The organism is Corynebacterium sp. HMSC077G07 (assembly GCF_001809225.1).
GTDB classification, from domain to species: Bacteria; Actinomycetota; Actinomycetes; order Mycobacteriales; family Mycobacteriaceae; genus Corynebacterium; species Corynebacterium jeikeium_D.
The window spans coordinates 140,762-232,050 of the sequence record NZ_KV796537.1 but is presented as its reverse complement, the minus strand read 5'-3'; the positions used below and the strand labels follow the sequence as shown (position 1 = coordinate 232,050).

Here is a 91,289-nt window from a genome sequence, read left to right as displayed (position 1 = left end):
GCCGAGCGGACACACTTTTTGCTACTTAACCCTGAGTGAACGGGGCAGTGCCATGGCGGGGACTCGCACCCCGCGAATGTGGCTACTCCATGGCTTTTGAGTCCGATGATTTCAACAGGCGAGCATACGCTCTGAAAACTTCTTCATCGTCATCGGAGTACTCGGAAATCCCGCTCAACAAAGCTTGCCGCTGCTCTTCTGTGATGGAGACTCGAAACTCAGCGATGTCTTCTGCAAGATAGGTGCTGCGACTGCGTAGCGGCGCAGTGTCGCGGTTACTTCTGATTTGCCGCCGCGGTCGCCGATGCGGGCGCGGTTGATAAACGGCACGAATTGTACCGCGCCGAAGTTGTGCTGCAGACACTCGCTCAACTGCCCGGTCACGCATTAAAACTGCCGAGACGGTTTCCGCTTCACCAGCAGCCGTTCAGTGTGCAGCAAATGCATTCTGGTGAAGCGGAAGCCGTTCTTTTGCAGCAGGCATCCAACTGGACTCTGGCCAATTGGCGTCATCAACAAACGAAGCCCGCTGCTACAGGTTATCCACCGCGTACTGAGCTTCCTCCGGAGTAAACTGCTCGCCGTATTCCGACGTCAGCTGCTCGTAAACCGCATCCGGGGACATCGCCATCGAATCCTGGTAGATTCTCGCCTTTTCCAGTGCGTTCTTATTCCAGTCCGCATCGAGATTGTCCATTGCATACTGGGCTGCCTCCGGTGAGAACTTCTCGCCGTACTCCGAGGTCAGCTGATCATAAATACCGGCCTTCGACATGTGCATGCGATTCGCGTAAATCTCTGCCTTGCGGAGAGCATTCTTGTATTCGGTCGGGACCTTCTCATCCTGCTTTTGCTGCTCCCCCGTCTGACCTTGCTGCTCATCTACACCTGCCTCGGAAGACTCAGCGAAATCGGCATTCTCAACAGTCCCAGAATCAGCCGCAACGGCAGTCTCCGAACCAAAGAGAGATGCAGCTTCAGAATCGGAACCCGACTCAGTGTCACCGCCACCAGTCAAGCTGGCCGCCACAGCGAGGACCACGACAGCGCCCGCGGCAATACCACCCCATTTGAAGCAGCCACCCTTCTTCTTTTCTTTCGGAGCCGGAGGCATCTGCCCCGCTGCCGACGGACCCTGCGGGTAGGGCTGCTGGCCGAGCGGATCCTGCGGGCTGTGCTGGTAGGACTGCTGCCCCAGCGAATCCTGCGGATTCTGGGAGCCGTACGGATTCTGGGAGCCATACGGGTTCTGTGGACTCTGCGGGTTCTGGGGGAAAGTGGAATCGGACATCGTAAGAAGCCTCCTGCGTAGAAGTTGCAATAAACGAACAGCTCTCTGTCGTCAGTTGGAACTATCCCAGGAACTCCGGATTCAACTTTCCGCACTACACAAATATTTTCGATTCGCGAACCATAAGGCACCACTGAAGGTAAGAAAAAACCAGGCCTCTACCCCATAGAACAGGGCTTGGAACTGGTTAATCTCTTTAAAAACTAACCTTCAACCCCGGCCAGCGCTTACTCAATATCGGCAAATAATATCGCCAACATTTTCCAAACCAATAGAAGGCCAAAAGCGGCCAAGGCATGGAGCCCCTCCAACGACAGCCGCCCATATGGAACCCGACAGCACATAGACACCCCACCGAAGGCACTTCCTAACAAAGATGCTTCCGAGCAAGCTCGATGCACACCTTCATCACAAACGACGCAGCTGAGTAGCCCTTAACACAAACGATGCCATGGCAGGACTCGTCGAACTCGGCAAAAGCCGGGGTTCCGGCATCACGCCCGCGGCCGCCAGCCCCACGACACTTCCCAAATCCCCGCTCCCCCAACCGCAAAGATTTTATTTTCCACCCCACTGTCCATATAATGAGATACCAATCCCGTATAGCAAGACTGGTTTAGTTTTTACGCACACCACTACGTATCACCTGCCAAGCTTTGCTCCCGGCTTTACGCACTGCCCACCAGCAGCTCACGCCGCGGTCGAGTTTTCTCAAAGTACAAAGTACTCAGTACTCAACACGTTTTGGACTGTCATCATGCCTGCTGCGAATTCCCCCTCTAGCTCCTCCGCCCACACTGCGAACGCGAACTCCGCTAAGACGCCACTTCACGCAGTACCGGAGGACACCGCCCCCACAGATCCGTCGACCATCACCGATGCGGAAATCTTTGAGGCACACCGAGGCGGCAAGCTCCGCTCCCACTCCACCATGAAGCTCGAGACAATTCGCGACCTCTCCATCGGCTACACCCCAGGTGTCGCTCGCGTCTGTGAGGCCATCCACGAAGATCCGGCTCTGGCCCGCACCTACACCTGGACCGGCCAGAACGTCGCAGTGGTTTCCGACGGCACCGCCGTGCTTGGCCTTGGCGACATCGGGCCCAAGGCCGCGCTACCGGTGATGGAAGGAAAAGCCCAGCTCTTCGAGCAGTTCGCCGGCATCTCCGCTGTGCCAATCGTCCTGGATACCCTCAATACAGAGGAAATCATCCAGACGGTCAAGGCGCTGGCGCCGTCGTTTGGCGGAGTGAACCTCGAAGACATCTCCGCGCCTCGCTGCTTCGAGATCGAGCAGCGTCTCGACCAAGAGCTCGACATCCCCATCTTCCACGACGACCAGCACGGCACCGCCATCGTCATCGCCGCCGGCCTGATCAACGCCTGCAAGCTGACAGGTCGCAGCTTCCAGGATCTCCGCGTGGTCATCTCCGGCGCTGGTGCCGCTGGTGTCGCTGCGACGAAGATGCTGCTGTCCGCTGGCATGTCCGACATCGTCGTCGTCGATTCGCGCGGCATCATCCACCCAGACCGCGAGCCACTGAGCGACATCAAGCAGTGGGTCGCCGGCATGACTAACCCGCGCGGTATCACCGGCTCGATCAACGATGCGCTTGTCGACGCTAACGTGTTCATCGGCGTCTCTGCCGGCCGTATCGGCGAGGATGCGATTAGCCAGATGGCCGCTGACCCGATTCTGTTCTCGCTGGCCAACCCGATTCCGGAGATTCCGATGGAAGTCGCCCGCAAGTACGGAGCCGTCGTGGCCACTGGCCGCTCGGATCATCCGAACCAGATTAATAATGTGCTGGCCTTCCCGGGTCTGTTCCGTGGCGCACTGGAGGCGGGTGCCAAACGGATCACCGAGGCCATGAAGCTGGCTGCTACTCAGGCCATTGCAAATGTTGGCGTAGAAGACCTGAGTGCCGACCGCATTATCCCGTCGGCGCTGGATTCGCGCGTCATGCCGGCCGTGGCGAAGGCTGTCCGCGATGCTGCGCTGAGCGACCCGGCCTCCGGCGCGGTCGGCCCGCTCGACGTCACTGGCAATGGCTTTGCTGCAGCTGAAGCGAACTAGAAAACCGGCGCTGACTATTCCCCGGGAAGTCTGAAAAGTGTGCGGTTTTCCTGCAGCAGCCTAAGACGCAGCTGAATAGGGGTACCGAATTTAAGGTATTCCTGTGCCTAGGTAACATATTCAGATATGAAAAGACCCATCGCATTGGCGGCTGCCACGCTGACTGCGACCTTGTTCTTAGGGCTTACAGGCTGCGTCACCAATGACGAAAGCGGTAACCCCGAGGGCTGGTCAGAGATCAAACCGGCAGCGGTCCCCGAACTGGCGAAACAGGTCCCAGCAGATCTTCGTAAGCGCGAAGTATTGCGCATCGGCACCAACCCAACATTCGCCCCGGCAGAGTTTAAGGATTCCGCCGGTTCCATCATCGGCTTCGACATCGATCTCATCCGAGCCATGGCCAGTGTCTTGGACATGAAGATTGAAATCCAAGAACAGGATTTCGCACTGATTCTTCCGGCCCTGTCGGCCGGCGCAGTTGATGTTGGCGCTTCCGGCTTCACCTCAAATGAGGAGCGCCGCAAGACCTACGACTTCGTCGACTACCTGGATACCGGCCTGCAGTGGGCACGTCGCCCGGGCAGCGACGCCAGCTCCGACAACTACTGTGGCAAAACTGTTGCCGTTCAGCGCAATCCCGTCGCTGACATGGAGGACCTGCCGGTAAAGAATCAGGATTGTCTGAATCGCGGTTTGCCACCAATTAACAAGTTGGCCTACCAGGATGCTGGTACCGCAGCTACCACCGTGGTGCTGGGGCGTGCTGACGCGCTGGCAGCTGACTCACCAGTCAGTGCCTACGCGGTCAATCGTTCTGAGGGCAAACTCGAACTTGCCGGAGATATCTACGATGGTGCCCCGTTCGGCTTCGCTATTCCGAAGGATTCAGAACTCGGCCCAGTACTCCAGCAGGCGCTGCAGTACCTCATCGACAACGGCCAGTACAAGCAAATCCTGACCACATGGGGTTTGGAAGACGGTGCTTTGGAACGCGCCACTATTAACGGAGAGGAACTTTAAGTGAGCGACTCATCTGCGTCTGGCGCCCGCTACGAGGCCACACAGGCGGAACTCAACGAAGAAATTAAGGCCAAACCGCTGCCGCACCCGGGTCGCTGGATCACCGCAGCAGTGCTGCTTGTGCTCTTCCTGTGGTTCATCATCGGTGCCGCCCGCAACGAGGCCTACCACTGGGATGTTTACTTCCAGTACCTGTTCGACACACGAATCGCCGCTGCCGCTGGCTGGACCATTGCACTGACGGTCTTGGCCATGCTCATCGGTATCGTCGGCGGTGCTATCGTCGCCGTACTCCGCATGTCGGACAACCCCGTGCTGTCCACTGTTGCTTGGTTCTACCTGTGGGTTTTCCGAGGAACTCCGGTCTACGTGCAGCTGGTCTTTTGGGGCCTCCTCGGCACTATCTACTCGACGATTGACCTGGGCGTTGCCGAGGTTGATCTCAGCACCGTCCTGTCCAATACCTTTGTGTTGGCGTTCGTCGGTCTCGGCTTGAATGAGTCCGCATACATGGCTGAAATTGTCCGTGCCGGCATCCAGGCTGTCCCGGAGGGCCAGACCGAAGCATCGAAGGCACTGGGTATGAGCTGGTGGCAGACTGTCCGCCGCGCCATCTTGCCACAGGCTATGCGCATCATCATCCCGCCGACGGGCAACGAGTTCATCTCCCTGCTGAAGACCACTTCGCTGGTCATCGCAGTGCCGTTCTCGCTGGAACTCTACGGCCGCTCCACGGACATCGCCAATGCGCTGTTCCTGCCGGTGCCGATGCTGCTTGTCGCCGCCACCTGGTACTTGGTCATCACATCAATTCTGATGGTCGGACAGTTCTACCTTGAGCGCTACTTCGCCCGCGGCGCTACCCGTCAGCTCACCGCCCGCCAGCTGGCCGCGCTTGCCGACGCCGAAGGTGTGCCGCTTGCAAATGCTCGCGTTGTCGATAAGGACGAAGAGCACTTCTACCGAGAGGATCCGCAGTAAATGACTACCAAAGATTTGATGGTTGAGGCGCAAAAGGTTCGGAAGAACTTCGGCCGTCTCGAGGTCCTCAAGGGCATCGACCTGGAAGTTCCACGCGGTACGGTTACCTGCCTCATTGGTCCTTCGGGCTCCGGTAAGTCCACGCTGCTGCGCTGTATCAACCACCTGGAGAAGGTCAATGCCGGCCGTCTCTACGTCGATGGTTCCCTGATTGGCTACCGCGAAAAGAACGGCAGCCTCTACGAGATTTCCGCCGCAGAAGCTGCCCGTCAGCGTCGCGATATCGGTATGGTTTTCCAGAACTTCAATCTGTTCCCGCACCGCACGGTGCTGGGAAATATCACCGAGGCACCGGTGCTGGTAAAGGGTGTCTCTCAGGAGCAGGCTGAAAAGCGTGCCATGGAGCTGCTGGAGACTGTTGGTCTGGCGCACAAGGCCGATGCCTACCCTGTTCAGCTCTCGGGCGGTCAGCAACAGCGTGTTGCCATTGCTCGAGCCCTGGCCATGGAGCCGAAGCTAATGCTCTTCGATGAGCCGACTTCCGCTCTTGACCCCGAGCTCGTCGGTGAGGTTCTCAACGTCATGCGTGGTCTGGCCGATAAGGGCATGACCATGGTCGTCGTGACGCACGAGATGGGCTTTGCCCGTGAAGTCGCCGACCAGGTCGTGTTTATGGCTGACGGCGTGGTCGTGGAAAAGGGCACCCCGGATGAGGTGCTGGGTAATCCGCAGCACGAGCGCACCCGCAACTTCCTGTCTTCGCTGTTGAAGTAACAGCAAGCCTAAGCGCCAAAAGTTGCGGAGATTCCGCGAAACATAGTGACTGCCGCGCCGGTAGTCGCCAGAATGACCGCGAGCTTTCGGGCTTGCACAATGGGCACTCGTCGGGAAACGCGAGTGCCCAAAAATATACCCACAATCATGGCAACCAAACACAGCGGCCAGAGGATAACCGGTGTGGTGGCGAAGACAGATACGTCACCGCTGATTTCCTTGAACAGCAAGGACAACGCGCCGGAAACAAAGAAGAGCGGTTGCAGGGTGGCTGCAAATGTCTGCGCTGGCCAACGGGAAGCCTGTGCGTAAACGGTAATGGCTGGGCCCGCAATGCCGGCCAGGGTATTCATAAAACCGCCGGCCACGCCTGAGGCAACGGCGTATTGTGGGCCGTCGACACGCATGCGCTGAGGCATAAAGGATGTCACTAGCAGCGCGAGTAGCACGAGCCCGCCGACCAGAACCTGGAGTGGCCCGCTGGGCGTGTTGTGAACCACCCAGGCGCCTGGCAGCGCACCTAAGGCCATCACCGGGCCAATCAGCCAGAACTTCTTCCAATCGACGTTCTCTCGCACCGAGATGGTCTGCATGATCGCATTGACCGATGCGAGCACGTTAATAATCAAAATTCCTGCTACGGGACCTGCAACCAGTGAGAGGACCGGACCTCCCAACAGTCCGAGTCCCATACCGGCTATTCGCTGCATCAGAGCCCCGATGAAAATCGTTGCCACGATAAAGACAAAAGCCCACACTGATAACTCCATAGGAGGGAGTTTACAGCGTGGGCTTTTTGGCTTTTCGACGGGCGGGGTCGCCGAGGATCCGTCGTAAAGCGGAAACGTTAGCAGACTAGATGACGCCCTGAGCCAGCATTGCGTTAGCGACCTTCTTGAAGCCTGCGATGTTGGCACCGAGCACGTAGTTACCCTCGTGATCGTACTCAGCGGCGGTGGTTTCGCAGTTCTTGAAGATGTTGGTCATGATGCGCTTCAGGCGCTCATCGGTGTAGGAGAAGGACCAGGAATCGCGGGTAGCGTTCTGCTGCATCTCCAGAGCGGAGGTAGCAACACCACCGGCATTGGCAGCCTTGCCCGGCGCAAAGTGGACACCGTTGGCCTTGAAGACCTCGATAGCCTCCGGGGTGGACGGCATGTTTGCGCCCTCAGCAACGAAGCGGCAGCCGTTGTCGACCAGCAGCTTGGCGGACTCGCCATTGAGCTCATTCTGAGTTGCACACGGCAGTGCGACATCAGCCTTGAGCTCCCAGATGTTGCCACCCTCGTGGAACTCAGCGCCCTCAGCCTCAGCGACGTACTCGGAGACGCGAGCACGACGAACTTCCTTGATTTCCTTCAGCAGCTCGACGTCGACACCGTTCGGGGTGGAGACGTAACCGGAAGAGTCAGAGAAACCGACGACGGTAGCGCCGAGCTCCTGAGCCTTCTTAATGGCGTAGATGGCGACGTTACCGGAACCGGAAACGATGACCTTGGCACCGTTGATGTCAGCACCGTTGGCCTTCATCATCTCTTCAGTGAAGTAGACACAGCCGTAACCGGTGGCCTCGGTACGAACCAGGGAACCGCCCCAGGTCAGGCCCTTACCGGTGAGAACGCCGGACTCGTGCTGGTTGGCCATACGGCGGTACTGACCGAACAGGTAGCCAATCTCGCGGCCGCCGACGCCGATGTCACCGGCCGGGACGTCACGGTACTCACCGATGTGGCGGTGCAGCTCAGTCATGAACGACTGGCAGAAGCGCATGATTTCTAGCTCGGACTTGCCCTTCGGATCAAAGTCGGAGCCACCCTTGCCGCCACCGATCGGCAGGCCGGTCAGGGAGTTCTTGAAGATCTGCTCGAAGCCCAGGAACTTAATGATGCCGAGGTTCACGCTCGGGTGGAAGCGCAGACCACCCTTGTACGGGCCCAGCACAGAGTTGAATTGAACACGGAAGCCACGGTTGACCTGGACCTTCCCCTGGTCATCGACCCACGGCACGCGGAAAATGATCTGACGCTCCGGCTCACACAGACGCTGAACCAAGCCGTAGTCACCGTAGTGTGGGTCCTTTTCCAGGACGACCTTCAGCGACTCCAGAACTTCTGCCACTGCCTGGTGGAACTCCGGCTCACCGGCGTTTCGGGTGAGAATCTGGTCATAGAGTCCCGAAACCTTCTGCTCGATATTCAAAATAAACCTCTCTGCGAAACCATTATGGCGCCCACGAAGAACAAACCGTCAGCGGTTGTAAACCACTTTCCGGTTGCCGTAACTCGGTGGCACAGGTTGTGTGCACAAGGACTGGGCAACTGTAGATATTAAAGCGGACATAATTATACAACGGCATATTGCTGGGAAAACTCGTAGCGATTTGCGCTACACCCGTTGGCCAAGCCAATCACTGACTCTGTGGAGGCTTACACTTTTCACGAATTAGGTAGGATATTACCTAAATACGGCAACATTCCAGGGATACGTCGCAACAGATTCGAGCATTTCGTCGAACTCACGCAGCACTGGGTCCGGGGGCAATTCTGCACGCGGAGTCAGTAGCTCAGAGAGGTCCATAGCGAGTTCATTGAGAGAACCGCCGTGCTGATCGAAGCTCAAGAGATAACGGAATACCTTCCTATCCCCCAACGGCTCCTTCGGGTTCTCACGCTCCCACTGCTCCACCAACTGCGCGTCAGTGTCCGCCGACGCCACCGAAACATCCACGTCACTAATTCGCCCGGCGCGGTCAAACTCACTCAACTTGGTACGAAATGCCTCGGCCAGCGCCTCCGATTCGGTCGGCTTCACCAGGCAGTGAAAAACAATCTTCGACATAACTTCACAGGCTAAGCCACGCGAGACGGCCAGACAATAGCTAACCGTCGTCAAGCCCTGTCCCCCTACATTGGCGCGCCGACCGCCAGCAAAGACGTAGTGTTGGACTTATGCAGGCTTTCAGCAATCCCCTCATCACGCTTGCCGACGGCACGGTGAAGCAAGTCAATCCTTTTTCCGGTACCCAGGTGTGGACAGTCCCAGGTCGTGGCAATCGGCCGTTGGGAATTAAGCACACGGATCCGCAGCCATTGAGCGAGGAGGATTTTGGATCCCGCGACTCCTTTGGCTGGAACAACCTGCTGCAAACCCCGCCGGAGAAGGCCCGCGTTGTCCTCGACGAATCGGTATTCGGCGGCTACAGCACGGTGACCGGAGTACTGCCCGACCAGCTCTTCGACACCACCGCGGAGTTCCGCCGCGTGCCCAACCTGTTCGAGATCGTCTCCTATGACTATTGGTCGGAAAACTATGGCTTCGAGCCCGACCGCGAAACTCAGCAACGTATGGAGGCCTACCTCGATGACCCGAAGGGCCGCGAGCACGTGCTCAATATCATTCGCACGCGCTACCGCGCCGCTGGACGCAGTGAAGAGGAAATCAGCGCGCTTTCCGACGAGGAATTGCTGCGCCGCGCCCCAAGCTATTTCGCCGGCGGCCACGATGTGATTGTTGCCCGTCGCCACTTTGTCGACGGCGCTACCCACGATAATCAGCTGGCTTCTTCTGGCACATTGAGTGTTGCCGAGCACCGCGCACTTATTGCGTTTACCGTCGAGTCGATTGCTGACCTGTACCGACGTAACCGCTACGTGCGTTATGTGGCCGCTTTCCAAAACTGGCTAAAACCGGCAGGCGCAAGCTTCGATCACTTGCACAAGCAGCTTGTGGCCATCGATGAGCACGGCGAGCAGCTCAAGCGCGAAGTGCAGGCGGTGCGCAAGAACCCGAATATCTACAACGAATACGCGGTGGACTATGCGGCCCGCCACAACCTGGTTATTGCGGAAAACGAGCACGCGGTGGCTTTCGCAGGATTCGGACACCGGTACCCGACGCTGGAGATCTTCTCGAAGTCAGATGTCTGCGAACCGTGGCTGCAAACCCGGGCTGAGATCGACGCAATGTCGGACCTGATTCACGCATGTCATGCAGCTGCCGGCCCCACTATTCCGTGTAACGAGGAATGGCACCACCGCCCTGTCGATTTGGATGCCCGCATGCCGTGGCGCGTAATGATTAAGTGGCGCACCTCGAACTTGGCCGGCTTTGAGGGTGGCACCAAGATTTATCTGAACACCATCTCCCCATGGGATTTGCGCGACCGCGTTGTCCCGGAGATGTACCGTTTACGGGAGACCGGAAAGATCTCGGACAGCATCCACATTGCGACCGAGTGCCAGTGCCAGCCAAACTCGCTGAAGTACAACCCGCTCGTCGAAGACGGGTCGCGACTGTAGTTCTCTGGCACAGAGTAGAGAGAAGTTAGGAGTCTTAATCCAGGTGAGCAACAATGAAGCACGACTGAGCCGCATTCGCGACCTCATCGCCACTCATCGAGTGCCATTGGACAGGCAGTGGGAAATCTACCGTTACCTGCACCAGCACCCGGAGCTATCTCAGGCGGAGGAGAAAACTGCCGCGTATCTGGCCGGTGCTCTTCGCGACATGGGCACTTACACGGTGTATGAGGGAATCGGTGGTCACGGCCTCGTTGGTGTCATGGAAAATGGCCCCGGCCCTACCGTGCTGTTCCGCGCTGATATCGATGCGCTTCCGGTGTTCGAGGAAACCGGTGTGGACTTCGCTTCCTCTGCCACCGGTACCGCCCGCGATGGTTCTGCCACCGCCGTCATGCACGCCTGTGGCCATGACATGCACATGACGGCCGGTCTTGGTCTGGCTAGCCTGATGGCAGCAACTAAGTCTGAGTGGTCGGGTACTTTCATTGCCCTGTTCCAGCCCGCCGAGGAACTGGCCTGTGGTGCACAGGCCATGATTGACGACGGCCTGGCAGACCTCATCCCCACCCCAGATGTGTGCTTCGGCCAGCACATTGTTCCCGGCCCCGCAGGTCAGGTAATGACTATGCCCGGCCCGGCACTTGCTGGCTGTGACACCATTAGCATCACGCTGACAGGTCGCTCCGCACATGGATCTATGCCGCACAACGCCATTGACCCGACGTACTTGGCTGCCGCAATCGTTCTGCGCTTGCAAGGAATTGTGGGGCGCGAGATTCCTCCCCACGAGTTTGGTGTTTTGTCCGTCGGCACGCTGCAGTCCGGCAATTCGAATAACACAATCCCCGGTCAGGCCAAGATTGTGCTGAATATTCGCTACTACTCCAACGATGTGCGCGCGAAGCTCATTGCGGGCATTGAGCGCGTTGTTCGTGGCGAATGCCTGGCTTCCGGCACTGAGGTTGAGCCTGTGATTGAGTACTCCGATCACGGCGAAGTCACTGACAATGATCCGGAGGCGTTTGCCACGATTCGCCCGGTCATGGACGCTGTGCTCGGCGACGATTCCACCGACGCTGTGCCGTGGACCGCATCGGAGGACTTCTCAGACCTGCCGCGTGGACTGAACTGCCCATATGTCTACTGGACCGTTGGCGCCACACCTCGGGATACGTGGGAAGCCGCCGTTGCTGCCGACCGCGTGGTCGAAGACGTACCGTCGAACCACATGCCGACATTCCTCCCGGATTTCAAGCCGACGGCTACCTCCGCGACTTCTGCCGCCGCTGCCGCCGTGCTGTCCTACTTGGCAAAGTAAGGGCTGTGTGCCGGCCGCTTGCCACCGCGCACCGCGCCAAAAAAGACAGCTCAGTTTTCGGGTTGTCAGTTTTGCTACTTAACCCCCCAGGTCGAAAGGCTCTTACAAAAAGCCGGTAAGCCCCAAAAGGACTTACCGGCTTTTTCAAACGCGCCAGAGAGCTAGCGTGCGTCCTCGCCAATAACGTGGACGTGAATCATGTTGGTATTGCCCTCATTTCCTGGAGGGGTACCAGCAACAACGACCAGCGTGTCGCCAGCGTTGTAGTTTTCCATGGTCAAGAGCTGCTCATCGATGACCTGCATGATCTCATCCGTGCTGTTAACCTCGCGCACCAAGAAGGTCTCCGCACCCCACGTCAGCGCAAGCTGCGAACGAACCTGCTGATTCGGAGTGAATACCAGCAGCGGCAGGCGAGAGTGCAAGCGTGCCACACGGCGAGCGGTATCACCCGAGGTGGTGAAAGCAACCATAGCGCGGGCATTCAAGCGCTCACCGATATCGCGAGCTGCGTAGGAAATCACACCACGCTTCGTGCGAGGCATGTGGGTCAGCGCAGGAACTTCCCCCTCGCGCTCAGCGGCGGTGACGATGCGAGCCATGGTCTTAACCGTGGCCTGCGGGTACTTACCAACCGAGGTCTCACCCGAGAGCATCACGGCATCTGCGCCATCGAGCACAGCGTTGGCCACGTCGGAGGCCTCCGCACGAGTCGGGCGCGAGTTCGAAATCATGGAGTCGAGCATCTGGGTGGCGACGATGACCGGCTTGGCGTTCTCGCGGGCAATCTGAATAGCGCGCTTCTGAACCAGCGGAACATCTTCCAACGGCACCTCAACACCAAGGTCACCACGGGCGACCATCACGGCATCGAAAGCCAGGATGATGGCCTCGAGAGACTCGACTGCCTCTGGCTTCTCCAGCTTGGCGATAATCGGGACACGACGGCCAACCTCATCCATGACCGCATGGACCAGTTCGACGTCGGAAGGCGAACGGACGAAGGACAGCGCAATGAAGTCCACTCCCAGCTTCAGAGCGAAGCGCAGGTCGGCGATATCCTTCTCCGACAGAGCCGGCACCGAGATGTTCATCCCCGGCAGGGAAACACCCTTGTTGTTCGAGACCGGACCGCCCTCGATGACACGGCACACCACATCGTTGCCATCTACCTCGATGCACTCCAGGCCCACCTTGCCATCGTCGACAAGCAGGCGATCGCCCGGACGGGCATCGTCAGCGAGATTCTTGTACGTGGTGGAGACTCGGTCGTGCGTGCCTTCGACATCGTCGACGGTGATGCGGACAATCTCGCCGTCAGCCCAATACGTCGAGCCTTCCTTAAAACGACCGAGGCGGATCTTTGGCCCCTGCAAGTCGGCGAGAATACCGACGGCACGTCCCGTAGCGTCGGATGCTTCACGCACCCAGTGGTAGTTCTGAGCGTGGTCCTCATGCTCACCGTGAGAGAAATTCAGACGGGCAACATCCATGCCGGCGTTGACCAGCCCGGTAATCCCCTCCAGCGAAGCAACTGCTGGACCGAGGGTACATACAATCTTCGTTCGTCTAAGCACGGCCTCCAGCCTAGTCCCTTAACGGGCTATGCGTCAGTTGGAAGCACTGTGAGCTTCAGCAGCCTCGCGCTCTCCCCTGACTTCAGCTGCGGTTTCGCGGCTCTTGGACCGCAGAATCCACAAAGCAATGACAGCGCAGAAAAAGACCACGAGCGACGTGATGTTATTAATACGCACACCGAATATCAGCGTTGCGTCATCGACGCGCATGAGTTCAATGAAGAAACGTCCCAAAGTGTAGGCCGCGACATAGAGTGCAAAGACGCGCCCGCCGCCCATTTTGAACTTTCGGTCCGCCCACACAATGACCAGACAGGCGAGGACGTTCCACACCATCTCGTAGAGAAACGTTGGATGCACCACGGCCAGCACTTCGCCTGTCGACGTTCCGGTGACGGGGGCAACCCGGCCAAACTCATCAACTCGTTGGTAAATTTCCAGGCCCCACGGAAGTGACGTTGGGCCACCGTAGAGTTCCTGGTTGAACCAATTGCCCAGACGCCCAATGGCCTGTCCAAGGATGATCGCGGGTGCGGCCGCGTCAAGAACTGGCGCAAACGGCACCTTTCGCCACTTAGCGACCGCCCACGCGGCCAGCACCCCCAGCGCCACCGCTCCCCAGATGCCGAGGCCACCATTGGTGATTTTCAGTGCATCGGCGGGATTGGCGCCGAGGCCGAAGTACTTCTCCCAGTCAGTGGCGACGTGGTAGAGACGGCCGCCGATAATGCCCGCAGGAATAACCGCAATGGCAATGTCGAGGACCAACTCCGGGTCTCCACCCCTGGCCGCGTAGCGGCGCTGCATCCAATAAATGCCGACGAGTACGCCAACCAAGATGGAAATCGCGTAACCACGCAGTGGTAGCGGTCCTAACTGCCACACCCCCTGCGGCGGAGAGGGAATGTTGGCCAGATACGTCGTTGCAGTTTCAGCGAGAACAAGGGTGGAACTCATAAATGCGCTAGCTCTCTCCTCGTACGCCCGCGGCGAGTTCACGGGCGAGCGTTACCAGGTCATCGGTGCTCTTCATCGCGGCCTTGATCAGTGCCGAGCCAACGATTACGCCATCCGCAAACTCGGCAATCTCCGCGGCCTGTGCCCCATTGGAGACACCCAAACCGACGCACACCGGTGTATCGGTGACCTCGCGCGTGCGGGCAACCAACTTGCCGGCGGCCGAGTCGACGCTAGCCTGGGCACCTGTGACACCCATGTGGCTGGTGGCGTAGACGAAGCCGGTCGACGCGGTGGCAGTTAGCTGCAGACGCTCGTTGGTCGATGACGGGGCCACCAACATGATGTTGGACAGACCATTGGCCTCAGCTGCACGCTGCCATTGGCCGGCCTCCTCGGGGATGAGATCCGGGATAATGGTGCCCCGACCACCAGCGGCGGCCAAGTCCTCGGCGAAACGCTCCGGACCATACTGGAGAATCGGATTCCAGTAGCTCATGACCACACAGGTACCGCCGTGCTCGGTGACTTCGCGAACCACCCGCATAATCTCACGGGTACGGAAGCCCGCATCCAGAGCCACGTTGGCGGCATCCTGAATAGTTGGGCCATCCATCATCGGGTCGGAGAAAGGCAGACCAACCTCGATGATGTCGGCGCCAGCGTCGACAATCGCCTTGATGTTCTCAATCGACTTATCGGTGGTCGGGAAACCCGCTGGGTAGTAGCCGATAAATGCTGCGCGGTTTTCCTCACGGACCTTGTCAAAGACGTCACTCAGACTCATTTAGGACTCCTCCATCAGATCAAACCACTTAGCAGCGGTGTCGACATCCTTGTCACCGCGACCGGAAACATTGACGATAATCAGCGGCTTACGGCCCAGCTCTTCATTCAGATCATCGCTGATGAGTCGGGCGGCAGCTACCGCGTGTGCGGACTCGATAGCGGGCAGGATGCCCTCCATCCGAGTCAGATCCTGGAATGCCTGCATCGCCTGGGTATCGGTCACCGGCAGGTAGGACGCGCGATCAATATCAGCCAGGTAAGAGTGCTCCGGGCCCACGCCCGGGTAATCCAGACCCGCGGAAATCGAGTGCGACTCTGTAATCTGACCGTCCTCGTTCTGCATCAGGGCTGCGAAGGAGCCCTGGAACACACCCGGATTACCGGCGGCCGAAATCGGTGCTGCATGGCGACCGGTCTCAACACCGTCACCGCCAGCTTCAGCGCCAATCAGTCGAACCGATTCATCATCGATGAAGTGGTGGAACGCGCCGATCGCATTAGAACCGCCGCCGACACAGGCCACGACAGCGTCGGGAAGCGAGCCGGTCTCCGCGAGAATCTGCTGGCGTGCCTCGGCGCTGATGATGCGCTGGAAGTCGCGCACCATTGTTGGGAACGGGTGCGGGCCGGCTGCAGTGCCGAAGCAGTAGTAGGTGTCATCGGCGTGTGAAACCCAAAAACGCATGGCCTCATTGATCGCGTCCTTGAGAGTCTTCGAACCAATCTCGACCTCGATAACCTCGGCACCAAGCAGGCGCATGCGGGCGATATTGAGGCGCTGGCGGATTGCGTCGACCTTGCCCATGTAGATACGGCAGTTAAGGCCGAGCAGCGCACAGGCAGTCGCGGTTGCGACACCGTGCTGGCCGGCACCGGTCTCGGCAATGATGTTCTTCTTGCCCATGCGCTTAGCAAGCAGAACCTGCCCCAAGACGTTATTAATCTTGTGGCTACCGGTGTGATTCAAATCCTCGCGCTTGAGCCAGACGTCAGCGCCGATATCAGCGGAGAACTTCTCCGCGTAGTACAGCGGCGAGGGACGTCCGACATAAGTACGCTGAAGCCGGTCGAGCTCATCGAGAAAATCCTGATCAACGCGGGCCTTCGCGTAGCCATCGGTGACCTCACCGATAACGGCCATCAGCGCCTCCGGCACAAACTGGCCGCCCCACTTACCCCAGTGCCCAATGGCATCTGATTCGTGGTTCGTTGTCTCCGCGATAACCTCACCCATCGTGGGCAGGCGGTCACCGCGGGCATCATGATTCTTGAAATCTTGGTCACTCACAGTTATCTATTGTGGACTATCCCCACCGGTTGCGGGGACATAAGGCCTAAGAAACTGTGGTGTGCCAGCACAACAGGTGTGACACGCAACTAAACTAGGCGCAGTTCGCAGCGCGGTACAGCTGCTTATCGCAACTGCGGTCTATCACTACTCGCTGCGGAGTGTCGGGTGGACACCGGCGGCAACGAGACGTCGGCAAGCCTCACCCGGCTTGCCCGCGGTAACCAGGCCCTCGCCCACCAGTACCGCGTCGGCGCCGTGGGAGGCGTAGTAGCGCAGTTCCTCCGGCCCCTTGACACCGGACTCTGCCACCTTCACAACATGATCCGGCAACATCGGCGCAAGGCGTTCGTACACGGAGAGATCCACGTCGAGGGTCTTTAGATTGCGGGCGTTGATGCCGAGGATCTTGGCACCAGCGGCCTCGGCGCGCTCGACCTCTTCTTCGGTGTGCGCCTCAACCAGAGCGTTCATGCCAAGCGACTCGGTGCGATCCAGCAGGGATTCCAGCGTCGGCTGATCCAAAGCGGAGCACATCAGCAGCACCAGGTCGGCACCGTGTGCGCGGGCCTCATGGACCTGGTACGGAGTGACGATGAAATCCTTGCGCAGCACTGGAATGTTGACCGCGCGGCGCACGGCATCGAGGTCGGCGAGCGAACCGCGGAAGCGGCGCTCCTCAGTCAGACAGGAAATGACAGCCGCGCCACCCTGCTCGTACTCTGCCGCCAAGACCTCCGGCGAAGGGATGTCAGCCAGCTCTCCCTTCGACGGAGAGGCACGCTTGACCTCTGCAATCACCTGCACCCCGGGCTTAGCCAGTGCCGCCACGGCATCAATCGGCGACGGCGCCTTCAGCGAGAGCTCCTTGATTTCACCGTAGGAAATCTTGGCTTCCCGAGCAGCGAGATCTTCCCGCACGCCCTCAATAATCTTGTCCAGAACGTTAGCCACGGCCTTACTCCTTATCCAGATCCGTAGGATCTACACCGGCATCCAAAGCATCCCACAGAACTCGACCCGACTGTGGGTCTTCCTCCAGGTCCTCGGCGATACGCTGACGGCGTACCTCCGGGGTCTCATACGCGCTGGACTTCTGCTTCTTCACAGTACCCGGTCGACGCACCAACAATACCGCCCCGACCAGCGCCAATGCGCAGCACAGCAAGGCCAGGGCTGGCCCCATCGCATGCACTTCAATCGCTGAGATCTGCGCCCAGTCTGCCACAGTCACCGCATCACTGGCGCGTTGTGAGGCGCTTCCCGACGTCAACAAATCCAGTGCCCGCTGGGAGTCCACACCGTCTTCTCCGCTGGCAAGCAGAGTCATCGGAGTCCACGACGCCGCAATTGCGAGCAGCGCCGCGAGGCCACCGACAATACGGCGCCCCAGTGAGCCCAAAATGGTGGTGGCAAACAGTGCAGCCACCATTGCCAGCGCAATCGACGTCAACTCTGGAGCCCAAACTGCGCCCACCAAATCTGTGGTCGCTGGACCGGACTTGTCATCAACAGTATCGACCGTCAGCCACGCGCTTCGGCTGCACAACCACATTCCCGCTGCGGCCACGCCAATGAGGCCACCGGAGAGCATCGTTGTCGACTTCATCGAAAACCTAGCTCCTTTCCGCTGGGACTAGTGTCTCAGCTGCCGCGACAGCTCGCAGCACGGCCGCGGCCTTGTTGCGGGTCTCCTCATCCTCTGCCACCGGGTCAGAGTCACTGACAATTCCGCCGCCAGCCTGAACATAGACCGTATCGCCCTTCTTCACACCTGTGCGGATGGCAATTGCCTGATCGGTATTGCCCCGGAAGTCAAAGTATCCAACAGTGCCGCCGTAAACACCCCGACGCGTGTCTTCGAACTTGTCGATAATGCTCAGCGCGGAAGGCTTCGGCGCACCCGACAGCGTTCCCGCTGGGAAGGTGGCCGCGAACGCGTCGACGGCAGTGGCGTCGCTGGAAAGCTCGCCGGTGACCGTAGAGACCAGATGCATAACGTGACTGTAGCGCTCAATATGACGGAAGTCGTGCACAACAACACTGCCTGGGCGGCAGACACGTCCGAGGTCATTGCGGCCAAGATCAACGAGCATCAGATGCTCACTATTTTCCTTCTCGTCTGCCAGCAAATCAGCTTCCAGCGCATTGTCCTGCTCCACCGTGGCACCGCGCGGACGTGTGCCCGCGATGGGATTGGTGATGACCTCACTGCCCTGAACTGCCACGAGTGATTCCGGGGAGGAACCGACAATTTGAAAAGCGGTAGCGGAGAAGTCCTTGGTTGGAACGTTGACCAGGAACATGTAGGGCGACGGATTGGAAACCCGCAGGATGCGGTAGATATCAAAAGCTGACGCCTGCGTGTCCATCTCGAACCGCTGCGAGAGCACAATCTGGAACGCATCACCAGCTCGGATGTGGTCCTTACAACGCTCAATACGATCCATGTGGTCGTCGGCGGCGCGCTGGCGACGAATCACCGGCTCTGGGAAGCTAATTTCCGCCGGACGCAGATCAGAGGCCCCCGACAGCCGCTCCACCATCGCATTGACCCGATCACAGGCGGTGTCATACGCCTGGTCAATCCGCTCATCCGAGCCGTCCCAGTTGACAGCATTGGAAATCAGCCACAGCACGCCCTCGTGGTGGTCAAAAGCAGCCAGGTCCTCCACCAGCAACTGCATAAGCTCAGGAATCTGCAAATCATTGTCAGTGGTATCCGGCAGCTGTGGCTCAATGTAGCGGACAATGTCATGCCCGAAGTAGCCAACGAGACCAGAGGTGAGCTTGGGCACCGAAGCGTCGTCGGCAAGCGGAAGCTCCGTGTGCAGCAGCTCCAGCGTGCGACGCAGAGCATCCAACGGATTTCCGCCCTCTGGCGCACCCGACGGCGCATTGCCAATCCAGGTTGCCTCCCCCGCATCATCCACCGTCAGCGCGGCGCGACTGCCGCAACCGATAAACGACCAGCGCGACCACGACTGCCCCACATCGGAGGACTCCAGCAAGAAAGTGCCGGGACGATCGGCCGCGAGCTTGCGGTAGGCCGACAGCGCCGTTTCGCCGTCCGCCAAAACCTTGCGAACCACGGGCACGACCCGATGGTGTGCAGCCAGTTCACGAAAGCGCTCACGCGTGGTCATGGTGATACGAGTCATAGCCGCTATTGTGCCACGCACCCCGGATTGCACATCACTTAACCCCGGACTTCACCGGAGGTGGGCGCGCTTGACGACGAAATCCCCACCTCGGCAACCCGGATCGACTGATTAGCCCTCGAACACGGGATGCACGTCAAAGCAGCTATGCGAGCCAGTGTGGCATGCCGCGCCGTCCTGCACTACCTGCATCAGCACGGTATCGCCATCACAGTCCAACGCCAGCGATGTCACGGTCTGGAAATGGCCACTAGTAAGCCCCTTAATCCAGTACTCGGACCGGGAGCGCGACCAGTAAGTGCCGCGCTTGGTAGCGATGGTGTACGCCAGCGCGTGGGAATCCATCCATGCCATCATGAGCACGCGACCAGTGGATTCTTCCTGCACAATGGCCGGAATCAAGCCGTCAGCGTTGAACTTGGCAATGTTCGCGATATCTGCTGGGAGCGTGTACTCACGCGGATCGTCTCCGGCGCCGTGAGCTGCAGCGCCCGGGGCTAGACCAGTCACTGGCGCACCTCGATCCCCTCGCGGGCCATCTCTTCCTTAACCTCAGCAATGCTGACCTCGCCGAAGTGGAAAATGGATGCGGCCAAAACCGCGTTGGCACCGGCGCGCACTGCCGGGGGGAAGTGCTCTGCCTTGCCCGCACCGCCAGAGGCGATCACCGGGACGTCGACGGCAGCGCGGACTCTCTCCAGCAGCTCCAGGTCGAAGCCATCCTTGGTGCCGTCGCCATCCATGGAGTTCAGCAGAATCTCGCCGACCCCGAGCTCCTCGCCACGGCGTGCCCACTCGACGGCGTCAATCCCGGCCGAGCGTGAACCACCGTGCGTCGTCACCTCGAAGCCCGACGGCTGCGGCGTGCCTCCCTCGGGAACGCGGCGGGCATCCACCGACAGGACGACACACTGCGCACCGAAGCGGCGCGACAGCTCGCTGAGCAGTTCTGGACGTGCGATCGCAGCGGTATTGACACTGACCTTGTCAGCTCCGGCGCGGAGCAGCTGATCGACATCCTCGACGCTGCGCACGCCACCGCCGACCGTCAGCGGAATGAAGACCTCACTTGCGGTGCGACGCACCACGTCGAGCATGGTGCCACGGCCATCCTTGGAAGCCGTGACGTCCAGGAAGGTCAGCTCATCAGCGCCCTCCTCACCATAGCGGCGGGCCAGCTCCACCGGATCGCCGGCATCACGGAGATTCTCAAAGTTGACCCCCTTGACGACCCTCCCATCGTTGACATCCAGGCAAGGAATCACGCGTACTGCCAGAGACATAGTTTTTAAGTTCTCCTCGTGTTAGCTCAAAGTTGTGGCTCGACGGTTTGCGCAACCACCCAGCTCAGGGGCGTCGCCCACGGTTTAGCTCCGGAAAGTCTCCGGACGACCCAGTTGGTCAATAATCGACCGCAGCGTGGCATGAACATCTCGAGTTCCCGCCAGCACGCCTACGGAATCATGCCGCCAGGGATTGCCCGCCAAGTCTGTGACCACGCCACCAGCTTCGGAAATCTGCAGTACACCAGCTGCGTTATCCCACACATGCGGTGAGAAAGTCACCGTGCCACCGAATGCCCCCATCGCGGTGGAGCCCAAGTCCACGCCGACAGAGCCAGTAATTCGAATCGTTGGATAGCGCTCGCCCACCTTTGACAGCAGCAGTTGGCGCCACTTGCGCGGGAGTGTACCGTCGGTACTCGCAATGACGGAGCCGAAGGCAATCGAAACCGGGCGGCCGGCCTCGGCATCGATGTTGACGCGACGGCCGTTGACGAACGTTCCGCCACCTTTAGCTGCGGTGATACGACGGCGCAGCAGAGGCATGGAGGTAATTCCAACCACCGGCTCCCCCTCATGCATGAGCGTGAGCAGCATGGCACACAGCGGAAAGCCGTTGGAATAGTTTGTGGTGCCGTCAATCGGATCGATGACCCAGGCGGTATGTTCCTCGGGAACCTTGCCACCGAATTCCTCGCCGTAGACGGGCAGGCCGGAATACTGCGTGAGGAGCTGGCGCAGACGACGCTCAATTTCCAGGTCGGTCTCCGTCGCGAAATCTCCGCGCGGCTTCATGACAACCGGGTCCGCGCCCACCTGCTGCGTGAACAGGCCTTCGACCTCATCGAGCGCCGCTTCAGCAATAGCGAGCATCGCCCGCGGTTCCAGGGCATCCATACTTTCTAAATCCTTCATCCGCCGTCTCAGCCGGGGTGCCGTTTGCTCGTTAACGCTTTCGCTTGACGACGTCTCCCCGGCCCGGCCACGAAAGTGTTCTCTTTAGCCGCGAGCTACTGCCAGGGCCTCTTCCAGGGTGAAACGCCCTGCGTAGAGCGCCTTACCCACAATTGCGGAGTCAACGCCCTCATCGACCAGTGTGGCAATAGCTGCAATGTCGTCCAGGCTGCTGACACCGCCAGAAGCGACGATTGGAGCATCGGTAGCAGCGGCGACCTCGCGCAGCAGTTCCACATTCGGCCCCTGCAGGGTGCCGTCCTTGGAGACGTCAGTCACCACGAAACGGGATGCACCCTGAGCATCCAGGCGCTCCAGCACCTCCCAGAGGTCACCGCCGTCGGAGACCCAGCCGCGGCCGCGCAGGCGCCACTGCCCCTCTTCGTTAAGAACATCCAGACCAATGGCTACACGGTCGCCGTAGTTGGCGATAACCTCGCGGCACCACTCCGGATTCTCCAGTGCGGCGGTGCCAATATTGACGCGGGCACAGCCGGTGGCCAGCGCAGCCTCGAGCGAAGCGTTGTCACGGATACCGCCGGAGAGCTCCACCTTCACGTCGAGCTTGCCCACCACGTCGGCAAGCAGGTCGTAGTTCGAACCGCGACCGAACGCGGCATCGAGGTCGACCAGGTGGATCCACTCAGCGCCTGCGTTCTGCCAATTCATGGCAGCTTCCAGCGGTGCACCATAGGAAGTCTCGGTTCCAGCAGCACCCTGAACAAGGCGCACAGCCTGGCCATCGGCTACGTCTACAGCGGGCAGCAGGGTCAAACTCATGGGGGCTCTACTCTCTTCGACTTTTGGGCGTTGTGGCGATTGTCACAACGATGCTTGTTGCTAGTTATCTCAGTATAGGTGGTCTAGGTGGCGAAACTCCGTCACCTACCAGGTAGTGCGGTTAGGGCAGATACTACCGATTGGGCAACTACAGCGTGTCCACCCAGTTCTGCAGCAGCTTCAACCCTGCTTCACCAGACTTCTCAGGGTGGAACTGCGTGGCCCACAGCGGACCGTTTTCCACGGCTGCGATAAACCGATCGGATTCGTGGGCAGACCACGTCACCAGCGGCGGAGCGATGCGAGAATCCGTATTAAGGTCCCACTTGCGCACACCGTAGGAGTGGACGAAGTAAAAACGCTGATCTTCCAGTCCCTTAAACATCTTTGAGCCTTCCGGTACTTCAACCGTGTTCCAGCCCATGTGCGGCAGAATCGACGCCTCGAGACGCTCGACAGTACCGGGCCATTCACCACAACCCGGGGTGCCGGTGACAGCTGCGGATGCGTCGGTCTCCGCTGCGTGGATGCCGTCGGCGTACTCGACGCCGCGGTCAAAGAGCACCTGCATACCGACGCAGATTCCCATCACTGGTCGACCACCTGCGAGTCGAGAGCCGATCAGGCGCGGCCCTTGTACTCGATGCAAACCCTCCATGCATGCGGCATAGGCGCCGACGCCGGGAACGAGCAGACCATCGGCCTCCATCACGGTCTTCGGATCGGCGGTCACAATAACCTCGGCACCCGTGGTGGCCACAGCGCGCTCAGCTGAACGCAAATTACCGGAGCCGTAATCAAGGATGGCAACGGTCGGGGTCTTCGTCGAAGGTGAGACTTGTTCCATAGTTGGACATTTTAAGGCGCTGGGAATCGATGTTTGCCACTTACCCCAAGAAAACTGCCTGGATAGGCAGAAGCACTGGTATACAACTACCGAATACTTTGGTAAACTCAAGGTTAACAACAGGTTAACTAAGTTATTGATTTATCCCTAATACCCCTGATTACTTTTTCACAGAGAGGCTCCGACGCCATGACTACCGCATCCGTTCTTAGTAAATCATTTGCCATTGTCCGCGAGGACCTTCACCGGCTCTACGGTGCAGCCTGCGATGCTGCGACCATCGATTCCATCCTCGACGATGTCATTGCAGAGCTGTCCAACTCTGCGAAGGTGACTAACTTCCTCCCCGTCCTCGCCGAACGCGAGGCCACCGAACGCATCAAGGCCGCGAGCGGATGCAAGGACTTCGCCCCGCGCCAAGAGATTCTCTTTGCCGATAGTCGCGGTTCCGGCCGTAGCCAGATTGCCACTGCCCTGGCCTACCACCTGGTTGGTGACGAAGTCTTTATCCGCACTATCGGCCTCAATCCAGAGGATGGCCTGAACCCTCGCGTCGTCGCGGCTCTTCACGACCGTGGCGTGGACACCTCACGCCTCACCCAAAAGGCGATTACTCCCCGCGTTTCCCACCGCGCCGATGTTGTCGTGCTCATGGGCATCGACGAGACACCAGCAGTCCCCGGCGACCGCTACGTGGAATGGGATGTCGCAGATCCGGACAGTCTCACAGACGATGAGCTGCAGTCGCTTATCGACGATATCGAAACCCGCCTGCGGGCTCTCTTCACCGAGATGGACGTCGCCGTCGCATAAACAGGCACGGCTGACCCCACACCGGGGGTTGCATCTAATAACCAAAAGAGTGGCTGCGCAAGAACTTGCGCAGCCACTCTTTTTCAAACGTCTCTTTGTATGTAGTTACTTCTTCTTGCGGTCCCGAACCGTCAAACGCGTCACTGCATTCTTTGCCGGGCGGGCAACACGCACAGCGGCCTCCGGCGTACGACGCTTCACGGCATCCCCCAGACGACGCAGCGTAGCGCGGGTGTTCTGGTACTCCGCCACGCGGTGCTTTCCGATGATTCGGTCGAGCACCGCACCAATGAGGCCAACTGCCAGCAGAGCTGCCGCAAAGGCAAAGACAGCCGGGTACGGACGGAGTGCAGCCGCGGCTACGGCTCCCAGAACGAACGAGCCGATACCAGTGCCCGAGTCAAAGGACATGTTCCAGAAGGCACTGGCCTCAGCAGTACGGTCACGCGGCAGGCGGGCAAACATCAGCAGCAGAGCCTCATTTTGCACTATGCCGAAGCCCGCGCCGTAGAAAACGGCCGCAACCAGCAGCAGCCAGGCCGACAAATCAAAGAGAACCACGCCGGACATCATCAGCAGACCAATAAAACCACTGATCAATGCCGGAATCAGCAGAATTCCAGCCTCCGACTTCCGGTCGGCGTAGATTCCTGCGAAATAACGGAACACCATCTGCGCGCCACCGAGAACAGACAGCGACAGGCCAGCCACAACCGCACCGGAGACCAGATCGATTTCGCGAGCTGCCGGGGCAAGGAATGCGGAAATACCACCAAAGCCCATCGCAATCGTGCAAATTGCGAGCGCGGGAATGGCCACCAGCTTCCATGTGGCAACGTGCTCAACGGGGCTCGGCTGAGTTGCTGCAGATCCGGGCACAGGATCGCCGACGTCTTCCTTGCCGCCCTTGCCCTCCTTCGGCGCTGGCTTAATCTTCGGGATAAAGAGTGCCATCAACGAACCGACAAGCGAGATGACGGCGCCCAAGACATAAACAGGGGTGTAAGAACCCGTCTTGTCCGCAATGATTAGTCCTAGTGGCAAGAAAATGAGCTCAGATAAACCAACTGCCACACCGAGAACGCCAGAGGCCTTACCCAGAAATTTCATTGGCACTAGCTCGGCAATCAATGCGGACTCGGCGACAGTCAACGCACCGAAGCCCATACCGCGGAGAACCGCAATGATGAGCACCAAAGCAGCATCGGTGCCAAAGATGTGCAGAATCGTCGGCAAGCCCAGAAACAGACCTGAAATCAGCATGGTCATGCCGTAGCCAAGACGGCGACACATACGTGGAGTCTGCGTCTGTGTGAGAACGGTAGCGGCCATAAAAACACCGGTGTAGGCACCGGCGAGCGAGGTTCCACCGCCATCGTCAAGAATTGCCTGCGGAATGACAGGCATGAGGAGTGACCAGCCACCGAAGGCGGCCATCACGGCGACTAGCGTAGGTACTAGTCCGGGCGCTTTCCACATGCTGTCCAGTTCGTCCAACTGCCTGCGGTCCATCACCCGGGACGCCATTTACTCCATCACTCCTATCAACCACAAAATTGCGCCGGCGAGCGCGATCACAGATAAGAGACCAAGGACAATTGTTCCGACCCTCGATCCGGATTTATAGAGTGACCATGTTCCGCCCACCAGCAGACCAGCGACAATGAACAAAAAATAAGTGCTCAGCGTCGATGCGGTAGACACCTGCGCTAAAAGCACGTCTACAGACGTTGTTACCATCGATTCCCCTAAAATGCCAGCTAAGGCGGATTTTCCGGTTTCCTACAGTGGCCGTCTACTTCAGCTGCGACCTACAGAGTGCCCTTGGTCGACGGCACACCGTGGACGCGCGGGTCGTCCTCGACGGCAGCACGCAGGGCACGGGCCACAGCCTTGTACTCAGCCTCGGTGATGTGGTGCGGATCGCGCCCGTAGAGACAGCGAACATGCAGCGCAATACGGGCATTTAGGGCGAAGGACTCAAAGAAATGCTCGTTGATAACCGTTGCGTAGTGACCACCAATGACGGCAGTCAACATCTGCTCTGGTTCGCCAGTGCCAACGAAGTACGGGCGACCAGACACATCAACCACTGCGTGTGCCAGCGTTTCATCCATCGGGATATAGCAGTCACCAAAGCGACGAATACCAGACTTGTCCCCCAACGCCTGGGCGAAGGCCTGCCCCATCACAATGCCGGTATCCTCCACCGTGTGGTGCGCATCGACCTCGGTGTCGCCGTTGGCGTGCACAGTCAGGTCGAAGCTGCCGTGGGAGCCGAAAGCGGTCAACATGTGGTCGAAGAACGGCAGACCGGTCGAAATATCGGTCTTGCCGGTGCCATCGAGATTCACCGAGCAGACGATGCTCGATTCGCGGGTGGCGCGCTCGACACGGCCAACGCGCTCAGTGCGCTCTGCCTCCAGATGGTCCTTATCACTGAAGTGCATAAGTCAGATCTCTCCTTGTAGTGGGATGTACCGGCAGCATTTCGCTTAAGCCAGCGCGGTCGCTGCCAATTTCTTGGCCGCCGCCAGCAGCGCATCATTTTCGCTGGGCAGACCAATAGTGGCACGGAGACGACCGGGCACGCCAACATCGCGGATGAGTACTCCCTCATCCAAGAAGCTCTGCCATGCCGTCGCGGCATCGGCGAAACGACCGAAGAATACGAAGTTGGAGTACGAGTCAATCACGTCGTAGCCATAGCTGTTCAGGGCGGCTACGACGCGATCACGCTCGTCGGCAAGCTTTGCGACGGTCGACAGCGTCGCATCCGAGTGGCGAAGTGCAACCGTGGCAGCGGCCTGCGTCAACGTCGACAGGTGGTATGGCAGACGTACGAGCATCACAGCATCAATAAATGCCGGGTTAGCAACGAAGTAGCCGAGGCGGCCTCCGGCGAAGTCGAAAGCCTTGCTCATCGTACGGGAGACAACCAGCTTCGACGGGAACTCAGCCAGCAGCGTTGTCGCCGACGGCTCCTCAGTGAACTCGGCGTAGGCCTCATCGACAATGACGATGCCCGGCGCGGCTTCAATAATGCGGCGCAGGTCAGCGAGCGTGGTCAGATTGCCAGTCGGGTTGTTCGGAGTCGTGATGAAGATGACGTCAGGACGGTGCTCGGCAATGGCCGCGAGCGCACTATCCATGTCGATGTCGAAGGTCTCCGGGTCGCGGGCGATGCCGATGAACTCCGTCTGCGTGCCGGACGAGAGGATCGGGTGCATCGAGTAGCTGGGCACAAAGCCCATTGCGCTGCGCCCCGGCCCGCCAAATGCCTGCAGCAGCTGCTGGAGAATCTCATTGGAGCCGTTGGCGGCCCATACCTGGTCGACGGTGATGTCCACGCCGGTCTGGCGGGTGACATAATCGGCGAGTGCGCTGCGCAGTGCTACTGCGTCACGGTCCGGGTAGCGGTTGAGGTCAGAGGCGACCTTCTCCACTTGCGCCACCAGGTCGGCGATGAGGTCATCGGATGGCGGGTACGGGTTTTCGTTGGTGTTCAGGCGAACATCGACGTCGAGCTGCGGGGCACCGTAGGCTTCCTCGCCGCGCAGTTCGTCGCGCAGTGGCAAATCTGCCAGCGCCAACTTGGCTACCGACGGCTGTGGCTGATTCTCAGGCTGGTTGCTCATTAGTTGTTCCCCTTTTCTGCGCCATTGTCCTCAGAGCCGAGAAGCGTCTCAAAGCGGGCACGGATGGCCTCGCCGTGCGCTGGCAGTCGTTCTTCGTTGGCCAGGACTACTACGCTGTCGGCAACTTCCTTCAACGCGGCCTCGTTGTAGTCAATCATGTGGACCGACTTGAGGAAGGTGTGCGTTGACAGGCCCGAGGCGTGGCGGGCGGTGCCGGAGGTCGGCAACACGTGGTTAGAGCCGGCCGAGTAATCGCCCAGTGGCACCGGCGAGAAGCGACCGATGAAGATTGCGCCGGCATTGGTAATGCGTTCGGCATCGGCCTGCGCGTTTTCGGTGTGGATCTCCAGGTGCTCAGCGGCGTAGGCGTCTGCAACCTGGATGCCGATATTCATGTCGTCGACAAGCACGATGCCAGACTGATCGCCGGTGAGCGCCTCGCGAACGCGGTCGGCGTTCATGGTGACCTCGTAGCGGTTTTCGACCTCGCGGTCGACGGTGGCGGCGAAATCGGCGTCGTCGGTGATAAGCACGCTGGCGGCCATGACGTCGTGCTCAGCCTGGGAAATCAGGTCGTAGGCGACGGAGACAGGATCAGCGGTGTTATCTGCGAGAATGGCAATTTCGGTCGGGCCAGCTTCGGCGTCGATACCGACGACCGAGCGGCACAGGCGTTTGGCGGCGGTAACGAAGATGTTGCCCGGACCGGTGACCATGTCGACCGGCTCGAGGCTCTCGTTTTCATCGCCGTATGCGAGCAGTGCGACGGCCTGTGCACCACCGACGGCCCACACCTCGGTCACGCCAAGCAGCTTGCAGGCAGCCAGGATGGTCGGGTGCGGCCAGCCGTCGTTGTCGGCCTGCGGCGGAGAGGCGACGACGAGGGACTCCACACCAGCTTCCTGAGCTGGGATGACGTTCATCAATACGGACGACGGGTAGACGGCGTTGCCCCCGGGGACGTAAAGACCGACGCGCGAAACCGGAATCCACTTCTCGCGGACAATGCCGCCGGGCAGAATTTCAACAGTCTTATCATTCGGCTTCTGAGCAGCGTGGAACGCGCGCACGCGCCCGATGGACTCCTGCAGAGCAGAGCGGACATCGTCTTCCAGCGCAGCTTCCGCGGCATCGATAACCTCCGCTGGAACGCGCATGGATGCCGGACGAATACGGTCAAACTTCTCGGAGTACTCCATCGCCGCTTCCACACCACGGACTGCCACGTCATCGACAACGGGCTTGACCGTGGGAATCATCGAATCAACGTCTGCCGCACCACGCGGCAACACTCGACGCAGAGTGGCGGTGGGGGGAGTCTGACCGCGAAGATCAATAGTGGACAACATAATTAATTAGTAACCGCCTATTCGCACGATGGATTCATACGTGAGCACTTCAGAGTGACAAAGAAATGACAACAAAGTATTGAAAATCTGGGTCAAAGCCAAAGACTTTATCCACGGTTTTCGCTACTATTCGCCCTTAAAGGCACCCTTGAGTATGAACTAAGCATATCTTTCTCACGTTAGGTTCATACCGATTGCCCCATTTAACCCCTCATACTGTGGCGCAAGTTAGCTCCGCCACAGTGACCCATTACAGTGTTAAGGAAAGTAGTAACCAGTCGTAGAAAGGTCAGCTGTTGAACCAGGAAGGAAACAGCCCGGATTTGCCGGAGCTCGTCGCAGCCTATGCAGACGCGACCGCAGCCGACAATTCCCTGGCCACGCGCCAACTGGAATCAGTTTTCGCGCATCATTTCTACAACCCACAGCTCTTTTCTGACCCGGAAGCCCACGGCGTTACCGAACACGTCGGCGCGTTTTACCGCATAGTCCGCGAGGTCACCGAATCGCTCGGCATGATGACGGCTGCGCACGATGCCGCCCTGAACTGGATGGTATGGGCATCCGATAACGACAACGTCCCGGAGTACTGGCGCGCCCGGGCACGGCTAGCGGCGGATGAAGCCCGCCGCTACACCACCTTTATCGCCGATGGCCCCACCTCTGCTGCCGCAGAGACCGAAATCCCACTCATCGCACGCATGAGCAGGGAGATCACCTCGTACCGGGCACTCGTGCTTGCCGACGATCTGGATGCCCCAACCAGCAGTCACAGCGCGGTGACCACGGATGCGGATGGGCCGCGGCCGCAGGAATCGTCGGCAAGCGAAGAAGCGGAGGAGCCGTTTAGCCCACGCCAGTGGAAGAAGCGGGCGGCACTGACTGACGCGCTGATTCGGATTGCAAGCGCCCTGCGAAAGGTCAACCGCGAGGACTTGGCACGGGAGCTGCACGAGATGATTCGTGCACTGCCAAATGAGGATAAGTTTGAGTCGATTGCGCTGGCGAAGACTCTGACGGAGGCATCACTGCTGCACCGAGCCGGGAAAGTCGTCGACGCAGCGCGACTTTGCGCCTCACAGCTCAATGCAATCGGTAACCGCTCCGTAATCGCGGGCCTTGAGCTGAGGCAGAATTTGGCACGGTACTCGATAGAGACAGGTAATAGCGATACCGCGTTCCGAATGCTGTCAAACAACGTGGCAGTCGCGGACCAGCACAGACTGGACACTGACTATATTCTCGCGGTTCGTGAGATGGCAGACATCAACTTCGAGGTGGCACACAACAAGCCCGATGCCGGGGAGATGCTGAAGCTAACTCAGCGCGCCCAGGATGTGTCGGCAGACTACCCCAACTGTGAAGTCACCATGGAAATCGCGCTGCTGAAGGCAACGGCACTGTACGAGCTCGGAGATTTCCACCATGCCGGCCAGGAAGCGGAGTCGGTTGCAAAGTGGTCTGAGCCTACCCAGGATTCCGCACGTACTGATTTTTCCTGTGCCATTGCGGCGGAATCGGCAGTCCAAGAGGGCAATACTGAGCATGCCGCAGTACTCTTCGACGCACTGGCCGATATTCGTGCCGGATACTCGTCCCCGATTTCGCCTGCGGAAACTCTGATGGATGCCGCACTATCACTCAGTAACGTGGGCGCTACAAGTGAACTGACTGACCACCTGATGGAACGCTCACGTGGCTACGTGGTTGGGTCCTGGGAATCGGCCAAGTGGCATGAAGCACAGGCGCTGTTGTGCTGGTCTGTGTGGGACAACGACGGCGTGTACAAGTACGCCGACGAAGCTGCCGAGCTTTTCTTAGAAGCCCACGCCCCTGCCGACGCCGCCCGCACACTGACCATCGCGGTGCGTGCTGCTGCTAGTGATAACAATGAGGAACGCGCCCGCCGGTTCGCGGTTCGCATCGGCGACCTAGTCGGCCCGGATCACCCGGTGCGCGATGAAGTTCGTGGACTAATGCGTAGCTTTTCAAACCCGGCTTAACAGCGCACCCGACTGCACAGGTCTGAAAAACAAAGCAGTTTTTGCATCTTCCCGATGCCACGGGCGAAGATAGTCCAATGGTCTGGTGGGAAGAAGAAAACTCTGAGTCTGGAATTCAAGTTGGCGATTGGGATACCGGCATCGCGGCCGACTACGCGTCAGGGAATTCAGAAAACGCATCAGCAACGGAGAACTCGTCCGAACCCCTGGACTTTCCTCCCCTGCCCAATCCGCTAAAGGCATTACCGGACTCACTTCCGGAGCTGCTGGTTATTTCCCGCAGGGCCGGTGCCACGCTCGACCACGTCACCAGTTGGCGCGCTGTCACCAAGTTCGCCCACACGCACTGGTTAGCCGACGCGCCTACCAACTCCCCCGATGTCGTTGGCGAATTCCACGCACTCAGGCACGCAGTCGCCGACCAACTGGAATTAGTAGAAGAAGCCGCTGCTGCACGCGCCGAGTGGCTGCGCTGGGCAACTGAGGCCAACATCCGCCCCGCGATCTTGCACGCACGCTCCTACGGAGCATTCGCCGAGGCAGAGGCCTTCATCGACGCCAACCCAGGTGATGCCATCACCGGCCGGCGCCCCGAGGACTCCGAAATCCCCGAGCTGATCAGGCTTACTAAGGACATCGTCGCCACCACTCCACAGCCCGGGGAGGCCTATTACTACCTGGTCAGCGCGGCTGTTGCTGGTGCCGCAGCATCGCTGGCGCGCCGGGCGGAAATCGCCGGTCAACTCTCTGAATGGTCCGCACGCTGGGCACCAAAGCGAAGCAGTTTTGATGACCGCAAGCTATTGGAGGCGCAGCTCGCGCACAGCCGTGGTGAGCTGCGCAGGGCCGCCCGCATCGCAGCCAGCGTCGCGGCAGCCCCTCAGTCGGAACCCGTCACCACGACGATTGAAGCTCGCCAATTCCTGGCTTTCCTCTCTCTGGAAGCTGGTGAGGAAGCGGAGGCAATCCGCCAGCTACGCCCAATCGTGCAGGCTGGTCTCGATGCAGGACTCACGGTCGCGGTGCTTCGCAGCGTGCGTCTGCTCTGTGCGCTTCTCAACGCCCACGGCGATTTCGCGGAATCCGCCGCAATTGCCCGCCGCGCGCTCGCCAGCGCCGAAGGCATTCCGGTCAACCCCATCACCATGGATATCCAGCTCGTTCTGGCCCGCAGTCTCCTCGACGCCGACGAGGTTGACGAGGCGCTGCGCTTTGCCGAACCAGTTGCGCACTGGTCAGCATTTACCGCCGATGAAGAACGCACCGACGCGGCTTTTTCTATTGCCTCCGCAGCCGCGGGTCTCGGCAATAATCCCCGCCAGGCGGCAAAGCTGCTCATCGAACACGGCGAGCACCTTGAACGCAACGGCGATACCAAGGGCGCTGCCAAGGCCTACCGCCAGGCTGCACGTTCCATCATTCATGTCATTGACCTGGTCATTTCCGAAGAGGGCTCCGAATTCACCGCCGAGATCGTCTCCGAGGACGCTTCCGCCGTCATTGACCACACGCTCAACGAGGCTGAGGACCTTCTGCTGCGTTCTCAGAAGCTCATCTCCGACGACTGGTCACTCGCCGACTGGCACGACGATGCCGCCTACGTCTTCTACTCCGCTGGCCGCGACACTTTGGCCATCAACCATGTGGAAGCCGCCGCGAAGGGCTACCTGCAGTCCGGCGATGGCGAGGAAGCCGCCCGCGCGCTGCTGGCGGGGGTTCGATACCGTCTCGACGCGGGTGATTCCGACGGTGCCGCCGCCTACGCCCGGCGCGTCGAAGAGCTTCTGCCCCGCGACGTGTGGGAAGGCCATCCTGTTCTCGATGCCCTTGACGTCATCATCATTCAATCGCTTGACGACGAATACTAGCGCCCCGCCCACTTCGGTGCTGGCGGTGGCACAAAGTAGAGTGTTAGGTCATGACTACTTCTGGTGATTCCGCGACTTCTAGCCCGCAGCAGCTTTTCGACGCCGCCACGGCATTGGCTGAGGAAAACAACCTCTGGGAAGCAGCCCTAACTCTGATGCAGGGGTTCGAGGAGCTCGGCGACGAGGCGGATGCTCCGCAGACCGACAGTCTGGGGCGCCCCATCCGTGGCTCTGCACCGAAGCTGATGGACAAGGCCGCGGACTGGTTGGATTTGCTGGATAACCTGGAGAAAGACGGCTTCGAGCCGACTGCGGACACCCCTCCGCGCCACTTGCGCTGGGCGATGTGGCACACCTTGAACGGCCAGGCAGAGATTCGTCGAGGACATCAAGGGCGCGCCATTGATCACCTGGAGTTGGCGGCGGGACTTTTCCAGTCCGATAACCTCAATATCCAGGCCGTGCCTCTGCTTGCACAAATTGCACAGTGCCACCTGCATTTGGGCGATGTCGCTGCTGCAGAGAAGGCGCTTTACCGCGCACAGGAAACCTGTGATGAGCAATCGCGGGAGCGCTGGGGGTCGGCACTAAGCGAGATTGGCGCGGAAATCGCCCGTCGCTTGTAGGCGAAGCTGCGAAGCGATACCGGGGGCTGATTCAGCTACTGCTCGTCGAAGTCGAGTCCGACATCGAACACCTTGGCCGAGTGGGTTAGCGCGCCCACAGCCAGGTAATCGACACCACAGGACGCGTACTCACGAGCCACATCGATGGTCAGTCCACCAGAGGACTCAAGCTGCGTGGCCGGAGAAATCTGCGAGCGGCGCTGCACCGCAATCTGGGTCTCCCAGACCTCGAAGTTGTCCAGCATGACGATGTCCGGCTTCATCGGCAGGATCTCATCGAGCTGTGCGAGGGGATCGACTTCCACCTCACACGGCAGCTCCGGGTACTGATCCCGCACCCTCTTCAACGCACCGGACACGGAACCGACAGCCACCACGTGATTGTCCTTAATCAGTGCTTCATCGCCCAAAGCGTAGCGGTGGTTAATTCCGCCGCCGCAGGTCACAGCATACTTTTCCAGGTTGCGCAGCCCCGGCAGCGTCTTTCGGGAATCGCGCACCCGCGCACCGGTGCCGATAATCGCGTCAGCCCACTGGCGCGTCGCAGTAGCTACACCACTGGCGTGCGTGAGGATATTCAGCATTGTCCGCTCAGCAGTCAGCAACCCCCGAGTCGGCGCAGAAATCGTTGCCAGCACTGTGCCAGGACGCACCAGGGTGCCATCTTCAACGTGCTTTTCGACGGTGAACTCACCCGAGATGACCTCCTGCAGCGTCCACTCCACCGCATCGATTGCCGCGATAACGCCCTCTTGCCGGGCCACCAGGCGGGCGAGTGCCTGCGCAGATGCCGAGACTGTCGACAGCGAGGTCACATCCGGCCCGAAGCTCATGTCTTCCTGTAGTGCCGTCCGAATGAGGCCACGGGTGATGTTTTCGTTCAGCACCCCGCGCAGAGTGTCCTTCTCAAGAGTCATGGTTAGCTAATCCCCATCCTTTTCAAACCAAGTGTGGCACCCCAAAGTATATGGTCGTGCCAATGCTGCTTCGACGACTTTCCTTGCGGCCACGACCTGAACCGATTGCGGGAGCCGATCGATAACCGCCAACGCCTGCCGCAAGCTCTGCTCATTACGCGTTACACCAGCGCCTTCCTGCATCGCCGTCTGCAACCGGAAAAGCTGCCGTGGTTCCAGTTCTGACCGTGGCTGAGGCAGGCTTTCAACGGCCGCTGCGAATTCCTCGTCCCCGACCGGCACAGCGTGTGTTTCAGCGACTTTTTCGACCACCCGCTTGCCGACGACCAGGCCCTCCAGCAACGAATTGGAGGCCAACCTGTTGGCACCGTGGAGCCCTGTTGCGGAGCATTCGCCGGCCGCATAGAGGCCCGGCACACTAGTTGCACCGAATGGGTCGACGGCAATACCACCACAGGTGTAGTGGACCGCCGGGGCCACGGGAATGAGGTCCTTGGTCGGATCAATCTCCGCTGCGGTCAGGCCCGCTGTGATCGTCGGAAAGCGGGCGGCGAAGTTGTCGATGTGACGTGCGTCGAGGAAGACGTGGTCCTCGCCGAGCTCGCGCATGCGAGTCGCGATGGCGCGCGAGACGATATCGCGCGGAGCCAGGTCCCCGCGAGGGTCAACGCCGGCGGTCACACTGTTGCCCCGGGAGTCGACGAGAATGGCTCCTTCACCACGGACAGCCTCGCTGATGAGATGGCGTCGGCCGGTGCCATCTGATGCCGAGCGCTCGTCATAGAGCACCGTCGGGTGAAACTGGATAAACTCCATGTCCCGAATCTCCGCGCCAGCATCGGAGGCCATGCCGATAGCCTCACCGCGGGCACCCGAGGGGGCCGTGGTCGCGCGGTAAATATGGCCCACGCCGCCGGTAGCCAGCAGAGTGGCGCCTGCTCGAATAGCTCCACCCCCACGGGGATCCGCTACCAGCGCCCCCAGCACGCGGCCGTCTTTGCCAACGATGAGCTGGCGCGCTGTGGCGTTTTGTAGTACTCGCACGCCGGTAACTGAGGCTTCTAGGGCGCGCTCGATTTCAGCACCAGTGGCGTCACCGCCGGCATGAATGATGCGCCGCGCGTGGTGTCCGCCCTCTTTGGTGCGGGAATATACGGCCGGGTTATCCCGCGCCGGGTCGAATGTAGCGCCTAGCCCTATCAGCCACTCGGTCGCCGCAGCGCCAGCACGGATGATAGAAGCCACGGCCCCTTCATCGCAGTGGCCGGCACCGGCATCGAGAGTATCCGCGATGTGGGAATCAGTGGTGTCATCGAACCCATTGGCCACATGGCCGCTGGGGTCGTCGTCAAGCCCGACGACCGCGAGCCCGCCCTGTGCGAGATTCGTGGCCGCATCGGCGAAACGTAGCTGTTTGCGGGCACCGACGCGCCACTCGACGCTGTCGATAACCAGCACGTCGAGGCCGAGCTCAAGGGCCCGACGCGCAGCACTGAGCCCTGCGACTCCCCCGCCGATGACGAGGAAGTCACACGTCAGTGTCCAACTGTCGAATGATGGGCGCAGACCAAACGTGTTACTCGCCTCCGCCTGGGTTACCGATGGCGATCATGCGCTCGACAGAAGCGCGCGCCTTGTCGGCGACATCCGGCTCGACATCGACTTCATCAGTGCCCTCAACGAGGCAGCGCAGCAGAGCCGCCGGAGTGATGAGCTTCATGTACGAGCAGGAAGCGCGGTCGTTGACCGGCTCAAAGTCGACATCCGGTGCGGCCTTGCGCAGCTGGTGGAGCATGCCCACCTCAGTGGCCACGAGCACCTTGCCGTTGGGCTTGTTCTCCTTCAGCTTCTGCGCCTCGGTCAGCATCTCGCCGGTGGAGAGCATCTGCACGCGCTCGGGCTCGATGGTGCCTTCACCTGCGAGGTAAATCGCAGAGTTCGCGCAACCGCACTCCGGGTGAATGAACAGCTGCGAATCGGCGTTCTCTTCCGCGCGGTGCGCGAGTTCCTCACCATTGATGTTGGCGTGGACGTGGCACTCACCAGCCCATACCTTGATGTTGTCGCGGCCGGTCTCACGGCGGACGTGTGCGCCGAGGAACTGATCCGGGTTGAACAGGATCTCCTGGTCTTCCGGGATGGACTTGACCACGTCGACGGCGTTGGAGGAAGTACAGCAGATGTCGGTCAGAGCCTTTACGTCTGCCGTGGTGTTGACGTAGCTGACCACCAGTGCGCCGGGATTCTCAGCCTTCCACTCGGCCAGTTCGTCTGCAGTGATGGAGTCCGCCAGGGAGCAGCCGGCGCGCTCATCCGGGATGAGGACGGTCTTCTCTGGGCTCAGAATTTTGGCGGTTTCCGCCATGAAGTGGACACCACAGAAGACGATGACGTCAGCATCGGTTTCCGCAGCGATGCGGGAAAGTCCGAGGGAGTCGCCGGTGTAATCGGCAATATCCTGAATCTCCGGCAGCTGGTAGTTGTGCGCAAGAATTACGGCATTGCGTTCGCGGGCGAGGCGCCTAATCTCCTGGGCCCAGCGCTCATCTGCAATTACGCCACCGTAGCGGCCATCTTTATCGACTACCGATTCGTACAGATCCGATTCAAGGCGCGGCAGGCTGGAAGCATTGGCCGCAAGGCTGGTATTCACGGAAAACTACGTCCTTACTTCAATGGGCTGTGGCTACGACCGGAAAAAACGCCGTCACCGTTACCGGCAACGGTCCCCGGAGGCATTCGCAGCGGACTCAAACGGGCAAGTGCAAGAGACCTAAGCTCGCCACACAATATCGAAAAAGCCCCTAAATCGGGGCGAATACTGACATCGAAGACGAACCTATTTCCCAAAATTGTAAGGCTTGTATAAGCCTATTTCCCAATAACTACCCCTGTTCAGTAGGAAATAGTGCTTTACGACGGCCCCCGCGCAGAACCTCACTGCCTCACTTAGTGACCGAATCTGCGTCCGCAACATTGTCCGCAGCGCTCTCGTTACCTTCCGTGAAGTCCGTTTGGAACAACACCCGGGACCACAGTGCGAGCATGGCAACCAGTGGCGCGACGAGCAGTGCTACATAGGTTTTGAAGTCTGGAATCACCGAGAACTTATCGCCCGGCTGCATGCCCGCCAGATCCGGCTGGAGCAATGCCGCAACCGACTGACCGACGAGGTACGTCACTGCTGCGCTCATCAACGCGGAGAAACCTGCCCAGCCAATTGCTGTGAGCATCTGCACAGGCGTCGTGATGGCACGGTTTCGGAAGGTAGTAATTCCCAGCACCAGGCCGCTGATGGCAGTGACAGCAACAAACCAGAGCAGCCCAATAAAACCAGCGTCAACGGTTTCCTGAATAATCGCTAGTTGGTTATCCGGGAGCATTTGCACTTGCTGCTTGGGGCGTAAGAATGCCCAGGCCACTCCGGCTATCGTTCCCGTTACAACGGAAAAGAGAACAATACCCGAGGCCATTGCCACGCTCTGCTTTTCAACGTGTGGGACTCGGGTATTTTTCATAGTCATAGTTGACTAACTTACCTCACGGCGCACATCCAGTACTAGCGTGCCCGAATGGCGCACTAGCACAACCAGCGCCTTTTATCGCTGCTCCAACATAACGGAGTCCACTTCGCCGTGGCGCGAGCACTTTGCAGTCCAGCCGTCCGGACGCACCTGCACCACCATCCGGCGCCCACAGAGCTGGCAGAACCGAGGCGCCTCCAGTCCAGCTTTTGCACCATAGGAGCGTTCGCGCACTTCACCAGCTTCGAGGTCGGCGCCGGTAAAAGGATCGAACTTGGGCTCATCTCCCAGCACCATGGCCTGGAGCAGCTCTGTGGAGTCGACTTTCTTACTCCGCGGCGAGCGCGGGCTAGATGTCCGAGGCTTAGACAGTTGCATTGAGAGCCTTAATTGGGAGTCGTACCTTGCCAAGCATGTCTAGATCCTGCTCCGCCGGACGGCCCAGAGTGGTCAGGTAATTACCGACAATGACAGCGTTGATACCGCCGAGCAGCCCCTTTTCTGCGCCCAGGTCTCCCAGGGTGAGCTCACGACCACCAGCAAAACGCAAGATAGTCTTCGGCAGTGCCAAACGGAAGGCACCGATGGCACGCAGTGCATCCTTAGCTGGCATCGGCTCGCGACCGGCGAACGGAGTGCCCGGGCGCGGGTCGAGGAAGTTCATCGGCACCTCGGTCGGGTTGAGCGCCGCCAGGTCCTGAGCAAACTCAGCACGCTGCTCAAGGGTCTCGCCCATACCCAGGATGCCGCCACAGCAGACTTCCATGCCAGCTTCGCCGACCATGCGCAGGGTGTCATGGCGCTCTTCCCAAGTGTGGGTGGTCACGACCTGCGGGAAGTAGCTCTTGGCGGTCTCAAGGTTGTGGTTGTAGCGGTGAATACCAGCCTTGGCCAGGCGATCCACCTGTTCCTGCGTCAGAATGCCCATCGATGCGGCCACATTAATGTCAACCTCTGCCTGAATGGCGGCGACGGCCTGTTCCATCTGGCTGAGCAGTCGCTCATCCGGCCCCTTTACTGCAGCAACGATGCAGAACTCAGTCGCACCAGACTTTGCAGTCTGCTTGGCGGCGTCCACCAGAGCCGGGATATCCAGCCATGCCGAACGTACCGGAGACTCGAACAGACCCGACTGCGAACAGAAGTGGCAATCCTCTGGGCAGCCGCCAGTCTTCAACGAGATAATGCCTTCAACCTCGACCTCTTCGCCGCACCACTTCAAGCGCACCTCATGAGCCAGCGCCAGCAGTTTCTCGATGCTGTCGTCATCGAGGTTCAGAACCGCCAGGGTCTCCTCGTAGTTCAGCCCCTCTCCGCGGGCGAGCACCTTTTCGCGGGCGAGTTCCAAAATGTCCTGCTGCTGTTGAGTCATGGGGGGTGACGCTCCTTGAGGCTGGGGATAAAACTTGAACACCGTTTCAGAAGTTGTACAGTTATCAAACTTAATACCGCAGCTACAGAATGTCGAACAGGGTTCAATTCCCGTCGTGTCGCGGATTTACGCTCCCCATTTCAGCCTTGAGACATCTTCCAGATGATTCTTCTTTCGTCTACGGTAGGCAGTGTGCAATTGACCAAGGACATCATTGTCGACGCAGCTCTCACCATTCTCAACGAGTACGGACTCGGCGATCTCACGATCCGCCGCCTGACTCGCCACTTGGGTACCGCCGCTGGCGCAATGTACTGGCACTACCCTTCCAAGCAGGCACTGCTGGGCGCCGTCGCTGACCGCATCTTGGCTCCCTGCACAGAGTTTTCCGCCACAGGCGATTGGCGTGCCGACATCGAAGCCGTCGCCGAGCTGCTCTACTCCTGCCTCACCGCTCATCGGGATGGCGCCGAGGTCGTCTCGGCCGCGCTCGCTACGGGCACCGCCACGATTCGCCCCGAACAACTGCTTGCCGACGTCCTGGAGAACGCATCCGAAACCTCCATCAGCACCCCATCAGCGGCTGATACCGCGTCTGTCCTCGTGTACTTCATTCTCGGTGCGACAGTCGACCAGCAGACAGCCATCGCGCTTAATCTAAATGGCGCCAAGGGCGTTTCCGACAATGGTGATGCCAGTGGCGAGAACACCGCCGGTAAGGACGCTGAGGTCGAGATTTCCTCTGAAGATACGGCTACACAGACAAAAGAGCTCGGCCGCCAGCGCATTGCACTGGGAACCGAGCTCTTTATCGCCGGAATTGCGGGGGTTGCGGAGACTAAGGGGATTGCAGGTCAGTAAGCCCCGCTGAAACAATCACGCTCACGGTCAAGCCCCGGCGCTAGAGCACCAGAGCTGCTACCCAACCAGCTGCCAGCAGCGGCAGGTTGAAGTGCAGGAAGGTCGGAATAACCGAATCGCGAATGTGGTCGTGCTGCCCGTCGGCATTGAGACCCATCGTCGGGCCGAGCGTCGAGTCCGATGCCGGCGAACCAGCATCACCTAGAGCACCTGCAGTACCAATGATGGCGACGGTAGCCATCGGCGAGAAGCCCAGCGACAGACACAACGGCACATAGATGATGGCGATAATCGGCAACGTCGAGAAGGACGAACCAATACCCATCGTGACCACCAGACCAACGACCAGCATGGCGAATGCAGCGGCAGGCTTGTTGCCCGCAAACAGCTCTGCAGTAGCGGTCACCAGCGGCTCGATCTGGCCGGACTCCGACATCACCGAGGCGAAGCCCTGTGCAGAAATCATGATGAAACCAATCAGGGCCATCATCTTCATACCGGCGGTGAACACGTCGTCCGCCTCACGCCAGCGCACGGCGCCGGTGAACATGAAGATTGCCAGACCAGTGAGTGCACCAATCAGCAACGGATCGGCATCGGTCTCCATAGAATTCATCACAATCTGGACGACGAAAGTCACCACGATTGCAACGAGAGCGACGATAACTCGGTACTTCGACACCGGTTCGTCAGACTGGGTTTCTGCGTGTGAGGACTGGGCAATCGGCCGATCTTCGTAATGCCGTGGCTTCCGGTAGGAGAAAAATACGGCAATGGCCAGACCGGCCAGCATGCCGAGAGCCGGGATGCCCATCGTCATCATGATGTTGATATTGGAAACATCAAGGCCAGCATTCTCGATGTTCCCCAGCAGGATGTCGTTCAGGAAGATAGAACCGAATCCGACCGGAACCCACATGTAGGTGGTGACCAAACCGAAGGTCATCACACTGGTAATCATTCGACGGTCGATGTTGAGGCGGTTAAATACCGGCAACAGCGGCGGAATAATCAGCGGGATAAACGCAATGTGAACTGGGATGAGGTTCTGCGACATAATCGCCATGGCCAAAATGCCGGCGACCATACCCCACTTGGTCCATGCCTCTGCCTTAGATTTAGCGCCTTCATCCTCCGTACCGATCTTGGCAATCAGCCAATCGGCCAGCAATTTGGGCAACCCAGAGGATGCCACTGCCATGGCAAAGGCACCCAGCATGGCATAGCTCAGGGCAATCTTCGCACCACCAGAGAGGCCTTCCTGGAAGGCAACCATTGTGGCATCGAGCCCCATACCGGCGGAAAGACCACCGACTAAGGCGCCAATAAACAGCGCTAGCACAACGTGTACCCGGCAGACCGCCAGGATTAGCATCACCAAAACGGCGAGAAGAACGGCATTCATAAGGAAAATATTAAGGCAACCTTAAGTATTTCCAGCAACCGGGGCTAGAAAGACTTCACCCCAAAATCTTTACACCCCGGCTAATGCGGCTAATCAATCGAGACGAGTCCCTGGCCGCCCTGCACTGCGTCGCCGACTTCGACATGAATAGAGCCGACGGTGCCTGCAGCCGGGGCCGTAATCTCGGTTTCCATCTTCATTGCCTCGAGAATGAGCAGCACCTCCCCAGCCTCAATCTTCTGGCCTTCCTCGACCAAAATCTTGCTGACCGAACCTGCCAGTGGCGCCACCACCGAATTGGCGGAGACACCCGAGACACTAGCGGTGGCCGGCTCAACGGAAGCGCTCGACGATCCACCCAACACGATGGGCGAAAGACGCTTGGGCTCCTCAACTACTTCAACGTCGACATCGTAGGCAATGCCGCCGACAGTCACTTTCAATTTCATGGCTCAACAATCCTCACGTAGCAAAAGTCAATGAGTCAGACTCAATTAAGTCGGGTATCGAAAATTTCCAACTAACGCAGGTTGCGCTGCTGCTGGATCTGGCGTCCCTGCGCAGCCCACGTCTTATGGCGGTTGTATCGAATTGCCTTCACCTTGCCGCGATTGCCCAGGTACGCAGACACCGCTGCCGAAATGGCGATGACAGTATCCTCGGGGATATCTGCGTCCACGCGTTTGCGCAGTTCAGCCAACTCGCTTTCTGCCTGATTCAGGCGTGCCGTGGCCTTCTGCAAGCTTGTCGAGGTCGCATCCAACCGGTCGGTCAGTTCAGCGACGAGCGCTCGCAGCTCCTTAATCTCACCGATGCCGTCAGACATTACTGTGGCCCCAATCCGTGCTTCTTGGCCGGGCGAACCTCGCGCTTGTTACGCAGAACCGACAGTGCGTCAGCCACACGCAGGCGGGTTTCCGCCGGGTCAATCACGTCGTCGACCAGTCCGCGCGAGGCGGCGACATACGGCGTCGAGAAGCGTGTCTTGTATTCGGCGATACGCTCGTCGCGCACGCGCGCCTGCTCTTCCTCGTCGCCCGCGGCGGCAATTTCCTTTCGGAAGACCACGTTGACCGCACCCTCTGCGCCCATCACCGCAATTTCCGCGGTCGGCCATGCGAATACGTAGTCCGCACCGAGGTCCTTCGAGCACATCGCCAGGTACGCACCGCCGTAGGCCTTACGCATGACGACGGTCACCTTGGGCACAGACGCTGCGGAGTATGCGTAGAGCATCTTTGCGCCGTGGCGGATGATGCCGCCATGCTCCTGGGTGACGCCCGGCATGAAGCCAGGAACGTCAACCAGGGTGACCAGCGGGATGTTAAAGGCATTGCAGAAGCGGATGAACTTTGCGCCCTTGTCCGAGGAATTGATGTCCAGCACACCGGACATCACGTTCGGTTGGTTGGCGACAAAGCCCACGGTACGGCCCAAAACTCGACCAAAGCCGACAACCAGGTTGGTGGCAAAACCCGCCTGGCACTCGAGGAAATCGCCATTGTCCGCAATACGGATGATGACCTCGCGGACGTCGTAGCCCTTCTTGCCATCGACGGGGACGATGTCGCGTAGCTCTGGATCCGGCTCGGCGTCGAATACCGGATCCACGATTGGTGGCTCTTCCGTGTTGTTCTGTGGCAGGAAGCTTAGGAGCTTCTGCGCAATCAGGATGGCCTGCTCGTCATCGTCGGCAACGAAGTCGATATTGCCGGCCTTGGCCATGTGCGCATCAGCGCCACCGAGCTGCTCGGAGGTGACCTCTTCGCCGGTCACAGACTTAATAACACCCGGACCAGTGATGAACATCTGCGCCTTGCGCGTCTGAATGATGAAGTCGGTCAGAGCTGGCGAGTAGGCAGCGCCTCCAGCACATGGACCTGCAATGATGGAAATCTGCGGCACCAGACCGGATAGCCAGACATTGTTGTAGAAGACCTGGCCATAGCCCGACAGAGAGTCAATTCCCTCTTGAATGCGAGCGCCACCGGAGTCGTTGATGAAAACGAACGGAGTGCCGTTGTCGGCAGCAGAGCGCATGGTGGCCGCAACCTTGCGGGACTGCGTTTCACCAGCGGAGCCACCCATGACCGTGAAGTCCTGGGAGGCCACGTGTACTGCCCGGCCGAGAACCGCGGCAGTGCCGGTGACCACGCCGTCGGCAGGCGCGTCGGCAGTATCCATGCCGAAGTCGGTGGTGCGGTGAGTCATGAACATCCCGGTTTCACGGAAAGTGCCCTCGTCGACGAAGTTGTCGATACGCTCGCGGGCAGTCATCTTCCCACGTTCGTGCTGCTTGGCCTGGCGGGCTTCACCGCCACCGGACTCAACACGGCGACGCTGAGCATCCAAATAATCCAGGCGCTCCGCCATCGAGGCATCGACGCCCGGCGCGACGGCATCCGCCGAATTCGGCTGGTTTGCTGAACTTTGCGACATTGCTATCTCTTCTCCCGATGTTCCTAGGCGGGTTCCACCTGGACGGTCTGCGAACGACCGCCAACGGTGACCTTGTAGCGAATTGGCTCGCGAATGGCATTGGCAGCACCTGAGGCCTGCTCCGCCTCGCGCTTGAGCTGTTCGGCAGTCTTACCGACGTTCTTCGGCCCTTCGCCGCGCGTGGTGAAGAATCCCGGTGCGACGGATGGGAACAGTGCGTTGGTCAGGACGTCCTCGGCGGTGCCGTTGTAACCGTCGAGCTCCTTGGCCTGCTCGACCAGGTCGTCCCACTCTGGCTCGAGGAGATCAGCCGGACGAACAGTGATTTCTTCCTTCTTAGTCTGTTCCGCTGCCTGCTTAATCAGCTCTGGGTTGCGCTCACCCGGGCACTGCCCGTAATAGCCGAGCATGAGGTCAGCGAACTCAGCCGTCATAACCTTGTAGCGTCCCATCAGCACGTTAAACACAGCTTGCGTGCCGACGATCTGCGAGCTCGGAGTCACCAGCGGCGGGTAACCGGCGTCCTTTCGGACAATCGGTACCTCACGCATAACCTCTTCGACGCGGTCACCCGCGCCTTGGGCCTTGAGCTGGTTTTCCATGTTCGACAACATGCCACCAGGAATCTGCGACATGAAAATGTCGGTATTGACCAGGGTTTTCGACTCGAACTCTGCGTACTTCGGACGCACCTTGCGGAAGTGGTCACGAATGGTGATCAGGTTATCCATGTTCAGGTCGGTGGTGTAGTCGGTTCCCTCCAACATTTCCACCAGCGACTCGGTCGGGTTGTGCCCCGGGCCCAGCGACATCGACGAAATTGCCGTGTCCACGACATCCGCACCAGCTTCGATGGCTTTCATCAAAGTCACCATCGTGACACCGGTGGTCGAGTGACAGTGGACGTTAATCTGGGTGTCCTCGCCGTAAGTTTCCTTGATGCCGCGGATGATGTCGTAAGCCGGCTGAGGTTTCAGCAGCGCTGCCATGTCCTTCAACGCAATGGAGTCCGCCCCCATATCCAGTAGACGACCAGCGAGCTTAACGTACCCGTCGACGTCGTGAAGCGGAGACGTCGTATAGCAGATCGTGCCCTGCGCATGCTTGTCGACGTTCTTGACCGCGCGCATGGCGTGCTCGAGATTGCGTGGGTCGTTGAGCGCGTCGAAAACACGGAATACGTCCATACCGTTTTCAGCGGACTTCTCGACGAACTTGTCAACCACCATGTCCTCGTAGTGGCGGTAACCGAGAAGATTCTGGCCGCGCAGCAGCATCTGCAGGCGACTGTTCGGCATCAGCTTGCGGAATGTCCGCAGGCGCTCCCAGGGATCTTCATTAAGGAAGCGGATGCAGGCGTCAAAGGTTGCGCCGCCCCAGCACTCCACACTCCAAAAACCGGCCTTGTCCATTTCTTCACAGACATCGACCATGTCTTCCATAGCCATTCGCGTTGCCATGAGGCTCTGATGAGCGTCTCGGAACGCTACTTCCGTTACACCAATGGTTCGTGGACTCATAACTCCAAAAGTAAAGGCCTTTGGGGATCTTCGCGCGTTGGTGACCGCGAATACTGGGGATTCGGCGCCCGCCAAGGTGCGTTTAGAGTGTCAAATTGCCCACTTGCAGGGTTAAATACTTATTTTCACGCGAAGTTTATGCTCTTAATCGTTCGACTCGAATTTTTCCCTGGGGGTCGTTTTTGCGAATTGCGCTCGACAGATGGGACGGATGGCGCGCCCACACGGGACCGAAAAAGGCTCATGTTTTTTACAAAACGGTTAAGGTAGTCACATGAACCAAGCAAATACAGTCGGCGATTATCAAGTATGGCCGGGTGAGCCTTACCCGCTCGGATCTACCTACGACGGCGCTGGCACCAACTTTGCACTCTTTTCCGACGTTGCGGAAAAGGTTGAGCTTTGTCTGATTAGCGCCGAAGGCGAAGAAACACGCATTGAGTTGGAAGAAGTCGATGCGCATATCTGGCACTGCTACATCCCGTCCATCATGCCGGGCCAGCGCTACGCCTACCGCGTACACGGCCCATTCGATCCGGCCAACGGTAAGCGTTGCGACCCCAACAAGCTGCTGGTCGACCCATACGCCAAGGCTTTCGACGGCGAATTCGACGGTCACCCATCACTGTTCAACTATGACATTCATGACCACTCGAAGCGCAACACCGAGGACAGCCTGGGACACACCATGACCTCCGTGGTCATCAACCCATTCTTCGACTGGGGCGCTGACCGCGCACCTCGCACGCCGTACAACGAGACCGTGATTTACGAGGCCCACGTCAAGGGCATGACCATGACTCACCCGGATATTCCGGAGGAGCTACGTGGTACCTATGCCGGTCTCGCGCATCCGGCGATTATTGACTACCTCAAGGACCTTGGTGTCACGGCTATCGAACTGATGCCGGTCCACCAGTTCCTCCAGGACGACCACCTGCGCGAAAAGGGGCTACGCAACTACTGGGGCTACAACACCTTCGGTTTCCTAGCACCACATCAGGACTACTCGGCTTCCCAAAAGCCAGGCGGAGCAGTCAGCGAGTTCAAGGGCATGGTGCGCGCATTTCACGATGCCGGCATTGAGGTTATCCTCGACGTGGTCTACAACCACACCGCCGAGGGCAACCACATGGGCCCAACCATCTGCTTCCGAGGCATCGACAACGAGGCCTACTACCGCCTGGTCGAAGGCGATCGCCAGCACTACATGGACTACACCGGCACCGGTAACTCCCTGAATGTGCGCCACCCGCACTCGCTGCAGCTCATCATGGATTCGCTGCGCTACTGGGTCTCCGAGATGCATGTCGACGGCTTCCGCTTCGATTTGGCATCCACCCTGGCTCGAGAATTCCACGATGTGGATCGCCTCTCTGCCTTCTTTGACTTGGTGCAGCAGGATCCGATTGTCAGCCAGGTCAAGCTCATCGCAGAACCGTGGGATGTCGGCGAAGGTGGCTACCAGGTCGGTAACTTCCCACCGCAGTGGACTGAATGGAACGGTAAGTACCGCGACACTATCCGCGACTTCTGGCGCGGTGAGCCATCCACGCTCGGCGAGTTCGCTTCACGTATCACCGGTTCCTCGGACCTGTATGCAAACAATGACCGCCGCCCAACTGCGTCGATTAACTTCGTGACCGCGCATGACGGTTTTACTCTCAATGACTTGGTCAGCTACAACGAGAAGCACAATATGGCCAACGGCGAGGACAACCGCGATGGCGAGTCCCACAACCGTTCGTGGAACTGCGGTGTGGAAGGCCCGACCGACGACGAGCGCATCATTTCGCTGCGCGCTCGCCAGCATCGTAACTTCCTGACCACTCTCCTGCTGTCCCAGGGCACTCCGATGATTAGCCACGGTGACGAAATGGGACGTGGCCAGAAGGGCAACAACAACGTCTACTGCCAGGACAACCGTTTGGCCTGGGTCGACTGGAATCAGACTCGTACCAACTCTGAACTGGTCGAATACACCCAGTTCCTGACTGAGCTGCGTGCGGAACACCCAGTCTTCCGACGCCGCCGCTTCCTGCGCGGTGGCCCGCTCGGTGCGGAAACCGACGATCGTGACATTGCCTGGCTGACCTATGAGGGTCGTGTCATGACGACCGATGACTGGAACTTCGACTTCGGCAAGTCGTTGATGGTCTGGCTCAACGGCGATGCCATCACTGAGCCTGACCGCCGAGGTCACAGGATTGAAGATGACTCTTTCCTGTTGTGCTTCAACGCTCACCACGAGGACATCATGTTCCAAATTCCGGGCACCGAATACGCACACAGCTGGGAAGTCATCATCGACACCACAGAGATCACGGGTCGCCCGACCCGCGAGCGCATCGTTGAGCCAGAAGGCGAGCTCCGCGTGCCAGCCCGTTCTACCATCGTGCTGATCGAGCGGCACTAGCCGCGTCCGCGTTGGGTGTAGGGGCCTGGGCCTGGGTTTGTTCCTACACAAAAATCCCCTGTCGGCGGAAGACTTTTCTTCCACTGACAGGGGATTTTTCGGCTCTGAGTTCAACTCAAAACAGGGTTTGGGTCAACACAGCACTGCGGGAGCCGAGCTGGCGTGAAGTCTTCTTACGCAGATGCGCGCATATTGAACTCCGCCTGAGAGTTCAACCAGTACTCCGGCTCGGTGTCAAAGTAGTCGGACAGTCGATTTGCGAGGTCAGTAGTGACCGCAGTGCGGCCGGTGCGAAAGCGCTCCAGAGTTGAGCTTGGCACGCCGATGGCAAGAGCCAGTCGGTAGATAGAGAGGTGTCGCGGCTCGAGGAAATTATCGTTCAAGATAGAACCAGGGTGCACAGGATGCGTGCTCAAAATGTTTACTCCTTATTTCATCGCTTCACTGGCATACGTTGTTTCCGCTTTGCCCTACGCTTGAGCTCGAAAGCTCGAACGACCAGTTACCGCCGTTCGTCGAAAAGTATAAGGAGCGCCCGCTCAAAATGCATCCGGACATTTAACCCCCCAAAACATGTGGTTTTCAGGGGTACAGACACCCCCACTGTCCGAACGCTCCATAAATATTCCTATTTTTGTGGGCATTTCCACATTGTCGGAAGCCATGTGTACTCGGCGAGAACCGCAGGTACCGCAGCCTCTATGGGGCTCAATCCGCCATCGGCGCTACCATCTAGTGCATGACTACGACCACGCCATCCTCCGAGCCCGCCGTCGTCTTCGAGCTCACAGGCGACACGGTGACTATTACCGCAGATGGGCTCCGCCTTACCCACACCATCAACACGGCTAGCACCGACCCCGCGAAGCCCCTCCCGCTTGCCGACGTTGCGGAGGTCGCATCGGCAAGTAAAAACGGTGTCTACACTCCGGCCAACCGCTTTTTCCCCGGCACGGTGGACCTCGGAGTAGCTTTGCCAAAGGCCCGTGTGATGCCTCATCGTCAGGCAGCAGCGCAGTTGCTGGCAGACCTCGTGGCGGAGATGGCCAAGAATCCGGAGTTCTACAACTCAGCAGATGCTTTTACTTCCACGTTGATGCCGTGGGTGGCACAGCGTGCGGCGGTCACCGAAGGCGTGAGTGTGGTTGAGGGCGCGGGCGACGTCGTAAAGCAGTCTGTGCCTTTTGCACCGCTTCCTACGGGGGATGAGGTTGCGGCGTCGGACATCGCACCGTTTGCGGCGTTCGATGTAGAGACAGCGAACGAAGACACCGGCTCGATTATTCAGCTTGGCGTTGCGGTCGTGCGTGGCGGGAAGGTGACGGAGCGTTATTCCTGGATGTGCCGTCCGCCAAAGGGGCTGGAGTATTTTGATGAAGCCAATGTCGCGATTCATGGCATCACGGCGGCGGATGTGGCCGGTGAGCCGTCATTTCCGGAGCAGCTGGCGAAGTTTGTTGACGTCGTTGGGGATTTGGACGTAGTTGCTCACAATGCGCGGTTTGATTTCACAGCCCTGTCGCGGGCGTGCCGGACGGAAGGCATTCCAGCACCGAAGTTGAATTTTGCGTGTACTTATATGTGGGCTCGGCAGATGCAGTTGGGGCTGCCCAATTTGAAGCTGCCGACATTGGCGGAGGCCGCGGGGGCGTCGCTGGAGAATCATCATGATGCGACGGCAGATGCGGTCGCATGTGCTGAGGTAGCGCTGTGGTTGATGGAGCAGCAGCGCGCAACATCGGTGGCTGATTTGAGCCAGAAGGTCTCGCTGAGCTTGGGCCAGATTGGCAGTGGACGAGTGCGGATGGTGCGCTATGACCCGGCTGGTGTCGCCAGCACTGGCGCCGGGACCAACGCGGGAACTGGTACTGGTGCTGGTGCGCAGTCCGGCAGTTCCGCGCCGTCACGTCGGCCGCGTCGCAATGCGAAGTGGGATGCGGCCAAGACACCGGACACCATTCCAGACCCGAATCCGGACGCGGATCCAAGCGGCCTGCTGTACCAGCAGCGGGTGACGCTGACCGGCGATTTTGCCCCGTATGACAAGGGCTTTCTGTGGGATAAGATCGCCTTTGCAGGTGCGAATATCAATAAGGGTGTCACGAAGAAAACGACCATTTTGGTCGCCGGTCCGTGGGATTCGGTGACGTCGAAGGAGAAGAGGGCTCGACAGCTGCAGGCCGAAGGCCAGGAAATCCAGATTTGGACTGAGAAGGAGCTCTTCACCGCACTCGGGCTGAATCCGGAAGAGGATGGCGCGTCCGAAGCAGGAGACACTGCGGAAGGGACACCTAGCGCCAGCGCCGGAAACAACTCCAGTGAGTCGGTTCCGTTGTTCGGTTCTACTTCCCTGCCCGGCGATGACGGAATGCCACCCTTCTAGGCCACGTTCACGAGAAGAAATTCGCATTCGGACGGCAGGCGCAGACTCTGGGGCTAGCTGCTGCCACAGCGGTCAGGCAGCAGCTTTTCCTGGTGGGCGGTATAAAGGGGAACATGAGTCGCCGACCAATTACGTCCACCTACCGTCTCCAACTCCGTGGCCCCAAGGCCGACCCAAACGGGCGCGCTTTCACGTTCGCTGACGCGGCTGAACAGGTCGGCTACTTGGCAGACCTCGGAATTTCACACCTGTATCTGTCGCCTATCCTCACCGCCGTACCGGAGTCTAACCATGGCTACGATGTCATCGATCCGACGACGGTGAACCCGGAGCTCGGCGGCATGGAAGAGCTGCAGAAGCTCGCGCAGGTGGCGCACAAGGCCGGTCTGGGCATCATTATCGACCTGGTACCGAACCACCTCGGTGTTGAGGAGCCCAAGCTCAATGCCTGGTGGTGGGACGTTCTGACCTATGGCAAGGATTCTCAGTTCGAGCCATACTTCGACATCGACTGGCACGAGGACAACGGTGCCAACGGCAAGATGGGGTTGCCGATTCTGGGCTCCCCGGAGGATATCGACAAGCTGGAGCTCGACACGTCTGGTGACGAGCCACTTCTGCGTTACTACGACAATGCATTCCCGGTGCGCCCCGGCACCGAGGACGGCACCCCGCAGGAAGTACATGATCGCCAGGCCTATCGCCTGATGTACTGGAAGGACGGGGTCATTGGCTACCGTCGATTCTTCAGCGTCAACGGTCTGGCCGGCATCCGCCAGGAAAACCCGGTGGTATTCGAGCACACACACCGCATCATCCGCGAGCTGCTAGCTGCGGACATCATTGACGGTGTCCGCATTGACCACCCAGATGGCCTCAGCAACCCATTCGGATACCTCAGCGAGCTGCGCCGTCTACTCGGCGATGACAAGTGGCTGGTTATCGAGAAGATTCTGGGTGCCGAAGAGCCACTGGATCCGAGGCTCCAGGTTGACGGCACCACGGGTTACGACGCCCTGCGTGAGTTCGACAATGTCTTCGTCAACCGCGACTCCCGAGACGCCATGAGTATGTTGGCTCTGCAGCAGTCCGGTTCAACCTGGGACAAGACTGCCGTGCAGGCAACTGCGCAGGCTCTCAAGCACGATGTCGCTGCTCACGAGTTGGCTGCAGAAGTCCGTCGTCTAGCACGTGCCCTGCGCCGCGATAACTGGTCTATCAACGGTACCAGCGTCAGCGATGAGGTACTTATCGACACCATCTGCAAGCTGGTCGCTGCCATGCCTGTCTACCGTTCGGACTATGTCTCCCTGTCGCGAGTGGCTTCCACGGTCATTGGTGAGATGGCAGCGCGTTTCCCCTCGCGTGTCTTTGCCCTCGACCTCATTTCGGCAGGTTTGGTAGCCGGTGGTGAGGCCGCCACGCGGTTCGCTCAGGTTTGTGGTGCGGTCATGGCAAAGGGTGTCGAAGACACCACCTTCTACCGTGCCTGCCGCCTGATCAGCCTAAACGAAGTCGGCGGTGATCTCGGTCGCTACGGCATGTCTGCGGCGGAGTTCCACCTGTTGCAGTCGGAACGTGCTCGCCTCTGGCCACGAACCATGACCACGCTGTCCACGCACGACACCAAGCGCGGCGAAGATGTCCGCGCCCGCATTCTCCAGCTCTCCGATGTCTCCGGCGACTGGGCTGAAAATGTCCGCAACTGGATGGCCATCACCCCCGCCCCTGACGATGCCACCGGCTACTTCCTGCTGCAGAACATCATCGGAGTCTGGCCGACCGACGGCGTAATTACCGATGAACTGCGCGAACGCCTCCACGACTACGCCATTAAGGCCATCCGCGAGGCAGATGTGCACACCTCCTGGACGGAGCCGGTCGAGGAGTTCGAACTCGGCATTCGCAGCTGGATCGACGCGCTTCTCGACGGCCCCCTGACCGACTCCATCACAGAGTTCGTCCGCTCCATTGCGCCAGCTGCCCTGACCACGTCTCTGTCGCGCAAACTCCTCCAGCTTGTCGGCCCCGGCATCCCCGATACCTACCAGGGGACGGAGTTCACAGAGGACTCCCTGGTTGATCCCGACAACCGCCGGTTCGTCGACTACGATGCGCGCGTCGCGGCGCTGGATAAGGTTGCTCGCGATGAGGTCACGTCGGTAACTAAGAGTCCAGAGCACCCAGCTGAGCTGCCGGAGGACTTTACGGATGCCGATGCGGACGTCGCAAAGCTGATGGTGACTCACCACGGCGTGAAGCTACGTGCGGAGCGCCCGGAGTCCTTCGTCGGCGGTGCCTACCAGCCAGTATTCGCCGTTGGTGTGGGCGAGCGTCATCTGGTCGGCGCGGCGCGTGGACCGAAGGGCGAGCCGGAAGATGTTATCGCGCTGGTGACGCGCCGTCCGCTGGGGCTGCAGCGCGAAGGCGGTTGGGGCGACACTACAGTGACACTTCCCAAGGGGTTTTGGACCGACCGTTTCACCGGCCATACCTGGTCGGGCACCATCGCCGTGGCTTCTCTGTTCAGCTCCTTCCCAGTAGCACTGCTGGTACGCGAGGACGATGACGACTAAGCGCATGAAGGATTCGCTTGCCGACGGTTCCCGCGATCAGACCCGCAAGGCTCAGTTGGCGGAGGATCGAGAGGTTACACGTGCGCTGCAGTCGAAGTACGACTCGTGGGCAACTCGGCACCCCACCGCCGCGCAGGACTTTGTCGATGCGATTAAAGAGATTCTCTCCGATGCCGGTTTGGCCTTTGACAATGTCACGGCGCGGGTGAAGTCTTTCCGCTCATTGCGGCAGAAGGCCCTGCGTCGTGAAGCGGATGGCAGCTACGTCTACCCTGACCCGTGGCACGATATCCACGACATCATCGGTGTGCGTGTAACCACGTACCATTCGACGGAGATTCCCGCGATCATGGATGCGCTGGGAGATTCGCTGACTGTGCTGCGTAGGATTGACAAAACCGCGGAGACACGAATCAGCGGCCGGTTGGGATACGGCTCCCAGCACTTGATCTGCAAGGTGTCGACGGCGGCGCCGTCAGAGCTAGCTCCATATGCGGATATGCAGTTTGAGGTGCAACTGCGCACTGTGCTGCAGCATGCGTGGGCGGAATTTGAGCACGATATTCGCTATAAGGCCCCTGAGGGAGCGACAGACCCGCGGATTGATCGAGCTTTTGCGCTGGCCGCTGGCCTTATTGAGCTCGCGGATCAGCAGTTCGACCAAGTCGTTGCCGTGCTGGAGGAATCCACGCCGGACGATTCCGCGCAGGGAGAGGGCAAACAGCCCTCAGCTCCGGCAAAGACCACAGCCGATGACATTGTGGTGACTGAGGAAACCCTACCCGGCGTGCTGACGATGCTGCTTCCAGATGCGCCCCGATCGAAATCAGAACATTACGGCTGGGCAGAAGAACTGCTGGAGCGCAATGGCATTCGCACTGTCGGGCAGCTGCGAGAGCTACTTAATCCACAGCGCCTCAGTGCGGTAAGCAAGGCCATGAAGTACCGCTTTAACCCAGGCCATGTGCGTGTTATCGATGACCTACTACTAGCGGCTCGCGGTGAAAAGCACATCAAGGCCACTGCAGATACCAGCCATAACCCGAAGCGTCGACCAGCCCGTTTGCGCGCACGGTTGCAGCAACTAGCGGAGGCCGGGATGCCTATGAGCGACGTCCCCGAAGACGATCGAGCTGACGGCGATCGCGCTTCGTAGGCCGCCCGGCACCGCGATCGCGCATCGGCATCGATGCGAGAATCTCCCTCGGAGGCGGTGGCGGAGAGTGGTCGATATAGCACTGCCTGGCCACCGGAGCTCCGACCCGCTTCTTCACCGTCTTGGTGACCTCAACAATGTGTTCGCGGTGGTTTGCCCACAGTCGCACTCTGTCCCCTGGGACGACTAGAACTGAGGGTTTCACGGCTTCGCCGTTGACTTTGACGTGGCCGCCACGGCACGCATCTGCGGCCAATGAGCGAGTTTTCAGCAACCTGACCGCCCAAATCCAGGCATCAATACGCACTGGCTCGGTAGACAATTGCTGCTGAGCAGGCATTTACTGCGGATCCTTGTAGTTCACAATCCGCTGAACCTTTTGCCAATTGAGAAAACCACCGACCAGGCCGACTACTGCCAGGATGAGGAATAGAGACATGCTTCCGGCTAGAAGTCCGAGCACTGCACCGCCGACGACACCACTGCCTGCCCATACAACGGCATTGCGGGAGTACTTTCGCACCGCGTTCTTGCGGAGCTCAATGGGGTTCTGAGGTTGGGGCTGAAGATAGCTCATGGAGTACATATTAGAGCGTTCTGGTCGCCCTGACGCATCGCATAGGTCGATAGGGCGTACAATTCGGGAAAAATTTCTACAGCTATAGCAAACCTGCTAGATATTCCTATTTGGGTAGGTAATTAACACAATGGCGTAGGTTGATTGCTAGTGTTAGTCCTATGACAGAAACTGTCCGCCCCCGCCACCGCATGGTCGACCGCGTTGCGGCGATCCTCGAACTCGTTGCGCGCTCTAACGAAGGTCTAACCCTCACTGACATCGCCCACACGCTGAACTATCCGCTCAGTACCACGCAGGGCCTTGTCAACGGTCTGACTGTGACAGGTTACCTTGACGAGTCCAACAAGCGTTACACGCTCGGCATGGCGCCGTTTCTGCTCAATGTCATGGCCGGTCGTCGCATGGTCAACGTTCCGACGGCTGAGCTCGAGGCGATTCACAACGAAACTGGCTTGATTACCGTGCTGGCACTGCCGGTTGGTGGCAAGCTTTTCTACCTCAAAACCGTCGGTGAATCCATGCGCTACCAGTACCTGACGGAGAACTTCCTGCCGCGCTCGCTGTTGCGCACCTCTGCAGGTTGGGTTTTGATGAGTCGGTTTGAAAAGCGCGAACTGTGGTCCTACCTGAACTCCGCGCGGCCGGAAGACCAGGTCTATGTGGATGATTTCCTCCGCCAGGCCGGGGAAATCGCAGAGACCGGCGTCTGTGCTGCCCCGGGTATTGCCGAAGGCGGTGGCGTTGACGGTGTCTCTATCGCAGTGGAGGAAGACGGTGCTACTGTCGCGGCAGTCTGCGTCTTCGGTCGGCCAGAAAAGATTGCGGAAAATAAGGACGAGCTGGTGGAAATTCTCAAGCGCCATCGCGGCGCACACAACGGCGAGGAATCCCCGAACCAGGGTTAGTGGCTGTTAAGCGCGCAGCTCCCACCAGATTTCGCCACCGTCCGTAGACGGCTCGCTAGCTCCCTTAGTCAGCGCCTGCATTTCGCCGTCAAGCTGGGCAATCCCATCGGCAGTCACCGCGATGGAAAACTCCACGTTCTGGCCCCACCGCGTTTCCACGATCTCATAACCACGAGCACGCAATTCCGCTTCGATGCGACCGGCATCTGCGGCGGAGACACTCACTACCCTCAAGGCTCTTTGCACGCGTCGCATGCGCGTGACTTTTTCTAGACACTCTAAGACCGAATCCGAATAGGCCCTCACAAGCCCACCCGTGCCTAATTTGATGCCGCCAAAATAGCGGATCACTACGGCGGTGACATTCGTCATTCCAGAGCCCTGGAGCACATCGAGCATCGGGCGCCCTGCCGTGCCACCAGGTTCACCGTCATCTGAGGATCGCTCCACCCGATTCCCTCCGACGACCTCATGAATGTATGCGCTGCAGTGGTGGCGAGCATCCGGGTACTCCGCCTTGGCCAAATTGATGACCTCTCGGGCGCTGTCTTCGTCGTCGGCACGCGCGATCCACGTAATGAAGCGAGATTTCTTAATCTCGATTTCATTCGTGACGATGTCACCGTCGGCGGGGACAATCAGCTCGATGTCACGCTGATTCTGCGTCGCTTCGGTCGAAGTGGATGGCTCGGTGGTCATAGTGTCCATTGTTGCCTATGGGCTTAGTGCACACCCAATCACCGCCGCTCGGTACTTTTCTCGACCTCACCTTTGACTCCCCTCGAATCCGCGGTGTTCGAAAACGTTTCCCTGTGCCCATCCGCTGACTGACCTACCATGGTGCCCATGAGCAACTACCGAGTCTGGGCCCCGTACGCTTCCGAAGTTCGTCTGCTGTTGGGCAATCCTGACGCGCCGGCGATTTTTGATATGCATCCCATCGCTGACGCGACCGATGACTACGGCGCCAACTCTGGTTGGTTTGAAGCTGATGTGGCTCGCACACCGGGGGATCGCTACGCATTTTCGCTGCGGGCACATGCGGGATTCGGCGCGCCTGACGACGAATCGGGGGACGGCTCCTCCCCCGCTGTCGGTGACTGGACAATACCGCTGCCAGATCCGCGTTCCCAGTCGCAGCCGGATGGTCCGCATGGTTTCTCCGAGGTCGTTGACCTGGGTGCCTATAAGTGGAAGGACTCGGCCTGGTCGGGCCGGATTCTGCCAGGAGGTCTGATTTATGAGCTGCATGTGGGCACCTTCAGCGATTCTGGTGATTTCGAAGGTTTGGTGGAACATCTAGACCACCTGATTGAGCTGGGGGTAACACACATTGAGCTGATGCCAGTGCAGCCTTTCGGCGGTGACCGCAATTGGGGCTATGACGGTGTGTCCTGGCACAGCGTGCACGAGGGCTACGGTGGCCCGCGGGGTCTACAGAAGCTAGTTGATACGTGCCACCGAAAGGGTTTGGCTGTCATCTTGGATGTGGTCTTTAACCACTTTGGCCCAGACGGCAACTATGTGGGGTTTTTCGGTCCCTACACCGCTGGTGGTTCGACGGGTTGGGGTGAGGTTGTCAATCTCACTGGCGACAACTCTGATGAGGTGCGTGCGTATATTTTGGATGCAGTGCGCCAATGGCTGGTGGATTACCACGTCGACGGTCTTCGTCTGGACGCAGTCCATGCCCTGCATGACGAGGGCGCATTCCACATTCTGGAGCAGATGCAGGTTGTCGCAGACACTGTCGCAGCCGAGACTGGTATTCCGCGTTCTTTGATTGCAGAGTCCGACCAGAATGATCCGCGTTTGGTCCGTCCGCGCGCCGCTGGTGGCTTTGGCCTCAACGCTCAGTGGGATGATGACGTCCACCATGCACTGCACACGCTAGTATCTGGCGAGGACCACGCCTACTACTCAGACTTTGGGTCGGTGGAAGCGCTAGCTAGTGCTTTGGAAACTGGCTTCTGGCATACGGGCACAATGTCGACGTTCCGTGGTCGCACTCATGGTCGTCTCTTCGACCTGTCTGTACAGCCCATGCATGCTTTCGTAACGTACACGACCACACATGATCAAACGGGAAACCGCGCTGTCGGTGACCGTCCGTCGATGAACCTCACTCCGGCGCAGCAGGTTTTAAAGGCAGCAGTTATCGCCTGCAGTCCTTTCACCCCGATGCTTTTCCAAGGTGAGGAATGGGGCGCCTCTACCCCGTTTGCTTTCTTCTGTTCCCATGAAGATCCGGAGCTGCAGCGGCTCACGCGCGAGGGACGCCTACGTGAGTTTGCCCGTGCCGGGTGGGATCCGAAGGAGGTATCCGACCCATCCGATCCAGAGACCTTTAACCGCTCGAAGCTCAATTGGCAGGAGGTCTCGGAGGGCTCGCACGCCACTATTCTGGCGGCCTACCGCGATCTCTTCGCGCTGCGGAAGTCACACCCGTCGCTTCGCACTCCGTGGTCGGCATCTGTAGTGACTGAGTATGACGAGGACAATCGTTGCCTCGTCGTTGTGCGCAGCCAGGATGAGCGCGAAATGGGTGCCCGAAACTCGGATGCCTTTGAAACTGTCGCTTTGGTTGCGAATTTCTCCGACGCCGAAACCAGCGTCAGCCTGGATTCCGAGTTCGGTTCCGCCCACCTGCTACACACTTTTGAGGACGCAGCAGCCAGCATCGTCAATGACGAAGCTGCTGGTCCCGAAATCTCGCTTCCAGCGTGGGGCTACGCTGTCGTCTCGCTCAGCTAGTCAGCCGGATTTTCAGCCTCGGTGTCGGACTCTTCCTCATCCGCCGCACCCGACTCGGGTGCTGGCCACGGCAACTCGGTGACATCACCGTGGAGGACGTGAGCCACCAACGCGTCTGCGATGAGAATATCGCTCATCACCAACGTCGGAACCAGGTCCGCCAGCTGAGCCCACATCGGAATCAGCTCACGGACAGCGGCGACACTGGCATCAGAGTTCTCAGCCTGAGTACGAGCCAATACGCGGGCAGCCACTGCAATAAGCAGTGACGTTCCCGGCACCAGAGTCCAGTGCAGCGAAGGATCATCCGCATCGATGCCGTCGAGCTTGTGGAAGCGCACATTGACCGCCTTGCGCAGTCGTGGAGACGCCTTCGATACCGTCTTAAACAACACCCGAGAGGCGGCGGCAAGCTGGGTCATGACACCGGATTCCACAATCTCAGCACGATTGCGTACCACTTCGTAGATTGCGGTGAAGCGAGCGTCATCGTCGGTCAGCGGACCCGGGACCATGCGGTAAGGATCAAAGACCTGCGACAGAATAGCGCTGGCCTGTGCTTCCGGCAGCGAGGTAATCTGCACCGAGCTCTGGTCGATAGTAGCGGACTCCAGGGTGGTGTCCTGGCCGCTGGCAGCAATGTCCAGCAGTCCCTGGCCACCAGTTGTGCGCAGGTAGTCCAGCTGACGAGAACGGTCCACGCTCTCATCAGTGAGATCCGCCAATGCTGCCAATGCACCGAGCCACGGCACACGGCGACGCCCCGGCACTGGCTTAGTAGCGCTGAAGTCTCCCAGCACGAGTCCGGAGGCGATAAACATACCCGGCTGATCGTCGAGCGCGATGACTGAACGGTTCAACGCTGCCAGACCGGCGCGTGGTTCGGCACACAAGATCGCACCCAACCTAGGTGCGGCCAGCAGCGGATTCGCCTGCGCCATGTCGGTTGCACGACCAGCCCGCAAGGTCGCCAGTAGTGTCCACAAACGTGCGAGCTGATCCTGATTTAGCTCGCCCCACAGTTCCTGCGCGCGAGCAACGGGATCGGTGTCCTCGCCATCGAGGTCGATAGCCTCTGCATCATCGACATGATTCAGAATGGTCGACCCGGCCGCCGGCCACTGCGGGTGGCGTTCCTTTTCCACACCGAGAGTCACCTGCGCGACAAATGGGCCGAGGCCGCGGAGCTCGTCGGGAAGCTCGCATTCGCCCTCCACGACTTCGAGGGCGACGGGTTCGCGCCACGGCTGACCGGCGGCCCAGAGCCACAGGGTCATCGGCAAGTGCGAAACGTCGTCAGCGACATCAACCTCGATGATGTCAGTGGCTTCATCGTTGAAGGCAATCTGGCGGATGGCATCGCGGGAGGAAGCCTCCACCAGTGGTACAGACAGGCGCTTCCGTCCCGTCACACGTGTCCAGTCCAAACTGATGCGCAGAGCCTTCAGCAGGGAGATACGGTCTGCAAACTTGCCGAACTCCGCGTAGCCAGTATCGCCGAAACGCTTGATGGGGACACGACAGATGTCGCGCTCACCGCTGGAAACTGCAACATGCGCATGGCGCAACTCGCCCGGGGCACTGACGACAATCTTGCCGAAGGCATCGACACGCTTCGGGCGGGTGACCAATGTAGTGGTGCGGCGGGCGACGGATTCGTCGGCAAGCGGAACCTCAAACTGCAGCGTGCCTGGCGTGACCTGCAACTGCAGCCATGCGCCCTCGTCGGTGGAAAGCTCGACGGTACCTGTGACTTCGTCCGCCCCGAGGCGCACGATAGCGGGCTCGGCGTCAAGCGGCTTGTCGCCGGAGACAACGCGGATGTCGGCGGGGCTCAGACCGTCGATGGTTGGGATGCGGAATCCGTCACCACCACCGCTGTAAGTGATCGTGAGGTCTGCCTGCTCCGCAATGGCGAAGTGCTTCTGGAAGCTGCGGCCACGCGGATTGACCAGGCGAACCACGAACTCGCCGACCCACGGGTAATCATCATCGGTAAGGATCTCAACCTCGCCACCCGCGGCGGGCACCTCGAGGTCATAGACCATGACGGAATCCGTGGTAAACGCACCATAGCCACCAAAATCGGTGACGATGGCGCGCCAGGACTCGTCCTTACCGGACAGCGTCGGCGGGAACACAGCGACCGGACCACCGGCGTAAACCGGGGTGCCGTAGGCAGACACCGTGCCGTCGAGACGCGCGTGGGGCATGGTCATTCGCGGTTGACGCTGCGGTGATGCCGAGCGAACCTCGCCAGCCGCCCCAGACCGACGAACCTGAACTGCATGAACATCGCGAAGATCGATCTCAGCGACTTGCCACAACTCCCAGTTAAATGGGCGCGGGTCCGATAGCAATGGCACCTCAGCACCCGTAACGGGGTCAACGAGTGTGGCATCAACCGGGTAGACCACCGTAGCGGACGTCGAGTGTAGCGAGACCTTGTCTGTGACTGACTGACCGTCGGCACCGAAAATGAGAATTGGGTCCTCAGTGCTAATCGCAGGGACTCGCCAGTGCTTCTCATCGCCAATTTCCACCAGCACATCGCGCACCGGCTCATCGATGGTCACCACTGGACGCGGCAGCGAATCCTGCAGGCCCACCACCGGCGTCGTTGCTACCGTGCCGCCGAAGGTGACACGCCAGGTCCGTCCCGCCGGATCCAGCGGCGTCGGTAGCTGTACGCCAACGGTCTGCGTCAGCTCATCGAAGTACAGCTGCGGGCGGCCGGTCGTTGCCACCACGCCCACCGCTTCACGACGATTCGCAGTACCCGCCGGACGCATACGCAGCTCTTCACGCGCAGCGGCCACCAGAATAGGCGGCAGCCCCGCATCGAGCTGGCCGAGTTCTTCCCGGGCCTCCCAGTTGGCCGGATCGGCAGCGGTGGCAATGGCGTAGCCGAGGGTTGCCTTAAACAACTTGTGTGCCTGACGAGGTGCCGTCCTGGCCAGCTGACGCAGCGCCAGCGGGTAGACACCATCTTCCGCCTCTGCGATTTCGGTCAGCAGCTCCTCGAGCAGCGGATGAACCTTCGAAAGCGCCTGTACCAGGTCATTTGATGAAGGGTCGGATAGCTCCGCTACCCCGGCAAGTTCCTCGCAGCGCTCGATAATCAGTGGCATCACTGACAGCTGCACTCCCGCGTGCAGCAGAAGCACCTGCGCTGCCCGCTGCAGCGGATCCGCGTCGGCTTGGTTGCTGTCGACGTCGTTAGGCAAACCAGCGTTGGCCAGCATTGTCGGCACTGCGGCGGCGAGGTGCTCGATGAGCGCGCCGGTAGTGTCAGCGTCTGGATCCAGCTGCAGAGCGGCTGGCCAGTCCAGCCACATTTCGCTTGCCGACGCAACACGCGCGGCGCGTCCTACCAGCGAGGCAAGGGTGACCAGCGGGTGATTGTCAACGACACTCTTCGCAGCTTCGATATCGGCGGCAGTACCGCCCGCCAGATGATGGGCCAGGAGCGTTCCCAGGAAGCGGTCGATACGCTCAACCTCGTCCATCGCCAGCCCTGACCAGACAAACAGTGGCTCAACTTTGGCCTGTGTGGCAGATTCCAACAGCCCTGGAATCCGGGTGGCCAGGTCCTGCTCTGCGGCAGCCAGCCACATTTCGACAGTCACGGTATTTTCCACTCGGACACCCTGGTCGACACTGCTTGCCCCAGTCATAGTGGGTGGACGCTCCCCTTCGCTACAAAGCTTGCTCGAAAAGATTCATTTAATTAACGGAGCTGGGAGGACTTCCTCGGAGGTTTCCCAGCTGGACCCAGCAAGTCTAGGTCAAAAAGTCATACTCTGGTGTGCCGGGTACCAGTCGGCGGCACTTCAGCGGCGAGGCATCCATGCGTGCCAGCAATTCCTCGAGGTCAGAGGCACGACGTAGCTCAATACCGACAAGAGCCGCGCCAGTTTCGCGGTTGTTGCGCTTGAGGTACTCGAACTGCGAGATGTCGTCATCCGGGCCGAGAACATCGCTGAGGAACATACGCAGCTGGCCGGGCTTCTGCGGGAAGTTGACCAGGAAGTAGTGCTTGAGGCCGCGGTAGACCAGCGAGCGCTCCATGATCTCGGCATAGCGCAGCACGTCGTTATTACCGCCCGAGATGATGCAGACAACAACCTCGTCCGGTTCAAACTGCATCTGCTCCAGAGCTGCCACAGACAGCGCACCGGCCGGCTCAGCGATGATCCCTTCGTTCTGATAGAGATCCAGCTGCGCCTCACAGACCGCGCCCTCCGGCGCAATCATCGGATGAACGCGGTTGCGGTTGGCCTCCAGGATGTGCCATGGCAGGTCACCGAAACGGGCCACCGCGGCGCCATCGACGAACGGATCGGTGTGCCCCAGCGTAATCGGGCCGTTGTTCTCCAGGGCTGCGCGCATGCAGGCCGCACCCGCAGGTTCCACACCCATGACCTGGGTGTTCGGCGACATATCCGACAGGTAAGAGGTGACACCGCTGAGCAGACCACCGCCACCGACCGGTGCGCAGATGGTATCCAGAGTCAACCCCTGGCCGGAGAGCTGCGCAATAATTTCAGCTGCGACAGTGCCTTGTCCGACAATGGTGTTGAAGGAGTCGAATGGCTCCACCATGGTGGCACCAGTGCGCTGTGCGTCAGCACGCGCCGCAGCGGCGGCCTCATCGAAGGAGTCCCCGACAACGACAATCTCAACGGCATCGCGGCCGTGGTAAGCGATACGGTCGCGCTTCTGCTTCGGCGTGGCATTGGGCACATAGATGCGCCCCTTAATACCCAGCTGGCGGCAGGCATATGCCACGCCTTGAGCGTGGTTTCCTGCAGATGCCGCAACGACGCCTGCTGCTCGCTCTTCGTCGGTGACCTGAACCATGGCGTTGTAGGCACCGCGAATCTTGTACGAGCGCACGTCCTGGAGGTCTTCCCGCTTGAGGAATACCTTAGCACCGGTGATTTCGGAAAGACGTGGGCTGAACTGCAGCGGAGTGGCCGCAATAACCGAAGAAATTCGTGCCTGCGCAATCTGAATATCGGCCGCGTGGACAAGTCGGCGTTCGGTCTGGGAAGCAGGCACAGAATTCTCACTCATGAGCTATGACTCTACTCGGTCATACAACCGGTTGCGACAATCAGGGCCACGATAAGCTACCCCAAAATGCTGGCCCCAATCGTCGCCTTCAGATCACCAATCAAGCTGGCGTCCCGGTCGACCCGCAAGTGCTCGCCGAGAACCAAAGTGGTGTGGGAATCGCCGTCGACAAGCTTGAGGTAAACGTCGGAGTCGCCTGGGTTGTCCAGCAGTACTGACTTCAGCTTGGCAATCATCTCCGGAGTGCACTGATCAGTGCGCATGGTCAGACGCAGCGGCGCCGAAGTGGAGCCATTACGGCCAAGATCCGGCAGCTTCAGGTCATCACAGACCACACTCATGCGGTCATCGCGGTACTGAACGCGGGCACGAATAAGCACGATGGCGTCTTCAGCAATGCTGGTGGCAATCATCGCGTAGGTTCTCGCAAAAGCCATAACTTCCACGCGCGCGCCGTTGTGGTCCTCAATACCGATAATCGCCCAGGGCTGGCCGTTCTTATTCACGCGACGGTCAACGCTAGAGACAATGCCACCAATAGTGATTTCGGTGTTGTTAGCGACTTCCCCACCGACGACCGTGGTCAAAGCGGTATCGGTCTGCGCGGCCAGCGATTCTTCGAACCCATCGAGTGGATGACCGGAGACATAGAGGCCCAGCATTTCTCGTTCCAGGGTCAGCTCGTGCTTGCGATCCCACTTTTCATCCGGCACACGGATTTCAAAGATGCTCTCCGATCCGGTGTCCTCTTCCCCACCGAAGCCCGCAAACAGGTCGAACTGTCCCTTGTCTGCAGCCTTCTTGGTCGACAGCACCGAGTCAATGGCTTCTTCGTGAATGAGCGCAAGGCCCTTTCGTGGGTGCCCCAGCGAGTCGAAAGCGCCGGCCTTAATCAGCGACTCGGTGATGCGCTTGTTACACGGCAGCGTCTCAATCTTGTCCAGGTAGTCCGAGAACGACGTGAACTTGCCCTTCTCCTCGCGCGTCTTCACAATCGACGCGACCACATCATGGCCGACGTTGCGGATAGCGCCAAGGCCGAAGCGAATATCCTCACCGACCGGCTCGAAGTCCATACCCGACTCATTGACATCCGGCGGCAGCACCTTAATGCCAAGGTGGCGACAGTCCGACAGATAAATAGCCAGCTTGTTCTTATCATCCGCCACCGAGGTCAACAGCGCCGCCATGTACTCAGCGGTGTAGTTGGCCTTCAGATACGCGGTCCAGTAGGACACCAGGCCGTAGCCCGCCGCGTGAGACTTGTTAAACGCGTACGAGGCGAAGGGCAGAATAATATCCCACAGCTTCTGGACAGCATCCTTGGAGAAACCATTCTCCAACATGCCGCCTTCGAAGTTCACGAACTCCTTGGCCAGCACCTCGGGCTTCTTCTTACCCATGGCCTTACGGAAACCATCTGCTTGGCCCGCGGTGTAATTCGCCAGCTTCTGCGAGATCTTCATGATCTGCTCCTGGTACACGATCAGGCCGTGTGTTTCTTCCAGGATTTCTTTCAGCTGCTCATCCAGTTCCGCGTGGATGGCGTTATAAGGCTTGCGACCATTCTTAATATCCGCGTAGTCAAAGTGCGCGTTCACACCCATCGGCCCCGGACGGTACAGCGCCAGCGATGCCACGATGTCGTCGAAGCCCGTTGGCTGCATGCGTTTGAGCAGCTCACGCATGCCGCCACCATCGAGCTGGAACACGCCGAGGGTGTCACCGCGCGACAGCAGCTCATAGACCTTCGGATCATCGGTCTGAAGGTCATCGAGCAGAACTGTCTCGCCTCGGTTGGACTTGATGTGCTCAATACAGTCACCGATAACCGTCAGGTTTCGAAGACCCAGGAAGTCCATCTTCAACAGACCGATGGCCTCACACGCCGGATAGTCCCAGCCAGTGATAATCGCGCCGTCAGCCTGTCGCTTCCACATCGGGATGTGATCCAAGAGTGGCACCGACGCCATTACCACGGCACAGGCGTGCACGCCGGTCTGCCTAACGACGCCCTCGAGACCACGGGCTGTCTCGTAAATTCGAGCCACATCCGGGTCGGTTTCAATAAGCTGACGAACCTCGGCGGCCTCGCCGTAGCGTGGGTGCTCCGGGTCGACGATGCCGCTCAGCGGAATGTCCTTAGCCATAATCGCAGGTGGCAGCGCCTTAGTAATGCGGTCTGCAATCTGGTAACCCGGCTGACCGAACTGCACACGCGCCGAGTCCTTCAGAGCCTGCTTGGTCTTCACCGTACCGAAGGTGACCACCTGCGCCACCTTGTCTTCGCCCCAGCGATCGGCGGCGTAGCGAATCATTTCATCGCGGCGGCGGTCGTCGAAGTCGATATCGATATCCGGCGCGGACGGGCGCTCTGGGTTCAGGAATCGCTCGAAGAGAAGACCGTGCTCAATCGGGTCGATATTGGTAATCCACGTCGCGTATGCAACCAAAGAACCGGCAGCGGAACCACGCCCCGGACCGACCTTGATGCCCACCTCACGGGCATGGCGGATCAACTCCGCCACGATAAGGAAGTACGACGGGTAGCCCTTACCGTCAATCACCTCAATTTCGTACTCCGCGCGCCGGATGTACTCCTCCGGTACCTCGCGCCCTTCAAAGCGCTTGCGCAGCCCCTCCATCACGTTGTGATGCAGCCATGTCGTCGGCGTCTCCCCTTCCGGAACGTCCGCCTTCGGCATGCGATCGTGCGGGTGCTCCTCCCACAGCTCGTCGTAGTCCTCAACGCGCTCTGCGATGAGCAGCGTGTTATCGCAGGCACCCGGGACTAGGTGATCCCAGGTCGCGCGCATTTCTTCGGCGGACTTAATAAAGTAGCCGTCACCGTCGAACTTAAAACGGTCCGGGTCATTGAGCGTCTTACCCGTCTGCACACAGAGCATGGCCTCGTGAGCCTTGGCCTGGTCACGGGTGACATAGTGGCAGTCATTCGTAACCAGCGGCGGCAGGTTCAGCTTCCGGCCAATCTCCAGTAGCTCACTGCGCACACGGGTCTCAATATCCAGCCCGTGATCCATCAGCTCAAGGAAGTAGTTTTCCTTGCCGTAGATGTCCTGCCACATCCCGGCGGCCTGCAGAGCCTCGTCGAACTGCCCCAGGCGCAGACGCGTCTGCACATCACCCGACGGGCAACCAGTGGTCGCGATAATGCCCTCGGCGCGTTCTGCCACCAACTCGGCATCCATACGCGGGTACTTACTAATTTGTCCCTCATACGACGCCATCGACGACAGGTAGAACAGGTTCCGCAGGCCCTGCGCATTCGCAGCCAACATGGTCTGGTGCAAGTAGGAACCGCGACCCGAGACGTCGTCTCGACGCTGATGCGGTTCACCCCACTGAATGCGCTTTTTATTAAAACGGCTCTCCGGCGCCATATATGCCTCAATGCCGATGATTGGCTTGATGCCCTTGGACTTCATCTGCCGATAGAACGCATTCGAGCCAAACATATTGCCATGGTCGGTGACACCGACCGCAGGCATTCCCTGTCGCGCAACCTCGTCGGCAAGCAAATCAATCTTCGCCATACCGTCGAGCATGGAGTACTCGGTGTGATTGTGGAGGTGCACGAAGGAGGAGTTAGCCATGAGTCCAGATTGTAGACAATCCCCCGGACTGAACAAGATTCCTTCGAACACCCAAAATGAAGCAGCCCCTTATGCCTGCACAGTTATAGCTAAAGACGTGTGCAACATCACTCTTACTTTTCCTTTACTTTTCAAAACCAGTTGACAATACTCGACATCACAGTTCGTGAGGAAGTCCTCATATTTCCTCGCGGCCACAAAGAAACGCACCGCCCTCGAGCAAAGAACCAAAGGAGCAATACAGTGTTCGCACCACTTTCCGATGGCCACTTCACCTACTTCCCCAAGCCCGAGCTTGACGAGGTTCTTGCAACCATCGACCGCCGCCCTGTCGCTGCCGGCTACCTCATCGATGGCGATGTCATCACCTCCAACATGGATGCCGCCCGCTACAGCTGGCTGGTCTAAAAGGGCGCAGACCTGGAAAATTCTGACTTTCTTTTCAAAATCAAAGACAGTACAGGTTTTCAATGATTACGTTTTAGGGCATGAAACTTTCTCGAGCTTCTGCCCCGGAGTCCTCGGACACATCCCGCCCGGCTCCGACATCGATGTCTCACCTGCCTGAAGCGCTGCCGCCACAGACGCCCCAGACAGCCCGCCCGCCACTAGCTACCGACACGCTGCTTAACTGCACTTCCCTTCCTGCAGTCGTCGTCGACCTCGCGGCGGTCGAAGCCAATGCCCGCGATATGCTCCGCCGTGCAAACGGGATGCCTATCCGCGTGGCCTCGAAATCGATTCGCATTCCACAGCTTATTTCGCACGTCCTGGCCTTCCCCGGTTTCCAGGGCGTGCTGGCATATTCACTGGCAGAGGCGCTGTACCTATTCCGAGAAGGCATTAGCGACGACATCGTCGTCGCCTACCCAACACTTGACGCCCGCGCTATCTCAGAGCTTGCCGACGATGATGCAGCGCGTGCCGCCATCTGCGTCATGGTTGACCGTCCCGAGCATCTGGAGGCGCTGGCGTCGTCGGCAAGCGAAAATGCGCCAATCCGCGTGTGCATGGACGTCGACGCATCCTTTCGCCCCCTCCCCGGCGTGCATATCGGTACGCTGCGCTCAAGCCTGTTCTCGCCGAAGCAGGCAGCGGCGTTTGCCAAGCAGATCATTGCCCACCCGGAGCTGCAGCTGGCCGGAATCATGATGTATGAGGGACACATTGCCGGAGTGGGCGATGCCGGAAACTCCCTGCGTGCGCGCGCAATTCGAGTGATGCAGGCCGTCTCAAAGAAGGAATTGGCAAAGCGCCGCGCGAAGGTTGTCGCTGCAGTCGAGAAAGTGGCGGGGCCGCTGGAGTTTGTCAACGGTGGTGGCACGGGGTCGCTGGAGTCGACGTGCGCCGAGGCCGCAGTCACCGAGGCAGCGGCGGGGGCGGGGTTCCTGGCACCAACCCTCTTCGATAACTATCGCGCATTCAATCTGCGCCCGGCGTCCTGGTTTGTGTTGCCGGCGACGCGACGCCCTAAGAAGAGCGTGGTCACGGTGTCCGGCGGTGGTCGAATTGCCTCTGGACCGGCGGGAGCTGACCGGCTGCCAACCCCCTGGTACCCCACTGGCCTGCGCTACGCGGCAGAGGAAGGACCAGGTGAGGTGCAGACTCCGCTGCTCGGCAAGACCGCCGACGCAATTTCGCTGGGAGATCCCGTGTGGTTCCGCCACGCCAAGGCCGGCGAAATAGCCGAGCACACACAAGAAGTCATTGCAGTTCGAGATGGCGCCATCATCGCCCACTGGCCCACGTACCGAGGAAAGGGATTGATCTTCACATGAGCAATTCACGCAACAACGCCCGCTTCACAGTCTCTACAGTTGAGTCCCGCGTACCACGCGTACGTCGGCGTGCGCAGGCAAAAGCCGTCGCCAACTCTCATTGGAGCAATTGGGCGCACACGCAATCGTGCACCCCGTCCTACACTCATCAGCCGCACGATGATGAGGGCGTTATCTCGGTAATTAAAGCGGCGAAGACCGAAGGAACTACGGTGCGCCCGCTAGGGGCCGGTCATTCTTTTACTTCCGTGGCCACCACCGATGGGCACCGCATTCAACTCGACCGCTGCTCTGGTCTGGTCGAACTCGACGCCGCCAACCAGACCGCCACGCTGCGTGCCGGCACTCGCCTGCGCGACACTCCAGGTATTCTGCGCCCGCTCGGTTGGGCACTTCCCAACCAGGGCGATGTCGATCCGCAGTCGCTGGCCGGTGCTATCTCTACTGGCACACACGGCACCGGGCTTGGATTCACCGGCTTCGCAGGCACCGTGAAAGGATTCAAGATTGTCACCGCGGATGGCGTCGTCAGGCACTGCCATCCGGACGCTGAGGGAATCGACGGCGAGCTCTACCGCCTCGGACGGCTGGGACTGGGTGTCTTCGGCGTGCTTACGGAGGTCACGATGTCCGTCGTGCCAGCGTTTGATCTGCACGCCGACGAGCACCGCGAAGAGTTTGATTCCCTGCGCAAGAGTTTCGCCGAGCGCTGCAAAGAAGCTGACCACCTGGAGTTTTTCTGGTTCCCGGGACAGCGCGAGACGCTGGTCAAGCACAATACTCGCATTGAACCGCAGCGCCACCGCCGCCCGAGCCGCAATAGCCTGAAGCAGCGCCTGGGCAGCGCGCGTACGTATCTTAACGACGAAGTCGTCAACAACATGGGACTCTTGGCGTGCTGCGAGATTGCTAAGGCCATTCCCGCTACGACCGATACCATCAACCGGATTGCCACCAACACCGTGCCAGAGCGCAGCTACTCCAATGAGGCGCACAAGGTCTTTGTCTCGCCGCGCCGAGTGCGTTTTTCCGAGATGGAGTACTCCGTCCCGCTCGAGGCCGCTTCCGATGTCCTCGGGGAAATCCGCGACGCGATTGCCCGCAAGAGGATGAAAGTCTCCTTCCCCATCGAGGTGCGCTCCGCGAAAGCCGATGATGTGGCCCTATCCACTGCGTACGGTCGCGACAGTGCCTACATCGCCATCCACCGCTACTGGAAGGAAAATTATCGAGAGTACTTCAACCTCATCGAGCCGATTTTCAAGGCCCACGAAGGTCGCCCGCACTGGGGCAAATTGCACACGCTTCGCGCGGAGGATTTCGCGGAACGTTATCCGCTGTTCGGCGAGGTCCAGGCACTACGGGAAAAGGTCGACCCGCAGGGAATCTTCCTCAACGAGCACCTGCGCGAACTTTTCTGCTAATTATCTGCCGGCTTTACGACGTCCCGGGTAACCGCCCCATCCGCCTGGTCAGCGGCATCGTCGGAAACCGCGGCCGGTTCAACACCGGCCTTGCGGAGTTCCCGGCGAACCCGACGCTGCCGGAGCATCTTCAAGATGAGGTCGCAGATGAACAGCGCGACGGCACCCCAGATGATGAAGAACCCGATCCAGCGCTCCGGTTCGAGCTGCTCGCCCAGCACAGTGACTGCCAGGGTGATTTGGAGAACCGGAGTGAGGTACTGCATCAGACCCAAGGTGGCCAGCGGCAGGCGTTTGGCACCTTCGCCGAAGAGCAGCAACGGAATGGCGGTAGCAACACCGGCGCTCATCATGAGCAGCGTGTGGCCTGTTCCTTCGGAGCTAAACGTGCTCTGCCCGTTGTAGGTCAACCAGAGGATGTAGGCCAGAGCAATCGGTGTGATTACGGCGGACTCGGCCGTCAGCGAAGCTGCGGAGGAAAGCGATACCCGCTTCTTCATTAGTCCATAAAAACCGAAACTGAACGCCAGCGCCAGCGCACCCAACGGCGGATGTCCCACACCAATTGTGAGAACAATGACCGCAATGGTTGCCAGGATGACACTGCCGAGCTGCAACCGCGAGATGCTTTCACGGAAGAAAATCATCGCCAACAAAACGCTGACCAGCGGGTTGATGAAGTAGCCGAGCGCGGCCTCCGCCACCTGCCCATTGTTGACCAGGTAGACGTACACACCCCAGTTGACGGAGATCAACAGTGCGGCAATAAAAATAGTGCCCCAGGTCTTGGCACTCGCGGCCTTCAGCTCTGGCCATGCGCGCATGAAGCTGAGGGCAATGACCATAAAGACAAGGGTCCAGACGAATCGGTGCGCCAAAATCTCTACGGCCCCTGCTGGTTCCAGCAAGGGGAAATAGAGCGGAAACAGCGCCCACAAAAGGTACGCACCGAATGCCTGAATCACTGTTGACTGACTCCTTTTCGTTCTTGTTGAAACTGACTGCGTACTGGCGGCAGAGTTCTAGCCGCTTCATCCTAGTCGTTTGGATTTAGGACACTTAGTTCTGGTTTCTATTAGTTCTGGCCGCTTAGTTCTGGCTCAGCCCTGGCGCAAAGAGCGGATCTTTATCCGTGAAGCCGGAACTCAGCACCGGGCGAATACCAAAGCGGCCACGCGCCGCATCTGATGGCAGCGCCTCGACAGCTTTCACATCGGGCATTTTCTTGACATCCATCAACGATTCAGCGTCACCATAGACCAGTAAACCGTTGAAGCCGAGCCGTTCGTCGTCAATCGCGACGTCCGCGTAAGCAGCCGCTAACTCCAGCTGATCTTGCAGCAGCTTTTCTTCGCTAGCTGTTTTACTCGGCTGCGGCAAATACCGGGTGCTCACACCGCCGATGATTGCAGTCGATACTCGCAGAGAGGGCTCTTTTTCATAGACCTGTGCCGCTTCTTGCGCATCAAGCAGCCGATCAAAAGTCACCATCGCCCAGAACTTCGGGTCCTCCACGACTGGCTGGCCTGTCTTTAGCCGGTGGTCCTCTTTCTTCATATTCTCGAGGGACTTGTCGGCACGCTCTACGTACTGCTCGGTTGCTTCCCACGGGTCCGGGCCGAGCGCATCGCCGTTGAGGTTCTGCGGCTTGCTTACCCGATCGGAGGTCGAAGCGACTGCTAACACAATCACCAATACGACAACACAGAAACCAGAGATTAGTGCCATCACTGGCGAAATACTGCCGTCACCAGTGCTTTTCGCACGAGTTTCACGGCGTGGTGGGGTCTTGGATCCCGATGGGGTCTGCGTCATGCGCTCTGCCTCAAAACTTCCAATGCGTGGTTCAAATCATCTGGGTATGGACATTCGATTTCCATCCAGCGACCATCTGCCGGATGGTGGAAACCAAGCGAGACCGCGTGAAGCCACTGGCGGTTGAGCCCCAGCCGCTTGGCCAATGCCGGATCAGAACCGTACATGGGATCGCCGCAGCATGGGTGATTCAGCGCAGAGAAGTGCACGCGAATCTGGTGCGTACGCCCAGTTTCTAGATTCACCTTCAGCAGCGTTGCTGGGGCGAAGGCCTCAAGCGTTTCGTAGTGCGTCACAGCATGCTTGCCATCCTGGCGGACGGCAAAGCGCCAACCCGCCGACGGATGACGGCCAATCGGCGCATCAATTGTCCCGGACAGCGGATCCGGATGCCCCTGAACCAGAGCGTGATAGGTCTTGGACACCTCACGGTTTTTGAACGCCCGCTTGAGCACGGAGTAGCCCCGTTCGGAGCAGGCGACAACCATCACGCCAGAGGTGCCAACATCGAGGCGATGCACGATGCCTTTTCGCTCGGGCGGACCGGAGGTAGAAATGCGGAAACCAGCAGCCGCCAGTCCGCCGATAACCGTTGGGCCTTCCCAACCGACTGACGGATGTGCGGCCACACCGACAGGCTTGTGAACAGCCACCAAATCGGAGTCGTGGTAGAGCACGTCCATGCCCTCGACGAGTTCCTCTTTGGGAACCAATGGCTTTTCCACCGGCGGCAACAACACAGAGAGGAAAGCGTTTTCTTCCAATCGGTCGGACTTGCCAACGCTCACGCCATCGACCGTGATGTCCCCAGCCGCTGCCAAATCAGCCACCGCTGTGCGCGAGAGCCCCAACAACTTAGCCACACCGGCGTCTACCCGCATACCAGCCAAGCCCGGTGGAACGGGCATCTGCCGGGTTTCTCGGTCGGGCTGGTGCGCTCCCCCGAGTGCTGCACCACCATTTACTGCATTGTCGTTCACTGCTGTCCTCCCTCCGCCGACTGCTTCTGATCCTGCTGAGCAGATTTCTTCTCCGCTGCAATCTGATCAGCGAAGAGATCCGGCTCCTTGGAAAAAACCATCCAGATAACGAGGATAATAACGCCCACAGTAATCGCGGAGTCCGCGATATTAAATACGGCAAAACCCTTAACCGACAGGAAATCGACGACGTGGCCGACGTAGAAACCGGGTTCCCGAAACAGCCTATCGATGAGGTTGCCCAGCGCACCACCAGCAATAAGCCCCGCTGCAGTCGCCGATATAGGACTGCGCAGCCAATGGGAAAAGCACATCACAGCCAGGATGTAAACCAGCTGCAACGTGGTAAAAACCCAGGTGGCGTTCGTGCCAAAGGAAAAGGCTGCACCGGGGTTAAAAACGAGCCGCAACTCGAAGAGATCGCCAATGACCTGCACCGCAGGACGGCCATCGAGAGTCTTCAAAGCGATAATCTTGGTCAGCTGATCAATGATCGCAACTGACACAATAACCGCAGCGAGAATCCCCCGCCGCGGGAAATATGTCCTCGTTTCCTTCTTAGTCACTGTCCCATAATGGCCTAACAAACCCATATTCAGCCAACTGACACCGCCCGGGTGGTTCATATCCACCACGAAACCGGTACGCTAACCGGTGTGACTCGACGTTTCCAATCTCAGTTTGTTCCGGCCTCCTCTGCTTTACGACGTGCAGGAGGCACCACCTCCTCGTGGTTCCGTCGACCTAGCCGCAGCGACCAGCCTGGTCACACCAAGCGTGGCCTGCTGGCGAGGGTCGGCACCGCTGTTGTTGCCGCTACCACTGTGGTGTCATTGGCCGCGTGCTCGTCGGAAAGCTCGGTGGAAACGCAACCCGTGGACGTTGCACAACCCAAGGTCGAATTGACCAGTGCTGGTAGCGGTGAGCTGGCGAGCGTGCGCTGGAAGGACGACGGTGCAGAGCAGGAGTCGACCGTGGCGGTGACGCAGGGCTTCGCGCAGCGTGGCGGAAACGCCGATAGCGACCAGACGTTCCCGGACACCCGCCTGGAAATCCCCCTGACCAGCACTGTTACCAGCGATAACGATACTCGTGTGGTGACGTCAGAGGTGGGTAAACCCCACGGCTCCAACGATGAGCTGAATGAGGATATCGCTACCGCACAGGGCTTTATCTCTGATTGGTCAACAACAGCCACTGGTGAGGTCAAGGAACTCAAGCTGGGAGCGCCGGAGAAGGCGACCGACACCGCTCGCGCTGGTGTGGAGATGGCGCTGCAGCAGCTGCATTCCGTACCTATCGTCTTCCCTTCCGAGGACATCGGAAAGGATGCGACCTGGACGGTCGAAAGCGAGGTCGAAGGCCAGACCACGATGACGCAGAAGGTGACCTATACCCTGCTCAGCCGTGCGGGCGACATTGTTAATTTGAAGGTCGATGTCAAGCAGGTGCCGACCGTCACGGAGTTGGACACTGGCGGAGAGGGTGCACTGAAGGTTGTCGAGGCCACGACTGACATGCTTGCCGACCGCGTCACCATCGACCTGACTAAGCCCCTTCCGATGAAGGGCAACATCGACTTTGTGACCTCCGTGACCTACGGCGACGGCAACTCCGATGTGCGCATCACTCAGCAGACGCACCGCGGGCTGGAGTTTAAGGACGGCAGCGAGTCGAAGAAGTAGCCCAGAGCCCAGAAGAAATAGCTCTGGCCAGCGCAAGGTTAGAAGACGAGAAAGTGTCTAGGTTTATGTCACTTTTCTTCCCAAAAAATGGGCGGAACTGTCATAAACCTAGACACTTTCTTTTGTCTGCCCCAGTGCACCCGACCGGGCTAGGCTGTGATGCCTGGGCCAACGGCACCTAAGCCGGTGGAGGTGGAGGAGGCGCGTCCTCCGCCGGAGCCGGAGCTGGCGGTGGCGGGACCTCCTCAGCCGGCGGTTCAGGCGCGGGTGGCGGAACTTCCTCAGCGGGTGGTTCGGGCGCCGGAGCCGGGGCTGGCTCCTCGACCGGTGCTGGGGCCTCCTCAACCGGAGCCTCTTCAACTGGGGCTTCTTCCTCCGGCTCAGGTGGCGGCGGAGGGGTTTCGCCCGGCGCGAGGCAGAACCCAGGCTTGTGCTCCGGATCAAGCGTCGATGCCAGGTTGCAGGCCCATTCCTTGCTCAGCATCCAACGGCCATCCCTGTAAATGAAGTCCACCTGATCCACGAGCATCGGATCTTCCTCCGGGCGGAGGATATTGACACCGGCTACGGCCTGCTTCGTCGTGAAGCCGGGCGTAATCGGATCAATGACATCAAAGCTGATTTCCTGCTCATTGGCACTATTGGTGACAATGTCGAAGAAATCGCCGGCAGTATCGCCGTCCTCAATGGTCAGCGCCTTTTCCTCGATAGGTAAATCGGGGTTGATAAGGCGTGCGAGGACGTCGTTAAGCTCTGCGCGCGTCGGCAGCATGATGACGGGTTCCGCCGAGCTGGATGTCTTCGATTCAGTCGTCGGCGCTGCAGTATTGCCACCACCGCAGGCAGCTAGCCCAAGTGCGCTGACCGAGACCATCGCCGCTACTGTCACACCACGCGCTGTGCGCCAACGCATTCCGCTAACGCGCTGGTTGCAGGGGACTTTCATATGTGCACTACTCCAATTAAATCTGCATGAAGATTCGCTGGCTTCACGCCTTCCATAATCCTACACAAGGCCAAAACATCGCCTGGGTAAGATGGTGGACATGTCGACTCAGGATCATTCCCCGGCTAGCTCGACCTCGTCTAGCACGGCCTCCCCTCGCCGAATCGTTGTCATCACCACCGGCGGCACCATCGCCTGCACCACAGATCGCAGCGGTGCGCTAACCCCGACCATCTCGGGCACGGAGCTCGTCGCAGCGGTCGCGCAGCGTTATCCAGAGGGCATGTTAGAGCTGGAAGTTCGTGAGCTCGGGATGCTGGACTCGTCGAATCTCGCGTTCACCGACGTTGACCGTGTTCTCGCCGCTATTCACGAAGTGCTTGATGACGACTCCGTGGACGGTGTCGTCGTAACTCATGGCACGGACACGATGGAGGAAACGGCCATGGCTGCCGATATTTTCCATGCTGACTCGCGTCCGGTTGTCTTTACTGGTGCACAACTTCCCTATGATCATCCGGAAACCGACGGACCGGGGAACCTCTTTGAGGCCGTGACCATTGCTTCCGATGCCTCTGCGCAGGGAATTGGCGTTCTTATTGTCTTTGGCCACGCAGTCTTGCCGGTACGAGGTGCGACGAAGTGGCACACAACCGATCCTTTGGCTTTTGCCACTAATGCACCGGAGGAGCCGGTTCGTCCAGATCCGCTGCCTCTGGCGGCTTTGGCGGGCTCGAAGGTAGAGATTATCCCCGCCTACTTGGGTGCAGATGGATCACTGCTGGATTCGGCAGTCGCCGCCGGTGCACGCGGCATTGTCGTAGAAGGCCTGGGGTCGGGCAATGTCTCCGATGAGTTTGCCGCTGCCATTGCCCGGGCCATTGCCGCTGATGTGACCGTCGTGATGGCAACGCGCGTCCCACGTGGTGATGTCCACGCCGCCTACGGCGGTGCCGGTGGCGGTGCGACGCTGGCTCGGCACGGTGTGATTAGCGCTGGTTGCGTGCATGCACCGCAGGCGCGCATCATTCTCGCCGCCGCGCTGGCTGCGAATGTGCATCCGCAGACGCTGTTCTAATTCACGCCTCGATGATGCGGATGATTTTCGCCGGGTTTCCAGCCACGACTACGCCCGCGGGAACGTCCTTAGTCACCACGGCACCCGCGGCGACCACGGAATTGTCGCCGACGTGTACACCGCCCAGGATGATGGCTCCGCCACCGATCCAGGCATTGCGTCCGATGATGATTTCATCTCCAGACTCTAGATAAGCGGCGCGGGCCTCAGCTCCCAGTGGGTGTACTGGTGGAAGAAGCTGCACGTTGGGCCCGAGCTGCGCGTAGTCGCAGATTGTCACCTTCACCACGTCAAGTGCGGTGAGCCCAAAGTTGATGAAAACGTTGTCGCCGATGTGGATGTTATCGCCGTAGTCCAGGTAAATGGGCGGGCGAACGGTGCTGCTCTCTCCGAAAGACCCCAATGCCGGTGCCAGCACTTGCTGTGCTGCCTGCTGGTTTTCGCGGAACGCGACCTCAAATTCAGCAGCCACCTGGCCAATTCGCACGTTCAGAGCCTGCGATTCCGGATGGTCCGCGATATACCACTGACCGTTTAACATGCGCTGGCGGTTATCCAGACCGTCGTCGGGAAGTGTGGTCGACGGATTCGGATCTCGATCGGTGTTGCGCAACGAGGCGCGGCGAGCTGCCTCGAGCTCTGCAATGCGGGATTCGGTAGTCATAGTGCCCCAATTTACGGACAGCGCATAAACAGAGCGCCGCGAACGGCATCGAGGCAGGCAACCGCATCACGCATCCGCGTCGGGGCCGAGTTCGTCTTCGCTTTCCCGCTCAGGTTGCGGCAAGTCGAGAGCTGCTGCTTCGTCGGATGCCAGCCACTCCGGCCAGTCCAAACTGCACACCGCAGAGCACGGGCGCAGCTCCGGGTCGTCTTCCTTCAGCGTGATCATGCGCCCGGGGCCGCTGGTGCGGCTTTCAAAGCGGACAGTCACAATCCCGTGGCCCGACCCCTGCACCCAACCATGTCCATACTCGCTGTGGTGTACGTCCGAGGTGGGTGCCCACTTGGAGTCGGAAAGCCGAACGGTCGGCAACGCACCGGTTCCAGATAGCTCGACCAGGCCGGCGGGAGCGTCGGAAAGCGCAGGTGCTGGCACTCGATCTTCGACGGTGATTGCGCGGTCGAGCTCAGGAAACAGGACTTCTTGTATGTGCGAATCCAGCCCGGAGAAACCGACGCCCACCAATCGCACTGGGCCGACCTCCGCGGGCGTGAACGCGATTCGGTGCGCCACCGCCATGAGGGTGTCGAAATCCTGTGTGGCGTAGGCGAGCGTCTCAGATCGGGTATGGATGCTCAGGTCAGACAGACGCACCTTGCAAGTGATGGTGCGAGCACCACGGCCATCTTTTTTGAGCCGTCGAAATGCGGACTCACCTGCGCGATCGACGGCGGTGTGGAGCTGGGCCTGCGACTCCAAATCCTCAGGATAGGTGTACTCCGCCGATACAGACTTGGCGACATCGCGCTCCTTAACCGGCCGATCGTCCGTCCCCTGCGCCAGCTGCCACAGCATCACACCGGTTTTGGATGTCAGCGAAACCTCGACATCGCGCTGGGACATGGCGGCAAAATCACCGATCGTCTCCACGCCCAGCGTGTGCAGTTTCGCAGCGGTGACAGGGCCAATACCCCAGAGCTTCTCTACCGGCAATGGGTGTAGAAGCTCGTGATTGCGTGCGGGGTCCAGCACGTACACGCCATCGGGTTTCGCCAGGCCGGAAGCAATTTTCGCGAACTGCTTGCCCGCGCCCGCGCCTATCGACGAGGCCAAGCCGGTCTCCCGCCGGATATCTGTCCGCAGCTGCTCCGCCCAGGCAATGACCTGCTCCTTCGAGGCTCCCTGAAGCTCTTCGGGTTCCATGAAAGCCTCGTCGACGCTGAGCTGCTCGACCACGGGCACGCGCTCGCGGATTACAGAGAACACGCGGCGCGACACCGGCCCGTAGATGCCCTTGCGCGCGCTGACCGTCACTGCGGTCGGTGGCATGAGACGACGTGCGCGAGCCATCGGCATAGCCGAGTGCGCGCCGTACGCGCGGGCCTCATAGGAGGCACCGGCGACCACACCTCGACCGCCCAGTCCGCCGACGAGGACTGGCCGCCCGCGCAGAGTCGGGCGGGTGAGCTGCTCGACGGACGCGAAGAACGCGTCCATGTCGATGTGCAGAACCCACCGCCCGGAAGTCGGCATAGAGATTACTCTCCCCTACTGCTTGGCAATATCCGCCGAGCAGCCGTCCGCCACGTCGTAGCTCAGCGACTCTCCGCCAGCGACGACCTCGAAAGCGGTTGCGAGAACCTCGCGGGCGATGAGGCCAGCGTGGCGGTTGGCCCACTCCTCACGCTCGGCCGGCACCTGCAACTTCACCGAAATGCGGTCGGTGACCTCAAGGCCAGCGTTCTTGCGGGCATCCTGCAGACCACGGATGCGGTCAGCGGCCCAACCGCGGGACTCCAGGTCCTCGTCGAGCTCAGTGTCGAGCACAACCAGGCCATTGACGCCGTCGACCTCAGCGGTGGAATCCGGCGAGATCGCGACCAGGTTGCGGGTGTACTCGCCCTCCTGCAGCGGAATGCCATCGGCGACAACCGCGCCGTCGACAACCTCATAGTTGCCAGACTTCACAGCCTTAATGACCTTCTGGACGTCCTTACCCAGGCGCGGACCGGCCACGCGAGCGTTGACGGAGACCTCGAATCGTCCCACCGAGTCCACGTCGGAGGTGAACTCCACCTTGTCGACGTTGACCTCGGAGGAAACGATGTCGGTGTACTCACGCAGACGCTCGGCATCCGGGAATGCCAGGGTCAGCTTCTTCAGCGGCAGGCGGTTACGCAGCTGGTTGGCCTTGCGGATGCGCGATGTTGCCGAGCAGACATTGCGGACAATATCCATGGACTCAACGAGTTCGTCATCGGTCGGCAGCTTGTCGACGTCCGGCCAATCCTCCAGGTGCACCGAGCGGCCGCCAGTGAGCGAGCGCCAGATGACCTCGGTGGCCATCGGCAGCAGCGGAGCAGCCACGCGGGTGAGAACCTCCAGCACCGTGTACAAGGTATTGAAGGCCTCTGGGTGCTTGACATCGCCGGCCCAGAAGCGGTCGCGGGAGCGACGCACGTACCAGTTGGTCAGTGCGTCACAGAACTGACGGACCTCATCGGTGGCAGCAGCAATGTCAGTGTTGTCCAGGCATTCAGTGACAGCACGGACGGTTGCTGCAAGCTTGGCCAGGATGTACTTGTCCAGGATGTTGTCGGAGTCTACCGACCACTCGGCCGGTTTGGAAGCGTAGAGCTGCAGGAACGAGTATGCGTTCCACATCGGGAGCAGCGCCTGGCGCACGCCCTCACGAATGCCCTGCTCGGTGACAATCAGGTTGCCGCCGCGCAGAATCGGGCTGGACATGAGGAACCAGCGCATGGCGTCGGAGCCGTCGCGGTCGAAGACCTCGTTGACGTCCGGGTAGTTGCGCTTGGACTTACTCATCTTGTTGCCGTCATCGCCCAACACGATGCCGTGGGCGACGACCTTCTTGAACGCCGGGCGGTCGAACAGTGCAACCGACAGGACGTGAAGCAGGTAGAACCAGCCGCGGGACTGGCCGATGTATTCCACAATGAAGTCGGCCGGTGCGTGGGACTCGAACCACTCCTTGTTCTCGAACGGGTAGTGGAACTGCGCAAACGGCATGGAACCGGAGTCGAACCAGACATCCAGGACATCCGGGACGCGGCGCATCATGGACTTACCTGTCGGGTCGTCCGGGTTCGGGCGCACCAGCTCGTCAATCTCCGGGCGGTGCAGTGTGGTCGGGCGAACGCCGAAGTCCGCCTCCAGCTCATCGAGGGAACCGTAGACGTCGACACGCGGGTACTCGTCGTTGTCGGAAACCCACACCGGAATAGGCGATCCCCAGTAGCGGGTACGGGAGATGTTCCAGTCACGTGCGCCCTCGAGCCACTTGCCGAACTGACCGTCGCGGACGTGCTCCGGCATCCACTCAATCTCGTTGTGGTTGAGCTCCACCATGCGCTCGCGGATCTTGGTAACGGACACAAACCAGCTCGGCAGTGCCATGTAGATCAGCGGCTCGCCCGAACGCCAGGAGTGCGGGTAGGAGTGCTCGATGGTGCGGTGCTGGACGACGCGGCCAGCGGCCTTCAGGTCACGGATGATGTCCTTGTTGGCGTCAAAGACCAACTTGCCCTGGTACTCCGGCACCTGTGAAGTGAACTTACCGTCCATGTCCACCGGAATGATGACATCAATGCCGTATTCATTACAGGTGTTCATATCGTCTTCACCGAAGGCCGGCGCCTGGTGGACCACACCAGTACCGTCCTCGGTGGTGACATAGTCCGCCACCATAATCTGGAAAGCGTTCGGGTGATCTGCGAAGTAGTCGAAGATCGGCTGATAGGTCAGGCCTTCCAGGTCAGCACCAGCGAAGGTAGCCACGACCTCGTGTTCCTTGCCCAATTCCTTGGCGTAGGCACCAATCAGTGCTTCTGCCAGCAGGAAGGTCTTACCTGCAAACTCCGGCACGGAGGAATCCTCGCCGACCTTAACTACGGCGTAGGTGACCTTCGGGTTCACGGCCAGACCAAGGTTGGACGGCAGCGTCCACGGCGTGGTGGTCCAAGCGATAGCCGCAGTGTCAGCGAGCACCGGGTTGTCCGCCAGCGTCTTCTCCGCTGCCGAGCCTGCCTTGGCGCCGGTGAACGGGAAGGTCACGGTCAGGGTCGGGTCCTGCCGCATCTTGTAGGAGTCATCCAGGCGGGTCTCCTGGTTGGACAGCGGGGTGTGCTCTGCCCAGGAGTACGGCAGCACGCGGAATCCCTGGTAGACCAGGCCCTTGTTGTAGAGCTCCTTGAAGGCCCAAATCACGGACTCCATGTAACTCATGTCCATGGTCTTGTATCCGCCGTCAAAATCAACCCAACGCGCTTGACGAGTGACATATTCCTTCCACTCGCCCGCGTACCGCAACACCGACTCAGCGCAGTACTTGTTGAAGTTAGCCAGACCCATTTCCTCGATCTGGCCCTTGTCCTTAATACCGAGCTGCTTCTCTGCCTCCAGCTCAGCCGGAAGACCGTGGCAGTCCCAGCCGAAGACGCGACCAACCTGGTAGCCACGCATGGTCTTGTAACGAGGGACGATGTCCTTGACGTAACCGGTCAGCAGGTGACCGTAGTGCGGTAGACCGTTGGCGAACGGCGGGCCATCATAAAAGACGTATTCGTCAGCACCATCACGCTGATCGATAGAGGCCTGGAAAGTGCTGTCCTTGCCCCAGTACTCCAGAACCTTTTCCTCCAGTTCCGGAAACTTCGGGCTGGAGGTGTACTTACCAAAGTCAGCAGTGCGCGGATACGCGCCACCTGCCGGAGTGGCCTCAGCAGAGGCATTTACATCGTTCGAATTAGACACCGCTTCTACGTCACTTCCGTGGTCGAACATCATTAATACTCACCACGGGGACGCATGCCTAGCCCCTTCAGCGTTGTTACTGGTGACGCTGAAAAGGAGTCTCGCGCGGTACCACCCCGCTTGGCATCACGCTTTACGACGGTTCTTGCGAACAAGAACCATGCGGCTTCACGCGATAGCCCGCTTATTTAATAAGGCTTTGTAACGGTGCCAAACCGTTCGGTTCTACTGGGCCCATTTTCTACTGGACTGTTCTTCCGAAACGCTCCCCGGTGATGGCCGGCTCATTGCGCGTATGGGTGTCAGTATAGCAGTGTCTCAGGCAACTACTACAACCCTGACCGGAACAAAGAATGCGATTGGTTCGCAGGGAAAGATAGCAAAAACCACCGCGCTCTGCCTCCCCTCCCTGGGGAGCCGAGCGTGGTGGTTTTCTACGTGTTGGCTACGTAATTAGTTGTTGTAGCCGTCGGCCGGGGCAGCCGACTCGCGAGAGTTCAGGTCGTCGAGCTGGGACTCCAGGAAGGTCTTCAGGCGAGTGCGGTACTCGCGCTCGAAGATGTGCAGCTCCTCGATGCGCCCCTCCAGAGCGGTCTGCTGCTCCTTGACGGTGGTCATGATCTCGTGGTGCTTGCGCTCTGCATCGTCCTGCAGCGCGGTTGCCTTCTGCTGCGCTGCGGTGATGGTGGCGTTAGAGCGAGCGTCTGCGTCGCTGATCATCTGCTCGCTGCGCTGGCGAGCGTCAGTGAGGGTCGACTCAGACTCGTTACGGGCATCAGCCAACAGCTGCTCACTGCGCTTCTTGGCATCAGCCAAAGTTGCTTCTGCCTCATTGCGAGCGTTGGTGATAGTGCGCTCGGCCTCTTCATTGGCCTCTGCCACGGTGCGGTCAGCGTTTTCACGAGCCTCGGTGACAAGCTTGTTGGCCTCAGCGTCGGCGTCAGTGGTGACGCGATCAGCGGTGTCCTGAGCAGCCTGCAGGATACGAGCAGCGCGGAGGCTAACTTCCTGCGACTCGGTGCCGGTGCTTGCTGCAACTGCCTGCGGCTGCTCCGCAGCTGCGGAGGAAGCCTGCTGTGCAGAAGCCTCTGCCTCAGAAGCACGCTTCTCAAGAGCATCCAGACGATCCTGGTAGTGAGCCTCAATCTCCTGCTGCTGAGCGCTCAGGCGCTCGTTGTACTCAGCGCGCAGCTCCTGCTCAATTTCCTTGCGCAGCTTGTCCTCATCGACAGCCGGCGCCGCAGCGGCAGCACCGGAAGCAGCGTAGTCTGCGCCGCCACCCTGCTCTAGCTGACCCTCAAGGTCCTCAACCCGCTGGCGCAGCTCAGCGTTTTCATCCTGGAGCTCACCCAGTGCGTCCTCTACGAGGTCGAGGAACTGATCGACCTCGTCCTCGTTGTAACCACGCTTGCCAATCGGAGGCTTGCTGAAAGCCACATTATGCACATCAGCCGGAGTCAACGGCATGGTGAGTTCCCCTAACACTTTGAGCGGACAGTTCTTAAGAAATCTTAAGAGAATTATTTCCAGTAGTACTGTTTACCCGGCCAATCCTACCTGCTCTAGTCACAGTCCTCACCCCATTTATTTTGGGCAGGACTCTATCCCCCACGTTCTAACCAATGGCAAAGTTCTAGTAAAACGTTAAACCTCGCCCTTACCCTGCACCTTTAGCCACAGAACTTTACCCCCGACACAATAAAAACCCATTGGGGATTACATTCCCCAACGGGTTCCTATTGTTGCCCCCGATTAACACCCCCGGCGGCAATTCAATGCCCGAGAACATCGCATTCGGGACAGTCAAAACAACACAGCTCCACCGAAATCCACATTGTGGATCCCAAGCAAACAGTTAGCGATATTTACGCCACCGCGCCGAGAGCTACCTGCAGCACCATTCGCAGAATCATAAGGATGAAGAACAAAACAAGCACAGACATGTCCACCATCACGTTGCCCATCGGCATAGGCGGGATGAGTCGGCGCAACAGCTTCACCGGCGGGTCGGTAATGACAAAAACAACTTCGCCAATCGACGAAAACACCCTGCCTGGTCGCCAAGAGCGAGAAAATGACTGAATCATTTCAATCACAATGCGAGCCAACAGCAGATAGGTGAAAAGCTTCAGCAGGATTAGCAGAACTAGCAGTAGTGAAGACACGAATAAACAGTCTAGCTAATTAATCGAAATACGAAACACTAACAAGCCATGCGAGCCGGCTGACTAGCCGGACATCCGGTCGAACTGGCCCTCGTTGACATCGCAGCCATGCGGGTACAGGGTGAACACGGAGCCGTCAGCCTTGATTCGACCGCGCAGACCGAAAACCAGTCCAGCAACGAAGTCGACGTAGCGCTTAGCCTCAGATGGGTCAAGCTCACTCAGATCGAAGGTGACAATGTCACCGTCGCGGAAGTGCGAACCGATGTCCGGAGCCTTGGAGTACTTGTCCTGGAAACCACTTTCCGGCTTGATGAAGACCTGCTCCGGTTCCTTGGTCTCAGCAACGGAGTGCAGGTTGCCGTAGCGGTAGTCCTCCTCGCGGGAGTTCACACTTGCAGTCTCACGTGGAGCCTCTTCGCGCAGCTCGTAGCGGTGGCGCTCCGCACGACGCGAGTCGGCATAGGAGTCATCAAAACGCTCCTCGTCACGGCGGTCAAACTCGTCGTAGTGCTCGTCGTAAGCCGCGTCATCAGTCGGGGTAAGACCGAAAAAATTTGAAACCCCACGGAAGAAATCAGCCATCTTCTGCTACGTCCTTCTTAGTGTGCGAATTTAAGTCTGTGCTACCCACAACCTACCGGCTGGGTTGGCAATATCGCATAGACACGCGCAAATTTGGCGCGCCAAAATTACAACTTTGAAACTTAGCCCTGCTCAGGCAGGATTACGATGCCCGCCTGACGGCCAGTCTTCCCCTCCCGCCGGTAGGAAAAGTACTGCTCATTGTCAATAGTGCAGCTGGGCTCGACATTGACATGCCGTACACCGAGGTCATAGAGCTGACGCATCAGGCCGGCGCGCACGTCGACACCGGCAGTCCCCTGCTTCGTTCGCATCTTCGCTCCGGGCAAATGCTTATCGACGTCATCGGCCATCGACTCAGGCACCTCGTAATTGTGGCCAGAAGCCGCCGCACCGAGAAGCGCATGGATATTCTCGGGCGTGGCACCGAGCTCAATCATCTTCTCGACAGATTTACGAACGATTCCGTTGCGGGCACCGGTCCGCCCTGCGTGTACCGCAGCGGCGACACCCGCATAATCGTCGGAAAGCAAGACGGGAACGCAATCGGCAACGAGCACTACCAGCGCGAGACCCGGCGTGGTCGTGACGATGGCGTCGGTAGCCGAGACAGGCTCAGTTTGTGGTTCGTTGACGACGGTGACCGTGTTGGTGTGAAGCTGCTCCATGTAGACGAAGCGGGCACGGTCGATTCCCAGAGAATCGGCCAAGCGCTGGCGGTTGCGTTCGACTGCGGACGGGTCATCGCCGACATGATCTCCAAGATTGAAGGAATCATATGGTGGCAGCGAAAACCCGCCGCGCCGATTCGTCAGAATTTTTCGGCTGCGGCGGGATTCAGTCATGATTTCTTAGAAGCCCCACTCCGGCAGGTCACTGGAAGCCTGGTAGCCGCCACGACGGTCGTCGCGGTCATCGCGGTGAGCACCACGGTAGTTGCGGTTTTCCTGCGTACGCGGTGTCGGGTTATCGGTGAACAGACCACCGCTGTTCGGGTTGGTGCGCGGGACAAAGCGGTCGCGATCCTCACGCTCGCGCGGCTGTGCGACCGGGCGCTCTTCCTCCACACGCGGGGCCGGAGCGCCGAGGTTGTCACCGCCCGGCAGTGCGCTGCCCTGTCGCGGTGCCTGCTCAGCGGCCGGACGCGCCTCGGCATCCTGTGCAGCCGGACGTGCAGCGGCACCTGCAGCTGGCTTGTCCAGCGGGTTGCCGTTACCCTGCTCAAAACCGGTAGCAATCACAGTGACGCGAACTTCGTCACCGAGGTTGTCGTCGATAATGGTACCGAAGATGATGTTGGCATCCGGATCAGCCTTTTCCTCCACGATGGACGCGGCGGCGTTGACCTCCATCAGGCCGAGATCGGAGCCACCGGCGACGGAAATAAGCACACCCTGTGCACCATCCATGGTGGACTCCAGCAGCGGGGAGTTAATGGCCTGAGTCGCGGCATTCATCACACGGTCGTCGCCGCGTGCGGAGCCAACGCCCATCAGAGCCGAGCCAGCCTCAGCCATTACCGAGCGGACGTCGGCGAAGTCGACGTTAATCATGCCCGGAATGGTAATCAGGTCAGTAATACCCTGGACACCGTTGTAAAGAATCTCGTCGGCAAAGCGGAACGCGTCCATCATGGACAGATCCTGCTCACCAATCTGCAGCAGACGCTGGTTCGGAATGGTGATAAGGGTGTCACAGACCTCCTTGAGGGTTTCAATGCCCTCAGCGGCCTGGCGCGCACGGCGCTTGCCCTCGAAGTCGAACGGCTTGGTTACCACGCCGACGGTCAGGGCACCGGACTTCTTGGCGATGCTCGCGACAACCGGAGCTGCACCGGTACCGGTTCCACCGCCCTCACCTGCGGTAACGAAGACCATGTCGGCGCCCTTGAGGGTCTCTTCAATCTCGTCCTTGTGGTCTTCCGCGGAAGTGCGGCCAACCTCGGGGTTAGCGCCAGCTCCCAGACCACGAGTTGCCTCACGCCCAATGTCGAGCTTGACATCAGCGTCGGAGAACATCAGGGCCTGCGAGTCGGTGTTGACTGCGATAAATTCGACACCCTTCAGCCCCTCCTCGATCATGCGGTTGACAGCATTGACGCCACCGCCGCCGACACCGACGACTTTGATAACGGCGAGGTAGTTATTCGGGGAGGTCATTGCGCGTTTCTCGCCCTTTCCTATAGGTCCTAAATAATTTCATCTAGCCACGTTGCACATGGGCCGCACGACAGCATTGGCACCGCCGGGCAGTACAGCTCTCCATGACACCGCACGGAAGAAGTGCATCATGGCCGAAAAGCTGTTGACCCCATTGTGGTCGAAAACTGCAAATAATTCAGCGACCTTTTAGCGCGTGTCGCTACCTTAAACCTGCACTTGAGGGATAGTGTTTAGCCACAGAAATCACTCCAGACACCACCATTCTCTACTCTCCCTTAGCAGCGGGTAGTCGGGGGTTGGAGACATTCCAAATCTTCTCGCCACGGTTCAGCACAATCTCCGTCGCGCGTGCCTTTTCTGCCGCATTATCCGAGGACCCGAAGTACACCTCGTATCCATCGGTCAGAAATAGCTTGATCTCTGCCTCGGAAGGAGCGCTAATCCGCTCCACACGGTGTGCAACGGGCTCTGGCAACGCCTTGACGACGTTCAAAACCGCCTTGATAACGCGCGGTTCGGGGTCAACTTTGCCGTCTGTTGGCTCATCCACACGAGGTGCATCAACAACCTCGATGACACCCGCCGGCGGGGCTGCCGTGACGAACTCCTGACCATTTGCGGAAAACAGATGCTCTCCGTCAGTGGCACGGACAAACACCACCGGGGTGAATTCTCGTACCGAAATAGTCACGCCCTGCGGCCACGAACGACTGACAGTCACGCTATCGACCCACGGCTGCCCCGCCACGGAGCGCGCTGAGGCATCCGTGTCCAAGCGAATGAGCTTTTGATTCTCGGAGATACCACTGGCCTCGACAATCGCGTCTTTATCCCCGTGGACGACGCCCTCAACATCGATGTTTTTCACAACCAGCCACGGCGAAAACCACACCACCGCTGCAACGATGGCGATAATCGCGACCAGGCCACCGCCGACGAGCCAGCCGCGTCGCGGGGCGCGCGCTGAACGCCGACGCCGCGACGCTGTTGCGCCCCGGCCTGCACCGTCGGTCTGCTGAGATTGCTTTCGGCTGGTTTTCACAGTGCTACGACTCCACCTGTTCGTCGTTGTCTCCGCTGAGCTCGCGCACGATTTCGTCGGCAAGCATCGTCACAGAGCCAGCGCCGATGGTCAGGATGACGTCGTGCGGTTCGGCGATTTCGCGAACGCGAGCCGGGACGCTGGTGAAATGCGGCTCATACGTCACAGGGATGGTCATTTTGTTGGCAATGAGCGCGCCGTCGACGCCCGGCAGTGGCTCCTCGCGGGCGCCGAAGACATCGAGCAATACGGCCTTGTCCGCCAGAGACAGGGCGGCAGCGAACTCGTCGGCAAAGTTGCGAGTACGCGAGTACAAGTGAGGCTGGAACACAGCGATGACCTTGCCACGACCGGCCTCGGTGACCAACTCCCGAGCTGCGCCGAGAACTGCGGAGACCTCGGTCGGGTGATGCGCGTAGTCGTCGTAGATACGAGCGCCAACAAATGGCCCCTCGCCGATACTGCCGTGGTAGTCAAAGCGGCGACGGACACCGGTGAATTCACCGAGACCGCGCGCCATACGCCCCAAATCTGCCCCGACGCAGTCGCCACCGACCATTGCAGCCAGCGCGTTGAGCGCCATGTGACGGCCGGGCTGATGAAGTTCAAACCTCACCGATGTCGAGCCAACAGTGGCCTCCACGCGGGCACCACCACCGACCGGAGTCCAGCCGTGCAAAACGGCACCGACCGGCAGCGTCGGGTGTTGAGCCAAGGCTTCTTCCCCACCATAAGCCAGCACGTTAATGCCGCGCTCCACCGCGCGCTCGCCCAATGCGGCCGCATGCGGATCCTCAGCACAGATGACCAGATGACCGCCATCCTTAATGCGCTCTGCAAAAGCGTCAAAGACGGCGTAGTAGGTCTCGTCGTCACCGAAAAAGTCAAGGTGATCGGGCTCGATGTTGGTAATTACGGCCACTTCCGGCTGGTAGGTCAACAACGAGGCATCCGACTCATCGGCCTCAGCAACAAAGACATCGCCACTGCCCTGGTGAGCATTGACACCGGCCTTGCTCATCAGACCGCCAACGGCAAAAGACGGATCCAAACCAGCTGCCTGCAAAGCGGCGACGGTCATCGATGTAGTCGAGGTTTTGCCGTGAGTACCGGCGATCAGGAGAGCCTTGGAGTCCTGCATCAACAGCGCTAACACATCGGAGCGTTTGAGCACCGGAATGTCCAGCTCATGTGCACCGGCCAGCTCCGGATTCGTCTTCGGGATAGCAGCGAAGGAAATGACCACTGCGTCCGGCAGCTCTCCCTCGCCAGCAAGCTCGAGATTCGCACGGTCATGCCCAATGGCGATGGTGGCTCCCATCGCACGTAGTCCCACCACCGCGCGGGACTCCTTGACATCGGAACCGGTAACACGAATGCCACGCGCCAACAGGATGCGAGCGATACCGGACATACCGGCACCGCCAATGCCAATCATGTGGACACTTGCGGGCAGCTCTCCCGTTACCGGCTGAAAGTCATCGAAATTAACGTTCATGTTTATGCTCGCTTTACTTCTTAGAGTTCACAGCCGCAGACAGCACCCGACGGGCGATGTTCTCCGCAGCGTTACCATGTCCAATGTTGGCCAGGGCGCGGCGCCCGTCGGCAAGCTTTTCTGGGGACGTGACCAGCGGAATCACGATATCCGAAACTGATGCCGCAGTCAGCGACTCGTCGGCGATGAGAATACCGCCACCAGCATCGATGACATCGGTGGCGTTGAGCGCCTGTTCCCCATTTCCGTGTGGCAGCGGAACGTACACCGCAGGCAAGCCGACAGCTGAGACTTCAGCCACCGTCATCGCACCGGAACGGCACAAAATCAGGTCGGCGGCGGAGTACGCCAGATCCATCCGGTCGATGTACGGCACAGCGACATAGGGGGCGTCCTCGCGGATAGCCTCGACCTCGACGTGATTCTTCTTGCCGTAGGCATGCAGTACAGATACACCGGCGTTGGCGAGCTCTGCGGCTGCACCGGTAACAGCTTCGTTGATGGAACGTGCCCCCTGCGAACCACCGGTGACAAAGAGCACCGGACCCTCCTGCGGTAAACCGAAGAACTCGCGGGCTTCGGCACGCTTGGCGTCGCGGTCCAACGCCGCGAGACTGGCACGCACGGGATTGCCAACAACCTCGGCCTTCAGGCCAGAGCCAGTCACGGCAGCCAAACCGACGCCCCCGAGTGCGACACCGAGCTTATTGGCCAGGCCCGCACGGGCGTTGGCCTCGTGAACCAGGAACGGAATCTTCTTCCCCGCACGGCACGCCATGTAGGCCGGTGCCGATACGTAGCCACCAAAGCCGATGACCGCATCAGCGTCAATGCGCTTGAAAACCTTGCGGGTCTCACGCACCGCACGAGCGACGTTGAGAGGCAGCTTGAACAAATCCGCAGTCGGCTTGCGCGGCACCGGCACTGGCGGAATCAGCTCTAGGTCATAGCCTCGCGCCGGTACGAGGGTTGACTCCAACCCCCGATTCGTACCGAGTGCAATGACGCGGGCATCCGGCTGCAGTTTCAAAATCGCATCCGCTACTGCCAGTGCAGGTTCGATATGGCCAGCCGTACCACCGCCGGCCACCACAATGGTCGGAGCAGAGCCATCTTCCTTGAGAAACTGCTCAGACTCCGAAGCGCCTTTCGCCCCAGCGGCTGCGCCCAGATTCTTGTCTGCCATGGTGTTATCGATTCCTCCTCCGCGGTGCTGAACCGCCGTTCCTATTGTTTCGGCCCGGGCGCTGGCGCGAACGCGACTGTCCACCACGACCTTCGCCCCGAATCCTACTGCCCCGGCCTGAGCTTGACGACGACCAGGAGCCCTGTGACCGTCCAGTCCGCGGCGACCTCGCTGTAAAACCCCGCGTCCGTCCGTCGTCACTACGAGGGGAATAATCCACTTCGCGGCCACGAACACTGCCCGAGTTTCCGGAGCTTCCGGACGCTCGGAAGCCACGCTGCGGGGTGGCACCTCGGCCACTGCGGCTGC

78 protein-coding genes (1 of these 78 cut by a window edge) are annotated in these 91,289 nt (G+C 59.5%); 22 read left to right on the top strand and 56 right to left on the bottom strand.

The window, feature by feature from the left end; genetic code table 11:
• Positions 1-174 precede the first annotated feature (174 nt).
• Together HMPREF2562_RS07775 and HMPREF2562_RS07770 are read right to left on the bottom strand one after the other, a co-directional pair.
• Positions 175-384, bottom strand: coding sequence for a hypothetical protein (locus tag HMPREF2562_RS07775; protein ID WP_049190013.1), 210 nt, complete (start codon positions 382-384; stop codon positions 175-177).
• A 148-nt stretch (positions 385-532) separates the two neighbouring features.
• On the bottom strand, positions 533-1,291 hold the full coding sequence (locus tag HMPREF2562_RS07770; protein WP_080969583.1) for an Ltp family lipoprotein: 759 nt from the start codon (positions 1,289-1,291) through the stop codon (positions 533-535).
• Positions 1,292-2,048: 757 nt separating this feature from the next.
• On the opposite strand from HMPREF2562_RS07770, the gene HMPREF2562_RS07765 reads away from it, so the two are divergent.
• From HMPREF2562_RS07765 to ehuA, 4 genes are all read left to right on the top strand, one after another.
• Complete coding sequence (locus HMPREF2562_RS07765) at positions 2,049-3,368, top strand: NAD(P)-dependent malic enzyme (protein ID WP_049190014.1); 1,320 nt, start codon at positions 2,049-2,051, stop codon at positions 3,366-3,368.
• Between the two features lie 126 nt (positions 3,369-3,494).
• On the top strand, positions 3,495-4,388 hold the full coding sequence (locus HMPREF2562_RS07760; protein ID WP_070549820.1) for an ABC transporter substrate-binding protein: 894 nt from the start codon (positions 3,495-3,497) through the stop codon (positions 4,386-4,388).
• A gap of 63 nt (positions 4,389-4,451) precedes the next feature.
• Positions 4,452-5,369: an amino acid ABC transporter permease gene (locus HMPREF2562_RS07755; protein WP_370550222.1), complete on the top strand. Its 918-nt coding sequence runs from the start codon at positions 4,452-4,454 to the stop codon at positions 5,367-5,369.
• Entirely contained in the window at positions 5,370-6,143 is a 774-nt protein-coding gene (ehuA, locus tag HMPREF2562_RS07750; RefSeq protein WP_016422932.1) for an ectoine/hydroxyectoine ABC transporter ATP-binding protein EhuA, read from the top strand.
• Positions 6,144-6,151: 8 nt separating this feature from the next.
• On the opposite strand, the gene HMPREF2562_RS07745 is transcribed toward ehuA, so the two are convergent.
• The 3 genes from HMPREF2562_RS07745 to HMPREF2562_RS07735 all read right to left on the bottom strand — a co-directional run bounded on the left by HMPREF2562_RS07745 (position 6,152) and on the right by HMPREF2562_RS07735 (position 8,981).
• A complete protein-coding gene (locus HMPREF2562_RS07745) occupies positions 6,152-6,913 on the bottom strand; it encodes a sulfite exporter TauE/SafE family protein (RefSeq protein ID WP_042388756.1) in 762 nt (253 codons plus the stop codon).
• A gap of 85 nt (positions 6,914-6,998) precedes the next feature.
• Positions 6,999-8,342 carry an NADP-specific glutamate dehydrogenase gene (gene gdhA / locus HMPREF2562_RS07740; protein ID WP_016422934.1) on the bottom strand — a complete coding sequence of 448 codons (1,344 nt, stop codon included), beginning with the start codon at positions 8,340-8,342 and terminating at the stop codon, positions 6,999-7,001.
• A gap of 255 nt (positions 8,343-8,597) precedes the next feature.
• On the bottom strand, positions 8,598-8,981 hold the full coding sequence (locus HMPREF2562_RS07735) for a hypothetical protein (RefSeq protein ID WP_042388759.1): 384 nt from the start codon (positions 8,979-8,981) through the stop codon (positions 8,598-8,600).
• Between the two features lie 110 nt (positions 8,982-9,091).
• On the opposite strand from HMPREF2562_RS07735, the gene HMPREF2562_RS07730 reads away from it, so the two are divergent.
• Positions 9,092-10,441 (top strand): DUF4921 family protein, encoded by a 1,350-nt coding sequence (locus tag HMPREF2562_RS07730; protein ID WP_016422936.1) that lies wholly within the window; start codon positions 9,092-9,094, stop codon positions 10,439-10,441.
• A 43-nt stretch (positions 10,442-10,484) separates the two neighbouring features.
• Positions 10,485-11,762, top strand: a complete 1,278-nt coding sequence (locus HMPREF2562_RS07725; protein ID WP_049190019.1) for an amidohydrolase — start codon at positions 10,485-10,487, stop codon at positions 11,760-11,762.
• Between the two features lie 161 nt (positions 11,763-11,923).
• On the opposite strand, the gene pyk is transcribed toward HMPREF2562_RS07725, so the two are convergent.
• The 12 genes from pyk to hisH all read right to left on the bottom strand — a co-directional run bounded on the left by pyk (position 11,924) and on the right by hisH (position 23,398).
• On the bottom strand, positions 11,924-13,339 hold the full coding sequence (gene pyk / locus HMPREF2562_RS07720; protein WP_049190021.1) for a pyruvate kinase: 1,416 nt from the start codon (positions 13,337-13,339) through the stop codon (positions 11,924-11,926).
• Between the two features lie 33 nt (positions 13,340-13,372).
• Positions 13,373-14,296 carry a prolipoprotein diacylglyceryl transferase gene (lgt, locus tag HMPREF2562_RS07715; RefSeq protein ID WP_049190023.1) on the bottom strand — a complete coding sequence of 308 codons (924 nt, stop codon included), beginning with the start codon at positions 14,294-14,296 and terminating at the stop codon, positions 13,373-13,375.
• Between the two features lie 7 nt (positions 14,297-14,303).
• Complete coding sequence (gene trpA / locus HMPREF2562_RS07710; RefSeq protein ID WP_016422940.1) at positions 14,304-15,083, bottom strand: tryptophan synthase subunit alpha; 780 nt, start codon at positions 15,081-15,083, stop codon at positions 14,304-14,306.
• Positions 15,084-16,373, bottom strand: a complete 1,290-nt coding sequence (gene trpB / locus HMPREF2562_RS07705; protein ID WP_016422941.1) for a tryptophan synthase subunit beta — start codon at positions 16,371-16,373, stop codon at positions 15,084-15,086. It abuts the gene before it with no gap.
• Positions 16,374-16,520: 147 nt separating this feature from the next.
• Positions 16,521-17,327, bottom strand: a complete 807-nt coding sequence (trpC, locus tag HMPREF2562_RS07700) for an indole-3-glycerol phosphate synthase TrpC (RefSeq protein WP_016422942.1) — start codon at positions 17,325-17,327, stop codon at positions 16,521-16,523.
• A 4-nt stretch (positions 17,328-17,331) separates the two neighbouring features.
• Positions 17,332-17,982 (bottom strand): TIGR02234 family membrane protein, encoded by a 651-nt coding sequence (locus tag HMPREF2562_RS07695; protein ID WP_016422943.1) that lies wholly within the window; start codon positions 17,980-17,982, stop codon positions 17,332-17,334.
• Between the two features lie 7 nt (positions 17,983-17,989).
• Positions 17,990-19,534 (bottom strand): anthranilate synthase component I, encoded by a 1,545-nt coding sequence (locus HMPREF2562_RS07690; protein WP_016422944.1) that lies wholly within the window; start codon positions 19,532-19,534, stop codon positions 17,990-17,992.
• Positions 19,535-19,645: 111 nt separating this feature from the next.
• Positions 19,646-20,044, bottom strand: coding sequence for a phosphoribosyl-AMP cyclohydrolase (gene hisI / locus HMPREF2562_RS07685; RefSeq protein ID WP_048734633.1), 399 nt, complete (start codon positions 20,042-20,044; stop codon positions 19,646-19,648).
• A complete protein-coding gene (gene hisF / locus HMPREF2562_RS07680) occupies positions 20,041-20,817 on the bottom strand; it encodes an imidazole glycerol phosphate synthase subunit HisF (RefSeq protein ID WP_016422945.1) in 777 nt (258 codons plus the stop codon). Before hisF ends, hisI begins: the two co-directional genes overlap by 4 nt.
• An 84-nt stretch (positions 20,818-20,901) precedes the next feature.
• Complete coding sequence (locus HMPREF2562_RS07675) at positions 20,902-21,714, bottom strand: inositol monophosphatase family protein (RefSeq protein ID WP_005510274.1); 813 nt, start codon at positions 21,712-21,714, stop codon at positions 20,902-20,904.
• A 102-nt stretch (positions 21,715-21,816) separates the two neighbouring features.
• Positions 21,817-22,551: a bifunctional 1-(5-phosphoribosyl)-5-((5-phosphoribosylamino)methylideneamino)imidazole-4-carboxamide isomerase/phosphoribosylanthranilate isomerase PriA gene (gene priA / locus HMPREF2562_RS07670; RefSeq protein WP_016422946.1), complete on the bottom strand. Its 735-nt coding sequence runs from the start codon at positions 22,549-22,551 to the stop codon at positions 21,817-21,819.
• 148 nt (positions 22,552-22,699) lie between these two features.
• On the bottom strand, positions 22,700-23,398 hold the full coding sequence (hisH, locus tag HMPREF2562_RS07665; protein WP_016422947.1) for an imidazole glycerol phosphate synthase subunit HisH: 699 nt from the start codon (positions 23,396-23,398) through the stop codon (positions 22,700-22,702).
• A gap of 189 nt (positions 23,399-23,587) precedes the next feature.
• Here hisH and HMPREF2562_RS07660 point away from each other — a divergent pair, with 189 nt between their 5' ends.
• Positions 23,588-24,211, top strand: coding sequence for an arsenate-mycothiol transferase ArsC (locus HMPREF2562_RS07660; RefSeq protein ID WP_016422948.1), 624 nt, complete (start codon positions 23,588-23,590; stop codon positions 24,209-24,211).
• Between the two features lie 105 nt (positions 24,212-24,316).
• Here HMPREF2562_RS07660 and HMPREF2562_RS07655 read toward each other — a convergent pair whose 3' ends face one another.
• From HMPREF2562_RS07655 to hisD, 4 genes are all read right to left on the bottom strand, one after another.
• On the bottom strand, positions 24,317-25,738 hold the full coding sequence (locus HMPREF2562_RS07655) for an MFS transporter (protein ID WP_016422949.1): 1,422 nt from the start codon (positions 25,736-25,738) through the stop codon (positions 24,317-24,319).
• A gap of 284 nt (positions 25,739-26,022) precedes the next feature.
• The gene (gene hisB / locus HMPREF2562_RS07645) at positions 26,023-26,661 is read right to left on the bottom strand and encodes an imidazoleglycerol-phosphate dehydratase HisB (RefSeq protein ID WP_005510321.1); all 639 of its coding nucleotides are present in this window, start codon (positions 26,659-26,661) and stop codon (positions 26,023-26,025) included.
• Positions 26,662-26,706: 45 nt separating this feature from the next.
• Positions 26,707-27,849 carry a histidinol-phosphate transaminase gene (locus HMPREF2562_RS07640; protein WP_016422951.1) on the bottom strand — a complete coding sequence of 381 codons (1,143 nt, stop codon included), beginning with the start codon at positions 27,847-27,849 and terminating at the stop codon, positions 26,707-26,709.
• A complete protein-coding gene (gene hisD / locus HMPREF2562_RS07635; protein WP_070549819.1) occupies positions 27,849-29,198 on the bottom strand; it encodes a histidinol dehydrogenase in 1,350 nt (449 codons plus the stop codon). The genes HMPREF2562_RS07640 and hisD overlap by 1 nt, the downstream gene beginning before the upstream one ends.
• A 296-nt stretch (positions 29,199-29,494) precedes the next feature.
• Between hisD and HMPREF2562_RS07630 the strand changes: the two genes are divergently transcribed.
• The 3 genes from HMPREF2562_RS07630 to HMPREF2562_RS07620 all read left to right on the top strand — a co-directional run bounded on the left by HMPREF2562_RS07630 (position 29,495) and on the right by HMPREF2562_RS07620 (position 33,695).
• Complete coding sequence (locus tag HMPREF2562_RS07630) at positions 29,495-31,201, top strand: hypothetical protein (RefSeq protein WP_016422953.1); 1,707 nt, start codon at positions 29,495-29,497, stop codon at positions 31,199-31,201.
• 77 nt (positions 31,202-31,278) lie between these two features.
• Complete coding sequence (locus HMPREF2562_RS07625) at positions 31,279-33,069, top strand: hypothetical protein (protein ID WP_016422954.1); 1,791 nt, start codon at positions 31,279-31,281, stop codon at positions 33,067-33,069.
• A 50-nt stretch (positions 33,070-33,119) separates the two neighbouring features.
• Positions 33,120-33,695 carry a hypothetical protein gene (locus HMPREF2562_RS07620; protein ID WP_016422955.1) on the top strand — a complete coding sequence of 192 codons (576 nt, stop codon included), beginning with the start codon at positions 33,120-33,122 and terminating at the stop codon, positions 33,693-33,695.
• Between the two features lie 35 nt (positions 33,696-33,730).
• On the opposite strand, the gene nadC is transcribed toward HMPREF2562_RS07620, so the two are convergent.
• The 6 genes from nadC to bioB all read right to left on the bottom strand — a co-directional run bounded on the left by nadC (position 33,731) and on the right by bioB (position 39,508).
• Positions 33,731-34,612, bottom strand: coding sequence for a carboxylating nicotinate-nucleotide diphosphorylase (gene nadC, locus HMPREF2562_RS07615; protein WP_070549818.1), 882 nt, complete (start codon positions 34,610-34,612; stop codon positions 33,731-33,733).
• A gap of 6 nt (positions 34,613-34,618) precedes the next feature.
• Positions 34,619-36,178: an L-aspartate oxidase gene (nadB, locus tag HMPREF2562_RS07610; protein WP_049170299.1), complete on the bottom strand. Its 1,560-nt coding sequence runs from the start codon at positions 36,176-36,178 to the stop codon at positions 34,619-34,621.
• A 10-nt stretch (positions 36,179-36,188) separates the two neighbouring features.
• Positions 36,189-37,265 (bottom strand): quinolinate synthase NadA, encoded by a 1,077-nt coding sequence (gene nadA, locus HMPREF2562_RS07605; RefSeq protein ID WP_049193980.1) that lies wholly within the window; start codon positions 37,263-37,265, stop codon positions 36,189-36,191.
• Between the two features lie 292 nt (positions 37,266-37,557).
• A complete protein-coding gene (locus HMPREF2562_RS07600) occupies positions 37,558-38,136 on the bottom strand; it encodes a hypothetical protein (protein WP_049193981.1) in 579 nt (192 codons plus the stop codon).
• A 75-nt stretch (positions 38,137-38,211) separates the two neighbouring features.
• Positions 38,212-38,514, bottom strand: a complete 303-nt coding sequence (locus tag HMPREF2562_RS07595) for a biotin synthase auxiliary protein BsaP (protein WP_016422960.1) — start codon at positions 38,512-38,514, stop codon at positions 38,212-38,214.
• Positions 38,501-39,508, bottom strand: coding sequence for a biotin synthase BioB (gene bioB, locus HMPREF2562_RS07590; protein WP_049193982.1), 1,008 nt, complete (start codon positions 39,506-39,508; stop codon positions 38,501-38,503). Before bioB ends, HMPREF2562_RS07595 begins: the two co-directional genes overlap by 14 nt.
• A 192-nt stretch (positions 39,509-39,700) precedes the next feature.
• Between bioB and HMPREF2562_RS07585 the strand changes: the two genes are divergently transcribed.
• Positions 39,701-40,369 carry a TetR family transcriptional regulator gene (locus HMPREF2562_RS07585; RefSeq protein WP_224783712.1) on the top strand — a complete coding sequence of 223 codons (669 nt, stop codon included), beginning with the start codon at positions 39,701-39,703 and terminating at the stop codon, positions 40,367-40,369.
• Between the two features lie 40 nt (positions 40,370-40,409).
• Here HMPREF2562_RS07585 and HMPREF2562_RS07580 read toward each other — a convergent pair whose 3' ends face one another.
• The 5 genes from HMPREF2562_RS07580 to HMPREF2562_RS07560 form a co-directional block, all read right to left on the bottom strand.
• Positions 40,410-41,774, bottom strand: coding sequence for a Na+/H+ antiporter family protein (locus tag HMPREF2562_RS07580; protein ID WP_049193985.1), 1,365 nt, complete (start codon positions 41,772-41,774; stop codon positions 40,410-40,412).
• A gap of 89 nt (positions 41,775-41,863) precedes the next feature.
• Positions 41,864-42,223 carry a biotin/lipoyl-containing protein gene (locus HMPREF2562_RS07575; protein WP_016422964.1) on the bottom strand — a complete coding sequence of 120 codons (360 nt, stop codon included), beginning with the start codon at positions 42,221-42,223 and terminating at the stop codon, positions 41,864-41,866.
• A gap of 71 nt (positions 42,224-42,294) precedes the next feature.
• Positions 42,295-42,600: a hypothetical protein gene (locus tag HMPREF2562_RS07570; protein ID WP_016422965.1), complete on the bottom strand. Its 306-nt coding sequence runs from the start codon at positions 42,598-42,600 to the stop codon at positions 42,295-42,297.
• Positions 42,600-44,213, bottom strand: a complete 1,614-nt coding sequence (locus HMPREF2562_RS07565) for an acyl-CoA carboxylase subunit beta (RefSeq protein WP_070545597.1) — start codon at positions 44,211-44,213, stop codon at positions 42,600-42,602. The genes HMPREF2562_RS07570 and HMPREF2562_RS07565 overlap by 1 nt, the downstream gene beginning before the upstream one ends.
• Positions 44,214-44,236: 23 nt before the next feature.
• Positions 44,237-45,733 (bottom strand): methylmalonyl-CoA carboxytransferase subunit 5S, encoded by a 1,497-nt coding sequence (locus HMPREF2562_RS07560; protein WP_042388769.1) that lies wholly within the window; start codon positions 45,731-45,733, stop codon positions 44,237-44,239.
• Between the two features lie 274 nt (positions 45,734-46,007).
• Here HMPREF2562_RS07560 and glgX point away from each other — a divergent pair, with 274 nt between their 5' ends.
• Positions 46,008-48,149, top strand: coding sequence for a glycogen debranching protein GlgX (gene glgX / locus HMPREF2562_RS07555; RefSeq protein WP_048734718.1), 2,142 nt, complete (start codon positions 46,008-46,010; stop codon positions 48,147-48,149).
• A 173-nt stretch (positions 48,150-48,322) separates the two neighbouring features.
• Here the strand turns inward: glgX and HMPREF2562_RS07550 are convergent, their stop codons facing one another.
• Positions 48,323-48,565 (bottom strand): HigA family addiction module antitoxin, encoded by a 243-nt coding sequence (locus tag HMPREF2562_RS07550; RefSeq protein WP_005510305.1) that lies wholly within the window; start codon positions 48,563-48,565, stop codon positions 48,323-48,325.
• 323 nt (positions 48,566-48,888) lie between these two features.
• Between HMPREF2562_RS07550 and HMPREF2562_RS07545 the strand changes: the two genes are divergently transcribed.
• From HMPREF2562_RS07545 to HMPREF2562_RS07535, 3 genes are all read left to right on the top strand, one after another.
• Positions 48,889-50,532: an exonuclease domain-containing protein gene (locus HMPREF2562_RS07545; protein ID WP_070545600.1), complete on the top strand. Its 1,644-nt coding sequence runs from the start codon at positions 48,889-48,891 to the stop codon at positions 50,530-50,532.
• Between the two features lie 113 nt (positions 50,533-50,645).
• Positions 50,646-53,108, top strand: coding sequence for a malto-oligosyltrehalose synthase (gene treY, locus HMPREF2562_RS07540; protein ID WP_070545603.1), 2,463 nt, complete (start codon positions 50,646-50,648; stop codon positions 53,106-53,108).
• Positions 53,098-54,264, top strand: a complete 1,167-nt coding sequence (locus HMPREF2562_RS07535; RefSeq protein ID WP_016422971.1) for a GTP pyrophosphokinase — start codon at positions 53,098-53,100, stop codon at positions 54,262-54,264. The genes treY and HMPREF2562_RS07535 overlap by 11 nt, the downstream gene beginning before the upstream one ends.
• Here the strand turns inward: HMPREF2562_RS07535 and HMPREF2562_RS10770 are convergent.
• Both HMPREF2562_RS10770 and HMPREF2562_RS07530 read right to left on the bottom strand, forming a co-directional pair.
• The gene (locus HMPREF2562_RS10770; RefSeq protein WP_016422972.1) at positions 54,212-54,604 is read right to left on the bottom strand and encodes an RNA-binding S4 domain-containing protein; all 393 of its coding nucleotides are present in this window, start codon (positions 54,602-54,604) and stop codon (positions 54,212-54,214) included. The two genes, HMPREF2562_RS07535 and HMPREF2562_RS10770, sit on opposite strands and share 53 nt — an antisense overlap.
• Positions 54,605-54,850 (bottom strand): hypothetical protein, encoded by a 246-nt coding sequence (locus HMPREF2562_RS07530; protein WP_005510313.1) that lies wholly within the window; start codon positions 54,848-54,850, stop codon positions 54,605-54,607.
• A gap of 152 nt (positions 54,851-55,002) precedes the next feature.
• Between HMPREF2562_RS07530 and HMPREF2562_RS07525 the strand changes: the two genes are divergently transcribed.
• Complete coding sequence (locus HMPREF2562_RS07525) at positions 55,003-55,749, top strand: helix-turn-helix domain-containing protein (RefSeq protein WP_016422973.1); 747 nt, start codon at positions 55,003-55,005, stop codon at positions 55,747-55,749.
• A 6-nt stretch (positions 55,750-55,755) separates the two neighbouring features.
• Here the strand turns inward: HMPREF2562_RS07525 and HMPREF2562_RS07520 are convergent, their stop codons facing one another.
• Positions 55,756-56,457 (bottom strand): YigZ family protein, encoded by a 702-nt coding sequence (locus HMPREF2562_RS07520; protein ID WP_016422974.1) that lies wholly within the window; start codon positions 56,455-56,457, stop codon positions 55,756-55,758.
• Between the two features lie 129 nt (positions 56,458-56,586).
• On the opposite strand from HMPREF2562_RS07520, the gene treZ reads away from it, so the two are divergent.
• Entirely contained in the window at positions 56,587-58,503 is a 1,917-nt protein-coding gene (treZ, locus tag HMPREF2562_RS07515; RefSeq protein ID WP_016422975.1) for a malto-oligosyltrehalose trehalohydrolase, read from the top strand.
• Here the strand turns inward: treZ and HMPREF2562_RS07510 are convergent.
• The 3 genes from HMPREF2562_RS07510 to dnaE all read right to left on the bottom strand — a co-directional run bounded on the left by HMPREF2562_RS07510 (position 58,500) and on the right by dnaE (position 67,196).
• The gene (locus HMPREF2562_RS07510) at positions 58,500-62,180 is read right to left on the bottom strand and encodes a hypothetical protein (protein WP_016422976.1); all 3,681 of its coding nucleotides are present in this window, start codon (positions 62,178-62,180) and stop codon (positions 58,500-58,502) included. The genes treZ and HMPREF2562_RS07510 overlap by 4 nt on opposite strands.
• A gap of 106 nt (positions 62,181-62,286) precedes the next feature.
• A complete protein-coding gene (ilvA, locus tag HMPREF2562_RS07505) occupies positions 62,287-63,582 on the bottom strand; it encodes a threonine ammonia-lyase IlvA (protein ID WP_016422977.1) in 1,296 nt (431 codons plus the stop codon).
• Positions 63,583-63,638: 56 nt separating this feature from the next.
• Complete coding sequence (gene dnaE / locus HMPREF2562_RS07500) at positions 63,639-67,196, bottom strand: DNA polymerase III subunit alpha (protein ID WP_016422978.1); 3,558 nt, start codon at positions 67,194-67,196, stop codon at positions 63,639-63,641.
• A gap of 243 nt (positions 67,197-67,439) precedes the next feature.
• On the opposite strand from dnaE, the gene HMPREF2562_RS10960 reads away from it, so the two are divergent.
• From HMPREF2562_RS10960 to HMPREF2562_RS07490, 3 genes are all read left to right on the top strand, one after another.
• Entirely contained in the window at positions 67,440-67,604 is a 165-nt protein-coding gene (locus tag HMPREF2562_RS10960; RefSeq protein WP_016422979.1) for a hypothetical protein, read from the top strand.
• Between the two features lie 80 nt (positions 67,605-67,684).
• Positions 67,685-68,974 carry an alanine racemase gene (locus HMPREF2562_RS07495; protein ID WP_070549817.1) on the top strand — a complete coding sequence of 430 codons (1,290 nt, stop codon included), beginning with the start codon at positions 67,685-67,687 and terminating at the stop codon, positions 68,972-68,974.
• Complete coding sequence (locus HMPREF2562_RS07490; protein WP_048734784.1) at positions 68,971-70,398, top strand: D-arabinono-1,4-lactone oxidase; 1,428 nt, start codon at positions 68,971-68,973, stop codon at positions 70,396-70,398. The genes HMPREF2562_RS07495 and HMPREF2562_RS07490 overlap by 4 nt, the downstream gene beginning before the upstream one ends.
• Here the strand turns inward: HMPREF2562_RS07490 and rarD are convergent.
• The 4 genes from rarD to lspA all read right to left on the bottom strand — a co-directional run bounded on the left by rarD (position 70,395) and on the right by lspA (position 73,759).
• Complete coding sequence (gene rarD, locus HMPREF2562_RS07485; RefSeq protein WP_049193996.1) at positions 70,395-71,363, bottom strand: EamA family transporter RarD; 969 nt, start codon at positions 71,361-71,363, stop codon at positions 70,395-70,397. The two genes, HMPREF2562_RS07490 and rarD, sit on opposite strands and share 4 nt — an antisense overlap.
• 124 nt (positions 71,364-71,487) lie before the next feature.
• The gene (locus HMPREF2562_RS07480) at positions 71,488-72,213 is read right to left on the bottom strand and encodes a hypothetical protein (RefSeq protein ID WP_049193997.1); all 726 of its coding nucleotides are present in this window, start codon (positions 72,211-72,213) and stop codon (positions 71,488-71,490) included.
• The gene (locus HMPREF2562_RS07475) at positions 72,210-73,121 is read right to left on the bottom strand and encodes an RluA family pseudouridine synthase (RefSeq protein ID WP_042389388.1); all 912 of its coding nucleotides are present in this window, start codon (positions 73,119-73,121) and stop codon (positions 72,210-72,212) included. The genes HMPREF2562_RS07480 and HMPREF2562_RS07475 overlap by 4 nt, the downstream gene beginning before the upstream one ends.
• A 68-nt stretch (positions 73,122-73,189) precedes the next feature.
• Positions 73,190-73,759, bottom strand: coding sequence for a signal peptidase II (gene lspA, locus HMPREF2562_RS07470; RefSeq protein WP_049193998.1), 570 nt, complete (start codon positions 73,757-73,759; stop codon positions 73,190-73,192).
• A 90-nt stretch (positions 73,760-73,849) separates the two neighbouring features.
• Here lspA and HMPREF2562_RS07465 point away from each other — a divergent pair, with 90 nt between their 5' ends.
• Positions 73,850-74,878: a hypothetical protein gene (locus HMPREF2562_RS07465; protein ID WP_224433257.1), complete on the top strand. Its 1,029-nt coding sequence runs from the start codon at positions 73,850-73,852 to the stop codon at positions 74,876-74,878.
• A gap of 178 nt (positions 74,879-75,056) precedes the next feature.
• On the opposite strand, the gene HMPREF2562_RS07460 is transcribed toward HMPREF2562_RS07465, so the two are convergent.
• The gene (locus HMPREF2562_RS07460; protein WP_224433258.1) at positions 75,057-75,791 is read right to left on the bottom strand and encodes a WKL family lipoprotein; all 735 of its coding nucleotides are present in this window, start codon (positions 75,789-75,791) and stop codon (positions 75,057-75,059) included.
• 124 nt (positions 75,792-75,915) lie between these two features.
• On the opposite strand from HMPREF2562_RS07460, the gene HMPREF2562_RS07455 reads away from it, so the two are divergent.
• The gene (locus tag HMPREF2562_RS07455; protein WP_080969603.1) at positions 75,916-76,902 is read left to right on the top strand and encodes an asparaginase; all 987 of its coding nucleotides are present in this window, start codon (positions 75,916-75,918) and stop codon (positions 76,900-76,902) included.
• A 1-nt stretch (position 76,903) separates the two neighbouring features.
• On the opposite strand, the gene HMPREF2562_RS07450 is transcribed toward HMPREF2562_RS07455, so the two are convergent.
• From HMPREF2562_RS07450 to ftsW, 12 genes are all read right to left on the bottom strand, one after another.
• On the bottom strand, positions 76,904-77,566 hold the full coding sequence (locus HMPREF2562_RS07450; protein ID WP_080969604.1) for a DapH/DapD/GlmU-related protein: 663 nt from the start codon (positions 77,564-77,566) through the stop codon (positions 76,904-76,906).
• A gap of 66 nt (positions 77,567-77,632) precedes the next feature.
• On the bottom strand, positions 77,633-79,099 hold the full coding sequence (locus tag HMPREF2562_RS07445; RefSeq protein WP_049190455.1) for a DNA polymerase IV: 1,467 nt from the start codon (positions 79,097-79,099) through the stop codon (positions 77,633-77,635).
• A 15-nt stretch (positions 79,100-79,114) separates the two neighbouring features.
• Entirely contained in the window at positions 79,115-82,375 is a 3,261-nt protein-coding gene (ileS, locus tag HMPREF2562_RS07440) for an isoleucine--tRNA ligase (protein WP_083295718.1), read from the bottom strand.
• 420 nt (positions 82,376-82,795) lie between these two features.
• The gene (locus HMPREF2562_RS07435) at positions 82,796-83,809 is read right to left on the bottom strand and encodes a DivIVA domain-containing protein (RefSeq protein ID WP_049170271.1); all 1,014 of its coding nucleotides are present in this window, start codon (positions 83,807-83,809) and stop codon (positions 82,796-82,798) included.
• Positions 83,810-84,207: 398 nt separating this feature from the next.
• Positions 84,208-84,507, bottom strand: coding sequence for a YggT family protein (locus tag HMPREF2562_RS07430; protein WP_048731166.1), 300 nt, complete (start codon positions 84,505-84,507; stop codon positions 84,208-84,210).
• Between the two features lie 63 nt (positions 84,508-84,570).
• A complete protein-coding gene (gene sepF, locus HMPREF2562_RS07425; RefSeq protein ID WP_048731168.1) occupies positions 84,571-85,092 on the bottom strand; it encodes a cell division protein SepF in 522 nt (173 codons plus the stop codon).
• A gap of 122 nt (positions 85,093-85,214) precedes the next feature.
• Positions 85,215-85,937 carry a peptidoglycan editing factor PgeF gene (gene pgeF / locus HMPREF2562_RS07420; RefSeq protein WP_049190457.1) on the bottom strand — a complete coding sequence of 241 codons (723 nt, stop codon included), beginning with the start codon at positions 85,935-85,937 and terminating at the stop codon, positions 85,215-85,217.
• A gap of 6 nt (positions 85,938-85,943) precedes the next feature.
• Positions 85,944-87,251: a cell division protein FtsZ gene (gene ftsZ / locus HMPREF2562_RS07415; RefSeq protein WP_016422996.1), complete on the bottom strand. Its 1,308-nt coding sequence runs from the start codon at positions 87,249-87,251 to the stop codon at positions 85,944-85,946.
• A gap of 268 nt (positions 87,252-87,519) precedes the next feature.
• Positions 87,520-88,296: a cell division protein FtsQ/DivIB gene (locus tag HMPREF2562_RS07410; protein WP_016422997.1), complete on the bottom strand. Its 777-nt coding sequence runs from the start codon at positions 88,294-88,296 to the stop codon at positions 87,520-87,522.
• Positions 88,297-88,300: 4 nt separating this feature from the next.
• Complete coding sequence (gene murC / locus HMPREF2562_RS07405; protein ID WP_016422998.1) at positions 88,301-89,794, bottom strand: UDP-N-acetylmuramate--L-alanine ligase; 1,494 nt, start codon at positions 89,792-89,794, stop codon at positions 88,301-88,303.
• A 13-nt stretch (positions 89,795-89,807) separates the two neighbouring features.
• Positions 89,808-90,980 (bottom strand): undecaprenyldiphospho-muramoylpentapeptide beta-N-acetylglucosaminyltransferase, encoded by a 1,173-nt coding sequence (gene murG, locus HMPREF2562_RS07400; RefSeq protein WP_016422999.1) that lies wholly within the window; start codon positions 90,978-90,980, stop codon positions 89,808-89,810.
• Between the two features lie 4 nt (positions 90,981-90,984).
• Positions 90,985-91,289, bottom strand: partial view of a putative lipid II flippase FtsW gene (gene ftsW / locus HMPREF2562_RS07395; RefSeq protein WP_049190464.1) — the 3' end only. It continues 1,504 nt past the right edge of the window; the window shows 305 of its 1,809 coding nt (coding positions 1,505-1,809); the start codon falls outside the window, past its right edge; it ends in the stop codon at positions 90,985-90,987.

Coding starts and splice junctions, on each gene's coding strand:
- trpA (WP_016422940.1), bottom strand. CDS start 15,083: ATGAGTCTGAGTGACGTCTTTGACAAGGTCCGTGAGGAAAACCGCGCA.
- HMPREF2562_RS07770 (WP_080969583.1), bottom strand. CDS start 1,291: ATGTCCGATTCCACTTTCCCCCAGAACCCGCAGAGTCCACAGAACCCG.
- HMPREF2562_RS07510 (WP_016422976.1), bottom strand. CDS start 62,180: ATGACTGGGGCAAGCAGTGTCGACCAGGGTGTCCGAGTGGAAAATACC.
- HMPREF2562_RS07745 (WP_042388756.1), bottom strand. CDS start 6,913: ATGGAGTTATCAGTGTGGGCTTTTGTCTTTATCGTGGCAACGATTTTC.
- HMPREF2562_RS07435 (WP_049170271.1), bottom strand. CDS start 83,809: ATGCCGTTGACTCCGGCTGATGTGCATAATGTGGCTTTCAGCAAGCCT.
- HMPREF2562_RS07620 (WP_016422955.1), top strand. CDS start 33,120: ATGACTACTTCTGGTGATTCCGCGACTTCTAGCCCGCAGCAGCTTTTC.
- ehuA (WP_016422932.1), top strand. CDS start 5,370: ATGACTACCAAAGATTTGATGGTTGAGGCGCAAAAGGTTCGGAAGAAC.
- HMPREF2562_RS07655 (WP_016422949.1), bottom strand. CDS start 25,738: ATGGCGTCCCGGGTGATGGACCGCAGGCAGTTGGACGAACTGGACAGC.
- treZ (WP_016422975.1), top strand. CDS start 56,587: ATGGTGCCCATGAGCAACTACCGAGTCTGGGCCCCGTACGCTTCCGAA.
- treY (WP_070545603.1), top strand. CDS start 50,646: ATGAGTCGCCGACCAATTACGTCCACCTACCGTCTCCAACTCCGTGGC.
- HMPREF2562_RS07575 (WP_016422964.1), bottom strand. CDS start 42,223: ATGAAATTGAAAGTGACTGTCGGCGGCATTGCCTACGATGTCGACGTT.
- HMPREF2562_RS07660 (WP_016422948.1), top strand. CDS start 23,588: ATGACTACCGCATCCGTTCTTAGTAAATCATTTGCCATTGTCCGCGAG.
- hisB (WP_005510321.1), bottom strand. CDS start 26,661: ATGCACTTCAGTGATAAGGACCATCTGGAGGCAGAGCGCACTGAGCGC.
- HMPREF2562_RS07530 (WP_005510313.1), bottom strand. CDS start 54,850: ATGTACTCCATGAGCTATCTTCAGCCCCAACCTCAGAACCCCATTGAG.
- HMPREF2562_RS07675 (WP_005510274.1), bottom strand. CDS start 21,714: ATGGATGCCCTGGAACCGCGGGCGATGCTCGCTATTGCTGAAGCGGCG.
- murG (WP_016422999.1), bottom strand. CDS start 90,980: ATGGCAGACAAGAATCTGGGCGCAGCCGCTGGGGCGAAAGGCGCTTCG.
- HMPREF2562_RS07450 (WP_080969604.1), bottom strand. CDS start 77,566: ATGACTACCGAATCCCGCATTGCAGAGCTCGAGGCAGCTCGCCGCGCC.
- nadC (WP_070549818.1), bottom strand. CDS start 34,612: ATGACTCTTGAGAAGGACACTCTGCGCGGGGTGCTGAACGAAAACATC.
- lgt (WP_049190023.1), bottom strand. CDS start 14,296: ATGAGTTCCACCCTTGTTCTCGCTGAAACTGCAACGACGTATCTGGCC.
- murC (WP_016422998.1), bottom strand. CDS start 89,794: ATGAACGTTAATTTCGATGACTTTCAGCCGGTAACGGGAGAGCTGCCC.
- HMPREF2562_RS07565 (WP_070545597.1), bottom strand. CDS start 44,213: ATGTCGCAAAGTTCAGCAAACCAGCCGAATTCGGCGGATGCCGTCGCG.
- HMPREF2562_RS07640 (WP_016422951.1), bottom strand. CDS start 27,849: ATGAGCAACCAGCCTGAGAATCAGCCACAGCCGTCGGTAGCCAAGTTG.
- hisD (WP_070549819.1), bottom strand. CDS start 29,198: ATGTTGTCCACTATTGATCTTCGCGGTCAGACTCCCCCCACCGCCACT.
- HMPREF2562_RS07735 (WP_042388759.1), bottom strand. CDS start 8,981: ATGTCGAAGATTGTTTTTCACTGCCTGGTGAAGCCGACCGAATCGGAG.
- bioB (WP_049193982.1), bottom strand. CDS start 39,508: ATGACTCAACAGCAGCAGGACATTTTGGAACTCGCCCGCGAAAAGGTG.
- HMPREF2562_RS07535 (WP_016422971.1), top strand. CDS start 53,098: ATGACGACTAAGCGCATGAAGGATTCGCTTGCCGACGGTTCCCGCGAT.
- HMPREF2562_RS07445 (WP_049190455.1), bottom strand. CDS start 79,099: ATGCCGACTTCCGGGCGGTGGGTTCTGCACATCGACATGGACGCGTTC.
- HMPREF2562_RS07595 (WP_016422960.1), bottom strand. CDS start 38,514: ATGCAACTGTCTAAGCCTCGGACATCTAGCCCGCGCTCGCCGCGGAGT.
- HMPREF2562_RS07490 (WP_048734784.1), top strand. CDS start 68,971: ATGAGCAATTCACGCAACAACGCCCGCTTCACAGTCTCTACAGTTGAG.
- ftsZ (WP_016422996.1), bottom strand. CDS start 87,251: ATGACCTCCCCGAATAACTACCTCGCCGTTATCAAAGTCGTCGGTGTC.
- HMPREF2562_RS07570 (WP_016422965.1), bottom strand. CDS start 42,600: ATGTCTGACGGCATCGGTGAGATTAAGGAGCTGCGAGCGCTCGTCGCT.
- HMPREF2562_RS07460 (WP_224433258.1), bottom strand. CDS start 75,791: ATGCGTTGGCGCACAGCGCGTGGTGTGACAGTAGCGGCGATGGTCTCG.
- ileS (WP_083295718.1), bottom strand. CDS start 82,375: ATGATGTTCGACCACGGAAGTGACGTAGAAGCGGTGTCTAATTCGAAC.
- HMPREF2562_RS07765 (WP_049190014.1), top strand. CDS start 2,049: ATGCCTGCTGCGAATTCCCCCTCTAGCTCCTCCGCCCACACTGCGAAC.
- HMPREF2562_RS07520 (WP_016422974.1), bottom strand. CDS start 56,457: ATGGACACTATGACCACCGAGCCATCCACTTCGACCGAAGCGACGCAG.
- hisH (WP_016422947.1), bottom strand. CDS start 23,398: ATGGAACAAGTCTCACCTTCGACGAAGACCCCGACCGTTGCCATCCTT.
- HMPREF2562_RS07625 (WP_016422954.1), top strand. CDS start 31,279: ATGGTCTGGTGGGAAGAAGAAAACTCTGAGTCTGGAATTCAAGTTGGC.
- HMPREF2562_RS07480 (WP_049193997.1), bottom strand. CDS start 72,213: ATGACGCAGACCCCATCGGGATCCAAGACCCCACCACGCCGTGAAACT.
- HMPREF2562_RS07760 (WP_070549820.1), top strand. CDS start 3,495: ATGAAAAGACCCATCGCATTGGCGGCTGCCACGCTGACTGCGACCTTG.
- HMPREF2562_RS07695 (WP_016422943.1), bottom strand. CDS start 17,982: ATGAAGTCGACAACGATGCTCTCCGGTGGCCTCATTGGCGTGGCCGCA.
- pgeF (WP_049190457.1), bottom strand. CDS start 85,937: ATGACTGAATCCCGCCGCAGCCGAAAAATTCTGACGAATCGGCGCGGC.
- glgX (WP_048734718.1), top strand. CDS start 46,008: ATGAACCAAGCAAATACAGTCGGCGATTATCAAGTATGGCCGGGTGAG.
- HMPREF2562_RS07560 (WP_042388769.1), bottom strand. CDS start 45,733: ATGAGTCCACGAACCATTGGTGTAACGGAAGTAGCGTTCCGAGACGCT.
- sepF (WP_048731168.1), bottom strand. CDS start 85,092: ATGGCTGATTTCTTCCGTGGGGTTTCAAATTTTTTCGGTCTTACCCCG.
- hisF (WP_016422945.1), bottom strand. CDS start 20,817: ATGTCTCTGGCAGTACGCGTGATTCCTTGCCTGGATGTCAACGATGGG.
- HMPREF2562_RS07525 (WP_016422973.1), top strand. CDS start 55,003: ATGACAGAAACTGTCCGCCCCCGCCACCGCATGGTCGACCGCGTTGCG.
- HMPREF2562_RS07580 (WP_049193985.1), bottom strand. CDS start 41,774: ATGAATGCCGTTCTTCTCGCCGTTTTGGTGATGCTAATCCTGGCGGTC.
- HMPREF2562_RS07495 (WP_070549817.1), top strand. CDS start 67,685: ATGAAACTTTCTCGAGCTTCTGCCCCGGAGTCCTCGGACACATCCCGC.
- HMPREF2562_RS07730 (WP_016422936.1), top strand. CDS start 9,092: ATGCAGGCTTTCAGCAATCCCCTCATCACGCTTGCCGACGGCACGGTG.
- HMPREF2562_RS07545 (WP_070545600.1), top strand. CDS start 48,889: ATGACTACGACCACGCCATCCTCCGAGCCCGCCGTCGTCTTCGAGCTC.
- HMPREF2562_RS07690 (WP_016422944.1), bottom strand. CDS start 19,534: ATGACTCGTATCACCATGACCACGCGTGAGCGCTTTCGTGAACTGGCT.
- HMPREF2562_RS07600 (WP_049193981.1), bottom strand. CDS start 38,136: ATGACTATGAAAAATACCCGAGTCCCACACGTTGAAAAGCAGAGCGTG.
- ilvA (WP_016422977.1), bottom strand. CDS start 63,582: ATGAGTGAGAATTCTGTGCCTGCTTCCCAGACCGAACGCCGACTTGTC.
- HMPREF2562_RS07455 (WP_080969603.1), top strand. CDS start 75,916: ATGGTGGACATGTCGACTCAGGATCATTCCCCGGCTAGCTCGACCTCG.
- priA (WP_016422946.1), bottom strand. CDS start 22,551: ATGAGTTTGACCCTGCTGCCCGCTGTAGACGTAGCCGATGGCCAGGCT.
- HMPREF2562_RS07475 (WP_042389388.1), bottom strand. CDS start 73,121: ATGCCCGTTCCACCGGGCTTGGCTGGTATGCGGGTAGACGCCGGTGTG.
- dnaE (WP_016422978.1), bottom strand. CDS start 67,196: ATGGCTAACTCCTCCTTCGTGCACCTCCACAATCACACCGAGTACTCC.
- HMPREF2562_RS10770 (WP_016422972.1), bottom strand. CDS start 54,604: ATGCCTGCTCAGCAGCAATTGTCTACCGAGCCAGTGCGTATTGATGCC.